The sequence below is a fragment of the Roseobacter sp. HKCCD7870 genome, from assembly GCF_037830315.1.
In the GTDB taxonomy this organism is placed as follows: domain Bacteria; phylum Pseudomonadota; class Alphaproteobacteria; order Rhodobacterales; family Rhodobacteraceae; genus M30B80.
This window is the reverse complement of sequence record NZ_JBBLYO010000003.1, coordinates 56,711-171,426: the sequence shown is the minus strand read 5'-3', so window position 1 is coordinate 171,426 and position 114,716 is coordinate 56,711. Positions and strand designations below refer to the sequence as shown.

Sequence of the window (114,716 nt, the reverse complement as noted above, 5' to 3'; positions counted from 1 at the left end):
CTGTTTTTGCCATTGAGGCGCTAATCCCATTGGCATCGGCGCTGATGTTCGCGGTCTATGGGCTTTTGACGCGCTATGTGTCGCGCCAAGACAGCGCGGCAACCAGTTTCTTTTGGACGGGGATCACGGGTGCGATCTTTATGACAGCAGTGGGCATCTGGTTTTGGGAGGCCATGGCCCCTACCGATTGGATCTGGATGGGGTTTTTGTGCATGACAGGCGCGCTTGGGCATTATTTGCTGATCCGCGCCTATGAGGTGGCCGAAGCCAGTGCCGTGCAGCCTTTCGCTTATTTGCAGATGCCGTTTTCATCGATTATCGGGATATTAATCTTCGGCGATGTGCTGCGGGAAAACGTGGCACTGGGCGCAGGGCTTGTGGTTGCGGCAGGGTTGTTCACCCTCTTCCGCGCCCGCGCCAAGGAAAAAGCAGAGCAGATCAACGCCGTTGCAGCAGTTCCGACAAATGCGGACGCTGTAACGCCCCCGTCAGACGCGCCTCGTAAATCTGAAGGCTCTCCGTGACGCGCATGATGTAATTGCGCGTTTCAGTAAAAGGCACGGCTTCGATCCAATCCACAATGTCAACTGCGGGATCGCGCGGATCACCAAATCGCTCGATCCAAGCAGTCGCGCGTGAAGGCCCCGCATTATAAGCAACAGCCAAAAGCACGGGGTTCGTCCCAAAATCTTCGCTGAGATATTGCAAATATCCAGCGCCAAGCCGCGCGTTATAGGCGGGGTCGCTCAGCAAGCGCTGCTCTTCATAAGCAATGCCTTGTCGGCGCGCCTCGGATTGGGCCGTGCGCGGCATCACTTGCATCAAACCGCGCGCCCCTGCAGGGCTGATAACTGTGGGGTTAAACTCGGACTCGCGCCGCGCGACGGACAGGACAAAAGCAGGGTCAAACCCCAAATCTGCGGATGCCAAATCGGTCACGGGAAAATAGGCAGGCATGATCTCATGCCCATCCAAAGCCGCGCGTTTTGCAATCATGACTGCGTAATGCGGCTCGCGCAGTTCAAGCGCGAATTGGGCCAGCGCACCTGCCTCGGCACGACTTAGGCTTTCGGTCAAATGGGTCATAAAGCGTTCCGCCAAATCCCCCTCGCCGGCCTGATGTAACAACAACGCCGCGTGAAACACCGAAGAATCCGCAAAGGAAGCCTGCCGCCAATCGCCAAATTGCTCGCGGCCTAGGAACCCTTCATCTTGCGGGAAACCTCCGCGCTCTGCGGCCAATTGACCATAAAAACTTGATTGGAATTCAGCGCCATAGCCATAGGCAGAACGGGCCGCCTCTGTGTTGCCCAAGGCCTCATGTGCGCGCCCAATCCAATAGCCCGCACGCCCTGACGAAATGAGTGAATCCACAACCGATCTCATAGCCTCAAAATGGGTCAAGGCGCGGGCAGCATTGCCAGATTTCAGGGCATTATATCCCGCCAACCATTCCAATTCCGCGTAATCGCTTGCATCGCGTTCGGGCGAGAGGAAATGGGGCGCGGCCAATTGGTAGGCCTGCGCAAAATCCCCTTCGCGCATCACATCACGGGCCAATGAGGCACGCCGCCACGACCAATATTCAGGGCGACCCAATCCGTCTTGCGAGGTTGAGCGCGCCAACATCATCTCGCGCGCGCCATCCCAAAGCCCCGCCTCCATGCGCCAACGAAACCGCTCAAAAGCAAGCCCCGCATCACCTGCATATTGCGCTGGAACAGCATCAATCAGCGCATTGATCCCATCACTGCGCCCAGCCCGAAGGGCCAAACGCGCCGCCGCCAAGGCACGCGCGCCACTCTCCACTTCGGCCATCATCTGCTCGGCAAGGGCGGTTTCACCTTCCCAGAGCAACATATCAAGCCGCGCAAAATTCAGCGCCGCCAGATCCGAACGATGACGCGCCAAGAGATCTGCAACCAAATCGCGGGACAGTGGCATGGTCACCCAAGCCTCACGCAGCACTTGCTGATAGGCTGTGTTGTTTCCACGCGCCTCATGGGCCGCCAACAAACCGCGCAGCCCATCGGTGGTCAGGGGCATGGTACCGCCAAAATAGGCAATAACCTGATCAGGGCTGCCCCCCTCGGCCATAGCCCCCTCACTTTGTTGGTGAAGGTATGGCAGACCCGGCCAATCGCTACGGCGCTCTAGAAAATCGGGATATTCTGCCGCTGTGCCCCCTTGGGCGCGCAAAATAACCCATTGCACAACATCGCGGGCAACAGCGTCAGACAGATCCGATTGAAGCGCGCGCGCACGCTCAAAATCGCGCTCTGTTGCCGCCGCGATTGCCTCGCGGAGGGGGCTTTGGGCCAACGCAGCGCGAATTGGCATCACCAATGCGACCAAAGCCAAACCCACGGCCATAATGATCTTATGCCATCTACGTCCTGTGCCTATCGCGCCTGTCACGGGTGAACCCCTATATTTTAAAAGATCAAAACCTGCTCGGGCGCTGTTATGCGCCTCTTTGACCCCCAAGCTATATCTTCCCTCGACATCTGCAAGAGAGGAACTTGGCAATTCTGTCGAAGATCGCTAGTGTCCGCGCGGTCTTGCGCTTATGTTGGGACGGCAAGACAGATCATCTGTCCAGAAACGAAAAAAGGAAGCGTGTCATGTTCAAAGGCTCTATGCCCGCATTGGTAACGCCGTTCACAAACGGCGCTGTTGATTTCGGCGCGCTTGAAAAACTCGTGGACTGGCAGATAACCGAAGGCAGCCACGGGCTTGTGCCTGTTGGCACCACAGGCGAAAGCCCAACCCTGAGCCATGAAGAACATGAGGCCGTGATCAAGGCGGTTGTGAAAACCGCCGCAGGGCGCGTGCCCGTTATTGCAGGGGCAGGATCCAACAACACAGTCGAAGCATTGCGCTTTGTGCAATTCGCTAAGGATGTGGGGGCGGAGGCCGCTTTGGTGGTAACGCCCTATTACAACAAGCCCACGCAAAGAGGCATGATTGCCCATTTCGAGGCATTAAATGAAGTCGGCATTCCGATCATTATCTATAACATTCCACCCCGCTCTGTGGTGGATATGATGCCTGATACGATGGGCGCACTCGCCAAGTTGCCAAATATTATCGGGGTGAAGGATGCCACTGGCGATCTCAGCCGTGTGCCTAAGCAACGCATTACCTGTGGCACGGATTTCGTGCAGTTGTCAGGTGAGGATGCCACTGCCATAGGCTTTAACGCACAAGGCGGCGTGGGCTGTATTTCCGTCACAGCGAATGTTGCGCCCGCGCTCTGTGCCGCGATGCAAGAGGCAACTCTCCGCGGCGATTACGCGGCAGCGCTTGAGTATCAAGACAAGCTCATGCCGCTGCATGAGGCCATTTTCCTTGAGCCAGGTGTCGCTGGTGCAAAATATGGGCTGTCTCTGTTGGGACGCGCAAATGATGAGGTGCGGCTGCCATTGACCACGCTGAGCGATGCGACAAAAGCGCGGATCAAATCGGCCATGCAGCACGCGGGTCTGATCGCCTGATTGGCAAGAAGGGCCAGTATGGCAAAGAAAGACGAAAATAAAAACTACAAGACCATTGCCGAGAACCGCCGCGCGCGGTTTGACTATGCTATTGAATCTGACCTTGAGGTTGGAATCGTCTTGCAAGGCTCCGAGGTGAAGTCACTGCGCCAAGGCCAATCCAACATCGCCGACAGCTATGCGGCGGTTGAGGATGGCGAATTGTGGTTGGTGGCCGCCTATATCGCACCATATGCCCAAGCCAAAACTTGGGGTCATGAAGAGCGGCGCAAACGCAAACTTCTTTGCTCAAAACGGGAGGTCGCGCGTCTTTGGAACGCCTCGCAACGCGAAGGCATGACCCTTGTGCCCTTGGTCATGTATTTCAACGATCGTGGCATTGTGAAGCTCAAGATTGGCATCGCCAAAGGTAAAAAAGTCGCCGATAAACGCGAAACCAGCGCCAAGCGTGATTGGAACCGCCAAAAGCAGCGGATTCTCAAACAAAACGGGTAAGCTGTCATGCGCCCTTTGCCTGATCACCAATTTGAGCTAGGTCTTTTTGGAGCTCGCCTTGACCCAAACGCGCCTTGGAGTTCGCTATGACTGATGATCCTAAAACCCTTGTCTCAACCGAATGGCTTGCGGCCCATCTGTCGGATCCTGACCTGCGGATTTTGGATGCATCTTGGTATTTGCCCGATATGAACCGCGATGCCCGCGCGGAATATGAAGCGGGCCATATTCCCGGTGCTCGCTTCTTTGATATTGACGAGATTAGCGACACCCAATCTGCCTTGCCCCATATGGCACCACCCTCTGAAAAATTCATGTCGCGGATGCGCGCGATGGGTGTGGGTGATGGGCATCAGGTGGTGGTCTATGACGGGGCGGGCATATTTTCAGCTGCCCGCGTGTGGTGGCTTTTCCGCCTGATGGGCAAAACGGACATCGCCGTTCTTGATGGGGGATTGAAAAAATGGAAGACCGAGGGTCGCCCCTTGGAGGATATGGCACCAATCCTGCGCGACCGCCACATGACCGCACAACGCCAAGCAAATTTGGTCAAGGATGTGACCCAAGTCGCCGCTGCCGTGAAATTGCGCGATTGGCAGATTGTTGATGCGCGCGGCCCCGCGCGATTCCACGGTGATGAACCTGAACCGCGGGCGGGACTGCGCGCTGGCCATATTCCAGGTGCATTGAACGTGCATTATGCCACGCTGCTCAATTCCGATGGCACCATGAAAAAAGGCGAGGCTTTGCGCGCCGCCTTTACCGATCAAGGCGTTGATCTGGAGCGGCGGATTATCACAAGCTGCGGCTCTGGCGTAACGGCGGCTATTTTGTCCTTGGGGCTAGAGATCCTTGAGCATCGCGATCATGCGCTTTATGATGGATCTTGGGCCGAATGGGGCCAATTCGATCAGCTGAAAGTTGAAACGGGATGAGCCTGATTAAGGCAGGAACCGAGGTTCCCTATCGCGTCACTTTTTTGCGTATGACCGCGCGGCCTGACACCCAAACCCCGCTGCCCCAAGATATTACGCTTGAGCGCGTTATGGATCCGCCCCTTTGGTATTTTTTTGCGCTCTATGACGCGGTGGGACGCGATTACGAATGGGTAGATCAACATAATCGCCCCGAGGCTGAACTACGCGCCTTTCTCGAAAGCCCCTTGGTCGAGCTGTGGGTCGCCAAACGTAGCGGCGTGCCGCAAGGGTTTTTCATGCTTGATTTCACCGACCCGCCGATCTGCGATCTGGCCTATTTTGGCCTTATGCCAAATGCCGTTGGCCAAGGGTTGGGCCGCGCTCTTCTGAACCAAGCACTGGCACAAGCATGGGATGGCGCAGGCGTCACATCCGTCACAATAAACACCTGCACGCTTGACCATCCGCGCGCACTGGCGCTCTATCAATCGGCGGGTTTCGTGGCTGAGCGGTTCGAAGATCGCAGTCGTATTCTGACCCGCGACAGAGACACATCGCTTCACCCTGCCTAAAGGCCTATGATGTTTGAAACGCTGACCGCCCCCGAAGCTGATAAAATCATCCGTCTGATGGGAATTTTTGCAGCTGACCCGCGCCCTGAAAAAATCGACCTTGGCGTAGGGGTCTATAGAAACAGCCAAGGACAGACCCCAATCATGGTAGCGGTCAAAGACGCCGAGCGGCGGATTTGGGACGCACAGAACAGCAAATCCTACGTCTCGCTTGCAGGCGATAAAGCCTATCTTGATGCGGTCGAAGAGTTGCTATTTTCCACGCGCGGGGTCAAAGCCACGATTGCAACACCTGGTGGAACGGGGGCGTTGCGCCAATGTTTTGAGGCGCTCAAATATCTGCGCCCAAACCTGACGGTATGGCTGCCAGAACCAACATGGCCCAACCACGCCTCGATCCTGCGCTATTTGGGTCTGCAGGTTCAGACCTATCGCTTCCGCGATGAGGCAACAGGCGGGTTAGATCAAGCAGGGCTGATGGCGGATCTGGCACAATTGGCACAAGGGGACGCCGTGGTCATCCACGGATGCTGTCACAATCCAACGGGGATTGAACCAACCCCAGACACATGGTGCGACATCGCCGTGACACTGGCCAAGCGCGGGGCCTTGCCCGTGATTGATATGGCCTATCTGGGATTTGGCAGTGGAATAAAACAAGATCGCGCGGGTTTAGATGTGATCTGCGCTGAATGCCCTGAAGTTTTGGTGGGGTTTTCTGCCTCTAAATCCTTTGGGCTATATCGAGATCGCGTGGGTGCGGTTCTGGCTCAATGCCACAGCCCTGCTATTCAAACTGAAATGCAAGGCTTGCTGACATGGCTTAATCGCCAGAATTATGCCTTTCCCCCAGATCATGGGGCGCGGGTGGTGCAAGTGATTTTGGATGATACCGAACTGCGTGCCAATTGGGTGGCCGAGCTATCGGCGATGCGTCACGAGATTGACGCAAACCGCCAATGCTTTGCCAATGATTTGCGTCAGCACCAAATGGGTCGCCTCGCAGATCAAATCGCGGCACAACGTGGGATGTTCTCACTGCTGGGCCTCAGCCCCGATGACGTGCGTCAGCTGCGCGAAACGCGGGGGATTTATCTGGTTGAGGACAGTCGCGTCAATCTTGCGGCAATGACACCCACGGCCAGCCACATCGTGGCCGAAGCCATTTCAACGCTTGCACAAGCTGGGCAATCAGCATAGAGCGCGCTCTGTCCCGCAATGCGCGCGGGGCCAAGTCTCCGAGTACCTTGTCAAAACGGATGAACATTATGAAATCTTCCTATCTTCCTGGCATCCTTGCCATGGCGGCCATCGTTTTGGCCTCAAATATCCTTGTGCAGTTTCTATTCGGCAATTGGCTGACATGGGGTGCCTTTACCTATCCACTGGCCTTTTTGGTCACTGACATCATGAACCGCGTCTATGGTGTCGCAGCCGCGCGGCGCGTTGTGTTTGCAGGTTTTGTGACGGGCGTGATCTGCTCTCTCATCGGCACGCAAATCATGGGCGAGTTTGGGCCATTGGTGACGTTGCGTATTGCTCTTGGTTCTGGCTTTGCGTTCCTCGTGGCGCAGTTGATGGATGTGGCCATATTTGACCGCCTGCGCGCAGGCGCATGGTGGCGCGCGCCTGTCGTCTCGACCTTGGTTGGGTCTAGCCTTGATACCGCGCTGTTCTTCACCATCGCGTTTTCGGCAAGCCTCAGCTTCCTTGAACCTGCCAATGATGTCTCTTGGACGGGCGACATATTACCCATCTTGGGCCACGGCCCCGAAGCGCCGCTGTGGGTATCCCTTGCCATTGCTGACTGGTTGGTCAAGCTCGCGCTCGCGTTGATCGCACTTGTGCCATTCCGCCTGATTACCCGCAAAGTTTTGGCACAGGTTGCGTAAAAACTTTTGACAAACACAAAATATGTGGCAACCTGTGGATAACAGCAACGTAATGAAAGGAGGTGATCCAGTGTCTAGAGAGGTATTGGAGAAAGGGTTCGGGACAGCGATGGAGGGGCGCCTTTAAGCAGCCTTAAGGGCGATAACCGAAATGGCTGGGCGATGATTTCCTAACCGCGCCCACCTCCTGATTTCTCGAAGGGCCGCTTGCAAGAGCGGCCCTTTTCGATGAGAGGTTTCCCATGACTGAGATAGATCATCTTGCATTGGCCCACCGCGAGGGCCTGCCCGATGCGCTGCGCGTTCTGTTGCAGGATTACCCGCGCGAGACATGGCAAGCGCATCCTAATTTTGGTGGCTTGGTCGCATTCTGGTTGGACCGCCACCTTATGTTCCGCCGACTTGACGCCATGTTGACCGATGCTATGCAACAGGCGCTAGATCGCAACAATGATCCGCAAAACTTTGCGCGCAACCTGTCTCGCTTTGGTGGGATGCTTCTTGAGCAATTACACGGCCATCACATGATCGAAGATCAGCATTATTTTCCGTTGCTTGTGCAAAAAGAGCCCAAACTTGAACGTGGTTTTGATATTCTTGACCGTGACCACCACGCGCTTGATCCGCTGTTGGCGGATTTTGCTACGGCAGCGAATGGGGCGATTACGGGCGCGCTTGCGGGTAAAGGACCAGATGCAATTGCCCCTGTTGAGCGAGAGATGGCCCGCCTGTCCCGTATATTAGATCGGCATTTGCAAGATGAAGAAGAACTGGTGGTTCCCGTCATTCTAAAATTCGGCCCTTCGGGCCTAGACGGATAACCCAAAGCCCCCGCGCTTGGGGGCTTTGGGGGAGAGTTTAAAAATCTAAGTTCTCAACACTCAGAGCGTTGGCTTGGATGAATTCGCGGCGGGGTTCTACGACATCGCCCATCAGTTTGGTGAAAATGTCATCCGCATCGGCCAGATCGTCAATTTTGACCTGCAACAAGGTGCGCGCCTCTGGGTCAAGGGTTGTCTCCCACAACTGGCCTGGGTTCATCTCACCCAAACCCTTATAGCGTTGCAGGGTCAGGCCCTTTTCACCTTCCGCCAAAATGGCATCCAGCAATTCAGTCGGGCCATGGATGATCTGGCTACGTTCTTTACGGGCAAGATGCGCTGGCTTTGCAAAAATCTCGCGTGTTTCGGCGCTGACGGAGGAGAGCTTGCGCGCCTCGCCAGAGCGCAGAACCGCACCATCAAGGTTTCTGATTTCTTCCACCCCGCGCAAAACGCGGCTAAGGCGGATCCCATGATCTTGGGTGATACGCCCTTGCCATCCGCGCGCGTATTCCACGGCGACCAAATCAAGGCGCGCCGCGATTTGATCCGCAACACCCTGAAGATCGCTGTTCAAGCGGTCTTGATCAAAGCCGCCCGCAAGCGCGGCCTGTTCAAGGATGTGACGGGGATAATGGGTTGGGAAGGCCTCAAGAACACGGCGGAAGGCACGCGCGCCATCAACAACACGCGCTAAATCTGCGCCTGCAATTTCTTCGCCAGAGGGCATACGCAGAACCGCGCCATCAACGCCCATTTGGATCAGGTAATCATCAAGCGCTGCTTGATCTTTCAAATAGACCTCGGATTTACCGCGCGCCACCTTGTAAAGCGGCGGCTGCGCAATAAAGAGATTTCCCGCCTCAATGATCTGCGGCATCTGGCGGAAGAAGAAGGTCAACAACAGCGTGCGAATATGCGCGCCATCAACATCGGCATCCGTCATGATGACGATCTTGTGGTAGCGCAGTTTTGATAGGTCAAACTCGTCCCGACCGATGCCTGTGCCAAGCGCGGTGATCAGCGTGCCGATCTCTTGGCTTGACAACATGCGATCAAAGCGCGCGCGTTCCACGTTAAGGATTTTCCCGCGCAGAGGCAGAACCGCCTGATTGTGCCGCGACCGGCCCTGTTTGGCGGAACCGCCGGCGCTGTCACCCTCGACCAAGAACAATTCAGATTTGGCGGGATCTTTTTCCTGACAATCCGCCAATTTACCGGGCAGGCTGGCCACATCCATCGCCGTTTTGCGGCGGGTCAACTCGCGCGCTTTACGCGCGGCTTCGCGGGCCAAAGCCGCTTCGACAATCTTGCCCACGATATTACGGGCCTCTTGGGGATGTTCTTCAAACCATTCGCCAAGCTTTTCGTTGACCAAATTCTCCACTGCAGGGCGCACTTCTGAGGACACCAATTTGTCCTTGGTCTGGCTTGAGAATTTTGGATCAGGCACTTTGACAGACAACACGCAGGTCAGCCCCTCGCGCGCATCATCGCCTGTGAAATTGACCTTTTCGCGCTTAGCGATACCCGATGTATTGGCGTAGTGGTTGATCGTGCGGGTCAGCGCACCACGAAAACCTGCCAAATGCGTGCCGCCATCACGTTGTGGGATGTTATTGGTGAAGGGCAGCACGTTCTCATGATAGCTGTCATTCCACCACATCGCGACCTCAACGCCGATGCCATCGCGTTCGCCCGACATAAAAATTGGATCTTCCAGCATTCCTGATTTGGAGCGGTCGATATATTTCACGAATTCGCGCACACCGCCCTCATAGACCATCTCGCTGCGCAAAGGCTCGGCTGGGCGCTCATCCTCAAGCACGATTTTGACGCCCGAGTTCAAAAAAGCCAATTCACGCAGACGCGTCTCTAGGGTTTTGAAACTATATTCCAAGTTCGAAAATGTGGTCAGCGAGGCGAGAAAACGCACTTCCGTGCCCTTTTCACCATCGGAGTCCCCCACAACGCGCAAATGCTCGACCGTTTCGCCACGTTCGAACTTGGCGTAATGCTCTTTGCCATTGCGCCAAATGCGCAGTTCCAGCCAATCGGAAAGGGCGTTTACAACCGACACGCCGACACCATGCAGACCGCCAGAAACCTTATAGGAGTTCTGGTCAAATTTGCCGCCTGCGTGCAGCTGGGTCATAATCACTTCGGCAGCAGATACGCCTTCCTCAGCATGCATATCCACAGGGATACCACGGCCATTATCGCGCACAGAAACTGAATTATCAGCATGAATTTTGACAGAAACTTGCGTGGCGTGACCTGCCAATGCCTCGTCAATGCCGTTATCGACAACCTCATACACCATATGGTGCAGGCCAGAGCCATCATCAGTGTCACCGATATACATACCGGGACGCTTGCGAACTGCCTCTAAGCCCTTGAGAACTTTTATGGAATCTGCGCCGTATTCCTGCGGCGCGGGCGCGTTTTCGGCCATGGGGACCTCTGCCTGTTTCTTATGCGGTTTTATAACGCGTTGTTGTGGGAATGTCACGCCTTTGCCACAATATTTAGCGGTTGAACACCGCAATCGCTATGGCCACCAAGATCAGCAGGCCGCCCGCGATCTTGTTAATCCGTGTCAGCGCCACTGGGTTCGTCACAAGGCGGCGCGCACGATCCACAAAAAGCGCAAAAAACGTATTTCCAACCAATGGCACAAACATGGAGATGACCCCAATCAGGGCGATATCGGTCGCGTTAATCATGCTGAGATCAAAGAACCCCGGCAGCATCCCCATGTAGAATAAAATCGCTTTGGGGTTGGCTAAAATCACCGCAAGGCCTGCAATGAACCCTGCCCAGACCCCTTTGCGATTAAGGCGGCTATCGGCGCTGATTTGGTGGCCTGCATGACGGATTAGCATGACCCCCATACCTGCAAAAACAACCACAGCGATCCAATGCAGCGCCTCCATCACCCAATCATAGCTTGCGACAATCCATGCAAGCCCGACCAAGGCCAGAACTGACCATGCGGTATCCCCCAGTGCCACCCCCAGCATCAGGGGAAACGCCCCACGCATCCCATGCGCCAATGTGCGCGCGGTCAAGGCCAACCACACAGGGCCAGGGGTGAGAAACAGCACGAAAAGCGCGCCCGCATAGAGCGCCATTTGGGCCAGCGTTATTGTCATTGTCCTACCTAATTGGCCGCCTCCACCCCGAGCGGCACCTCTTGCGCACGCGCGCCAAATTCCATGAACAATTCTGGGCCCGTGCCTGTCAAGAAAGCTTGGGCATTCAGCGCGCATATTTCGTCAAAGAGGGCTGCTCGCCTGTCTGCATCAAGATGTGCCGCCACTTCATCCAACAGCACCAAAGGTGCGCGGCCCGTGTCCTGCTTTAATGCGCGGGCATTGGCCAAAATAAGAGAAACCAAAAGGGCCTTTTGCTCACCCGTGGAGCATTGCCGCGCTGGGGCATCCTTGACGCGATAAATCGCGCCAAGATCAGTGCGATGCGGGCCAACCAACGTGCGCCCTGCTGCCATGTCCCGTGACCGCGTGTCAGACCACAACGTGACCAAATCGGTGGGCGCGGTAAAACCCTCTCCCTCCTCCAAGGTCAGATCTGCGATAGGGAAACTGGTTTCCGCCTCCTCTTGCGCGGCAGCAATGCGGGTCAAGGCGGCGTTGCGATTGGCACATATTTGCTCTGCGGCACTCATCATCTGACGTTCAAGCGCCGCATACCAACCCGCATCGCGCACCTGATCCTTTAGCAAGCGATTGCGATCCCGCATGGATTTTTCATAGGCTAGAACCGCCTCACCATGATCTGGAAAGAAGCTCAGCGTAATACGATCCAAAAACCGCCTGCGTCCTTCGGCTCCTTCAATCCAAAGCCGATCTTGCGATGGCACCAGCCAAACCATCCGCAAAAGGCGCGCAAGCGCCAATTGGGGCGCGGATTTCTCATCTATCTCGACCTGACGGGGGCTGCTTGGCTCGGCGCGGGTGATGATCTCATGCACAGTGTCGTCAATCTGCAGGGTCGCCGCCACGCGCCACCCAATCACCTCTGGGTGGCGGATCAAATCCTCGGACGGGGCGCGCCGCAGCCCCCGACCAGGGGACAGCATCGAAATCGCTTCTAAGATATTTGTCTTACCCGCCCCATTTGGCCCATAAATCGCAACAGGCCGCCCATCGAAAGACAGCCGCAAACCACGATGGCTGCGAAAATGCGACAGATGCAAATTCGAGATATAGGCACTCATCCCGCGCGCTCTTTCAATCTACTTGGCGCGCGCGGCGCCTCAGACCCGCATCGGCATTACAACATAGATCGCGCTGGTGTCGTTCCCTTCGCGCATCAAGGTTGGATCACCCGATGAATTGAACATGAACACAGCGTTCTCGCGATCCACTTGGCTGGCGATTTCAAGCAGGTATTTAGCGTTAAAGCCGATCTCGAGCTTTTCATCCGCATAGGCAACCGCCAACTCTTCCTCGGCCGCGCCTGCATCTGGGGCATTCACCGACAGAACCAAACGATCCTCATCAAGGGACAGTTTCACCGCGCGTGAGCGCTCGGACGACACTGTGGCAACACGATCAACTGCACGCGCGAATTCAGAGGCATCCACCTCCAATTTGCGAGTGTTTCCCGATGGGATCACGCGCTGATAATCAGGGAAGGTTCCATCAATCACCTTCGAGGTCAGCGTGATCTCAGGTGTAGCGAACCGAATTTTTGTCTCAGATACGGAAACCGCAATCACCGCATCGTCATCTTCCAACAATTTGCGGATTTCACCCACGGTTTTGCGCGGCACGATCACGCCGGGCATGGCCTCGGCACCTGTGGGCAACTCGGTATCCACGCGCGCCAAGCGGTGACCATCTGTGGCAACCGCGCGCAGCATCCGTCCCTCTTCACCTTCGGCAATATGGAAATAAACGCCGTTGAGATAATAACGTGTTTCCTCAGTCGAAATTGCGAATTTGGATTTATCGAACAAGCGGCGCAGCGCCGGCGCTTTGGCCGAGAAATTTGCGCTATATTCAGACGAAGACATCACAGGAAAATCTTCCTTGGGCAATGTCGCCAAAGAGAAATTCGATCGGCCCGCCTGAACGATTAAGCGACCCGAGGCTGCATCATCACTGATTTGTACCAAGGCCCCGTCAGGCAGTTTGCGCGTAATTTCATGCAGTGTGACCGCCGAAACCGTGGTGGCACCCGCTTGTTCGACATGGGCATCCACCTTGTCGACCACCTCAATATCAAGGTCGGTGGCACGAAAGGAAACATGGCTACCATCCGCCTCGATCAACACATTCACCAAAATAGGGATCGTGTTACGGCGTTCGACAACAGATTGGGCTTGGCTGACAGCTTTGAGCAGGGCCGCGCGCTCGATCGAAAATTTCATAGCCTCGTCTCCAACATATAGCGGGGCGCAGAGGTTACTACCTCTGCGCCGCAGCACAAGTATTTTATCAGCAATGTTTCGATTGGCACAGTCGGGGTCAATGACAATCTTTCGATTGGCATGGCTTAGTGCGGAAAATCACGCCTCCAAAAGACGGCGCAGCAATTCTGCATCTTCCACGAATTGGCTATCCGTACTCATCAATTCTTCGATTTTGCGGACGCCATGCAAAATGGTCGTATGATCACGGCCCCCAAATTTGCGCCCGATTTCTGGCAAGGATCGCGTTGTGTATTTCTTGCACAAATACATCGCCATTTGCCGAGGACGCACAATATTGCGCGCGCGATTGGGGCTCATCAAATCTGCTGGACGCACTTTGTAGTAGTCGCAGGTTTTTTTGATGATTTCATCCATCGTCACCTTGCGGCTGGTCGCGCGCAAAACGTCAGAAAGGCATTCTTGGGTCAGATCGAGCGTGATCTCGGCACCAACCAGATCAGCAAAGGCGCAAAGACGCGTCAAGGCTCCTTCAAGCACCCGCACATTCGATGAGACACGATGCGCAATGAATTCCAAAACCCCGTCTGCGATTTTCAAATCACGATACCTTTGGCGCTGTGTCTCGAGTTTGGATTGCAGGATACCAAGGCGCAATTCATAGTCGGTTGGATGTAAATCCACCACCAAGCCGCATTGCAAACGCGAGGCGATCCGACTGTCGAGATCCTCCATATCAACAGGCGCACGATCCCCCGAAATGATAATCTGTTTACCAAGTTCCACCAAAGCGTTGAACGTGTGAAAGAACTCTTCTTGTGTAGAATTCTTGCCTGCGATGAATTGCACATCATCAACCATCAAAACATCAACCGAACGGAACATCTGCTTAAAGCCGATCGTATCTTTTTCCCGCAACGCACGCACAAAGCGATACATGAACTGTTCAGCAGATAGGTAATGAATGCGCTGATTGGGCTTGCTTTTGGTCAACTCCCAAGCAATCGCGTGCATCAAGTGGGTTTTGCCAAGACCAACACCGCCGTAAAGAAACAGCGGGTTAAACGCCACGGGGCCACCTTCGGCAACACGGCGTGCGGCGGCGTGAGCCAACTCATTCGGTTTGCCCACGATAAAATTCTCGAACGTGTAAGAAGGGTTCAAATTAGACAAAGGAATGTCCGCATCGGCGCTGATCGCGGCCGAGAGGTCAGGCGCAGACTGCACCGGCGCCCCAACTGCAGGCGTTTGCGGTGCATTAAGTGTTTGGGGCGTGCTCTGCACCAAGAATTCCAAGCGGTCTACTGCAAGCCCTGCGCCATGCAAGTGGCGCAAAATTACATCCCCAAATTTTTGCGAAACCCAAGTGCCAAAGAAATTCGTGGGGACACGGAAACGCGCGATGCGGGCATCGATGCGGTCAAACTCAATCGGCTCAATCCATGATTTGAAGTTATTTTTTCCAATCGCCGATTGCAGTTCATTACACACATCCGCCCACTTGTCGTTCGTCATCATGCACCTACGCTTATTTTTAATTTTGCCGCATGAGAACCATCGTTCTGGCAGTTCCCACGCGGATCATCCCCGCTTAACGTTTTCAGAAAATCTGCCTGACCCATTGCAAGTCCAACGGCATAATTATGCCCGCTTGCAACGTCCAAACCGCGAGAGCGAACCGTCTTGAACAATTTTTTACAAAAAAGGTACCCACTCGCAGTTTGCGAGATCCTTTTTTGCCGTTCTTAAAATACGGTCACTCTCTCGAGGGAACACAAACACCATCGGTGCAGACGCTTGGCATCTAAGCCATCGGTCACAGCGATAACCATGCGTGGAAACGCAAAGGCATCACTCAACCTGTGGGCAGATTAATCCACCCTGCGCCGCGCACAAAAATTTGCGCGCGTTGGTTTTTACACCTGTCAGCTGTCCCCCCAGACAATCTGAATCACCTTGCGAGGGTAGCGGGAGTCGCGCGCCCCCCGCAATAGAACTTCACGCTTGACACAATTCTTTTTCAAACCCGAATCTGATGCATCCGCAGAACGGCCTTGATCGGCAAAGATTTTCCCAAAAAAAACGCCCGCAGAAGCGGGCGAATTTGTCATAATAATTAGGTCAAAGCCCAATATTACTTGGCCGAAAGCGCCTTCACACGGGCCGATAGGCGCGACATTTTCCGCGCAACCGTGTTTTTATGCAGGACACCTTTTGTCACACCGCGCATCAGCTCGGGCTGTGCATCGCGCAACGCGGCTGCAGCAACAGATGCATCGCCTGTTGCAATCGCTTCTTCAACTTTGCGCAGGTAGGTGCGGATACGCGAACGGCGCGCTTTATTTACTTCATAGCGGCGCTCATTCTGGCGGGCGCGTTTTTTGGACTGAGGCGTATTTGCCATCGGTTGATCCCTTCTCTCAGGCTCGTATCAATTAAAATGCAACGCGCGCCTGTCCAGCACCAACCACGGGTTTATAATCCGGTCCTCTGGCCAAAGCGGGCCTCACACGCATGTCTGAAGCGCGCATTACGGGAATTCTGACAGAATGTGAAGCCCTGAATCACTTGTCGCGAAACTGGGCTTCGCGCTTTTCAAGAAAGGCTGCCATGCCTTCCTTTTGATCTTCAGTGGCAAATAGCGCATGAAACAGGCGGCGTTCAAACAAAACGCCTTCACGAAGCGTGGTTTCATAGCTGCGATTGACCGATTCTTTGACAGCCATCACAGTGACCATGGATTTCTCAGCAATCTTGGCCGCCGCACCCATGACCTCTTCCATCAATTTTTTGGCAGGGACAACACGGCTGACAAGACCTGCCCGCTCTGCTTCTTCAGCGGTCATGAAGCGGCCTGTCAGATGCATATCCATCGCTTTCGACTTACCCACAAAACGGGTGAGGCGCTGCGTGCCGCCGATACCCGCGACAATGCCCAAATTGATCTCAGGCTGTCCGAATTTTGCCGTGTCCGCGGCAATGATGAAGTCGCACATCATCGCCAATTCGCATCCCCCGCCCAAGGCATAACCCGCAACGGCGGCAATAATGGGCTTGCGACAGCGCAGTAATTCTTCGGTCTCAGTTGTGAATAAATCGCCTGCGAATACATCGACAAAGCTTTTCTCGGACATTTCTTTGACATCTGCCCCAGCGGCAAAGGCCTTATCCGAGCCAGTAATAACGATTACGCGAACCTTATCATTAGAATTGGCGGATTTAATGACCTTGGACAATTCGCCGAGCAACTGAATGTTCAGCGCGTTCAACGCATCGGGTCTGTTCAGCTTGATTAGGCAGACATGGTTTTCAATGTCCACAATCAGGGTTTCATAGGCCATCGCCAGTCAATCCTCGCAGGTTCGCATTCGCGGCAGGGTTAACAGGATAAGCCAAAAGTTGAAACTACCTTTGGCAGGCAGGGCAGTAAAAACTTGACCGCCCCGATTGCACAATACGGCGGATCACGCCCGCGCATCCCGACTTGAGGCAAGGCTGGCCTTCGCGGTCATAGGCTTGGAATCCATGCTGGAAATATCCTAATTCCCCATCTGCTTGGCGATAGTCACGCAAGGATGACCCGCCCGCTTCAAGTGCCTCGGATAAAACCTCGCGAATGATTGGGACAAGGGACGCAACACGCGCAGGTGCAATTCGACCTGCTTGACGGGTTGGGGATATCCCCGCGCGAAACAGGGATTCGCAAACATAGATATTTCCCAAGCCCGCCACGATCCGCTGGTCGAGCAATGCCGCCTTGATCGGTGTTTTGCGCCCAGACAGCGCATCGACCAAATAGCGTTCATCAAACTGGTTACCCAAAGGTTCTGGGCCGATCTCGCGGATCAACCAATGATCCGCCTCACCCGCAGTCGCAAACAAATCCATCGCACCAAATCGGCGTGGATCGTTAAAGGTGACACGCGCGCCTTGTGCCATTTCGAAAACAACGTGATCATGTTTTTGAGGGGCAGGATGGCCATGCACGAACTGCGCAAGTGTCTCGCGCGCGCCTTCAGGCAGCGAAATCAACATTCGCCCCGACATGCCCAAATGGATCAAGACAGTCGTGCCGCGATCTAAATCCATTAAGATGTATTTCGACCGCCGCCGCAAACGCAGGATACGCGCTCCAGAAACATCCCGCGCCATATTGGCAGGGAATGGCCAACGCAAACCCTCACGATTGAGGCGCAATTCTGTGATCATCTGCCCCTCCATGACGGGGATAAGACCACGGCGCACTGTTTCCACTTCGGGAAGTTCTGGCAAATTCTTCACTCCTTGTTCCAAGCGTCGCATTGTCAGGCGGCCCTTGCTGCCTATAAGAGAGGGGAGTTGAGAAGGAGGGCAAGGCCCGATGACATCGAAAGATGAAAGCCAAGACAGCCGCACCACCCATTTCGGTTTCCAAACCGTGGGCGAGGATGAAAAGGCAGGCATGGTGCATGGCGTGTTTTCCAATGTGGCAAGCCGCTATGATGTGATGAATGATGTCATGTCCGCAGGTATTCACCGCGTTTGGAAAGATGCGATGATGGATTGGCTTGCCCCGCGCGCGGGTCAGGACTTGCTCGATGTTGCGGGCGGGACGGGCGATATCGCTTTCCGCTTTCTCAAACGCGCGCGTTCTGCGAAGGCAACAGTGCTTGATATGACGCAATCCATGCTGATCGAGGGGCAAAAGCGCGCTGAAGCCGCGCATATGGCCGACAGCCTGAATTGGATTGTGGGCGATGCCATGGCGCTGCCCTTTGAAAACAATCGTTTTGACGTCTACACCATCAGCTTCGGCATCCGTAACGTGACCCGAGTGCAGGATGCGCTGAATGAGGCGTTTCGTGTCCTCAAACCTGGTGGACGCCTGATGGTTTTGGAATTCAGCCAATTGCCGAATACGGGCCTGCAAAAGCTATATGATCTCTATTCATTCAATGTGATCCCGCGCATGGGTCAGATGATTGCCAATGATCGCGACAGCTATCAATATTTGGTCGAGTCGATCCGTAAATTTCCCGATCAAGAGACCTTTGCAGGGATGATCCGCACCGCTGGGTTTGAGCAAGTATCCTATCGTAATCTCAGCTTTGGCATCGCCGCGCTGCATTCTGGTTGGAAAATTTAACCGATGCGCGGGCCACATAATATTTGGCGTGTTATCCGCACAGGCGTCACATTCGAGCGCACAGGTGCGATGCGTGTGGCGCTTGAGGCGCTGAAGGCGCCGCGATCCTTGCGCATTGCAGCACGGGTTTTGGGCCTGCCGTTTGCATGGCTGGGGCATCGCGGTGACCCCGCCCTACCACCTGTAACACGCGCGCTGACGGCCCTTGGCCCTGCCTATATCAAATTTGGGCAAATTCTATCGACCCGCCCTGATGTGGTGGGTTCAGAATTGGCGCAACAATTGCGCGTGCTGCAAGATAAGCTGCCACCCTTCTCGACAGAACGCGCCAAAAAGGTCATTTCCGATGAATTGGAAATTCCTGTCGACCAATTATTCAGCGCCTTTTCCGAGCCAGTCGCAGCCGCCTCTATCGCGCAAGTGCATCAAGCGACCTTGGCTGAGACAGGACAAGAGGTTGCAGTTAAGGTGTTACGCCCCCGAATCGGGCGCGCCTTTCGCAAAGATATCGATGCCTTTTACCTGATCGCGTGGCTGGTCGAAACCCTTGCACCTGCCACGCGGCGGTTGCGTCCACGTGAAGTGGTCGAGCATTTCGAAGGTGTGGTTCTGCAGGAACTTGATCTGAGGATCGAAGCTGCCGCAGCAGGGGAATTTGCGGCCAACACGGCAAATGACGAAGGCTTTGATGTGCCTCAAATTCAATGGGGCCTGTCATCGCGGCAGGTGATGACGATGAGTTGGGCCAAAGGTGTGCCGCTTGGCGATGTCGCAGCGATTGACGCGGCAGGCTTTGACCGCCGCGCCTTAGCTGCGCGCGTGCTGCAGATGTTCCTACGCCACGCTCTGCGGGATGGCTATTTCCATGCCGATATGCACCAAGGAAATCTCAAAGTTTCACCTGTGGGTGACATTGTGGCCTTGGATTTCGGAATCATGGGGCGGCTCGATGAATACACGCGCCGCGTCTACGCCGAAATTTTAATGGGCTTTATTCGCAAAGATTACCGCCGCGTGGCAGAGGTACATTTTGAAGCGGGATATGTGCCCGCCGATCGCGATGTTGATCAATTCGCGCAAGCCCTCAGATCGGTTGGCGAGCCAATTTTCGGCATGGATGCAAGCCGCATTTCCATGGCACGACTTCTGTCATATCTCTTTGATGTGACTGAAAAATTTGGCATGGAAACGCGCACTGAACTGATCTTGCTGCAACGCACAATGGTTGTTGTTGAGGGGGTTGCGCGCTCCCTTGATCCACATATCAATATTTGGGATGTGGCAAAGCCCGTGGTCGAAGATTACATCGCCCGCAACATTGGGCCTAAAGCCGTAATCGCCGACCTTCTGAAAACGGCAAAGGTGCTCGCGCGGTTCGGGCCACGCTTGCCAGATTTAGCTGAGGCGGCGCTGCTTGCGCAGGTCAACACCAAACCCACAAAGCCTGTCTCAAGGTGGAAGGAGCGTGTGGCCTATGGCGCGCTCGGCTTTGGTTTGGCGGGGGGAATTTTGGCAATCGCTGAATTTCTATAGGCGTCTTTATGGCATGCGCAGCGCCTCAACCTGATCGGCGACGATTTCAACCCAACCTGCCATAACCAGGCGCAGTTGATCCCCCTCCATCCGCGCTTAATGAATGCGGGCAAATACGCGGACAGGTTCGGTTTTTGGAACCTCCTCCCCCTCGATATAGGCGCGCGTCTCAAATCGATAGGTGCCATTCGGCAAAGCGGCGCCTGCCTTTGTTTCACCCGTCCATGTGAGCCGTCCCCCTGTAGGGTCAATTGCTTGGGTTTGCACAACTTGGCCCCCGGAATTCATCACTACCAATTCCATCCGCGCGCCACGATCATTTGGCGTCGCCTCAAGCTCAAGAGGGGCGCCGTCAAAACTTGCGGCCATGTTGGCCTGCGCCTCCATGCCGACCCATCGGGCCGTATCGCCCAAACCAAGCCGTGCAATGCTTGCATTCAGCGAAGACAACAGATCATTGCTGCGTACTTGCTGCTCAACCCCAGAGAAGGTCGCGAGCTGCGTAGCAAAATCTGTTGGCTCCATCGGGTTAAGCGGATCTTGATTTTGAATTTGCGTGGTCAGCATTCGCAAAAATGTTTCGAAATCTGACGCGATGAACGACCCAGTGCCGCTTGACGATTTAGCGCCTGCGCTTTGCAGGCCAGAGGTTGGGCTGATTGGCTCCATGAGATCACATTGTTGTCAAAGCCGCAGATCAAGGGTGCAGGTCGTAGGGATAGCGGCCGCCACCATGATCGCGCGCATCATCGCGGTCACAAAATCCGCATAGGCCACTTTCCACGCGCCGCCGTGATGACCATCCCCGCCAACAACCTTTTTCCGTTTAATGATAATGGGGCGATTTTTCAGATCATCAGCCATAGGCGGCATCCACATTCCCAAAGACAAAGCCTCACGAGCCCATAGCGTAATGCGAGAAACTTTAGGATCGGGTAAACGGCTTTTGCACTTCCCCCAAAGCCGTGGTTAACTGCGCGAAAGAACAATCTGCTCATATAGGATGGCATAACGATGGCGCGGATGATTTACATTCTCAATGGCCCAAATCTTAATCTCTTGGGCAAGCGAGAGCCGCATATTTACGGGCATGAAACCCTTGAAGATGTTGAACGGCGGTGTAAGGCACTGCTTCCCGAAGGGTTTGATCTCTCTTTGCGCCAATCAAATCACGAAGGCCAACTCATTGACTGGATCCATGAGGCGCGCGAAGCCGCCTGTGGTATTGTCATCAATCCAGGCGCCTATACCCATACCTCAATCGCAATTTATGATGCGCTTTGTGCCTATGAGGGGCCAGTGATTGAGGTGCATATATCGAATGTTCATAAACGCGAAGCGTTTCGCCATCATTCCTATGTCTCTGGACGTGCCGAAGGCGTGATCGCAGGGCTTGGCCTTGACGGATATGAGGCCGCCACGCGGCGCATCGTGACCTTAAATGGCGCGTAATTACCCCACGCGGCGTTCATGCCATAGTTTTCGGATATAGGTTTCCAGAGTCGCGCCAAGCGTATCATTGCGGCGGGGCAAATCTGACTGCGTGCCCCCTGTTGGCGCTGTCTCAATCAACTCAAGCTGGCCATTTTCATGTTCGGCAATCGCGTGATGCGACCCGTCACGGCGCACCCATGAGCCACAATTGGCGAACACGCCCCCGCCAGCTTGGCTCAATTCAGGCATGTGACTGTGGCCGCAAATGATGCCGTCCAACCCGTCACGCGCAGCGCGCTCAAGCGCGAGCCCTTTGAAGGACTGACCCAAAAGCGGCATCCCCCCTTCAATGGATTTGCGCAAAGACCATCGTTTCTTGCGGCTGGCCGCTTCTGAGACGCGGCGCGGGTTGATGGGCTGAACATAGCCTTTCTCAGTCAACCAAGACCAAAGATTATCCAAGGATTTAGACGACCCTTTGACCAGACGATTGTCAAATTGATCGCCATGCATGACCAAATACCGCCGCCCATCAGCCGCCAAATGGATCACCCGCTCCTCAATCCGAAGCCCGAATTTTCGCAAAATCAATGGTCGGAGAACCGTGGGTAAAATCTCGCGCAACTTTTCGTCATGATTGCCAGTGATGACCGTCACCCGCACACGTTCATCGCGGCGCAGGCGTAATATCTCGCTCAACACGTTCTGACAATCGTCATTCCAGAACCAACGCTTTTCTAATTTCCAGCCATCAATCACATCGCCAACCAAAAACAGGTTGCGGAATTCATAGCGAGCCAAGAGCCGCCGAACGGCCGCAAGATCAGCCGCTTTGTGGCCCATATGCAGATCAGAGAGAAACAAACTTCTGATCTTGATTGGCTGAGGGCGCGGATCAGCCATGGCTCTCAAAGACAAGGTTCTTGTGGAACACATCAGCCACTTCTGGCCATGAATAGCGCGCCTTGGTTTTTTCATGCCGTTCTTGCGGGCTGCCTTTGGCAGCAAGAGCGCGGCGCACAGCATCCGCAAGATCAGTGTCACTGATCGCCCCAAGGGTCGGATCGTGACCCATAATGTCGGATGGGCCTGGTTCGTCAAAGGCCGCAATTGGCAGGCCTGAGGCCAACGCCTCAATCAAAACAATTCCAAACGTATCAGTGCGCGAGGGAAATACGAAAACATCCGCATCCCGATAGGCATCGGCCAAAGCGCGCCCTGTTAAGCTGCCTGTAAACCGCACGCTGCCATAGGCTTTGCGTAGATGTGGCAAAAGCGGGCCATCCCCCACAACGATTTTTTCCGCTGCAATGGGAAGCGCAAGGAAAGCTTCGATATTCTTCTCTTTAGATACGCGCCCCACATAGAGAAGCCTTGGAAGCTCGGCGCGCTTTGCAAGGGGGGCGGGATAGAACAGGTCATAATCCACACCACGCAACAACCGCACCATCGGCGCGGTAAACCCGCTATCTCGCAACTGCTGCTCAATCCGCGCAGTCGCAACAAATACGCAGGTCGAGGCATTGTGAAATTTACGCAAAACGGCCATGATACCCCGCTTAGCGAAACTGCTCAAAAATTTGGGAACGCGCAGCGCAATATATCGGGCAAAATCGGTGTGGAAGGCCGTGGTGAATGGAACGCCGCGCGCCGTGCAATAGCGCCAAGCCGCCCAACCCAGTGGGCCTTCAACCGCGATATGGATTGCATCTGGCGCATAGTCTTCAATCAAACGGCGCAAAGGGCGCGCGGGTAAGATTGCCAGTTCTATCTCTTTGTAAAACGGCAGCGCGATCCGCCGAAAATCTTCTGGGCCAATGACCCGAACATCCACATTGCGCGCTTCAAGCGCAGCGATGATATTTTGGTAAGTGCGCACTACACCATTGATCTGGCCGCCCCATGCGTCCGAAATGATCAAAACACGTTTTGGCATTGGCGCTGTTAAGGTGCCGCCCATAGTCGCCCCACTGATCCGCCATCGAACTTCATCCCAGATGGCGCGTCTTTGTGACAGGTGCGTGTCAACTTGTGCAAAAAGCCAAAAATTTCTGAGATTTGCTATATCTTCACAACAGCGTAGGCTTCGGTCTTTATGGGGCAACCACATTTTGCGAGATGGATCATGACGACAGCTTATCGCCCTGCCCATGAATTGATGGATGAAATCGCCAAAGGCAGTCTTTCTCCAAGCGCGCTGATGGAAGAAAGCTTGGCGCGCATCGCGGCGATCAATCCCAAGATCAATGCCATCGTGGCGCTCCGTGATGAAGCCGCCTTGATGGACGAGGCCCGCGCCATGGACGCGGCCCCTCTAAAAGGGCCACTGCATGGCCTGCCTTTTGCTGTGAAAGATTTGGTTGCCACCAAAGGGATCACAAGCAGCTCGGGATCACCGATTTTCAAAGATTTCGTACCAAGCAAAGACGACCTTCTTGCAGCGCGCCTCAGGGCCGCTGGTGCGATTTTAATCGGCAAGACGAATGTGCCTGAGTTCGGTTTAGGATCGCACAGCTTTAATCCCATCTACGGCACAACCAAAAACCCGTATGATTTAGAAAAATCGGCAGGCGGGTCATCGGGCGGCGCAGGTGCGGCTTTGGCGGCGGGTTTGGTCAGTCTTGCCGATGGATCAGACATGATGGGCAGCCTGCGCAATCCGGCCGCATGGAATAATCTATATAGCCTAAGGCCCACGCATGGTCTGGTGCCCGCCGAACCCCAAGGCGAAATGGTCATGCATCCCTTGTCTACCGACGGACCAATAGCACGCAACCCACAAGATTTGGCGCTTTTGTTGAATGTCCTTGCAGGGCCTGATCCGCGCGTGCCGTATCATTGGCCCAAATGTGACTTTCAAAACCTGCCGCATTTCTCGGGGGCCAAAATTGCATGGCTTGGCGATTGGGGTGGGGCCTTGGCTTTGGAGCCTAGCCTGATCACCCATCTCGAGGCGTCTTTGGCAATTCTTTTCGAAGCAGGTGCCACAGTTGCGCCAGACAAACCACCTTTCCCATTCGAGAAGATTTGGGCCTCATGGTGCAGGCTTCGGCATTTTTCAATCTTGGGAAAATTGGGGGGCTATGCGTCCAATCCTCTCCAACGCGACCTGCTAAAACCCGAAGCGATTTGGGAGATTGAGGGAGGTCAATTTCTAACCCCTGCCGATATTCTCGCCGCAAGTGCGGATCGATCTGACTGGCTACGGGCCGCTGCGCACAGCTTTGAAACCGTTGATTTCCTTGCCCTCCCCGCAACGCAGACATGGCCCTTTGCGGCAGAGCTACGCTATCCCGAGGCGATCAATGGCCGCGCAATGGATACCTATCACCACTGGATGGCGGTCGTCACACCCGCAAGCCTTGGCGGCTTACCCGCCCTAACCCTGCCAGCTGGTTTTTGTGAAACAGGCCTTCCCGCGGGAATTCAAATCATCGGGCCAAAAGGATCAGACGCGCAGCTTCTGGCGCTCGCCAATGCCTATCACAGCGTCAGTCCGTGGAAGTACAAACGCCCCACACTGTAACCGCCGCCACTCAATCAAGATCCGCGGCAAGCGATGAAGGCAACGCGCACGCGCGCGGGAGCAAACACGCAGCCGCGCGCGTGCGGGACGCGAAACAAAAAAGGTGGATGATCGCCACCCATTAACCACCAATATACTGATATTTCGTAATAATTGGTCTGAGAGTGGTGCCGCTGAAGGGACTCGAACCCCCGACCCCATCATTACGAATGACGTGCTCTACCAGCTGAGCTACAGCGGCCACGGGCGCGCTCTTAGCAAGGTTGTGCGCGCTTGTGTAGACCTAATGTAATCCGTGTTTAATTTACGCCACGGGCGGCCTGCACCGCGTCTGCGCCCTTACTGGCGCCCTCATCATCATCAATTCGGAATTCAGGGCCCAAAGTTAACGTATCCTCGCCCGATAAGGGCTCGACCACAGGCTCTGATGGGGCTGACTGCTGCGGGGCTGCAACTGTTTCAGGCGTTTCCACCGCAGCAGGGCTTGGTGCATCTAAGGCACCCACGATCAAAGGGAGCATTTGTTCAGGCCCTTGCAACGCGGCCTCACTTTGCGGTGGCACCGCCCAATGCAATGTATCGAACCCATCACAATGGGTGCAGGTTGGGCGCCATTCGGCGTGAACATGACCACAGGCCTCGCACAGCCATTGCGGCCCACGCGATGCTGTAACTGCTTTTGCAAGCCAAGCCCGCACCAGACGATCTTCACCGCCTTCGCCGCGCTCAATTGCGGCCATAACAGTCAGGCTGCGCGCATCTGGCTCATCCTGTGCCAAACAGCCAAGGGCCTTGCGGGCCTCGCCAAATTCCTTCGCGGCGATTTGCAATTCCGCCTCCAAAAGGCGTGCCTCGCGGTGGCCTTGATGCTGCTTTAACAAAGGACGGAAGCGTTTGATCCGCGCCTCTGGCGTTTCTTCGGGAACGATTTCGGCAAAAGCCGCGGCTAGATCAGGGTGCGGCGCAAGACCCCATGCTTTTTGGATCACCGATGCGGCCTGCTTTGCCTTACCCTCGGCAATCGACATGCGCGCCGCCATCACTGCGGCGGGCACAAGGCTGGAAGATTGGCGATTGGCGGATTTTGCCAGCTCTGTCGCACGGGCAATTTGGCCATCTGCCAAAGCCTCACGCGCATCGGCAAGGGCCAAGACAGCATCACGGCGCTTATGCACAGCGCGCGGCAAAGTGCCTGACCGCAGTTTTGCATTCAATGTGGCCCGTGCCCCTGCCCAATCTTCATATTGCGCCTGAAGACGCAGCAAGGTGTCCTGCATATCCGCATTTTTGGGCCGCAGGGCGAGGGCCTTTTCAGCGAGTTTCAACGCCGTGTCGGTGTCACTTGCGGCCAATTTCTGCTGCAACAAGCCCCGAACACCGACAAAACGGGTGCGCTCATCTTGAACCAAGGCTTTGAATGCTTCGGTCGCGCGGGCTTTGTCGCCCGCCATTTCCGCCCCTTGGGCAATCAATAAATTCGTCACCTCTGGCCGCGCCAACAGCTTGGCTGCCCGCTCTGCTTTACGGATGGCCAAATGCCCTTCACCCGCGGCAAGGGCGAGGATCGAGTCCGACAATGCCTCAAACCCGCGTTTTTCACTGCGGCGATTGAAGTAACGGGTAAGTGCAGTTTCATCGCCATTGAGGAAACGGATACCCGCCACGACCAGCCCTGTGAGGCGCATTAAAACCCACAACAGAACCAAAGTGGCCAGCGCCAACAACACCAACACAAAAGGTGTCAGAACAAATTCGCGCCCTGCCACCGTGATTAGCGCCACATCACCGATCTCGAGCAAATAGGTGGCCCCAATCGCCAAAAGGGCGGTGGCGGCTACGAAAATCAGCGCCTTTAGCATGGACCACAACATCACATCGCCCCCCTTAACCCGCTTGACCGATTGCGGCGCGATAGGTTTCGAAGGCCTCAGTCACAGAAAGACGCACCTCAACCTGAGCGACCCAATTCAAAAATACGGCTTGGGCAGGGGCAGGCAGGGCCGAAAGTTCGGCCAAAGCCAAAGACAAATCGCCTTGATCAACGGCCCCTTGGGCACGGGACAAGATTGCATCTGGGTCATCCCCGTCACGCGGGCTGAGCGACCGACCACCAATTTGGCCTTGCAGGAACGCCCCCACTCGCGCGCTTAGTGTATCGCCTGCCGTTTCGCGCAAGGCAATTGGCAGCGCATCGCGCGCCAAGGGCGCAAATTCCATGTGAAGCTGCGACAGGCGTACTAGTCCCGTCTCGGCCGCAGTGTGCAACAGGGCGGGGGCGGAGATGCCTGATCCTGCCTCCGCATCAGATAGCGCTGCTGCAAACGGCGCACCGCTTTCCATCGCCAATGTCAGGCGCACAATCGCGCTGCTTGCCTGCAGGCGCGCCACTTCATTGGTGATCGTCTCACGCAATGCGGCGAGTTCGGTTTCAGCATTTTGTGAAACGGCCTCAAGCGCGCCCCGTTGGCTGTCTACTAGCGCCTGCAATGTGGCAATCTGCTGATCCAACGCGACACCATTTGCCCCCAAAAGTGAAACATCTACACCTTCGGGGCGGGCTTCAAGCGTGGCAATGCGCGATTGCAGATCGGAGAGCGCGTTGGCTTGCGCCGCAAGATCGGCGTCAAGCTCATCAAACTTGGTGTTGATTGGGGTCAAATCAACCTGCGGCACCGAGACTGCATCAAGATCCGCGCGAAGATCGGCCAAATCCGCCTCAAGCGGTGCAAGATCGACTGTGGCAGCCCCTTGGTCCGCGAGGCCTGCGCGCAGTTCATCCTGTGTTGCCTCAATGGCAGAAAGACGCGCAGCAATATCATTGGAGGGCTCCGCGCCTGGCAAAAGACTGGCCGCAGCGAAGCCAAGCCCGGCGGCAAGACCACCGCCTAAAACCATCGGCCAGACCGAATTGCGTGGCTTTGGTAAAGTCGTGGCAGCAGGCGCTGTATCGGATTGGCTTGGCACAGCATCCGTTGCGGGCTTAGTTGCCGCATTCGGCGCAGGTTTTGCAGTGGTTTTTGCCGTGGTCTTTACAGCCGCTTTGGGTGTCACCTTCGCTGAGGTCGATTTGCGCGCCTGTGATGGTGTTCGTTTTGAACGCGACCCTGTTGAAGCCTGCGAAGATGTTGATTTTTTTTCCGCCATACAGACCTCTTACCCGTCGGAATCATGCTGTCCAGTTACATTGACAGCGTTTTTCAGCAGCTTAGAGCAGCCATCCCATGCGCTCAAGCCTTGCAGGCCACCCGATCGCGCCTTTAGCGAAGATATCTCGCTAGCGCATCAATCATCGCGCCTGCATTAGGGGATTGCGCCACAGATACCCGCGCTTGAAACGCGGCAGGGATGGCATCAGCGGTTGCTGCACTGATCGCAACAAGCCGCAAATCCACGCCCATGTTTTCTGGCAAAGCCTCAAAAAACAAGGCTGCAGAGCGGGGTGAAAACAGCGGGACAACAATCGATCTATCGCTTTGAAAAAGTGAGGTAAATTCAACATCAGGGGCCAGTGCATCCTGCGCGTATATCGCCAAGTGATCAGCAGTATGGCCTGCAGCTTGCAAGACCGCGCACAGATCGCCCGCTTGGTGGCGCCCATGCAGATGGAGCACCCGCGCCGAGCGCGGCAGATCGGCCAAGATCAACGCTGAAAGATCGGTGACATCACCCTCCGCAGATCGTGCCACGAAACCCAAAGCCTGCGCCGCTTGCGCGGTTTTTTGCCCAACACAATAGGCTGTGACCCCCAAAGCCGCGTCAGGTTCCTTTGACAATTCAGAAAAGGCAGAAACCCCGTTTTCCGAGGTGAACACGACCGCATCATAGCGCGAGATATCCACATCCACTGGGATCACAGACATCGTCATCAGGGGATGGATCGAAAGCGCGGGCCGCTGCCCCAAAGCCGCCGTCATCTCATCAGCAAACCGCTGCGATTGCGCAGCAGAACGGGTCAGAAGGATCAAAGGGCAAGCATTGTCAGCCATAGCCTGCAATGATACCTGCCTTGCGAGGCGCTTACAATTGGCTTCCATCGCAGATATCTTTGGTCTGTAATGGGCGAAGGATCCACGGGGCATGACCGCAGGGCAAAGACTAACCATCTTGGGGCTGGAATCGAGCTGCGATGATACGGGCGCTGCGGTGCTGCGCCGCGAGGGTTCGGGGGATCTTATTCTTCTGTCTTCTGTTGTGGCAGGTCAAACGTCTCTACACGCCGAATTTGGTGGCGTGGTTCCCGAACTGGCCGCCCGCGCCCATGCTGAAAAATTGGATCACATGGTCAAAGAGGCCTTGGCGCAGGCAGATATCCCCTTAGCCGATATAGACGCCATCGCGGTCACTGCGGGCCCCGGTCTCATTGGGGGCGTTTTGTCAGGCGTCATGGCCGCCAAAGGATTGGCTTATGGTCTCAGCAAACCCTTGATTGGGGTTAATCATTTGGCAGGCCACGCCCTGACCCCACGCCTGACAGATGGGATGCGTTACCCCTATCTGATGCTCTTGGTTTCAGGGGGGCATTGCCAGTTTTTACATGTCAAAGGCCCTGACGATTTCACGCGCCTCGGGGGCACAATTGACGATGCCCCAGGCGAAGCCTTCGATAAGGTTGCACGGATCATGGGATTGCCCCAACCTGGCGGGCCATCAGTGGAAAAGGCGGCACAATCTGGGGACCCCCGCCGATTTTCACTTCCCCGTCCGCTCTTGGATCGCGAGGGCTGCGATATGTCATTCTCAGGCCTAAAAACGGCTGTGCTACGCCAACGTGATCAATTGGTTGCCGCCCAAGATGGGCTTTTTGAACAAGACCGCGCGGATATTTGTGCCAGTTTCCAAGCTGCAATGCGTGATGTTTTGGCCGAGAAATCACGCCGCGCCTTGGCCTTGGCAGATGGGATCACAGGATTTGCTGTGGCGGGTGGGGTGGCCGCAAATCAAACCCTGCGCAAAGCGCTTGAGGCTGTCTCGGATGAGGCCAATACGCCATTTGTCGCGCCACCATTGGCCCTATGCACAGACAATGCTGCTATGATCGCCATGGCGGGGCTAGAACGCTATCTCGAAGGGGCGCGGGATGATATGACGTTATCCGCCCGCCCACGCTGGCCCTTGGATCAAAGCGCCCATGCCATGCTTGGCTCAGGAAAAAAGGGGGCGAAGGCATGATTGATATCGCAGGCGCAGGCGCCTTTGGCACAAGCCTTGCCATAGCATTGGCCCGAGCGGGTCGGCCCGTGCGCCTTTGGGCCCGCGAGGGTGCCGAAAACATGCGCCAATCCCGCGAAAATGCGAAACGTCTGCCCGATATCCGCTTGCCTGACCAAGTAGAAGTCACGGATGATTTAGACGCGCTGAGAAGCGATATTTTGCTACTGGCCATTCCCACGCAAAAGCTTGGGTCATTTTTAGATGGCTATAGGCCGCGCGCGGGTCATCTTGTCTCCTGCGCGAAGGGGATTGATTTGACCACGGGCCTTGGCCCTGCATCATTGCTAAGCGCGCGATTTCCAGACAAAGTCGCTGCACAGCTCACGGGTCCCAGTTTCGCGGTCGATATCGCGCGCGGCCTACCAACCGCCCTGACCTTGGCGTGTCAGGATGCGACCGCCGTGACTACTCTGCAAAAGGCGCTATTCACGCCCAATCTGCGCCTTTACGGAAGCCCCGATGTTATCGGGGCAGAGATGGGGGGTGCCCTTAAAAATGTAATCGCCATTGGGGCAGGTGCAGTCATGGCGCGGGGCTTGGGCGAGAGCGCGCGCGCCGCCTTTATGGCCCGCGGGTTTGCCGAAATGCGCAGGATCGCACGCGGGTTTGGCGCGATAGATGAAACACTTTCAGGACTGTCGGGACTTGGCGACTTGATCCTGACCTGCACTTCGGAAAAATCGCGCAATATGCGCTTTGGCATGTCCCTAACCCAAGGCACAGCTTGGTCGGAAGACAGCACAGTAGAGGGGGTTGCGACCGCGCGGGGCTTGGCCGCGCGGGCTGAAATTGACACACCCCTTGTCGATGCCGTGGCCAAGCTGAGCGCAGGTGAAGTAGAGTTTGACGAAATTACAGAGGCGCTTTTGGCGCGCCCTTTGACCATGGAGTAAAGAAAATGCGTTACGCGTTGATGTGCACAGACAAGGCCGAAGCCCTACAAACCCGCCTTGATAACCGCGAGGCCCATTTGGCCTATATCGCCGAGACGGGCGTGGTTGAAATGGCAGGCCCACTTTTGGATGAGGCAGGCAAGATGATCGGATCACTCGTCATCATCGAGGTTGAAACCCGCGCAGATGCCGAAGCTTGGGCCACAAATGATCCTTACGCAAAAGCAGGGCTTTTTGCGAAAACCCGCATCGAAGCATGGAAAAAGGTCATCGGCTGATGGCGTATTGGCTGTTCAAATCCGAACCCGACACGTGGAGTTGGGCGCAGCAATCTGCCCGCGGGGATCAGGGAGAGGAATGGAACGGCGTGCGCAATTATCAGGCGCGTAACTTCATGCGGCAAATGGAAATCGGGGATCAGGGGTTTTTCTATCATTCCCAGACCGAAAAGGCCGTGGTGGGCCTTGTCGAAGTCATCGCCACAAGCCACCCCGACAGCACCACGGACGACCCGCGTTGGGACTGCGTGGACATAAAAGCCCTCCGCCCCATGCCCCGCCCTGTGAGTTTGGAAATGGTTAAGGCCGAGCCTCGTCTTGCCGAAATGGCCTTGCTGCGCCAATCACGCCTCTCGGTGCAACCCGTGACACCAGAGGCCTGGGATATCATCTGTAAAATGGGTGGGCTGGAATAAAGAAGGAGGGCCCCGATCAGATCGGAACCCTCCGCCACCCACGCGCTCTTCTCGCTCCGCACGTGTTCGAATGAGGGCCCGCCATACTGATCAGGCAGGGTGTGGATAACATAACCCCCTGCGAGCAATCAAAAAAAAGCACGTCGAATTTTATCGATCACATAAGAAGGCCCCCAACACCGCCGTGGCAGTTGGGGGCCTGTTTGACTGATAAAGCGGTCAGGTTCAGCGATAGACGCTTTCTTTACCGAAATGCTTGACCAGCATGTAATAGATCACCGCGCGGTATTTGTTCCGCTCTGAGCGACCATAGTTTTCGATGACGCTATTGATCGCATCCATCAACTGAGGGCCATCGGCCAGACCCAGTTTCTTGATCAGAAAATTATTCTTCACCGTTTCCAATTCTGACGGTTGGCTGCCTGCCACTGTTGAGGCATCTGCATTATAAATGGACGGCCCTAGACCAATCGTCACCTTGGTCAGAAGATCCATATCCGCATCCATGCCACATTTGTTTTTCAAATTGCCCGCATATGTGGCGATTAAATCATCACGTTTGCCCATCACAAACTCCCCCTAAAGACACATTGGCCCGAAGGGTAATCCCATCGGGCTAAGGGCAGACTGGCAAGTCAAAGATAAAAAATAAACCTAAAAATAAAAGATCGGGCGCTTTTGCCCGATCTTTCAATCTTTTCAGCCATATCGCGCAGGGTCGCGCGTCAGTAGCGGTAATGCTCTGGCTTGAATGGGCCTTCAGGCTGAACACCGATGTAATCCGCTTGGGATTTATCCAGCTTGGTCAGCTTCACGCCAATCCGATCCAAATGCAGACGGGCCACTTTCTCGTCCAAATGCTTGGGCAGAATGTAAACCTCGTTCTTATAATTTCCGCCATTCTTCCACAGTTCAATCTGCGCAAGCACCTGATTGGTGAAGGAAGCAGACATCACGAAAGAAGGATGGCCTGTGGCATTGCCAAGGTTCAACAAGCGGCCTTCAGACAAAAGAATGATGCGGCTGCCCGAGGGCATTTCGATCATATCCACCTGCTCTTTGATATTCGTCCATTTGTGGTTTTTCAAAGCCGCAACTTGGATCTCATTGTCGAAATGGCCGATATTGCCCACGATGGCCATATCCTTCATTTCGCGCATATGTTCGATGCGGATGACGTCCTTGTTGCCCGTGGTGGTGATGAAGATATCCGCGCTTGCGACCACATCTTCCAACAGCACCACTTCGAACCCGTCCATCGCGGCCTGAAGCGCGCAAATCGGGTCAACCTCGGTGACTTTAACGCGCGCGCCCGCGCCGCGCAAACTCGCGGCGGAACCTTTGCCCACATCGCCATAACCACAGACGACAGCAACCTTACCTGCCATCATCGTATCAGTCGCGCGGCGGATACCGTCAACGAGCGATTCTTTACAACCGTATTTATTGTCGAATTTCGACTTGGTGACGCTGTCATTGACGTTGATCGCAGGGAAGGGCAAATGACCCTCACGCACCAATTGATAAAGGCGGTTCACTCCTGTGGTGGTTTCCTCAGAAACGCCCTTGATCTGGTCGCGCACTTTGGTGAACCAGCCCGGGCTTTGCGCCATGCGCTTTTTGATCTGCGCTTTGATCACTTCTTCTTCTTCAGATTGCGGGACGGGGATGATGTCCTCGCCCGCTTCGGCGCGCGCGCCCAAAAGAACATAAAGCGTGGCATCACCGCCATCATCCAAGATCATGTTGGGGCCATCCTCAAAGAGGAAGGATTTATCAAGATAATCCCAATGCTCTTCCAAGGTTTGGCCTTTGATGGCGAAAACGGGGATGCTGGCCTTGGCAATCGCGGCAGCCGCGTGATCTTGGGTCGAGAAGATATTGCAGCTTGCCCAACGCACATCGGCACCCAAAGCCGCCAATGTTTCAATCAGAACGGCAGTCTGAATGGTCATATGCAAAGAGCCGACAATGCGCGCGCCTTTGAGGGGCTTTTCTGCGCCATATTCCGCACGCAATGCCATCAGGCCTGGCATTTCCGTTTCAGCAATGTCCAATTCTTTGCGGCCATAATCGGCAAGGGCGATATCTTTGACGATGTAATCGTTCACGAGTGCAGCCTCCTTGAGGGCGGATAATCATGTCTCTAGTTTGGCGTGGCCATAGCAGCCTTGCGGCCCCACAGCAATGGCGCTGCGTCCATTCGCGCGGGATGCGTTGCATCTGAAGCGAAGGGCTATATGGTTTCGCAAAACGTGAAGGACAAAAGAACCTATGCCGCGCTCAACACCCATCCGTGCTTGGCAACGAATGTTATCGGGTCGAAGGCTAGACCTGCTTGACCCCACACCCGTTGATATCGAGATCGAGGACATCGCCCATGGCCTCGCATTCGTAGCGCGTTGGAACGGTCAAACGCGCGGCGATTATCCGTATTCCGTGGCTGAGCATTCGCTCTTGGTTGAACAGATTTACGACCTGCAACATCCCAACGGCCCCTTGAAATGGAATCTGGCTGCGCTTTTGCACGATGCGCCCGAATATGTGATTGGCGATATGATCAGCCCCGTTAAATCCGCCGTGGGGCCTGGATATGCGGAGTTGGACGCGCGCTTAACCGCTGCAATTCATCTGCGGTTTGGCCTGCCTGCAGAATTGCCCAAAACGGTCAAAACACGGATCAAGCAAGCGGATCGCATCAGCGCGTGGATCGAAGCCGTGCAAATCGCGGGCTTTTCAGAAACCGAAGCAGATCAATTTTTTGGCAGGCCCGAAGCCAAGCTTCTGTCGCAAATCACCCTTGCGCTGCGCCCGCCCGCAGAGGTGCGCGCAGATTTCACAGCACGGCACAACGCGCTCATCGCTCGGATTTAAGACTTACTTAGGGCTGCGCTTCGCCAAAATCCGTTGCAACGTGCGGCGATGCATATTCAAGCGCCGTGCCGTCTCAGACACATTGCGATCACATAGCTCATAAACGCGTTGAATGTGTTCCCAACGCACGCGGTCAGCACTCATCGGGTTTTCGGGCGGTGGGGGGAGATCATCATCAGTGGCCAAAAGCGCGGCGGTGATGTCATTTGCATCCGCTGGCTTCGACAGATAATCAGTCGCGCCAATCTTTACCGCAGCGACCGCAGTTGCAATCGCACCATAACCCGTCAAAACGACAATCCGCGCATCGGGCCGTTTCGCGCGGAGTGTTTCCACAACATCCAAGCCATTGCCATCTTCAAGCCGCAAATCGACAACCGCATAAGCAGGCGGGCGGGCCATCGCGATTGCTTTCCCTGCTGTCACAGTTTCGGCGGCTTCGACCTCAAACCCACGCTTTTCCATGGCGCGCTGCAATCGGCGCAGAAACGGCTCGTCATCATCCACCAAGAGAAGTGACTTATCAGGCCCGATATCCCGTAAACTGCGCTCTTGCGACATTGGCGTTCCTCCCATGGAGCCAGTCTGCCCAAGGCTCTGGCGGCCAAAATTGGTCTGTGTAGCTTAATTAGGGAGAAAATCTGCGCGGGTCAAATGCACGATGTCCGTGACCCACGCAAAGTGATTTGCAAGCAAAGGTTTAGCTGCTTGCATCGAGGAAACACCGCACCGCATCTGCCATCTCTGCAGGAGCGGTATCGCGGCGGAAGAATTCGACAAACCCTGTATCAGGCAACACCAAATAGGTAAAAGTCGAATGATCCACCAAATAATATGGATCGCTCCCATCATCATGGCTGTTGTAATAGGTGCGATAAGCACGGCTTGCAGCGGCGACTTGCGCGTCACTCCCCGTCAGGCCGATCATATCGGGATGAATGTTTTCGGTAAATTCACGCAGCCTTTCGGGCGTGTCGCGCTTAGGATCAATTGAAATGAAAACAGGCAAGACGGCTTCACCGCGTGCGGCGAGAATATCCACCACTTCTGCATTTCGCACCGTGTCCAGCGGGCAAACATCAGGACAAAACGTGTAGCCAAAATAAAGCAAGGTTGGCTCAGTGATCAGCGCCTCACTTGTGACCAACGCTCCGTCCTCAGTGATTAATTCAAACGGGCCGCCAATGGTATCAGACCCGCCCGCGATAACGGTTGAGCGGCATTGCGCATAGGCATCCTCGTTTTGAACAAGCCCCGCGCCGCCAAGCGCGCTTGGTTGTTGAAACAATGTCAAAGGCGAGCGCCCTTGCAAGATCAATGCCGTTGTCCCGCCCAAAACCAGAACGAGAATTGCAAAGGCACCAATTGCAAAATACCGTGTCATGAAGCAGCCTTTCACCGCGTTAGTCCCATGTGGGGCAATCTATGGCGAGACCCGCAGAAATTCATCCCCACCTGACTGTGACAGAAAGCCCCAATGACCAAAGACCCCGCCCAAAGATTATTTGCCGATGATGCGCGCAGCGATTGGGTGCGATTAGAGACGCTCTTGCTGTTGCGCTGGTTGGCGATCATTGGCCAAACGATCACTGTCGCCATTGCCGCCTATTTCATTGGCCTTCGGGTGGAATTGGGCCTGTGCTTTTTGGCCATTGGCGCGAGTGTCATCTCTAATCTTGTCGCGATGGCTATTTTCCCACGCAGCCAGAGATTGTCTGATCGCGATGCAATGCTTACCCTTCTTTTTGACCTTACACAGCTGGGGTTTTTGCTGTTTCTGACAGGAGGGTTAAACAATCCTTTCGCCTTGTTGATCTTGGCGCCTGTAACCATTTCGGCCACCGCGCTGACGCTAGGTTCAACTGTCATGCTTGGCGGGATTGCCATTGGTTTGATTACAGTTTTGGCCTTTTACCATGTGCCACTGCGCAGTTTGGACGGATCAGTTCTACAAATCCCCCCGCTTTTCTTGCTTGGGTTTTGGATTGCGATTGTCATTGGCATCGTCTTTCTATCCTCCTATGCGCGGCGCGTGACCAAAGAAACACATTCGATGAATCAGGCTCTCTTGGCCACGCAAATGGCCCTTGCGCGGGAACAAAAGCTCACCGATCTTGGGGGTGTGGTCGCTGCAGCGGCCCATGAACTGGGCACACCCTTAGCCACGATAAAACTTGTCTCTAGCGAATTGGCCGATGAACTGGCCGAGGCGTTATCAAGCCGACCTGATCTGTTCGAGGATGCAAAATTGATCCGTGACCAAGCGGATCGGTGCCGTGATATCCTTCATTCCATGGGGCGTGCGGGCAAGGATGATTTGCAAATGCGGTCCGCCCCCTTTGGCGAAGTGCTCCGCGAAGCGGCGGAACCCCATGCTGATCGGGGTATTGACCTGCTCTATGATCTGGCACCCGCCCTACCCGATGTCGGCGATGAGGACAGTGCCCCGCCTGTGATCTATCGCAAGCCTGAAATCATCCACGGCCTGCGCAATCTTGTCCAAAACGCCGTAGACTTTGCCAATGCGACAGTCTGGATTGAGGCAACATGGGATTTGGCCGAAATCCGTCTTTGCGTCATTGACGATGGCGCCGGCTTTCCCCCTGAGGTGCTCAGCAGGCTGGGCGATCCATTTTTACGCCGCCGCACCAGACAATCCAACAGCCCGCAACGTGTCGGGTATGAAGGCATGGGACTTGGCCTATTTATCGCCAAAACCCTATTAGAACGTTCGGGCGCGCGGGTTAGCTTTCGTAATTCCAGCGACCCATTCCTGACAGCAGCGGAAAAAGGCGCCAAGCGCGGCGCGGTGGTTGAGGTTGTTTGGCCAAAGTCGCGGATTTGTTTGTCTGAAGAGGAACGAAATACGCCCCTAGGACAAAACAAACCTTTTTCTCCGTGAAAAACCCTCAAAATTTACGATAATTAATAAAATATTAAGATTTAATCCCCGGTGTTATCACCAAGGGGTGTTTATGCCCTTCACGCAGCGCGCGTTCATTCTGCACAGTGAGCGCGCCAATATTAATTGGACGATGCACATCTCTGGGAGGTAAGGGTATGGCCGCAATCGGCGCAAACCCGCTATTCATTGTCGGTGGTGTCAGCTTCTTGGCGGCTTTGGTGGCTAGCCTGATGGTTCAGTTTGTCATTTTGCAATAAGGCCGCAAACTGGGGGGGCGGATGGATCGCATCCCGCAAGATGCGATGCGGAAATATGTGTTTCGCGAAAATTACCTGATTTCAGATGTCGAAGCGACTGATTGGTATTTGGCCGATCCCGAGGATCGCGCAGGCGCTTGGCGCAATCTTGCCCTAGGCTTAGAGCATCTGCACCAATCACAATGCTGATGAATTACGCCACATCACAAAACGGGTAAATATCGAAGGCCGATCCCTTCTCTATGGCTTGCGCCCCGTCTGATCCCTTGTAAACTTGGCGCAATGTCTGATGGATCCGCTGCACCCCTCTCTGATTTGCCGCCTTGCCATGCGCATCTGCGCTTGGCTTCGCCCGAAGCCATGTCAGAATTTGCAGAGGCCCTCGCACCGGTTTTGGAGCCAGGTGATGTTTTGGCGCTTTCTGGTGATCTTGGCGCAGGTAAAACCCATTTCGCGCGTGGGGTGATCCGAGCCCGACTCGCGCAAATCGGACGCGTGGAGGACATCCCCTCCCCAAGTTTTACGCTGGTGCAAATCTACGAGGCCCGCCCCTGTGAGGTTTGGCATGTTGATCTGTATCGCCTCGGTGATCCGCGTGATGTGGATGAGTTGGGCCTTATAGATGCGTTTGAAACCGAAATATGCCTGATCGAATGGCCCGAACGGATGATGGCCGATCTGCCAACGCGCACAATCTGGCTTTCGTTCCTCTATGACCAAAGCGCGCCTGATCAGCGGCATATCAGGCTCTGTGCGTCCAAAGATCATCCCAAACTTCCGCAATTTTGTACCTTGGCCGAGAGGTATCCATGACCACGCTCTCACCAGAGGCACGCGCTTTTATCGACCGCACGGGATGGGGCATGGCCAAGCCAAGCCCAGTTGCAGGCGATGCTTCGGCGCGCAGCTATACCCGCCTGCATCTCTCAGACGACTATAGTGCGGTTCTGATGCAGACGCCCAAAAGCGAAATCAAAAGCCAAGCGGCGTTTCGCTATGTGGCCGCCTATTTGCGCGGCTTGGGCTTGTCGGCGCCCACAGTTTTTGGCGAAGATGTTGATGCAGGCTTCCTCTTGGTTGAGGATTTTGGCGATCAAACCTACAGCGCAATTTTGGATCAAGGCCTGACCCATGAGGTTGAGCTTTATCACACCGCGCATGATCTTTTGGCGGTTTTGGCGCGGACGGGCGCAATGGGTGGACTACCCATTTTGGCCGCCGCTGAATTGGCACGATTGACCACAGTCACCTTTGAAGAATTGCCCGAAGACCACGCGCTGAAATCTGAACAAGCCGCCTTTCAAAACGAGCTACAAGGCCTTGCAACATGGATCTTGCGGGGCGTGCCTGTGACGGTGTTGCGCGATTTCCATGCGGGAAATCTGATTTGGCTGCCTGACCGCACAGGGTTGCAACGTGCGGGCGTTATTGATTTTCAAGACGCACTCTGCGGCCCCAAAGGCTATGACCTCGTCTCGCTGATTGATGATGCACGGCGCGATCTGTCGCTTGAATTGCGCACCACATTGATCCGCGATCATGCGCATATTTTGAACATCAGCGAAGATGATATGATCCTGAGGACAAGCCTGCTCTCGCTGCAACGCAACTTCCGTATTTTGGGGCTGTTCCGCCGCCTCGCGCGGACTGGAAAACCAGAGTATCTGCGGCATATGCCACGGGTTGCCGCCCATATTCTTCGGGCTTTAGACCATCCAACGCTTGCGCCCTTGGCCACAACAGCGCGTGCGATCTGCGCGCATTATCTGCAATCCACCGCCGATCACGCCCCCCGCGGTGCAATGATCATGGCCGCAGGGTTTGGCACGCGTATGGGGGCGTTAACCAAAACCACGCCAAAGCCATTGCTGCGGGTGGCGGGACGGGCCTTGATTGACCATGCGCTTGATGTTGCGCGCGCGGGGCATGCCGCGCCATGCGTGATCAACACCCATTATCACGCCAATCAAATGCGCCACCATCTGCGCAACGCAGAGGTCATCCTCAGCGAAGAGCAGCCAGAGATTTTGGAGTCAGGCGGCGGTATTCGCCATGCCCTGCGCTACTTCTCGGATACTGCGATTTTTACACTGAATTCTGACAATGTTTGGACGGGCCTAAACCCCCTTGCCACGCTGTCTGCTGCTTGGCGGCCCACAGAAATGGATGCGCTGATGCTGCTCATCCCACGGGACAAGGCCACAGGCCGTCAGGGGGATGGTGACTTGGGCCTTGATGCATCGGGGCGGATTTTGTTTGACGATCCCCAAAAGCCCTATGTGTTCACAGGCGCACAAATCCTAAAGACCGCACCAATCGCCGCCATGGATATCCCCAAGTTCGGACTCCGGATGCTGTGGAAAACCCTTGCGCGAGAGGCGCGGCTGTTTGGTGTCATCCATCAGGGCAGATGGGCCGATGTTGGGCATCCAGAGGGGATCACGTCAGCAGAAGAATTGCTTGCCACCGAAAAGGTCGCCCTCACGTGAGCGGGCGAAACCTCTTTGCCACCCCCATTGGGGTAGAGTTTACCTCAGCATTGATTGCAGGGCTGGACGCACGGCTTGCAGGGCAGCCACCCGAGGCGATTGCGCGCGCGGAAATTTGGGTGAACTCCGCCCGAATGGAACGAAATCTGCGCGCCCAATATCTGCGCAAAGAGGCGGCATTTTTGCCCCGCATTCGGCCCTTCGAGGCCATGGCGCATCTGCCTGATTTGGGTGGTATGGCACAACCCGCCTCAGATTTGCGGCTGCGTTTGCATCTGGCGCAACTGGTCGGACGGCTTTTGGATGCAGCCCCTGATTTAGCACCGCGTGCCTCAATCTGGTCGCTTGCCGATAGCCTTGCCGATTTATTGGCGGAAATGCACGAAGAACGGGTCGCGCCCGAGGTGCTAGAGCGTCTGAATGTCGAAGGACATTCAGAACATTGGCAGCGCAATCTAGAGTTCATCAAAATCCTACGGCACTATTTTGAGGACAACCCCGAGCTGCTCACCCAAGCTGCACGCCAAAGCAGTTTGATTGATCGTTTAGCGCAATATTGGCAGGACAACCCACCTGACCATCCCGTGATTATTGCGGGCTCAACAGGGTCACGCGGGGCCACCGCGCGTCTGATGAAGGCGGTTGCAGGGCTTAATCACGGCGCGGTGGTTTTCCCAGGATTGGATTATGATCTGCCTCATGACATTTGGCAGGCGCTTTTGTCGGGCGATGGCCCCACGGGCGGCCTGACGGGGCAAGACCATCCGCAATACCGATTGGCAAAATTTGCGCATGACTTGAATGTGAACCCTTGGGAAATCCCCCGTTGGATTGAAACCACGCCCCATAATGAAAACCGCAATCGCCTTGTGTCCCTCGCCCTAAGACCTGCCCCACAAACGGATCAATGGCTTGAGGAAGGGCCAAAACTTAACGATCCCCAAAGCGCTCTGCGCGATGTGACCTTGATTGAAGCTGAAACCCCGCGCGAGGAGGCGATGAGCATCGCCCTCGGACTGCGTCGCGCCATCGAGGCGGACAAACGGGTCGCGTTAATATGCCCTGATCGGATTTTGGTGCGTCAAGCCTGTGCCATCCTTGCCAGATGGTCGCTCTATCCTGATGATTCTGCGGGCGTGCCCTTGGGGGAAACAGCAACGGGGCGCTTCTTGCGCCATGTCAGTGATCTGATGCTTGCGCCTTTGACGGGCGAGCAGTTGTTGATCATACTCAAACACCCGCTTTGTCATTCTGGCGGCGAAGATCGGGGCGCGCATCTGCGCCGCACCCGTGAGCTAGAACAAAAGATGCGGCGGTGTCTGTGGGCGTTCCCAAAACGATCTCAGATTATGGATTGGGCGGCTGAGCAAACCGATGATCCAGACCTGATGATCTGGGCGGACTGGGTTTGCCGTGAATTGATAGATCGGCCCGTCCTGCCACAATCAGGTGCGATGGTTGAGTTCGTGCGCGCCCATATCGCCTGGGCCGAGCGTTTGGCAGCGGGCCCTCAGGCCACAACCGAGGCCGAAGCATCGGGCGCACTTTGGCGCCAAAATGCGGGCGAAGAGGCGCTACGCCTGATGAACCGCTTAGGCGAAGAAGCTGATGCCGCAGGCGCAGTGAACTTGCGTGATTATCGTGACCTCTTTTCTGGCATCCTCAGCGAGGCTCTTTTGCGCAACCCCGTCCGACCACATGCAGATCTGTTGATCTGGGGGCCGATGGAGGCGCGGGTGCAAGGCGCAGATCTTTTAATCCTTGCAGGCTTGAACGAAGGGGTTTGGCCCAATTCAAGCGGCGCTGATCCATGGCTTAATCGCGCCATGCGGGCTGAGGCGGGGTTGCGCCTCCCAGATCGGCGCATCGGCCTTGCCGCGCATGATTTCCAACAGGCACTCGGCGCGCAAGAAGTTTGGCTCACCCGTGCAAAACGCGATGCAGAGTCCGCCACCATCTCGTCCCGATGGCTCAACCGCTTGGTGAACCTCCTTCGTGGCAGCAGCGATGCAAGCCGCGCGGCCTTGAGTGAAATGACCGAACGAGGCGCGTTTTGGTTAAGCCTTGCCGCAGAGATCGACAGACCAGAGACACAAGACCTAAAGCCACGCGCCAAACGACCTGCCCCGAAGCCCCCCGCCGATGCGCGACCAAAATCCCTTTCGGTGACGCGCATAGAGACCCTCGTGCGCGACCCTTATGCGATTTACGCCCGCTATGTATTGGGTCTGTATAAATTGGGCGAATTAAACGCCCTGCCGAATGCCGCAGATCGAGGAACCGCGCTGCACCGCGTGTTGGAGCGCTTTGTTGACCAATGCCGCAGTGCCGAAGATTTCGGCGACCTGACATCCGCCCGAACAAACCTTTTGACCATGGCCGATGAGGTATTTGCCATAGATGTCCCATGGCCCTCGGCCCAACGGATGTGGCGCGCCAAGGTCGTTAAATTCGCCGATTGGTTTCTTGAAGGAGAAGCGAAGCGGCGCCAAACCCAAACGCCTGAATTGCTTGAGGCCAAAGGATCTTGGCCCATTGCCGAGATTGATTTCACCCTCACAGGCAGTGCAGATCGAATTGACCGCGATCAAAACGGGAATTTATGGATTTACGACTATAAGACAGGATCCGCTCCAACGCCCAAGCAAGAAGCGAACTTTACGAAGCAACTTTGGCTTGAGGCTATGATGGCCGAAGCGGGCGCGTTTACGGGCAAACCTGAAACCGTTGCGGGGCATGGCTATCTTGCACTTGGGAAACAATCGGATGGCAGCGATTACATAACTGCAGATGATCTGCGCGGCATGTATGAAAGCTTCCTGACACTCATCCGCGCCTATCAGTCGCCCGACAAAGGCTATATCTCGCGGCGCGCTGTGTTTGATCAGAATTTTGACGGCGATTATGATCACCTCGCGCGCTACGGGGAATGGGACGAAACAGAGCTTCCACCACAGGAGGCAGATCCAGAATGACCCTGACGCCCCCAAAATTTGACAAAGCCACGCTGGCGCAGGTGATTTCAGCGGATCCTTTGCGCTCAACTTGGCTATCAGCCAATGCTGGCTCTGGAAAGACGCGGGTCCTGACAGATCGCGTATCGCGCCTCTTGCTGCAATCTGTGCCGCCTGAACGGATTTTATGCCTGACCTATACCAAGGCTGCCGCGGCAGAGATGCAAAACCGCCTTTTCTCGCAACTTGGCAAATGGGCGATGTTGGCCGATGCCGAGTTAATCAAAGCCTTGGCGAAATTAGGGGTAGCCAAAGACGTCCTTGGCACAGACACGCTCGCCCATGCCCGCACGCTGTTTGCGCGGGCGGTTGAAGCACCGGGCGGTTTGAAAATCCAGACAATCCACTCCTTTTGCGCCTCAGTTTTGCGGCGCTTTCCTGTTGAGGCGCACATATCGCCCGCCTTTGAGGAAATGGACGATCGCGACCAGACCGACCTCATCTCGGAAATCCTCGAAGATATGGCCACCGATACTCTTGGACAGGGCCGTATCGCATTGGATGCGGTCGCCCCGTTTGTGTCTGACCTCGATGGGCACGAACTGGCCAAGGCGGTCATCAACAAGCGAGAGGCGTTTGATCCTGCCGCCACAGAAGCCCAACTGCGCCAGTTTTTTGAGCTTGGAACCAAGACCTTTGCAGATCTGATCGCTGAGACGTTCATGGGGGATGAACAGGCACTTTGCGATAAATTGGCCAAGCTGTTGAGCTATGACAACAACAGGCAAAGAAAGTCCAAGATCACGCTAGAAACCTATGATTGGTCAAAACACAGCCTTGCTTCCATCGCTGCGATAGAAGATGTTTTCGTCAACGGATCAACGGCGAAAACCAATCCAGATCAGGCCAAAGGCGCCACAATTTTCAACACAGATGTGCGCAAGGCAATGGGGGATGATTTCCCTGCCCTCTGTGATTTCATGGAGCGCCTTGCAACAGCGCGGCAGACCCGCCGCGCCTTGACCATGTTTGAAAAATCAAACGCGCTTCATCAATTCGCGGCAGAGTTTCTCACCAGATATGATCGCGCCAAGGAACGGCGCGGTTGGCTTGATTTTGACGACCTGATCCGCCTGACCAATCGACTTTTGACCAAAACCAGTCTGGCCCAATGGGTGTTGTTCCGCCTTGATGGCGGCATCGACCATATGCTTGTGGATGAGGCGCAAGATACCTCTCCCGCGCAATGGCAGATCATTGCAAAACTGGCAGAAGAATTTGCGGCGGGCCAATCCGCGCGCGATGGTTTGACCCGCACAATTTTCGTTGTGGGGGACAAAAAGCAATCCATCTATTCTTTCCAAGGGGCCGATCCCGAAGGGTTTGATCGCATGCGCGATGAGTTTGATCATCGCCTTGCCGCGGTGCAGTCGAAACTCCATAAAAACGTGCTGAAATATTCATTCCGCTCGGCGCCAAGCATTTTGCAATTGGTTGACCGCGTGGCCGCCGATCAAGCCTATGCAGGTTTGGGTCAAGATGTGGAACACGCGGCCTATTTTAGCGACCTTCCCGGGCGGGTGGATATTTGGCCCGCAATTCCAAAAACCGAAAAAGCGGATATCCCCGAATGGGACAGCCCCGTGGATTTGGTTCATGACAGCCACCACACCGTGATTTTGGCTGATCAAATCGCTGATTTCATCGCGCAGAAAATCAATTCAAAGCAGATGATCCGCCTGAAAGGGGTAGACCCGCGTCCTGTGCGACCGCGTGATTTTTTGATCTTGCTGCGCAAGCGCAGTGATTTGTTTCACCAAATCATCCGTGCGCTCAAGTCACGGAATTTGCCCATCATGGGCGCGGATCGCCTGCGCATCAGCGCAGAACTGGCTGTGCGCGATCTCACGGCATTGATGAACTTTCTTGCGACACCAGAAGACGATCTTTCACTGGCCGCTTTTTTGCGCTCTCCCCTTGGCGGCTTGAGCGAAGACCAACTTTACGAGTTAGCCCATGGCAGGGCGGGCACGCTGTGGCAGGCGCTCTCTAACCACTCTGCTTACGCGGGGATCGTGTCCACGCTGCGGGAGTTGCGGAACAAGGCCGATTTTGAGAGGCCCTACGAGATTCTGGAAAATATCCTCACCCAAAAAGATGGCCGGCGCGCTTTGATTGCGCGGTTGGGTCAAGAGGCCGAGGATGGGATCAACAGTCTGCTGCAACAGGCGATGAGCTATGAGCGCCACGATGTGCCTAGCATTGCGGGCTTTGCTGCATGGCTTCGGCGCGGGGATGTGACCATCAAGCGGGACATGTCAGGGGATGATGACCAAATCCGCGTCATGTCCATTCACGGGGCCAAGGGTTTAGAAGCCCCGATTGTGATCCTGCCCGATACAGCGCGACAGAATAGTCGTGGCGGGGGTGGGGTTAATCTGCTTCAACCCAAAGACGGGCCACTGATTTGGGCGAATTCGTCAGACGACCTCGATGCCGATCTGCGCGAAGTCCACGAGGCGCGCAAAGCCGCGCAGAATGAGGAAGAAAACCGCCTGCTTTACGTTGCAATGACCCGTGCAGAGACTTGGTTGGTCGTTGCAGCCGCAGGTGATTTATCAGCAAAGTCGGGCGACAAACTATGTTGGTATGATCAAATTCGCGCCGCCGCAGAAAACCTGCCCAATGTAAAAGCCATAGACATGGCAGGGCAAGCGGGCCTGCGACTGGAGAATGGCAACTGGGATAGTCACGCTCTCGACACATCTGAACCCGCCTCGCCTCAAGGTGTTTCTGCACAGGTGAAAGCAGCCCTCGCCTCATGGGTGCGACAAGCCGCGCCTCCAAAGGCAAAAGACAAACCTGCGCTCAGCCCGTCAGATTTGGGGGAGACACCCGCACCTAGCCCGCAAGAGGCGGCCCTCAAAACCCAATGGCGCGATGCGGAGGCAGCCAAACTGCGGGGGCGGCGTCTGCATCTGTTGTTAGAGCATTTGCCCAAAACAACCCCCGCCGCATGGGCTGCAACCGCGCCCATGATTTTGGCGGCTGAGGGTGATTGCAGCCCAGAGGAATGCGCAGACCTCTTGAGAGAGGCAGAGCGCGTCTTGACCCACCCCAATTTGCGTGAGCTGTTTGTAGAGGATGCCTTGGCCGAAGTGCCGCTGACAGCCTTTAGCAAAACATTGAACCATCAGGTCTATGGCGTAATCGACCGCTTGATCCTGCGCAATGCAGAAGTGTTGGCGGTGGATTTCAAATCCAATCAAATCGTGCCGCAAAGCCCTGCTGAGGTTTCCGAAGGTTATTTGCGCCAAATGGCGGCCTATGGCGAAATGCTCAGGGCGCTATATCCATCACGGGTCGTGAAATTGGCCATTTTGTGGACAAGCGGGCCAAGCTTGATGGAACTGCCCGATGATCTGTTAGAACAAGCGCTGCAAAGAGCCGCAGGGAAAGGCGTGGGTTCTTGACGCGGGGCAACGGCATTCATAGGTTCCGTGTTAACCACTGGCATCCCAAGGAGGGCTATATCATGGCCACGACCGCAGTTACCGATGCGACCTTCGATAGCGAAGTTCGCCAATCCTCTATCCCCGTCATCGTTGATTTTTGGGCAGAATGGTGTGGCCCTTGCCGCCAAATTGGCCCCGCTTTGGAAGAGCTCTCATCCGAGTTTGAGGGAAAGGTGAAAATCGTCAAAGTGAATGTTGATGAAAACCCATCCTCGCCGATGGAGTTGGGCGTGCGCGGCATTCCTGCATTGTTCATGTTCAAAGATGGCGAAGTGATTTCAAACAAGGTCGGCGCAGCGCCTAAGGCCGCGCTTCAGAAATGGATCGAAGACACGATCTAATTCACCTCGCAGATGGGATCAAAAGGGCGCCTGATCTTGGCGCCCTTTTTCGTTACTCATAGCCCCGCATGGCAAGCTTGGTTCCGTCTGCGCGTATCCAACTGGTTGCGCTGCAAATCCGCAATGCGCGTGATTTCGGCCATGACCGCTTGCGGAAAGCTGAATGTGATGAGGCCCCAAAAAACCAGTCCACCGCGCATATCAGTCCAGCGCAATAAGCAACAGGATCGCCGCAACAAGCCCAGCGCCAACCATAACGCCGCGCGGCAGTTTGAATTCAACCTCTGCCTTCAGCCATGCTATAACAGTGGCTGTGGTGACTTGTTTTTCGTCCGTGTCGGATTTTGAAGCGTGGTTTTCCATATGTGATACCTTCCCAGAGTTTAGCAGTGATACAGATATGGGCAGGCCAAAACGCAACAAAAACACAATCGATTGCTAAATTCTGATAGTTTTTAGCTATAGATTTTTTCGCGCAAAATAAAAGGGCGCCCTGATGGGGCGCCCTTTCTCGTATGCCTCTGCCTGAAGGGAGAGAGGGAGGATCAGGCAGAGGTCGCGTTCTTTACTCAGCCTTTGGTGAAGTCAGGATAGGCTTCCATGCCCAACTCTGCCACATCAAGGCCACGGATCTCATCCTCTTCGGATGGGCGTAGACCCATGATGCCTTTGAGGATGATCCAGACAATCAACGAGGTGACGAAGACGAAGGCACCGATTGCCACGATACCGATGATCTGCGCGCCCCAGTTGCCTGTGTAGAAGGCCACGGCAAGTGTGCCCCAGATACCTGCTACGAGGTGAACGGGGATTGCACCCACAACATCGTCAATCTTCATTTTGTCGAGCATTGGCACCGCAAAGACCACGATGACACCACCCACAGCACCTGTCAGCAGGGCGCCGAACAAGGACGGGGCAAGAGGCTCGGCAGTAATCGACACGAGACCTGCGAGAGCGCCGTTCAGCACCATGGTCAAGTCAACCTTACCATATAGAACCTGCGTCAGGATCAGGGCGGCAACGGCACCTGCTGCTGCGGCCATATTGGTGTTAGCGAAGATACGGCTTACATCCGCAACGTCACCCACAGTGCCCATGGCCAACTGCGAACCACCGTTAAAGCCAAACCAACCCAACCACAGGATGAATGTGCCCAGCGTCGCTAAGGCGAGGTTAGAACCAGGCATTGGGTTCGTCTTGCCGTCTTTGAACTTGCCCAAACGGGGGCCAAGGACGATAGCACCTGCAAGTGCGGCAAAGCCACCTGCTGCGTGTACGAGGGTCGAGCCTGCGAAATCGCTGAAGCCCATTTCAGACAACCAGCCGCCACCCCACTGCCAAGATGCTTCGATCGGGTAGATGAAGCCAGTCAGCACGACAACAAAGACCAAGAATGGCCACAGTTTGATGCGCTCGGCCAAGGTGCCCGAAACAATCGAAGCGGTTGTGGCACAGAACATCAACTGAAAGAAGAAGTCGGAACCAACAGATGCATAATCCAATGCGGTATCTTCTGGGGACACGCCGACAGGCTCAAGCGAGGTTGGCGCGAAGGCCCCAAGCCAGCCGCCGATGCTCCAACCATCGCCTGGATACATCAGGTTAAAGCCAACCAACCAATACATGATCGCGGCCAAGGAAAAGAGCGCGATATTTTTGGTCAGCTGCATGGTTACGTTCTTGGAACGCACCAGACCCGCTTCCAACATGGCGAAACCTGCCGCCATCCAGAACACGAGGAAACCACCCATCAAAAACAGAAGGGTTGTCAAAATATAAGATGTGTGAAGCGCAGGTTCACCCGTAGCAACGGTGGCGTCCTGTGCAAGCCCCATCGAAGGCAGCGCGACCGAAGCGGCCACGGCGGCGAGGGGAAGGAGGAATTTGGTATTCATTGGAATGATGTCCTTCTTGTCGAAAGAGCGCTCAAAGCGCATCGTCGCCTGTTTCGCCCGTGCGCACGCGCAACGAAGACGCAACGTCCAGAACGAAAATCTTGCCATCGCCGATTTTGTCGGTTTTGGCGGTTTTGTGGATGGTGTCGACCACCTGGTCGACAAGACCATCAGCGACCACGATTTCCAGTTTGACTTTCGGCACGAAGTTCACGGCATATTCCGCGCCGCGATAGATTTCAGTATGACCAGATTGCGAGCCAAAGCCTTTGATCTCGGTCACCATCATGCCGCGCACGCCGATCGAAGTGAGCGCCTCGCGCACTTCTTCCAGCTTGAACGGTTTAATTGCTGCAATGATGAGTTTCACGTCATTTACCCCTTGCGGTTGATGCTGTCCCCTAAGGACGTCACGGCTCTCACAACACTGTGAGACGGGGGTGGCGACAATAAAACGGGCGGTTTCCAAGGGGCTGGAACGGGAAAAATGCAAAAATTTTGCGCAAATTTTGGTATATGCCCAATTATTAATCACATGATTTATGACTTCTTTGGCCCCTCCCCCCTCCACAAGTGAGTCGAAAAGGCCTATTTTGTAGAAAAATTGGCAGGTCAAAATGAGCAAAGCCCCTTCAGGCAGACGGGCCCTCGTGGCCCCGCGCCGCAATTCCGCTTCTGCATCACGCAGTGGCAGCGGTGCAGCTCATCCTGCGCGGCGCAGTTCCAAGAAGAAGAAAAAACCAAGCGGCAATCATTCGCTGCTTGGGCGGTTTTTCCGTTGGATTGGACGTATGGTGTTTGCCGTGGCGTGGCGTGGCACGCTTTTGCTTTCGCTGATCCTATTCGGCTTCACCTTGTACTATTACAGCAAGCTGCCCCCCGTGTCCGACCTGTTAGACGCGCGCGCGCGCGGCTCAGTGACGATGTTAGATCGCTACGGCGAGGTTTTCGCATGGCGCGGCGAGCAATTTGGCGGCGCAATCACACCTGACACTGTCAGCCCTCATCTCTTGCATGCGGTGATCGCAACCGAAGATCGCCGTTTTTACAATCATTTTGGCGTGAGCCCGCGCGGCATTTTGGGCGCAATGATCATTAATATGCGCGAGGGGCGCGGGCCCTTGCAGGGGCATGGTGGCTCAACCATCACGCAGCAGGTGGCTAAGCTGATGTGTTTGGGCACACCCTATGATCCAGAACTCTGGGACAGCGAAGCCGCCTATGAGGCCGATTGCCGCGAAACAACCATCGCCCGCAAATTACAAGAAGTGCCCTTCGCCCTCGCAATGGAGTGGCGCTACAGCAAAGATGAAATCCTAAGCATTTATTTCAATCGCGCCTATTTGGGTGCGGGCACTCGGGGGTTTGAGGCGGCAGCGCAGCGGTATTTTGGAATATCCGCCGCCGAAGTTAACGCACCCCAAGCCGCAATGTTGGCAGGGCTTTTGGTGGCACCTTCCTATTTCGCTCCCACCCGCAACTTGGAGCGTGCGCAAGAGCGGGCCAAAGTGATTTTGGGCCTCATGGCGCGCGAAGATTATTTGACGGCTTCTGAATTGTCCGCCGCGCGAGCCAACCCTGCCACGCTTTCGGATGCAGCCCGCGACAATATGGGCGGATATTTCGCCGATTGGATCATGTCCGAAGGGCCAAGCTTTCTGACACGCGACACCACAGAAGATGTGATCCTGCGCACCACCTTTGACCCCGCCATGCAGCGCGCCGCTGAAGACGCAATCAATGATGTCTTTACCAACCAAGTCCGCGAAGGATCAGAGGCGCAAGCCGCAATTGTTGTGATGAGCGCCGATGGGGCTGTGCGTGCCATGGTCGGGGGCCGCGATCTGCGGGGGGCAGGTTTGTTCAACCGCGCAACACAAGCACAGCGGCAGACAGGCTCCGCGTTCAAGCCCTTTGTCTACGCAACCGCGCTGGATTTGGGATGGCGTTTTGACGACCTTATTCTTGATGCGCCGCTGACATTGAACATTCCAGGCTCTGGCGCATGGTCACCTGAGAATTACTCGGGGGAATTTTATGGCGAGGTCACCCTGACCGAGGCCCTTCAAGCCTCGCTCAACACCGCTGCGGTGCGTTTGTCTGAACAGGTGGGCCGCGATTTGGTGCGGCAGGTGGCCAGTGAATTCGGCATAGACAGCGATTTGGCGGCTGGCCCTGCCTTGGCGCTTGGGGCTTCTGAATCAAGCCTCTTGGAAATGTCGGGCGCCTATGCAGGTATTTTGAATGGTGGCTCTGCGGTTACGCCTTATGGCTTGTTGGAATTGCGCCTCATGGGGGAGGACACTCCCTTAATGGGCCAAACAGGCGGTATTCGTGAGCGCGTGATCACGGATAATGCAGCGCGCCAATTGATCTATATGATGAACCAAGTGGTCGAAAATGGCACAGGGCAACGGGCCAATCTTGCCGATGTTGAAGTGGCGGGAAAGACGGGCACCACCAACTCAGCGCGGGATGCTTGGTTTATTGGCTTTACCTCCGATTATGTCGCAGGCGTTTGGATGGGTTATGACGATAACCGCCCTCTAACAGGTGTCACAGGCGGCGGATTACCCGCTGAGTTGTGGCGCCAAACAATGGAGCGTATCCAAGCAAATCAACCAGCCTCGCCTTTGCCAATGATTGACCCAATCGCCGAAGGCAGCCGCGGGCCAAATCGTGTGTTGAGCACCAATGAGGGCACAGGCCAAGTCCTAGACGGCGCGGCTGATCTCGCAGAGCAAATTTTGATGCAGGTTTTGGGCGGACTTTTGGGGCGCGGCGACCAATAATCAGCTGGCGTTGAGCGCCGCAATGAGGGCGTCAATGCTGCCGCCATTGGCATCGAGAATCGAGCGCATTTCTTGGCCTTCGGTGCTGCGAAGGTCGATGCCTTCAATCAAGATATTAAAGATTCGCGGCTGCCCAGATCCATCAGACACAAGCCAAATCACTTCGACAGGTGATTGCCCTGCAAGACGCGCGCGGGAGCGCACTTCGAAAAAGCTGCGGATCGGACGCGCACCCGTCACTTCGATTGAGCCGCCCTCAAATTCATGGAAACGCGCGCCGTATTTACGGGCAAGATACCCGCGCAAGGCCTGTGTGAACCCGCGCCGCTGCGCATCTGACGCACTGCGCCAATCCACCCCCAAGACAGTTTGGGCAATAATTGGCATATCCGCATAGCGATCCAAAATGCGCTCGAACTGTGCGGGCGAAGCCGCGGCACTGCCCGATGCAATGGCGTTTAAATCGGCGCTGACTGTCTGGATCAATGCAGCCGCATCGCCCTCGGTCATCGCGGCTTGCGTCATATGCGCTGTGGAAAGCGCAAAGGACGAGGCCGCAATCAAGGCTGTCAACACAGCACGGCGGTTTGGACGGTCAAACATAGCGCGGCCACCTTTCACTGTGCATAAGGATCCGCGTAGGGATCCAGATATGAATCAGCATAGGGGTCAGATGCGGATGCAGCCTCCCCGTCGCCACTCACGGTTTCCAAATCACCACTTGCGAAATCGTTCAACTCAAACCGTCTGTTCTGCAGATAAATTAGTCGTGACTGCGCATAGCTATCCGCGCTGTCATAAAGCACTGTATCAACTGTGCCGCGCAACGCGTAGCGCAAGCCAACAGTGTCAGCCACGCGCACCCGCCGCGCAGCAGACAGGGCATCATCACTGGGGCTGAGATGCCCCAAGGGATTCATGGCAAAGTCAACAATAAGCCCCGTTGCATCCCGTGTGGTTGACGGGCCGAACAAAGGCAATTCCAAATACGCCCCCTCGCCCGTGCCCCAAACATGGAGGGTCTCACCGAAATCGGCGGGTTGCACCTCGATCCCCGTCAGGGTTGCGACATCAAACAGACCGACCACGCCGATGGTCGAGTTGATCAAAAACCGCGCCCCATTGGTTGCCGCCTGATCCAAACGGGCCTGAAGAAGATTATTCACGAAATTCGAAGGCTCGCCCAAATTCGAGGCCATATTACCGATACCCGTGCGCACAGGCGCAGGGATAACCGTGCCATAGAACATCGAAACAGGGCGCAAAACAACCGTATCGACACCTTTGTTAACCGCGTGCATTCCGCGATTAACGGGTTCCAAAGGATCATTTGCGCTGCGGCTTGCTGCACCATCGCCCACGGTCGAGCAGCCTGCCAGAATGGCAAAAAGACCTGCGCCAAGCACAGCTCTTGCTCCCCGCTTTTGCGATGTAAAGGTCTTCACAGCCGCCACTTACCAAAATCCTATGAGTCGCATCATGAGGATAATAGATTATTGCTGCCTGTTGGCCAGCCCAAGGTCAGAAACAATATTTTTTAGATTTAATCACCAATGTGTGCCCATTTGGCCAAGTTATTTGCGGCTACACTAAAATGCATCGCAATTGCCAATTGGCGGCGGCTGTGGCAGCGGTAGGGTCAAAGCAATGTTATCACAAGGGATACTGCAATGAGCCAAACCTATGAAGCCCGTCTTGCCGAACTGGGCGTGACCCTTCCAGACGCGCCCGCCCCTGCCGCCAATTACGTGCCATTCGTGCAATCGGGCAACATGGTCTATGTATCGGGCCAAATCTCGATGAAAGATGGCGCGCTGATTACGGGCAAATTGGGTGCCGATCTTGATGTGACCGAAGGCGCGGCTGCCGCCAAATGCTGCGCCATTGCCCTATTGGCCCAACTTAAGGCGGCCTGTGGCGGTGATCTTCAGCGTCTACGCCGCGTGGTGAAACTGACGGGGTTTGTAAACTCTACCCCAGATTTCACCGATCAGCCCAAAGTCGTAAATGGCGCCTCGGATTTTCTGGTTGAGGCCTTGGGGGATGCAGGGCGTCATGCCCGCTCTGCGGTTTCCGCCGCGGCTTTGCCGTTGAATGTGGCGGTTGAAATCGAAGCGATTTTCGAAATCTCCGCCTAAAGCGGACTCGCGCTGCGCGGGTCTGCCTTGACCCGCGCGGGCCATGCGCCACATCTCATACTCTGACAACAGGGTCACAGCGCGCGCAATGAGCAACGACAATCTCACCATCGAAACGCATGATCGGATCAGCGCAATTGATGCTGAAGATTGGGATCGTTGCGCCTGCCCAGAAGCGCGCGATGGGGACAGGCCCCTCGACCCTTTTACAACCCACAGATTTCTTGCGGCGCTTGAAGATAGCGGCTCCGTTGGGACGGGTACAGGATGGCAGCCGCTCTATCTCAGCGTCAAATCTGAGGGAAAAATCATCGCCTGCGCGCCGATGTATGCCAAGTCGCACAGCCAAGGCGAATATATCTTCGACCATGCCTTTGCCGATGCCTATATGCGGGCGGGTGGACGCTATTACCCCAAGCTGCAAATCGCCGTGCCTTTTACCCCCGCCACAGGGCGGAGATTGCTTGTCGCCCCAGAAGCCGAAGGTGTTGGGGATCGCGCGCTGATCACGGGCGCGCTTTCGGTGATAGAAGATCACCACCTATCTTCGCTTCATATCACCTTTTGCACCAAGGACGAGGTGGCCGCCCATGCCGATGCCACCCTCCTGCCACGCAAGACCCAGCAATTTCATTGGCACAATCAGGGCTATCAAACCTTCGATGATTTTCTTTCCGCGCTCTCCTCGCGCAAGCGTAAGAACATCCGCAAAGAACGGGCAGAAGCACAGAATTTTGGGGGCGAGATTGTGCTTTTGACGGGTGATCAGATCGAACCGCATCACTGGGATGCATTCTGGGAATTTTACCAAGACACGGGCGCGCGCAAATGGGGGCAGCCCTATCTAACACGGCGCTTTTTCGATATCGCCCATGAAACCCTGCGCGACGATATGCTGTTGGCCCTTGCCATGCGCGCGGGGCAGCCCGTGGCGGGGGCGCTGAATTTCATCGGACGCGAGACGCTTTATGGCCGCTATTGGGGCTGTGTCGAAGACCATCCCTGCCTGCATTTTGAGTTGTGCTATTATCAGGCGATTGACTGGGCAATTGCGCAAGGTCTGTCACGGGTCGAGGCGGGCGCACAGGGCGGGCATAAACTGGCGCGCGGATATCTGCCCGTTGAAACCTATTCGCTGCATGCGATGCGCGAGCCCAGTTTTTCGCGCGCTGTGGCGGAATATCTCAAGGCCGAGGCCCGCGCGATGGAGGAGGAGATCGAGATCCTCACCAGCTATGGCCCGTTTCGGAAAACAGCCGTGGAGGAACAGGAATGAGCATTGCAAAACTGACCCAAGCCGAGCGCGATAGTGATCTGGCCAGCCTTATAGAAAACGGATGGTCACTTGTGGATAACCGCGATGCAATCGCGAAAACCTATCAATTTTGCAATTTTATTGCCGCTTTTGGTTGGATGACCCGCGCTGCGCTACAGGCGGAGAAACTGGATCATCACCCCGAATGGTTCAACGTTTACAACCGTGTCGAAGTGGTTCTGTCCACCCATGATGCAGGCGGCCTGACAGGTTTGGATATCAAATTGGCCCGCGCCATGGATCGCCTTGCAAGCTGAACGCCCTGCCCAACGTGAGGCAGGGCGCGCTTGTCTTTTAGATCGCCGCCAAAAGGGCTTCGCCACCTGAGATCTCGCAGGTACCAGGACTTTCCTCTGGATGAAATACTTTCACGATGCCGTCTTCCGCATAGAGCGCATAACGTTTTGAGCGGTCGTAAAAGCCCACAGGTTCAGCAGTAAAATTCATACCGACTGATTTGGTAAATGTTGCTGCTGGATCAGCAAGCATTGTCAAACCTGCGGCCTTTGCCCCAGTTGTCTCTGCCCATGCTTTCATCACGAAAGGATCATTCACAGAGATGCAGATGATCTCGTCCACACCTTTTTTGTCAAATTCTGCCTTAGTGCGAATAAAGCTCGGCACATGGGCAGAGGTGCAGGTGCCAGTATATGCGCCAGGCAGACCGAAGATCACAACTTTTCGATCCACCAATTTATCGGTCAAAGCGATAGTTTCAGGACCATTTCCACCAATTTGCAGAAGGGTTGCTGGTGGTAGTTTAGAGCCAACGGTGATCGACATTTTTTGGGCGTCCTTCGCTTGTAAAATTTCTGCGTAACTTTATAGGGTGAAGCCGAAACAACGCCAGACCAAATCTGACGAAGGGCGCGCAAATGGCAGGGATTGCAATTATTGGGGCCGGGCAGGCAGGGGCGGCGCTTGCCACCAAACTGCGCAGCGAAGGGTATGAGGGCGAAATTGCACTCTTTGGCCGTGAGCGCGTGCCCCCCTATCAGCGCCCGCCCTTGTCAAAGGCCTATCTCTTGGGAGAAAGCCCGAAAGAGCGCCTCTTTCTTCGCCCTGAAACCTTCTACGCCGATCAGAACATCACTCTGCATCTTGGGCAGACCATCACCGAAATTGATGCCGCAGCACAAAGCATCACCACGGCTGAGGGGGCGGATTTCTCCTATGACCAACTTGCCTTTACCACGGGCGCAGAACCCCGCCGCCTGAGTGCCGAACAAGGGGGCGATTTGGGTAATGTCTTGACCATGCGCAGCATGGATGATGCCGACAGGCTCGCGCCCCTATTGGAGAACGGCAAACACGCTGTGATTATCGGAGGTGGTTATATCGGTTTAGAGGCCGCCGCCGTCTGCGCCAAGCGCGAGATGCAGGTTACCGTGATCGAGGCCGCCCCACGTATCTTGGGCCGTGTCGCTTGTGAAGAAACCGCCACCTATTTCCGCGACTTGCATGAGAGCAATGGTGTCACCATCCGCGAAGGCGTGGGGCTTGATCGGCTCAGTGGCACCGATGTGGTGCAGGCAGTGCATCTCACCTCGGGCGAGACTTTGGCGGCGGATTTGGTTCTGGTGGGCATAGGGATCATACCTGAAACCCAACTGGCCGAAGCCGTAGGGGTTGCGCTGGATCGGGGGATCGCAACAAACGAGATGGGGGCAACCTCGCTTCCGCATATTTGGGCCGCAGGGGATTGCACAAGCCTAGCCTATCGGGGGGAACGTATCCGCCTTGAATCGGTGCAAAACGCGATTGATCAAGCCGAGGCCGTGGCCTGTAACATGCTTGGGGCTGCCACACCTTATGTCCCAAAGCCTTGGTTCTGGTCGGATCAATATGACACGAAACTGCAAATCGCAGGATTGAACACGGGCTATGATCGCATTGTCATTCGCGACAATGGCGAGGGTGCGCGCTCGCATTGGTATTATCAGGGCGACACGCTCTTGGCGGTGGATGCGATGAATGACCCCCGCGCTTATATGGTGGGCAAGCGATTGATTGAAGCGGGCAAAAGCCCTGATGCTGCAGCCATTCAAGATACAAGCGGCGATATAAAATCGCTCCTGCGCTGATGCGGATTATTGGCGGGACATTGCGCGGCAAGAAATTGGCCGAGCTTGGCGCGGGTGATCTGGCCGCACATTTGCGACCGACCTCTGACCGCGTCCGCGAAAGCCTGTTCAATCTTTTGATCAACGGGGCGCGCGGAAATCTTGTGTCAGAGGCGCGCGTCCTTGATCTTTTTGCGGGGACGGGCGCCTTGGGGTTGGAGGCGCATAGTCGCGGTGCAGGCTATGTGCAATTTGTGGAAAATGGCGCAAAATCAAACGCCATTCTGCGCGAGAATGTCACTGCCTGCCGCGCCGAAGCGACAACCCACATTCACCGAATTGACGCGCTGAAACTGGCGCGCGCGACATTGCCCCCCTCAACCCTCATTTTCCTTGATCCGCCCTATGGAAAATCCATGGGCGAAGCAGCCCTTGCCGCAGCCCTGTCGGGCGGTTGGATCGCGCCCGAGGCCATTGTGGTTTGGGAGGAAAGCACCCCCCCTGTTTTGCCACCAGAATTCACCCTTCTTGATCAGCGCAGCTATGGTGGCACGCTGATCACCCTAGCCCAAAGATTTTAATCATGCCCCTTTCCGCTGCCCCTCAACTTGTGATTTTCGACTGCGATGGCGTCTTGGTGGATAGCGAGCCAATCACGAACCAAATCTTAGTCGACAATCTGGCGCGTTATGGTTTGCAGGTGTCACTTGCCGATTGCATGACGCTTTTTGTGGGCGGCACCATGCGGGGGGTAGAGACCCGCGCGCGCGAGTTGGGGGCCGACTTACCCAAAGATTGGATTGATGAGATTTACGGCGATATTTACGCGCGCCTGCGCCAAGGCCTGCCATCCGTTCGCGGAATCGAAGCCGTGCTTGATCGGCTAGAGGCGGCAGATATTCCCTATTGCGTGGCCTCAAATGGCAGCGAGGAAAAGATGGAGATTACCCTTGGCGCAACGGGGCTTGCGCGCCGCTTTGAGGGCAATCGCTTTTCGGCCCATACGCTTGGCGTGGCCAAGCCTGATCCGCGCTTGTTTTTGATTGCGGCTGAGAAAATGGGGGGCGATGCCGCCCATGCCGCAGTGATCGAAGACAGCCCCACAGGCGCAAAAGCGGCCGCGCGGGCGCATATTCCCTGCTTTGGCTATGCGGAACATGATGACGGCGCGCGCCTTGCTGCGGAAGGGGCCTATGTGTTCCACGATATGGCAGATTTGCCTGCGCTTTTGCGCTTGCCTTAACCTTGTGCCTTTGGCCCCGATATGGGACAGAAAGGCCAAAGCAGCAAAAAAATAATCAGGCATGAGCAGCGCAGAGGCCCTTTTATCCCGTGTATTCGGCTTCCAAAGTTTCCGCCCTGGACAGGCGGAGATTGTCGAGGCCGTGGCCAAAGGTGAAAACGTCCTCGCCATTATGCCGACAGGTGGGGGGAAATCCCTTTGCTTTCAGCTGCCCGCCTTGATGCGTGATGGCGTCACTTTGGTCATTTCGCCCCTGATTGCATTGATGCGAGACCAAGTGCGGGGGTTGCGCGAGGCAGGGATCAATGCAGGCGCGCTCACCTCAGGCAATACCGCCGAAGAAACCGATGCGGTCTGGGACAGTCTGTCCAAAGGCGAATTGAAACTTCTCTATATCGCACCAGAACGCTTGGCCTCGAGCGGGATGGAGCGGCTTTTGGCAAAATCGAATGTCAGCTTGATTGCCGTGGATGAGGCCCATTGTGTCAGCCAGTGGGGCCATGACTTTCGGCCTGATTATCTGAAAATTGGCGCGCTCAGGCGCAGCCTTGATGTGCCGCTTGCCGCCTTTACCGCGACAGCGGATGCCGAAACCCGTGCCGAGATTGTCACGCGGCTCTTTGATGGCCAAGCACCACAAACTTTTTTACGCGGCTTTGACAGGCCAAATCTGAGCCTTGCCTTCGAGGTGAAAAATCAACCACGCCAACAAATCTTATCTTTTGCAGCAGCGCGCAAAGGACAGTCAGGCATTGTCTATTGTGGCACACGCGCAAAGACAGAAACCTTGGCACAAGCCATTCGCGAGGCGGGGCACAATGCCTGCTATTATCATGGCGGGATGGAGGCCGAAGATCGGCGCATCGTTGAAAGCCGCTTTGCCAATGAGGATGGTTTGGTTGTGGTTGCCACTATCGCCTTTGGAATGGGGGTCGATAAACCTGATATCCGTTGGGTGACCCATGCCGATCTGCCCAAATCCATTGAAGGCTATTACCAAGAAATCGGGCGCGCAGGTCGCGATGGCGCACCGGCGGACACGCTCACACTCTATGGCCCCGAAGATATCCGATTTCGCCGCACCCAAATTGACGAGGGGCTAGCCCCGCCAGACCGCAAAGCGGCAGATCACGCACGGCTGAACGCGCTTTTGGGTTTGGCCGAGGCAATTTCTTGCCGCAGGCAGGTCTTGCTGCGTTATTTCGGGGAAGATAGCGCGCCTTGCCAGAATTGCGATCTGTGCCAAACCCCGCCTGCGTTATTCGAAGCAGGCGAGGCCGTTCAAAAGGCGCTATCGGCCATTTTGCGCACGGGCGAAAGTTTCGGTGTTGGCCACCTAACCGATATTCTGGTCGGCAATCCGACCGAAAAAGTGCGTGAGCGCGGCCATGACAGTTTGCCCACATTTGGGGTCGGGCGCGAATTTGATACGCGCGGATGGTCAGCCGTTTTTCGGCAAATGATGGGCCATGATTTGGTGCGGCCCGACCCAACACGGATGGGGGCCTTGCGGATGACTGAGGCCGCGCGACCGATATTGCGCGGGGAACAGGGGATCACACTGCGCCGCGATACGGTGCAAAAAACAACGCGCCAACCGCAGGTCAAAACACTCGTTTCCGAGGATGATGCGCCCCTATTATCTGCCCTCAAGGCCAAGCGCCGTGCATTGGCCGAGGCGGGCGGCGTGCCACCCTATGTCATTTTCACCGACAAAACCCTGATCGAAATGGCGCAAACGCGGCCCCATGACCTTGACGCTATGGCACGCATCTCAGGCGTAGGCGCGGTTAAACTGGAACGCTATGGCGCAGATTTTCTGGCCATCATTACAGGGGAAAGCAGCGCCAAGCTGCATCCTGCACGCCGCAAATTGGCGGGGCAGGCAGGGGCTGATCTCTATGATCAATTGCTCGAATGTCAGGCGGGGCTGTATCACGGAGCAGATAACACCGAAAAACCCTTAAGCTGCACCGCTGCGCAAATCGCGAAAATTGCGCAAATGCGTCCGCGAGATGCGCAGAGCCTGTCGCGGATTCTGGATGAAAAGCGTATCGCACGATTTGGTGACGCTTTTCTCGAAATTTTGCGCATGGGTGGATAATCACCGCGCCTAAGCCTAAGTTAGGGTCAAGTTCTGGTTCAGGAGGTTTGATATGCTGGTCGTCATTTCCCCCGCAAAGCGTCTTGATTGGGCTGCGCAAGAGGCAGCCACAACCACACCTGCCTTTGCCGCGAACGCGCGCGAATTGGCGGCCGTGGCTAAGAAACTGAAGCCCGCTGATCTGAAAAAGCTGATGTCCATCTCTGACGATTTGGCAAAGCTGAACCATGAGAGGTACCAGAATTTTGAGGCCGAAACCGATCTGCGCCCCGCAATCTATGCTTTTGCAGGGGACACTTATACGGGACTAGAGGCGCAAAGCCTCTCTGACGATGGTTTGCGCTATGCCCAAGACCATTTGCGAATTTTATCGGGACTTTATGGTGTTCTGCGCCCGCTGGACGCCATTGCGCCGTATCGCCTTGAGATGGGCAGCCGCATGAAAAACGCCAAAGGGGCCAACCTCTATGCCTATTGGGGCGATCGTTTGGCACAAGCCCTTAACGAGCAGGCACAAGCCACTGGCAGCACATATTTGGTTAACTGCGCCTCGGTCGAATATTTCGGCGCGGTGGATGAAAGCAGCCTCGCCCTGAAGGTCATCACCCCCGTTTTCATGGAGGACAAACCCGCAGGGCCAAAAATCGTGAGTTTTTTCGCGAAAAAGGCACGCGGTGCAATGGCGCGGTTTATTGTTGAAAACCGTATCACCGACCCTGAAGGCCTCAAGGATTTTGATCTTGGCGGCTATAAATTCGCGCCAGAGCTCAGCACTGCAGAAAAGCCGACTTTCCTGCGGGATGAGGCCGCTGCAAAGGCGGCTTAATCGGCGGGTTTGTTCTTTTCGAAATCCGCCAATTGCGCGGCGCTCGCATCGGATTGATACTGCGCTTTCCAATCGTCATAGGGCATTCCGTAAATTGCTTCGCGGGCCGTTTCTTTGTCGATGGAAAGACCCTGTTCCTCAGCCGCTTCTTGATACCACCGCGAGAGGCAATTGCGGCAGAACCCTGTCAGGTTCATCATATCAATATTCTGAACATCTTTGCGGCTATCAAGATGCGCCAACAGGCGGCGAAATGCGGCGGCTTCAAGTTCGGTGCGGGTCTGCTGATCCATTCTGCCCTCTCCTTTATCTTACACTAAACTTGGGCATCCCGAAGGGCTTGGTCAAGCAAAGGGGCCAATCGCACGGCCCATGCTTTTTGATCCTCGGGGCGTTCAATCAAATCATTGCGCAATTCAATCAACACATGGGGTCGCCCTGTCTGTAGGCCATGGCGATCCATTGCATCCCCACCCAAGGCCCCTGAATATGGCTGGTTATCACCCACACAAAGATCCGCTTCGCCACGCAAGAGATCAAGCAGTGGCGCAGCCAAGCGCGTGTCTTGTGCATAGAGCACCCCAACCTGCCACGGGCGCAGGGCGCGACCGCGGAATTGCGGGGTAAAGGAATGCACCGCCAAAAGCACAGGGTTGGGCCGCGCAGCAATCGCTTGGGCCAAAGCGTTGTGATAGGGGCGGTGGAACTTCGCCAAGCGGCGCTCAACTTCAACCTCGTCCACATGGCGATTGGTCGGAATGATGGTTCCATCATACAGTTTCATCACCAAGGTCGGATCATCCTCGCCCCGATTGGGATCAATCACCAAACGTGAAAAAGTCGAGGCGAAAACGGGCGCATCCATCAGCACACCCAAATGGCGCGCGACACCCAAAGCACCGACATCATAGGCGATATGGCGCGCCATATCTTCGGGCGCGATTTGAAGATCACCACCGTTGACACAAGGCGGCACCGTATTGGACGCATGATCCACGGAAATTACCCAACGAGAGGGACGCATTTCCCCCTCGACTGTGACGGGCACAAAATCAGGATCCGATATTTGCAGGTTTGACTTAGCCATCGTCACGGAATGCTCACACTTGTTTGTCAGATTGGGGTTGAATATCAATCGAAGTGACAAAGGGCTAGGTCATCAATTCGAATTGAAGATAGATTGCTCTTATGCGCGCTTCGTCTATAAGAGGCGCAAGATGTGAGCGCTAACATTCGCGCAAAGCAGAACCAGACCAAGAGAACGGCCAGAGGGGAAGATCGGATGAAACGGATGCGGAATGTGAAAATTGTTGCCACATTGGGGCCTGCCTCCAGTGACGAAGCGACAATTGAGGCGCTGTTCGAAGCAGGCGCGGATGTGTTCCGCCTTAATATGAGTCATGGCACGCAGGACGACATCGCCGCCCGCCATGCAATCATTCGCCGTATCGAAGAAAAAACAGGCCGCCCCATAGCAATCTTGGCCGATTTGCAAGGGCCAAAACTACGCTGCGGCGTGTTTGAGGGCGATGCCGCGCAAGATCTCGAAGAGGGGGCTGCCTTCCGTTTTGACCTCGACAAAACACCGGGTGACGCGACCCGCGTTTGTCTGCCCCATCCAGAAATTTTTGAAGCCTTGGAAGTTGGCGCGCATCTTTTGGTGAATGATGGCAAGCTTAAGCTGCGTGTCACCAAATGCGGCAAGGATTTTGCCGAATGTGTCGCGCTCAATGCGGGCACAATTTCGAACCGCAAGGGCGTGAACGTGCCTGATGTGGTGCTGCCTTTGGCGGCGCTTTCGGCAAAAGACCGCAGTGATCTGGAATTCGCTTGCGAATTGGGGGTGGATTGGTTGGCGCTGTCCTTTGTGCAGCGTGCCGCTGACGTTGAAGAGGCCCGTGGATTGGCGAAGGGCCGTGCGGCGATCTTGTCGAAAATTGAAAAGCCCGCGGCCGTGAAGGCGTTTGATGAAATCCTTGCCGCTTCAGATGGGATCATGGTGGCACGCGGTGATTTGGGCGTGGAATTGCCAGTCCAAAACGTGCCGCCCATCCAAAAGCGTCTGGTGCGCAAATGCCGTTCTGCGGCCAAGCCCGTGATTGTGGCAACCCAGATGCTTGAATCCATGATCGAGAGCCCCGTGCCAACCCGCGCCGAAGTCTCGGATGTGGCAACCGCGATTTATGAGGGTGCGGATGCTGTCATGCTCAGCGCTGAGTCAGCGGCAGGCCAATATCCGATTGAGGCCGTTCGCACGATGGACGCGGTCGCGCGCGAAGTGGAAAGTGATCAAACCTATCGCGAAGTTATTGACGCGTCCCGCCGTGTGAACCGCGCCAGTGTTGCGGATGCAATCGTGGTGGCCGCGCGGGAAATCGCCGAAACAACCAACATCAAAGCGATTTGCTGCTTCACCCAATCAGGCACCACCGCCGCCCTTGTGGCGCGCGAGCGGCCTTGCGTGCCCGTGATTGGCCTGACGCCCGTCTTACGGGTGGCGCGGCGGATGTGTCTGACATGGGGAACAACCTGCGTGCTGACCGAAAAGGTCGAGCGCTTCAAAGGCGCCGTCATCAGCGCCGCGCGCGCCGCGCGCGAAGGTGGCTTCGCTGAAGCTACGGATCAGATTGTGGTGACAGCAGGGGTGCCGTTTAACGTGCAAGGCACAACAAATATTCTGCGGGTCGCCCCTTGTGATGAACGGCTGATTTATTCTGCCGATCCTGAGTAACTGTGAATGCCCCTCGTGAACCTATTTTTGGTGACAGGGACACTCTGCGCCGGGCTTGGCGCGGTTGCGGTGATCTCAGCTTGGGCAAATCGTAAACGAAACGTCACCGCGGCGGGCGTTTTGGGGGCAGGGCTGGCGATGCTGATTGCGGTTTATACCCTCAGCGGCCTTCCTATCGGATGGGCGCCATTTGCAGCAAGTTTTGTTGAGGTGGCGGCACTTATACTCCGCTGAAGAGGGGTTGCGCTTTCACCGTTTTGGGGGTAAGCGGCGCTCTCCAACGGTGCGAGCGGCCAAAAGTGGCATGCCGAATCGCGCTTGAACGTTGCCTAAGAAGGAGACGAAAATGCCCAAGATGAAGACGAAGTCGAGCGCCAAAAAGCGCTTCAAAATGACGGCGAGTGGCAAGGTCAAAGCTGGCCAAGCTGGCAAGCGCCACGGCATGATCAAGCGGACAACCAAGTTCATCCGCGACGCGCGCGGCACGACAACATTGTCGGCCCCTGACGCGAAGATCGTCAAAACCTACATGCCATACGCTCGTTAAGGAGGCGCTGAGATGTCCCGCACAAAAGGTGGTACCGTCACCCATCGCCGTCACAAGAAGGTTCTTGACGCGGCAAAAGGTTATTATGGCGCGCGTTCGCGCAACTTCCGCACTGCAACGCAGGCGGTCGATAAAGCCAACCAATACGCAACCCGCGACCGCAAGGCGCGTAAGCGTCAATTCCGCGCTTTGTGGATTCAGCGCATCAACGCTGCCGTGCGCAGCTTTGACGCCGATCTGAGCTATTCGCGCTTTATCAATGGTCTTGCAAAAGCAGGAATCGAAGTCGACCGCAAGGTTCTGGCTGATCTCGCTGTGCATGAGCCAGAAGCGTTTGGGGCGATTGTTGCACAGGCGAAAGCCGCGCTCTGATTTGCGCCAAAATTTGGTAAGTGAAACCCCTGCCAACGATTTGGCGGGGGTTTTTCTTTGCTGAACACGCAGCTAAAAGCCATTGCCCCTGTTGCAGGCCTTGCATTTGAGGGTTCTTGTGATAGCTCAAGCGGCAATTCTACGGAGACAAACCCATGACCGCATTTGATGACCTGCGCCACCTTTGGCTTGATCGCATTGCTCAGGCTTCGGACGAAGCCTCACTTGAAGAGTTGCGTGTGGCTGCCCTTGGCAAAAAAGGTGAGATCAGCCTGAAGATGCGCGAACTGGGGCAGATGAGCGCCGAAGAGCGTCAGGTGGCAGGCCCCGCGCTGAACGCGCTGAAGGATGAGGTCAACAGCGCGCTTGTGGCGAAGAAAACCGCGCTTGGCGATGCCGCACTGGATGAACGGCTGAAGGCAGAATGGCTAGATGTGACCCTGCCCGCCCGCCATCGCCGTCAGGGCAGCATCCACCCCGTGAGCCAAGTCACCGAAGAAATCACCGCGATTTTCGCGGATATGGGTTTTGCCGTGGCAGAAGGCCCGCAGATTGAAACCGATTTCTACAATTTCGATGCGCTAAATATTCCAGGCCATCACCCTGCCCGCGCGGAGATGGACACATTTTACACCCACCGCGCCGAAAGGGACGACCGCCCGCCCCATGTGCTGCGCACGCATACAAGCCCCGTGCAAATCCGTTATATGGAGGCCAATGGCGCGCCTTGCCGCATCATTGCACCCGGTCGCGTCTATCGCGCCGATTACGACCAGACCCATACACCGATGTTCCATCAGGTCGAGGGCTTGGCAATTGATAAAGATATTTCGATGGCCAATCTGAAATGGGTTTTGGAGGAGTTCTTCTCGGCCTTTTTCGGCACGGCAGTCAAAACGCGCTTCCGCGCCTCGCATTTCCCCTTCACCGAACCTTCCGCCGAGGTAGACATCCAATGCTCATGGGAAGGCGGCACGGTGAAAGTGGGCGAGGGCAATGACTGGCTCGAGGTGTTGGGGTCAGGCATGGTGCATCCAAAGGTGCTGCAAGCAGGCGGGATTGACCCCAATGAATGGCAAGGCTTTGCCTTTGGCATCGGGATCGACCGCTTGGCGATGCTGAAATACGGCATCCCCGACCTGCGCGCTTTTTTCGATTCAGACCTGCGCTGGCTGCGCCATTACGGCTTTGCGAGCTTGGATATGCCGAATTTGCATCGGGGATGAAGGGGATCAATCCCCACACCCCGCCCGAATAGCGCCGAAGGCGCCGGGCAAGCGCCTGCCCGCCCCATCGGGCTGGCGCTATGGCACCGCCTTCGCGCGCTCGGGGGTCGCCCGATCTTGAAACGATAAAGTGCTGACCCCAAAACGGATCAGCGCCACCCCACGGGCAGGCGCGCGCCCTCATTCCACCCTTCCAATCACGCGCGCCGTGGTTTAATCGACATCCGACCGCTTAAACGGAGGCCCACGTCATGAAATTCACGCTGTCTTGGCTGAAAACCCATCTCGACACCACCGCTTCGGTTGAGGACATCGCCGATGCGCTGACCGATCTTGGGCTTGAGGTGGAGGGGCTCGAAAACCCAGCCGCGAAATTGGCAGGGTTTCGTCTGGGCCGCGTCACCCATGCCGAACAGCACCCAGATGCGGATCGTCTGCGCGTCTGCACTGTGGCAACCGATGAGGGGGACAAGCAAATTGTCTGCGGCGCGCCGAATGCGCGTGCGGGCATCACTGTGGTTGTCGCGCGCCCAGGTGACTATGTGCCGGGCATTGATGTGACCCTTTCGGTCGGCAAAATCCGCGGGGTCGAAAGCCACGGGATGATGTGTTCCGAGCGGGAATTGGAGCTTTCGGACGAACATAACGGCATCATCGAATTACCTTCGGGCGAGGTGGGTCAAAGCTTTGCCGATTGGTTGGCAGAGCATGATCCAGAAAAGATTGACCCTGTGATTGAAATTGCCATCACCCCGAACCGCCAAGATGCGCTTGGAGTGCGTGGCGTGGCGCGGGATTTGGCCGCACGCGGGCTTGGCACGTTGAAACCCTATGAGGTCGCCCCTGTCAAAGGCAGTTACCCCTGCCCGATCTCGGTGACGATTGACGCCGATACGCTTGATGGCGCGCCGCATTTCACAGGCCGCGTGATCCGTGGCGTAAAGAACGGGCCATCGCCCGCGTGGTTGCAAGCGCAGCTCAAAGCCATCGGCCTGCGCCCCATCTCCGCCTTGGTCGATATCACCAATTTCTTCACCTATGACCAAAACCGACCCTTGCACGTTTTTGATGCCGATAAGGTCAAAGGCGGCTTGCGCGTTCACCGCGCCAAAGGTGGCGAAGAATTATTGGCCTTGGACGAGAAAGCCTACCGCTTCGGCGCGGGCCATATGGTGATTTCCGATGACAATGGCCCCGAAAGCATGGCGGGCATCATGGGCGGTGAAGAAACGGGATGCACGGATGAGACCGTGAATGTGTTTCTTGAATCGGCTTGGTGGGATCCTGTTCAAATCGCCTATACAGGGCGTGATCTGAAAATCCATTCGGATGCGCGATATCGCTTTGAGCGCGGGGTTGACCCTGAATTCACCCGTGACGGGCTTGAGGCGGCAACGCAGATGATCCTTGATCTGTGCGGGGGCGAAGCCTCGGATGTGGTTGAGGCGGGCGCGGCGCTGAAAACGGCGCGCAGCTACAGCTTGAACCCTGCGCGCGTGATCAGCCTTGTCGGTATGGACATCCCGCGCGAGGAACAGGTGCGCATCCTGACCGCGCTTGGTTTTTCAGCCAGCGGCAGTGGCGAGACGCTTGAGGTTTGGGTGCCCTCGTGGCGGCGCGATGTTCAAGGTGAGGCGGATTTGGTGGAAGAAGTGGCGCGTGTCGCCTCGCTCACCAAACTGGCGCCAAAGCCCTTGCCACGCCTCAGCACAGGCGTGACGCGCGCTGTCCTGACCCCAATGCAAAAACGTGAAGCCACAGGGCGGCGCACCCTTGCCGCTTTGGGGTATGATGAATGCGTCACCTATAGCTTTATTGATCAAAAATCTGCGACGCTCTTTGGGGGTGGCACGGATGCGGTGCGTTTGGAGAATCCGATTTCTTCGGAAATGAGCCATATGCGTCCCGCGCTTTTGCCTGGCCTTTTGCAGGCAGCAGCCCGCAATCAGGCGCGCGGCATGACAGATTTGGCCTTGTTTGAACTGGGGGCCGCTTTCCATGGTGGCGAGCCAGAAGAACAGCATACGCAGGCCGCTGGTCTTTTAATTGGGCAAACTGGCCCGCGTGACCCGCATGGGGCACGCCGCGCTGTGGATGTATTTGATGCCAAAGCCGATGCAGAAGCCGCCCTTTCTGCCATGGGTGCGCCTGCGCGGATGCAAATCATGCGCAGCGATGACCCATGGTGGCATCCCGGGCGGCATGGGGTTCTGTGCCTTGGCCCCAAGAAAATTTTGGGCGTTTTCGGTGAAATTCACCCCAAAATCTTGCGCGAGATGGATGTGAAAGGCCCTGCGATAGGGTTTGTTCTTTACCCAGCTGAAATTCCATTGCCCAAAAATACCACGGCCAGCCGTGGCGCCTTGGAAATCAGTGATCTGCAACCCGTAGAGCGCGATTTCGCCTTTGTCACCGATGTCACCACCGCTTCCCTTGATCTGGTCAATGCGGCCCTTGGCGCAGATAAGGCTTTGATCACCGATGTTAGCGTCTTTGACGAATTCATCGGCGGCTCACTTGGGGAAGGGCGCAAATCAATCGCGCTAACCGTTCGGATGCAACCGCGCGACAAAACATTGACCGAGGACGAAATCGAAGCCACTGCCGCCAAAATCATTGAAAAAGTGGGTAAGGCGACGGGGGCAACCTTGCGCGGTTAATCTGCGCCCGTTTCGCTGCAATGGCGGCGAAAGGCGGATTTTAGCAAATCAAATTTTGAGCGCAGTATGTCCAACTCAGCGCGCAGATCTCCCGCAATCTGCGGATCACAGACGACAGAAAACTGATCCAATACCGCCCCTGTCTCATGGCGGATGTCGACAATTTGCACCTGCGCCCCAATCAGACGTGCTGGCAGTTCAAGGCGCAGAACACAGGCGCGACCTGTGCCACGCGTGGCCGTTCCGGTGGCAATGACCTGCCCGTTCACAACAGCCTCAAAGCGCAATGCGTCCTCGGTCATATGGGCCACTGTGGCCTCATAAAACCCATCTTTCAGGCTCAACCGCGCAAGCGTCAGTTCCGTCATGCTTTGATCCCCTTACTCAAAGTTCGGCGCGCGGCATGCACACCACGAGAAAATCGCTCATCTGCAATAAGTTCATGCTGGGGCGCTCGAAAATCAGATCAATCCAGATATTTTCGATCCGTTTGTCGTTTACTTTGGAATAGGCCATATCGAATTCGGCACTGAGCCTGCCGTTGTGCCATTCCATTTTGCGCACCATTTGCTCGGAATTCGGGCCATGGATCACATTGACCCGCGCATAAAGGTCAATCGGGAAATCCATGCTGATATCGAGCGAAACTTGAAGAATATCCGACAGCTTAACGCTCGCCGCCCGCGCACGGGGCACATCAAGCGCCATGGATAAAAACGATCCATCAAACCGAAAAACTTCTAAGGAAATGGCAAAAGGGGCGCTTGCGTGAGGATCATTGCGCGGGGTTTGGCGCAAAATAATCTCTGATTGCGTGCAATCATGAAAAATCTTGAGCCCCCCTTTCAGATCAAAGGGGCTTTGCACCGCAACTGTGGTCGCGGGTTCAATCGGTTGAAACAAGGCATCAGGGCGATACCCCCAATGCGCAATTTCAGGCAAACCCTCTTGGCGGTCTTTTCCAATGGCGCGGCGGCGTAAATCCTGATTAGCCAATCGCGCCAACGCCATCAAATCACTTGCATAGGCGATGGCCTCAGCGCGGCGCTTTTGCAAATCCGATAGGGACAGTTTGCCAAGCCGCGCTTTCAAAGCCGCGATATCGGCGTTGAATTTTATCCATCTGGCCTGCGATAATGACGGCCGGCGCCAGAGCCCCATCCCATTGCCCTCAAGCTTGGCCCGCCCCTCCCAGTCAGAGGGGGGCCTTTTTCCAGTTTAGCAAAGATAGAGGTAAGGGGATTTTCTCTAATTGAAAAGCCTACGCAGCAATCCAATCGTATCAAGTGTGCGCACAACCGTGCGCGCGGCCCGTGCGGGTGACACGGTGCGGGTGGTTGGGCGGGTTGGCGCACTGCTTCCTGAACCATCGCCGCTTTGCGCGGTGGCTTGATCACTATCATACGGGCCATCGGGCAAGGGGGTTGGCTCCGCCTCGGCCAAAATCGCGGGCTGTAAACTTGTTTGATTATTGGTCGTAGCGATTTGACCCGCAAAGGCGCGCAACGTCTCAAGGCTTTGCGCCTCGGTGAGGTTACTGTCTTCGAGCGCAAGAACACTGAGCGTGGCGATGCGGTTGCCCACATCCATATAGACGCGCCAGTAATCTTCTTTCACACCCCGAATGCTGCTGGCCGAACTGTCGCGCGCATTCAAGAAGAACACATCGCCTTGGTGAAACATATCCAGAATTTCAACCGAATTTGGATCTTGGTCGCGGCTCAACAAGCCACGCCCTTGCTCGGAGGTGAAAAATGCAGCCATAGCAGGGATATTGCTGCGCAAACTGCCCTCTGGCCCTGCCTCGGAAATGGCGGCCGTCAGGATTGAGGGATGTTCTGGCTGTGGCAGGCGCGGTGAATTTCCAATAGCCGCGCAATTTCCCAAAAGCACAAAGGCGCTTATGCCGCGATCTTGGGTCGCCGCAGGATCTATGCAAAACCCATCAGGCCCAGTGACCACCAAGCGGTCACTGGTTACGGCAATTTCTGTATCCACATCTGGAAGGGGCCCCGCATAAGGCGCCCCACCGCCCGAGCAGCCGAAAAGAAAAAGGCCCGCACCCAAGAGGGTGCAGGCCTGAACGGATTTAGATGTCCATATAGACATGCTTCTCCTCTTTGCCGCCTGGATGCGTGACCGCCCCATAGCGCGCTGAACCCACCTGTTGCGCATATTTCCAAAGCGCACCTGTGGCGTAGATGGTTGGCTTTGCGCCTTGCCAATCGGCGCGGCGGGCTTCCAATTCGGCGTCAGACAGATCAACGCTGATCTCCCCATTGATCGCGTCAATCGTGATCATATCCCCGTTCTTCAAGAGACCGATTGGCCCACCATGGGCGGCCTCTGGCCCAACGTGACCGACACAGAAACCACGGGTCGCACCCGAGAAGCGGCCATCAGTGATCAGCGCAACTTTCTTACCCATGCCCTGACCAGACAGGGCCGCCGTGGTTGCCAACATCTCACGCATACCTGGCCCGCCAGACGGGCCTTCATTGCGGATGACAATCACTTCGCCCTCTTTGTAATCACGGGTTTGAACAGCCGCGAAAGCATCTTCTTCTGATTCAAACACGCGGGCAGGGCCTGTGAATACAAGCTGCTCTTTTGCCATACCCGCAACCTTTACGATGGCACCATCTGGGGCAAGGTTCCCTTTCAGACCGACCACACCGCCTGTTGGCGATAGGGGTTTCTCGATGGGATAGATCACGCGACCATCTGCTTCGCGGGTAATAATGTCGATCTCTTCACCAATGCTGCGGCCTGTTATGGTCAAGCAATCCTCATGGATCAGACCTGCTTTCCGCAATTCTTTGAGAACGACAGGAACGCCGCCCGCCTCATACATATCTTTGGCCACATATTGGCCACCAGGTTTGAGGTCGACAAAGTATGGGGTGTCTTTGAAGATCTCGCAGACATCAAACAGATCGAAATCAATACCCGCCTCATGGGCGATGGCAGGCAAATGGAGGCCCGCATTGGTCGAGCCACCCGTGCAAGCGACAACGCGCGCGGCGTTCTCAAGGCTTTTGCGGGTCACGATATCGCGGGCGCGAATGTTCTTTTCGATAAGCTTCATCACAGCTTCGCCCGAAGCCACGCCATATTGGTCGCGGGACTCGTAAGGCGCAGGCGCACCTGCTGAATTGGGCAGGGCCAAACCGATGGCCTCAGATACACAGGCCATGGTGTTTGCCGTAAACTGACCGCCACAGGCGCCTGCCGAAGGACAGGCCACACGTTCCAAAATAGCGAGTTGTTCGTCAGAGTAATTGCCCGCCTGATGCTGACCCACCGCCTCAAAAACGTCTTGCACGGTTACATCTTTGCCGTCCAACCGACCCGGCAGGATGGAGCCGCCATAGATAAACACCGATGGCACGTTGAGGCGCACCATGGCCATCATCATCCCGGGCAGGGATTTATCACAGCCCGCCAAACCCACCAGCGCGTCATAGCAATGCCCGCGCATGGTCAATTCAACAGTATCCGCAATCGCTTCGCGCGAGGCCAAGGAGGAACGCATCCCCTCATGCCCCATCGCGATCCCATCGGTCACAGTGATGGTGGTAAATTCGCGCGGCGTGCCATTTGCGTGCTTTACACCCAATTTCACCGCCTGCGCCTGACGGCTGAGCGCAATGTTACAAGGCGCTGCTTCGTTCCAGCAGGTGGCGACACCCACAAAAGGCTGCGCGATTTCGTCCTCGGTCAAGCCCATCGCATAGTAATACGAGCGATGCGGTGCGCGCGCAGGCCCTTGCGTCACGTGACGGCTTGGCAGTTTGGACTTATCGAATTTGCTCTGCGACATGGCAGCCTCCCTTGGGGTCGATAGAAATGTTACACTCGGCATAAACTTTGGGCCCCTGTGGCACAAGCGCGATTGGAAAAAGACCCATGAAACCTAAGTTTCAGACTATAGATGGGCCATTTATGGGTTCAAGCGGAATGGGGATTTAAAGCGCCGATGCTTCGGGGATTTTTTGCACCACAAAATCAGCCCAATTTGATGGTCGAGGCCGCGCGGGCGCAACCTGCGTTGTGGCGGGTGATTGTGGGCATGGTCAATTGCCTTTTGACCTATGTCTTGGGGCTGTTGGCCTATTTCTATGCAATGTCGCATCTGATCGGCACAAAATTCGAAGCCGTATGGACGGCTGACCCGCAAACATCTGGCCCGAGCCTGACGCTGATCCTTCTGGGCAGTTTCATGACAATGCTGGTTGGCCCGTTTTTTGTGGCATGGCTGCTGCATGATCGCAGCCCATGGTCACTGTTTGGCCCATTGCGCCAAATGCACCGACAGTTCTGGATTGCAGTGGCGGTGTTTTCTGCCCTCGCGACACTCAGCACGCTGATCCCTACCGAGTTTGCCCTTGTGAGAAGTCTGGGCCTAAATCAATGGTTGCTTTTGCTGCCTCTCGCCCTTGGGCTGATTGCCATTCAGACAGGGGCCGAAGAACTTCTGTTTCGCGGCTATATTCAAAGCCAACTGGCCGCGCGTTTCAAATCCCCAATCATCTGGGCGGTTTTGCCGTCCGTTCTGTTTGGTCTTGCCCATTTTGCACCAGAAGAACATGGCAGCGCGGCGTGGTATCTTGTGTTGGCCACAGGCATTTTCGGGCTTTGCGCCGCTGATTTGACCCATCGCTTTGGCACAATCGGGCCAGCATGGGGATTTCACTTTGCGAATAATGTGATGGCAATGTTGGCTGTTTCGCTGCCCGGTGCTTCGGGGGGGATTGCCCTTTATCATTTACCAATTGCAGCCAATGATGCCGAAGCCATGGTTCCCCTCATCTTGCGCGACATTGCTGTTACAATTGTGATTTGGCTTGGCATCCGTTTTGCCCTGATATGGCGTGAAAATGCCCATCGCTGATTGCAATCTGCCGCGCCATTGCCTATTGCGAGTGTAAGGATCGGCCAATGGAAAAGACCCAATGAACTGGATCACCAACTACGTCCGCCCAAGGATCAATTCGATGTTCTCGAAGCGCGATATGCCCGAGAACCTTTGGACGAAATGCGATGAATGCGGAACCATGCTGTTCCATCGTGAATTGAGCGACAATCTGAATGTCTGCACAAATTGCGATCATCACATGGTCATTACCCCGCGAGAGCGGTTCAATGCCTTGTTCGATAGTGGTATTTTCACCGAGGTCGAAGTGCCAAAGCCAATTGCAGACCCGCTGCAATTCCGCGACCAAAAGCGCTATCCCGACCGCATGAAGGCGGCACAGAAATCCACGGGCGAAACCGATGCGATGCTTGTGGCCGAGGGTGAAATGGGGCGCACGCCCATCGTGGCCTGTGCACAAGATTTCAGCTTCATGGGCGGCTCAATGGGGATGTATGTTGGCAATGCCATCATTGCCGCTGCCGAGCGCGCGGTTAAATTAAAGCGCCCTCTGATCCTGTTCTCCGCTGCAGGTGGCGCGCGGATGCAAGAGGGTATCCTCAGCCTGATGCAAATGCCCCGCACCACAGTTGCGGTAAATATGCTCAAAGAGGCCAACCTGCCTTATATCGTGGTTCTGACCCATCCAACCACAGGGGGCGTAACCGCCTCTTATGCGATGCTCGGCGATGTGCAGATTGCCGAACCAAATGCGTTGATCTGCTTTGCTGGGCCAAGGGTGATTGAGCAAACCATTCGTGAAAAGTTGCCCGAAGGGTTCCAACGCGCCGAATATCTGTTGGATCACGGGATGCTTGACCGCGTGACACATCGCACCGCGTTGCGCGATGAGTTGATCTCGATCCTTCGGATGCTGATGGGCATGGAACCCCCAGTAAAAGGGGATTTGCCCGCCCCAACTGAGGCTCCGCCAAACGAGGCGGAGGCAAAATAAAAGTGAGCACCCCCCGCTCGGATCTCTTGTTGGAGCGCATGATGGCGCTTCACCCAAAGATCATTGACCTAACGCTCGATAGAATGTGGCGGATCTTGGCCGCCCTTGGTGATCCGCAACAGGCGTTGCCGCCTGTCATTCATATCGCGGGCACCAATGGCAAAGGGTCGACCCTCGCCTATATTCGCGCAGGGCTTGAGGCGGCAGGGAAAAGCGCACATGCCTATACATCACCGCATTTGGCACGGTTTCATGAACGCATTCGGTTGGCGGGAACGCTGATTGACGAAAACCACCTATCTGACATTCTTGATGAATGTTTGGCGGCCAATGGCCCAGATGCGATTACCTATTTCGAAATCACCACAGCCGCCGCGCTTTTGGCATTTGCCAGAAATCCTGCCGATTACACGCTGTTAGAGGTGGGTTTGGGCGGACGTTTGGATGCAACCAATGTCATCGACAGCCCCGCATTAAGCGTGATCACCGCCGTTGATCTCGACCATCAACAATATCTTGGCGATACAATCGAGGATATCGCAGGCGAAAAGGCAGGCATTATCAAGCGCGGGCGTCCCATAATTGTTGCCCCGCAGCAAGAGGCCGCACTGGAGGTGATCGAAGCACGCGCCGCGCGGCTTGGCGCGCCGATCTATGCCTATGGCCAACACTGGCATGTTACGACCGAAGCAGGGCGATTGATTTTCCAAGATGAAACAGGCCTTTTAGACTTGCCGCTGCCCGCCCTTGCGGGCCCGCATCAAATCCAAAATGCAGGCACGGCCCTTGCCGCAATGCGGGTATTGGGTTTGGACGATGCGGCCTGCGAGGGTGCCATGCGCAACGTCACTTGGCCCGCGCGCATGCAGCGGCTGCGCCAAGGGCCGCTGTTTGACACTGCACCCGATGCTGAACTTTGGCTTGATGGGGGGCACAACCCCCATGCCGCGCTTGCCATTGCGGCCACGCTCAAAGGCTTGCCCCAGCGCGAGACGCATTTGATTTGCGGCATGCTGAACACAAAAGATGTGACAGGCTTCATGGCCCCGCTTGCGCCCTTCGCCTCATCGCTGCACGCTGTCTCAATTCACGGCCAAGCCGCAACACTGAGTGCCGAGGACACAAAGGCAGCCGCAACCCGTGCAGGTATAGAGGCCCAAACCTCACCAGATGTGATCAGCGCCTTGCGCGACATCTGCGCCACAACCCCGAATGCGCGGGTTTTGATCTGTGGTTCCCTTTACTTGGCGGGCGAAATTCTAAAAGAAAACGGCTAGGCTACTAGACAGCGCCTGCACTCTGGCCTAGCCCTATTTCATGCTCGCGATATTCCTCAAAACACTTCCATTTTTTGCGCTGATCGGTGTGGGTTTCCTTGCCGCGTATCGTGGGTTTTTCACGCAAAGCGCGACCGCCTATCTGACAAAATTCGTGTTTTACTTCGCGCTATCGGCCATGTTGTTTCGCTTTGCCTCGACCTTATCACTTGGCGATATTTTCGATTGGAATTTCATCGGGGCCTATCTGTTTGGATGTTTCGCGATTTATGCGCTTGCGACTGTCGTTGCCTTAATCCGAAAGCGGCCCGCTTCGGAAGCTGCGATTGAAGCGCAATGTGCCGTTATCGGGAATACAGGGTTCTTGGGCGTGCCGATGTTGGTGGTTTTGATGGGGCCTGCGGCAGCGGGGCCTGTCTTGATGATCTTGGCCACTGATTTGATCATTTTCTCAAGCTTGATCGTGATCATAATCACGGCAAGCCGCGATGGCCGCATGAGCCTGACAATTTTCCGCTCAATCGCGATTGGGTTGGTAAAAAATCCGATGATTGTGTCGATGGTCGCGGGGCTATCCGTCTCTGCCGCGGGGCTAAGCCTTCCTGCACCTGTGGATGAATTCTTGGCACTATTGGGCGCGGCGGCGACCCCATGTGCGCTCTTCGCAATTGGGGCGTCATTGGCAGGCAAATCAACCGAGCGGGCTTCGGTCGCGCTTTGGCTGTCATTCGCCAAGCTGATCTTACACCCTGCCGCTGTCGCCATTGGTGCGCTTATAATTTTCGAGGTTGATCCCTATGCGGCTGCAGTGATGATCGCGGCCTCCTCGCTGCCTGTGGCAGGAAATATCTATATGCTGGCGCAGCATTACAACGTGGCCCCGCAACGGGTGTCTGCCTCGATTCTGATGTCGACCGCCATTTCCATCCTCACTGTGTCGCTTGTGATCGGATGGCTGTCTCAAATGGCGGGCCTAAGCCTGCCTTGATCGCGAAAGGTTTGATCATGTCCAAGATTGAAGCGGTGATTTTTGACATCGGCAATGTGCTGATTGAATGGCAGCCCGAGCGGTTCTACGACCGCACCATCGGGGAAGCGCGCCGCCGCGAGATGTTTGCCACTGTGGATTTGCACGGCATGAATGACCGCGTGGATTTAGGTGAAGGGTTCCGCGACATCATTTATGAAACGGCAGAAGCCTATCCTGAGTTTCGCGCGGAAATTCGGATGTGGCATGATCACTGGTTGGAATTGGCAAACCCTGTGATTGATCATTCCGTGATGCTCTTGCGCCGCCTGCGTTCCAAGAATGTACCCGTCTTCGCATTGACCAATTTCGGGATCGAAAGCTTTGCCTATGCGCAAGAGCATTTCGATTTTCTGAACGAATTCGACCACGCCTATGTCTCTGGCCATATGGGGGTGATCAAACCCAACCCAACCATTTATCAAATGGTCGAGGATCATTGCAAAATCGCGCCAGAGGCGCTTTTGTTTGCAGATGATCGCCTTGACAACATCACCGCGGCCAAGGCGCGCGGATGGAATGCGCATCTGTTTACAGCGCCGCACGGATGGGCCGAAGTCTTGGTCGACCATGGCCTTCTAACCAAGGATGAAGCAGGACTATGACACAAACCCCCTTCCAAATCATCGGGCCTGACGCCGAAGCCAAGCTTGATTGGCTAAAACTTGGCGCTGCGTTGGAAGCGGGGCATATGCTACCGCGTGCGGAAATTTCGGATAGTTTTCTCTATCGCGGCAAGGACACGTTGCTTAATCGTGCCGCATGGATAGACGAGCTAGGCCTCTTGGTGAAATCGGCCACAATCTTTCCTGAGAACGCCGCGCAAAATTTGCCCGCTGTGAATGGCGGTGCGGCGCTTTACAGCGATAAGAATGGCCTTCTTGAGGCTTTGGTCGATTTCCATCTTTTGACCAAATATAAGACCGCAGGCGATAGCCTGTTTGCCGCGATGAAACTGGCGCGACCCGAGAGTAAAACCATTTTGATCGTTGGCGCAGGCACAGTTGGCCGCTCTCTGCGCGCGGCATATGGCGCGGGGTTTCCTGAGGCGCGCTTCCTGATCTGGAACCGCAATAAATCGCGGGCCGAGGCCCTTGCCCGCGATTTCTCCAATACGGATGTCGCCGAAAGCCTAGCGGATGCCGTGCAGCAGGCCGATATTGTCACCTGTGCAACCATGGTGACAGAGCCCATCTTGCAGGGTGAATGGCTCAAGGCGGGACAGCATATTGACCTCATCGGGGCCTATCGCCCCGATATGCGCGAGGCGGATGATGCTGCGCTCAAAAAGGCGCGCATTTTTGTCGACAGCCGTGCCACCACGATTGAGCATATTGGCGAATTGAAACGCCCCATCGCGACGGGGGTCATCACAGCAGATGATGTTGTGGCCGATTATTACGACATCGCCTCTGGCACCTTTGCGCGGGGCAATGACACAGAAATAACGCTGTTCAAAAACGGCGGCGGCGCACATCTTGACCTGATGACCGCCGCCTATATCCGTGACGCGGTGAAGGGTTAGGCGGCCAGCGCCCGCTCGCGCAGGGGGCTTTCTTTCACGGGCAAATGGACGATGGCCGAAAGCAGCCCCACGCCAACACCCACCCACCAAACCGTGGTATAGGTGCCATGCAGGTCATACATCCAACCGCCAAGCCAAACCCCGATGAAGCTGCCCAATTGATGGCTAAAGAACACGATACCATAAAGCGTGCCCATATAGCGCAGCCCATAAATATACCCCACAAGTCCTGAGGTGAGCGGCACTGTGGCCAACCACAACGCGCCCATCGTGACCGAAAACACAATCACGGTCAGGGGCGTGATCGGCATTAAAATGAACGCTGCCGCAATAATGGTGCGGCCAAAATAGATGCCCGCAAGCAGGTATTTCTTAGAATAACGTTTGCCCAAATAGCCCGCCAAAATCGTGCCACCAATATTGGTCAAGCCAATCAGCGAGATCGACACAGCCCCAAGCGCAGATGTGGTCGTGATACCCAAAGAATGTAGGAAAGATCCAGGCTCGATCGGGCCGCAAAGTTCGGTCACAAAGGCGGGAAAATGCGCGGTGACAAAGGCAAGCTGATACCCACAGGAAAAGAAGCCGATAAAAATCAGACTGAAAGAGGGATCGCGAAATGCTTTGCCCAAAATCGCGCTCATGCTTTCTTCAAGTTCTGCCTTGGATAGAGGCGCGGGCGCGCGCAGCATGGGAAGGAATAAAAGCGCGGCCAAAATTGCCGCTGCAAAGATCAAAAAGACGCTTTGCCATGGCATCACGGCCAACAGCGCCTCTGCCACAGGCGCACCAAAGACCTGACCTGCAGAGCCCGCCGCAGTCGCAATCCCAAGCGCGAGTGAGCGATGCTCATCCGATGCGGCGCGGCCCACAATCGCCAAGATCACGCCAAAGCCCGTGCCCGCAACGCCAAAGCCCACAAGAATTTCCAAAAGCTGATGCGCGCCAGGCGTAATTGCATAAGCCGAAAACACCAAACCCGCCGCATACATCAAAGCGCCAATGATAATGGCTTTGCGATCCCCGAATTTCTCAGCAATCGCGCCAAAAATCGGCTGCCCCACGCCCCAAGCAAGGTTTTGAATGGCAATGGCCAAAGAAAATTCGGCGCGCAGCCAACCAAATTCGTCTGCTATGGGAATTTGAAAAACCCCAAAACTTGCCCGAATGGCAAAGCTGATCATAATGATAAAACAGCCCCCGATGAGGACGGGGGTGAAAATCGAATTGCGCTGCATCTTCATTTGTCCTGTCAAAGGCCGCAGGCCTGTCATGCTGCGACAGAGATTGCGCCGCAAGCCCAAGGGCGTCAATGCTGATTGCGCACGCAATCCCTCTGGCCAGAGGGGCCAGAGATGTCCTATGAGGCCCTTATGTCGCAACATTTAACCGCCATATACGACACCCGCGTCAGCGAAGGCTTACTGCGCGCAGACCCCGCACAACGCGAGGTTTTGCACAGCTTTGAAGCGTTACGCGAAACGCTTGAGGCGCGGCCAAAATCAGGGCTTCTTGCGCGTTTCTTTCAGGAAAAACCGCAATCTGGCCAACATAGTCGCGGATTTTACGTCTGGAGTGGGGTTGGGCGCGGGAAATCCATGATTATGGATTTGTTCTTTGCACACACGGCGATTAACGGGAAACGCCGCGTCCATTTTCACGCCTTTATGCAAGAAATCCAATCAGCCCTGCACGAGGCGCGCAAAACAGGCACAGATGATGCGTTGAAACCCGTGGCTGAGGCGATTTCAAAAGACCTGCGCCTGCTTTGTTTTGACGAGATGCAAATCACCGATATCACCGATGCCATGATCGTAGGCCGCCTTTTTGAGGCATTGTTCAAGGCAGGGGTGAGCATCGTCACAACCTCCAATCGCCCCCCAAAAGATTTGTATAAGGACGGGTTGAACCGACAGCTATTTGTCCCGTTCATCAAGCTATTGGAGCAGGAATTAGAGGTGATTGAAATGCAATCACCCACCGATTACCGCCAAGACAGATTGTCAGGCGAAACCACCTATTTCACACCCATCACCGCCGCCACGCGCCAAAGCCTTGATAAGATTTGGCACGATCTGACCCATGGGCAGGAAGAACCCCTCGATTTAGAGATCAAAGGCCGCCATGTCGTCATCCCGCATTATTGGGCGGGCATGGCCCGCGCCGATTTCTGGGAGCTGTGCGGCAAACCTTTAGGCGCGGGTGATTATTTGGCGCTCACTGGGGCGGTGAAATTGCTGATGTTGGAAAACGTCCCGCGTCTTGGCATCGACAATTTCAACGAGGCAAAACGCTTTGTCACCCTCATTGATGCGCTTTACGAGGCAGGTATCCGCGTGATCCTATCTGCCGATGATGTGCCAGAACATCTTTACGCCGAGGGCACGGGCAGTTTCGAATTTGAACGCACCGCCAGCCGCCTGCGCGAGATGCAATCGGCGGATTGGGGCCAATAGATCGCGGCAGGGCTTGCAAAAACTGAACTGATCGGTTTACAATGGGGTCAGGGAGTATGCGCCATGAACATGCAAGCACAGACACGCAAAGGTCGAAAATTCGATCAAGTCATTGATGGCGCGCGTAATATTTTCCTAAGCCAAGGGTTCGAAGGGGCAAGTGTCGATGTGATCGCGCGCCAAGCGGGCGTGTCCAAAGCCACGCTTTATTCGTATTTCCCCGACAAGCAGGCGTTGTTTATGGCGGTTCTGAACCAAGAATGCGACCTGCAACGCCGCGCGCAAATGGATATCGAATTTCTGCAGCGCGATGTGCGCGATGCCTTGCACCATTTGGCCTATTCGATGCTTGAATTCCTGATGTCGGACGAAGGTGTCTCGATCTTCCGTGTCTGCGTGGCTGAGGCCCAAAGGTTCCCCGAATTGGGGCGTGCTTTCTATGAAACAGGCCCTTCAACGGCCATGTCCCATGTCGCGGGCTATCTCAGCACGCCAAAGGTGGGCAACATGCTGGATATAGATGACCCGATGAAGGCGGCGGATTTGTTCATGAAGCTGTGCCGTGGTGATCTAATGCTGCGCCGTCTTTTATGTGTCAGCAGCGAAGCAACCCATCAAGAAGTGTCCGAAGCGGCAGATGAGGTGGTGGCTACATTTATGGCACGGTATCGCAAGGGCTAATCTACAAGAGATTTGAACATCACAAGGGCGTCCACCAAGCCTTTGCTTGGATGATCAAAGGCTTGTGGCAAACGGCCCACAATCCCGAAACCTGCCTTTTGCCATGTCGCAACCGCGCGCCTGTTTTCGGAGACGACAAAGTTATACTGCATCCCGCGATAACCTTCGGCGCGGGCAGTCTGGAGCGAATGCGCCAACATCGCGCGCGCAATCCCGCGCCCCTGCGCTGCTGCAGCAGTGATGTAGCCACAATTGCAGATATGGGCGCCGCCGCCCGCCTGATTGGGACGGATGTAATAGGTGCCAACGACCTCACCCCCCTGTTCCGCTATGAACACGGACTTTTCGGGGGCCGTCCAAAAGGCCAAGGCATCGGCCTCGGATATGTCAGGGTCGACTGTATATGTATCACCCGCCCGAAACACAGGCAGCACTAGGGATACAAGCGCCGCATCATCGCGTGCCGTTTTTGGACGAATTGTGATTTCGGTTTTCGCGTTCATGTCGCGCAAATGGCCACGCCGCGCCCCAAAGCGCAAGATGGCAGCTTGCTATAACCCCCGATTCTCTCTATATGACGGATCAACAGGTGCTTGGGGGTCCAAACTCCACGCTCCACCCTAGATGCTTACGCGGGCCCTGTGGCCCGTTTTTTTATGTCCATAGGTCTTATGTCCAACCTGATCGCAAAATCGAGCATTGATCGCCGCATGGCTGAGATCATCACCCCTGTCATCGAAGATATGGGGTTTGAACTGGTGCGCGTGCGCCTGATGAGCGGCGAGACAAAAACCCTACAGGTGATGGCAGACCGCCCCGATGGCGGGATCAATGTTGATGATTGCGCCGATATCTCAACGGCGATTTCGGCAAGCCTTGATGTCGAAGACCCGATTGAGGGGGCCTATAACCTCGAAGTTTCTAGCCCCGGTATCGACCGCCCGCTGACGCGGTTGAAGGATTTCGATATCTGGCAGGGATATGAAGCCAAACTTGAAACAAGCGAAATGATCGATGGCCGCAAGCGCTTTAAGGGTGTTTTGGCAGGGATCGAAAACGATGAAGTGCTTATCAATGTTGAACAAGGTGGCGAGACGGTCACTCTTGGCCTCGATTTTGATTGGCTTTCAGATGCGAAGCTTGTTCTGACCGATGACCTGATCGCCGAGATGCTGCGCCAGCGCAAAGCCTCGGGGGTCATTGACGAAACCCAATTTGATGAAATCACGCAAGAGCCCGAAGAGGCGGAGGACTGAAAATCCATGGCTATTACATCAGCAAACCAACTTGAGCTGTTGCAAACAGCAGAGGCCGTTGCCCGCGAAAAGATGATCGACCCCGATCTGGTCATCGTGGCAATGGAAGAAAGCCTCGCCCGCGCCGCGAAATCGCGTTACGGCTCGGAATTGGATATCCGCGTTTCGATTGATCGCAAGACAGGCCGCGCGACATTTACCCGTGTTCGCACTGTGGTTGAGGAAATCGAAAACCATTTCATTGAAATGACACTGCGCGATGCGCGTGCCTATAAGGCAGATGCAGAAATCGGTGACGAGATCATTGACGAAGTGCCCCCTGTTGAAATGGGCCGTATCGCCGCGCAAAGCGCCAAGCAGGTGATCCTGCAAAAAGTGCGCGAAGCTGAGCGTGATCGCCAATATGAAGAATTCAAAGACCGCGCAGGCACAATCATTAACGGTGTCGTAAAGCGCGAAGAATATGGCAATGTGATTGTCGATATTGGCCGTGGCGAGGCCGTTTTGCGCCGTAATGAAAAAATTGGGCGCGAAAGCTATCGCCCCAATGAGCGCATCCGCTGCTATATCAAAGATGTCCGCCGCGAGGCGCGCGGCCCTCAGGTCTTCCTCAGCCGCACCGCGCCCGAATTCATGGCGGAATTGTTTAAGATGGAAGTGCCTGAAATTTACGATGGCATCATCGAGATCAGGGCCGTTGCCCGTGACCCAGGCTCTCGCGCGAAGATCGCGGTGATTTCCTATGATAACTCGATTGATCCCGTTGGTGCTTGTGTGGGTATGCGCGGCAGCCGCGTGCAGGCTGTGGTGAACGAGTTGCAGGGCGAAAAAATTGACATCATTCCATGGAATGAGGACGCCCCAACCTTCCTTGTGAACGCGCTGCAACCTGCCGAAGTGACCAAGGTGGTTTTGGACGAAGATGCAGGGAAAATCGAAGTTGTTGTTCCTGACGAACAGCTGTCTCTTGCCATCGGGCGCCGTGGTCAAAACGTGCGTTTGGCAAGCCAGTTGACAGGCCTTGATATCGACATACTCACCGAAGAAGAAGAAAGCGCGCGCCGTCAGGCCGAATTCGCCGAACGCACCAAGCTGTTCATGGACACATTGGATTTGGACGAATTCTTTGCCCAACTTCTGGTATCCGAAGGCTTCACCTCTTTGGAAGAGGTTGCCTATGTCGAGCAAGAAGAATTGCTTGGCATTGATGGTGTCGATGAAGCAACCGCAGACGAGCTTCAGGCCCGCGCGCGTGACTATATCGAAGAGCAAAATCGCAAAGCCCTCGAAAGCGCCAAGGCGCTTGGTGTCGAGCAAAGCTTGATCGATTTCGAGGGGCTAACGCCACAGATGCTTGAGGCGCTTGGCCAAGATGGGGTCAAAACGCTGGAAGACTTCGCAACCTGTGCTGATTGGGAATTGGCAGGCGGTTGGACAACCGTAAACGGCGAGCGCGTCAAAGATGAAGGCGTGCTTGAGAAATTCGATGTTAGCCTCGAAGAAGCCCAGAATATGGTCATGTCCGCCCGTTTGGCCTTGGGTTGGGTGACCGAAGAAGACCTTGCATCTGACCAAGAAGACGCAGGCGAAGAAGAAGAGTAAGCCCGATTTCAGGAGCCAAAACCATGTCCCGTGGCGGTGCCACCAAAACCAAAGACACGTCCGAGCGGCGCTGTATCGCAACAGGCGACACAGCGCCAAAGGCGGGGCTGTTGCGTTTTGTGGTCAGTCCTGAGAATGTGGTGACGCCCGATATCCTTGAACGCCTACCAGGTCGAGGCATATGGTGCAGCGCTGATCGCGCGGCGGTGGAATTGGCGGTCAAGAAAAACCTCTTCTCCCGCTCAGCCAAAGCGCAAGTGACTGTGCCAGATGATTTGGTGGGCAAGCTTGAAACCCTGCTTGCGCGGCGCATTGGCGATTTGATTGCCTTGGCGCGCAAATCTGGCGATGCCGTTGCAGGGTTCGAAAAGGTCAAAGATTGGCTTGCCACGCGCCCTGTGCGGGTGCTGCTGCAAGCATCTGACGGGTCTGAACGAGGCAAGTCCAAGCTTTGGACGCCTGAAGGCGCGCGTTACTTCGATTGCCTGACCGCTTTTGAATTAGGTTTGGCATTCGGGCGAGAAACTGTGATACATGGCGCGCTGGCGACTGGCGGACTCGGCGATCGTGTTGTAGAGGAAGCAGCAAAGCTGCAAGGGCTGAGGCCCAAAACCAGCTTGAACAACGGCAAGACCGTTGGGAAGGACAAGAAAGACGCATGAGCGATCAAGACGGAAAAAAACCACTCGGACTATCTGGCGGCGCCCGCAGCGGGCGCGTGAACCAGAGCTTTTCGCGTGGACGCACGAAAACGGTTGTTGTGGAGACCAAGCGCAAACGCGTGATGGTTCCCAAATCGGGTGCAGGCGGCAAAGACGATGGCACTGGTGATATGGAGGGGGGCAACACTTCCGCCAATCCAGAACTCGAACGCCGTATGAAGGCCGTAATGGCCGCCAAGTCCCGTGCGGCCGAAGAAGAAGAACAGCGCCAGCGCGAAGAGCAAGAACGCGAAGAAGAGCGTCTACGCCGCCGCGCCGAGGCCGAAGCCCGCGAACGCGAGGAGCGTGAACGCGAAGAGGCCATCCGCGCCAAGGAAGAAGAAGAGCGCCGCCGCCTTGAGGAATCAAAGGCCGCAAAGTCCCGTAAAGCGAACAGTGCCCCCGTGGTGACATCCCCCGCAGATCTGCCTGATCCTGCGGTCGCGGCTGCCCGCGCGAAATCGGCCGCAGCGCCTGCGCGCCGCGATACGGATCGGGACGACAAGCGCGAGCGCGTCTCGAAGGGTGATCGCGACAATGATGGCCGCCGTTCTGGCAAGCTGAGCGTCAATCAGGTTTTCTCTGATGGCGAAGGCGGGCGTCAGCGCAGCCTTGCTGCCATGAAACGCAAGCAGGAGCGTCAGCGCCAAAAGGCGATGGCATCCCAAGGTGACCGCGAAAAAATCGTTCGCGATGTGCAAATTCCAGAAACCATCGTGGTTTCCGAATTGGCCAACCGCATGGCCGAGCGCGTGGCCGATGTGGTTAAATCGCTGATGCAAATGGGCATGATGGTCACGCAGAACCAATCCATCGATGCCGATACGGCGGAATTGATCGTCAGCGAATTCGGTCACCGCATGCAGCGTGTATCTGACGCGGATGTGGAAGATGTGATCAAGGTCGAAGAGGACAGCCCAACCGAGCTGCAACCACGGCCACCCGTCATCACCATCATGGGCCATGTTGACCACGGCAAGACCTCGTTGCTTGACCGCATTCGCAAGGCAAATGTCGTCTCTGGCGAAGCAGGCGGGATCACGCAGCATATCGGGGCCTATCAGGTGCGCACCGAAAGCGGCGCGCTTTTGACCTTCCTTGATACGCCGGGTCACGCGGCCTTTACGTCCATGCGGGCGCGTGGGGCGAATGTGACGGATATCGTGGTGCTTGTGGTTGCCGCCGATGACGCGGTGATGCCGCAGACCATCGAAGCGATTAACCACGCCAAGGCGGCCAAAGTGCCGATGATCGTGGCGATTAACAAAATCGACAAACCCGCAGCCAATCCTGACAAAGTGCGCACCGATTTGCTTCAACATGAGGTGATCGTTGAGAAGATGTCAGGTGAGGTGCAGGATGTTGAAGTTTCCGCCGCCACTGGCCAAGGTTTGGATCAATTGCTTGAATCCATCGCACTTCAGGCCGAATTGCTTGACCTGAAGGCGAACCCTGACCGCGCAGCCGAAGGGGCCGTCATCGAGGCGCAGTTGGATGTGGGCCGTGGCCCTGTTGCGACTGTTCTGGTACAACGCGGCACGCTGAAACAAGGCGATATCTTCGTTGTGGGCGAGCAATGGGGTAAAGTCCGCGCGCTGATCAACGATCAGGGCGAGCGCGTTAAAGAAGCGGGGCCATCCGTTCCTGTTGAGGTTCTGGGCCTGAACGGCGCACCCGAAGCGGGTGACGTTTTGAACGTGGTGCAAACCGAAGCACAAGCCCGCGAGATTGCGGATTACCGTATCCAAGTTGCCAAAGACAAACGCGCCGCAGCAGGTGCTGCAACAACCTTGGATCAGCTTTTGGCGAAGGCCAAGGCGGATGAAAACGTCAAAGAATTGCCCATCGTGGTCAAAGCTGACGTTCAAGGTTCGGCCGAAGCCATCGTTCAGGCGATGGAAAAAATTGGCAATGACGAAGTGCGCGTGCGCGTTCTGCATTACGGGGTGGGCGCGATCACAGAATCCGATATCGGCTTGGCCGAGGCTTCGGGTGCGCCTGTCATGGGCTTTAACGTCCGTGCCAATGCCCCTGCGCGCAATTCCGCCAACCAAAAGGGAGTGGAAATCCGCTACTACAGCGTGATCTATGACCTTGTGGATGATGTGAAGGCGGCAGCGTCGGGTCTGCTTGGTGCTGAAATTCGTGAAAACTTCATCGGCTATGCCCAGATCAAAGAGGTGTTCCGCGTCTCTGGTGTTGGCTCGGTTGCGGGCTGTCTGGTCACCGAAGGTGTCGCGCGCCGCTCGGCGGGTGTGCGCCTGTTGCGCGATGATGTCGTGATCCATGAAGGCACGCTGAAAACGCTGAAGCGCTTTAAGGACGAAGTCAAAGAAGTGCAATCGGGTCAGGAATGCGGCATGGCCTTTGAGAATTACGATGACATCCGCAAAGGCGATGTGATCGAGATTTTCGAACGCGAAGAAGTCGAGCGTAAGCTCAGCTAAGCTGTTCGGAACATGACAAAAAAGCGCGCCCCGCGGGGCGCGTTTTTTTATGCCGATCCTTTGGCAACCTCAGGGTTCAACCGCCAAACCTCAAAATTCAAAGCGCCTGCAATAGTGACCCAAAGCAGATAGGGCGCAATCAACGCGCCTGCGACCGGATCAAGCGCCCAGAAACTGATAATTGTGCCGCAAACCGCAACCCACAGCGCGCCGAGGATGACCATACCCGCGCGAATGCGGCGCAAGCCAAAGAAAACGGGGCTCCATAACGTGTTCAGCGCGATTTGCAGCGCCCAAAATCCCATCGCATGGCCATTCTCCGCCACCAATGCCACGCGCGCCGCTGCATAGGCGGAGGCGATATAAAGCACTGTCCAAGCAACGGGAAAGAGCCAATTCGGCGGCGTGAAAAATGGCTTTCGTAAATCCCGATACCACGCGCCTGGGGGAAACATCGACCCCGTGGCCGCAGCAGCAGCGCAGGCGGCAAAAAATAATATGAAAACAGACCAATCCATGACGGGTCAGTTAGCGCGTTATGGGTTCGGTTCCAGTATGCGCCCGCGATCTTGCGCCTCTAATTGCGTCAGAACGGATATGACCTGATCACTCCATCCTGTGCGATCTGGTTGCCGCTTGGCGGCGGCATCGACCAAAAATCGGGTTTCTTCCAAAGGGGGGGCATAAAGCATCGGGCTGCGCGGCGCCAAAGTGATGATTGCGGCCTGAATCGCTGAATAGCTGAGCAACCCAAATTTTTGTCGCGCCGTTGTGAAAGCGCGTTGCGTGACACCATCATACCCGCGCCGCGCCACAGCAGCGCCAATCGCATCATAGCAGTGCCGCGCCGCCAAAATCCCCGCACGGCTGATCAAGGGCAGTTGGGACACACCCGCCTCGGAGCGTTCATAAAGCCTGCGCGCCTCAGCCAAGAGCCTGCGATTGATCCGCCGAAGGGCAGGCGAAATACGCGGATCGGAGAGAAAGCGATCAAGGTTAACACCTTCTTCCTCAAGCCAATCTAGGGGCAAATAAACGCGCCCCGCGCGGGCATCTTCGCCCACATCGCGGGCGATATTGGTTAATTGCATGGCGACGCCCAAATCACAGGCGCGCGCCAATGCATCGCCCGAACGCACCCCCATCAACACGCACATCATCGCCCCGACAGCCGAGGCAACCCGTGCCGAATAACCACGCAAATCTGAAAGCGTGTCATAGCGCCGCTCGGTCGCATCCCATGCGAGGCCCTCAAGCAGGGCTTCGGGCAAGGCGCGGGGCATTTCGAAATCCTGCACCACCGCAGCAAAGGCACGATCAGCGGGACAGTCGACAGGCCGCCCACGATAGATACGATCCAACCGATTACTAAGATCAAGAACGGCATGTGCCTTGTTCTGACTGAAATCCACTGCATCATCGGAAATGCGACAGAAAGCATAAAGTGCCAGCGCAGGATCGCGCACAGTGCGCGGCAAGATGCGCGATGCAATATCGAAGGAATGTGACCCTTCGGCAATTGCCCCGCGGCAATAGGCAAGATCCTGATCGTCAATCATTCTGCGGCCATCTTTATCTCATGGCCAGATGAGACGGAGACCGCATCTGGCACCAGTTTTGCCAACACTTCAGCCGATGAAATGACCCCAGGCAAACCCGCCCCAGGATGCGTGCCTGCCCCAACGAGATAGAGACCCTCCGCCTCCTCCGACACGTTATGGGGACGAAAATAGGCACTTTGCAGGATACGCGGCTCGATTGAGAAGCCAGACCCGTTGGGGGAAAGATAGCGACTTTCAAAATCTGCGGGGGTCAGCACCTCGGAGGCGGAAAGATGCGCGCCCAAATCAGGCAAAAGTTGATCTTCCAAAACCTGCTGCACCTTTTGGCGATAGGCTTCGCCCATCTTGGCCCAATCCACAGGATCATCAAACCCCAGATGCGGCACAGGTGAAAGGGCGTAGAACGTATCATCCCCCTCTGGCGCGCAGCTTGGATCAGTCACCGAGGGGCGATGAACATAAAGGCTCATATCTTCGCTAAGTTTGCCTTTGATAAAGATATCTTTGACCAAACCACGATACCGCGGGCCGTTGAGGATCGTATGATGACCCACATCCGCCCATTTGTTGCGCGTGCCGCGTGTTCCGAAATACCACACAAAAAGACCCATCGACCAACGCGCGCGGGTTAATTTTCCATCCGTCCAACGGCGGCGGGGGCGATTGCGCATCAAATGCTTATACGTATGACCCGCATCCGCGTTTGAGACGACAATATCCGCCGCAACAGTCTCGCCCGTGGCAAGGCGCACACCAGTGGCGCGGTTATCGTGAAAGGTGATTTCATCCACAACGTGATGAAAGCGAAGCGCGCCGCCTTGATCCTGAACAACGCGGGCCATGGCCTTAGCAATCGCGGCGACACCGCCCATCGCATAATGGACACCGAATTCTTTTTCGAGATGGCTGACCAAGATATACATCGAGGTCACGTTAAACGGATCCCCCCCGATAAAGAGCGGATGGAAGCTAAACGCCATCCGCAGTCGTTCATCCTTAAACCGCTTTGCCGCATGCGCATAAACCGAGCGATCCGCGCGCAGCATGCCGAATTTCGGCAAAACCTTGATCAAATCCCACAGCTTGTGCATGGAACGGCGGCCAAGATCTTCGAACCCAAACCAATAGCGCGCGGCGCTGTCCTGCAAGAACCGCTGATAGCCCTTGGCATCTTGCGGCGAAAGGCGCGCCACTTCGGCGCGCATCGCATCGGTGTTTTGGCTGGCGGTAAAATGTGACCCGTCAGGCCAACGGATTTCGTAAAATGGCTCAATCGGGCGCAGATCAACATCCTGATCGAAATCGCGCCCGCAAGCCGCCCATAATTCCCGAAACACTTGCGGCACGGTGACAATGGTCGGGCCGAGGTCAAAGCGATGCCCGTTTTGGTAGAGCGCAGAACCACGCCCCCCCGCCATATCCAATTTATCAATGACCGTGACGCGATAGCCCTTCGCCCCCAACCGCATGGCCGAGGCCAATCCCCCCAACCCCGCCCCAATCACAATCGCATGGGGGCGAGCATCGCCCGCATTTGGGGCAAAGCCTGATCGAGGATCGCTATGCACTCGGTGGTCATCCATCATAGGCCCTATCGTAAACTGTCTAGTTTAATTTACAACATGAATTCACAGCCAAAGCTGATCACGAATAACAGCGCACCAATAAAACAAAAGAAATCATGGAAATATATTGTTTTCTTTCCTTTATTGGCTAAATCTGTCACTATAAGTTGACAGATAAAAAGATCGACCATGCAATCTGTAACGCTAAGCTTATTTCGATTTGGAACCGTCTCCGCACGGATGTGGGCCTTTGCCCAAATGGCAACGGCACGATTCGCCTTGCGCCGTGAGGCGGGGATCGGGTTTTTCAAATTGCTTGGCTCAGGCACGGGTGAGGGATTTACGCCCATTCCGAATGTTTCGGTTTATGCCATCCTTGCCACTTGGCCCGACCATGTGACCGCACAATCTCAGATTGCAAAAAGTCCAACCTTCCGCCGCTATCGCGCACATGCAGTCGAAGATTGCACCCTGTATCTCACCCCCAGCACAGCGCGGGGGAAATGGGGTGGGCAAGCGCCGTTTGTGACCGATGCTGTGCCAACAAACGGCCCAATTGCGGCGTTGACCCGCGCCACGGTAAAGCCCCTAAATGCGCTGCGCTTTTGGCAGCGCGTCCCCGATATTTCGCAGGTCATTGGCGATGATCCTAACGTTCTGTTCAAGATCGGCGTTGGCGAAGTGCCTCTCCTGCATCAGGTCACGTTTTCAATTTGGCCAGACACACAAACCATGGCGCGTTTTGCACGCCATGACGGCCCGCATGCCCGCGCCATAAAAGCCGTGCGCGATGGCGCATGGTTCAAAGAAGAACTCTACGCCCGCTTTGCCCTAAAAAATATCGAAGGCACGTGGGAGGGCGGGTGTCCCCTGCAATCCCATATCCCGACCTATGAAAGGCCCATTATATGAGCCACGCTTTTCCTTTTTCTGCCATCGTAGGCCAAGATACGATGAAACAAGCCATGCTTTTGACCGCTATTGATGCGGGTATTGGCGGCGTTTTGGTTTTCGGGGATCGCGGCACGGGGAAATCAACCGCTGTGCGAGGCTTGGCCGCTTTGCTGCCTCCGATTGCGGCGATAAAGGGGTGCCCTGTGAATTCTGCCACTGAGGCGGACATACCTGATTGGGCCAATGTTGCGGATCGCGAGGTGGTCGAAAAACCCACACCCGTGGTCGACCTGCCGCTTGGCGCAACAGAGGATCGTGTGGTCGGGGCCTTGGATATCGAAAAGGCGCTCGCCAAAGGTGAAAAGGCCTTTGAAGCAGGGCTTCTTGCGCGGGCCAATCGCGGCTATCTCTATATTGACGAGGTCAACCTGCTCGAAGATCACTTGGTCGATCTTTTGTTGGATGTGGCGCAGTCTGGCGAAAATCTGGTCGAGCGAGAGGGCCTCTCAATCCGCCACCCTGCCCGATTTGTTTTGGTGGGTTCGGGCAACCCAGAAGAAGGCGAATTGCGGCCCCAACTTTTGGATCGCTTCGGCCTTTCAGTCGAAGTGAAAAGCCCAAAGGATATCGACACACGCATTGAGGTCATCAAGCGCCGCGATGCCTTTGATCAAGATCATGCCAAATTTGTGAAATCATGGGCGAAATCGGATGAGGCGATCCGCAAATCCATCATTGCCGCGCGCAAGCGCCTGTCAAAAATCCGCACAAGCGATGCGATCTTGAAGGATTGCGCCGCCCTGTGCCTTGAACTTGGGTCAGACGGGTTGCGCGGCGAATTAACCCTTTTGCGCGCCGCCCGCGCGCAAGCCGCGTTCGAGGGATCCTCCGAAATCACACGCGCGCATTTGCGGGCCGTTGCACCGATGGCGCTGTCACACCGCTTGCGCCGCGACCCGCTAGATGAGGCAGGCTCCACCACGCGCGTGATGCGCACAGTTGAGGCTGTGCTGCCATGACACCAGCACAGGACAGATGGGCCAGTTTCAATCTGGCCATCGCCCTGTTTGCGATTGATCCCGCACCCCTTGGGGGTATTTGGCTTCGGGCCCGCGTTGGCCCCGTTCGGGATCGGATTATTCAGGCTCTAAACAAGGCGTTAGAAACTGATTTCTTTCCGCGTATCCATCCAAATATCAGTGATGAGGCCCTGTTTGGCGGGTTAGACCTAAGCGCAACCTTGGCAACTGGGAGCCCTATTCAAACAGAGGGACTTCTCAACAAGGGCGGCACAGTGATCCTGACAATGGCCGAACGTGCCGAATCCGCGCTTTTGGCACGATTGGCGGGGGCGTTGGACGCTGAGACGGGCTTGTCGATTATTGCCCTAGATGAAGCCGCCGAAGAAGGCGAAGGGTTGGGGCATAGCCTCAGTGATCGCCTTGCGCTGCATCTGCAGCTTGATGCCATTCCACAATCGGCGGCGCAGGAAATGGAATTTGACAGCGCAGCTTTGGCCGAGGCGCGTGCGCGCTTACCCAATGTGCAACATGCGCCTGACGATTATCGTGATCTCTGCTTGGTGGCTGAGGCGCTTGGCGTCACATCCTTGCGCGCCGTTCAGCACGCGCTGCGCCTTGCCTGCCATTCAGCAGCCTTGATGGGGTCGGATCAGGTCGAACAGGCGGACTTGCAACTGGCTGTGGAATTGGCCCTTGCCCCACGCGCCACGCAAATCCCAGAACCAGCCCCGCCTGAACAAGCGCCCCCACCACAACCACAAGAACCAGAGGCGCAAGAAAACCCGTCCGACCCCGAAGATCCGCAAAAGGAGGGGGAGGATCTTCCCCCCTTTGAGGCGTTGATCGAGGCGGCAAAGGCCATGCTTCCGCCCGACCTCTTGGCACGATTGGCAGCACAGCGCGCCGCACGGCAAAGCAAGGGCAGCTCAGGAACGGGCAACCGCAAGAAAGGCAATCACCGTGGCCGCCCCGTTGCCTCGCGCAGTGGCGAATTGGGGGGCGGCGCGCGGATTGATTTAATGGCAACCTTGCGCTCCGCTGCCCCATGGCAAGGGCTGCGCGCCCAGACGGCAGCGCCCAAGCCGCGCGGCCTGCATATCCGCAAAAGTGACATCCGCGTAAAGCAGTTTGAACAAAGCTCTGACAGGGTGATTATCTTTGTGGTGGATGCGTCTGGCTCTAGCGCGATGTCCCGCATGGCCGAGGCCAAGGGGGCGATTGAGTTGATGCTGGCAGAGGCCTATGCGCGGCGCGATCATGTGGCCTTGGTTGCGTTTCGCGGCGCAGGTGCGGATATTTTGCTGAACCCCACGCGATCCCTCGTGCAGACCAAACGCCGCTTGCAAGACTTACCAGCTGGGGGGGGCACACCGCTTGCCGCAGGGCTGAAATCGGCCCTTGATCTAGCGGTTCTCACACGTGGAAAGGGAATGACGCCGTCCATCGCGGTTCTGACGGATGGGCGCGCGAATGTCAGTCTGGATGGCAGCGCAAATCGCGCGCAGGCAGGCGAAGATGCGCAGAATATGGCAAAGGCCCTGCGCGGTCGCGGTGTTCCCGCGATTGTCATCGACACAGGGCAACGCCCAACGAGAGGGCTGGACGATCTGGCCAAGGTAATGGGCGCGGCCTATTTGCCGCTTCCGCGCGCAGATGCCAAATCCCTCAGCGCCGCTGTCGAGGCGGCATTGCCAAGCGCATGAGCGGGCTTTCGGATATTCCAAGCAACTGGCCATGGCGCGCCCATAGCCAAATCATCGCATCCCATCCCCATCGGTGGCATGTTCAGATTATGGGCACAGGCCCTGATCTGGTTTTGATCCATGGCGCAGGCGCATCTACGCATTCTTGGCGGGCCATGATGCCACTATTGGCACAAACTCATCGCGTCATTGCCTTTGATCTGCCAGGTCAGGGCTTTAGCCGTGCTGGCACCCGCAGTCGGTCATCCCTGTCCTTAATGGCGCAAGACGTTTTGCGGTTGCTGCAGGGCCAAGGCATCACGCCCGAGGTGATTATTGGCCATTCTGCGGGGGCCGCGATTGCCTTGCAGCTGATGCTGCTTGCGCCTGATACTGCGCAAGGGGTCGTGGCGATTAACGGGGCGCTTGAGAATTTCTCTGGCGCTGCGGGTTGGCTCTTTCCGATCATGGCAAAAATGATGGCGATGAACCCGCTTACGGGGCTTTTCTTAGGCTCGGGGATGAGTGACCGCAGGCTAATTGCGATTCTGCAAACAACAGGCTCAGAACCTGACGCGGAAACCTTGGGCCATTATCGCGAATTGATGCGCAGGCGCGCACATATCGAGGCAACTTTAGCAATGATGGCGCAGTGGGATTTAGAGGCGCTGCACCGCAGCCTTCCCCACATCACTGCGCCAATCCTGTTCTTGCATGGCGCTAAGGATCAAGCAGTTGCACTAGAGGTCGCCAAGCGCGCCCAAGGGATGGTGCCGCAGGGCACCATGAAGGTGATTTCGGATGCAGGGCATCTTTTGCCTGAATCACATCCCGCCGAGGCGGTTGCTGCGATCGCCGACTTCGTCCAATCGCTTCGCAAAAAATGAAAAAGGGCAGATTAATATCTGCCCTTTTCAATGCCGTCACAAAACGATGCGGTTACTGCGCCGCAAGGCTTGCGAGATATGCATAGACGTTTTTCGCGTCATCTTCGTTACGAGCACGGAACGCCATAGCGCTGCGTGCGCGGTTGTCACCGGTTGCTTCTCTCAAAAAGGCGGTCGGGTCTTGCACATAAGCCACAAACGCCTCTTCCGTCCAAACAACCCCTGCTTCACCTGCCGCGGTGATAGATGGAGAATAACGGAAATCTTCGATCGAAGCCGCAGGACGACCTGCAACGCCGTAAAGATTTGGGCCTGTGCGGCCATTGCGGCCTGCCAGAGTTTCACCTGCATCGTTTGCCACCACGTGGCAGGCGACACATTGATTGAAGACACGCTCACCTGCAGCCGCATCACCCGATGCGCCATGGCCATCCGCGAAGGCGGACGTTGCAGCGCATAGTCCTGCGACTGCTGCGATGATTGCAGATTTTTTCATGGTTCTCTCTCCCTCGGTTAAAGGTAACCGCTCAGCAACCTAGCCCTTTTTCAAGCCGCTCCAAGGGCAATTTACAGAAAACTTGTCACATCTACGCGACTGCATGCGAAACAGCGCATTGTTTCCAGAGTGTTTTCAGGGCCAAAACGAGATATTCGATGTCCTCATCCGTGTGCAAAGGGCCAGGGGTAAAGCGCAGGCGCTCGGTGCCTTTGGGAACTGTAGGATAATTGATTGGCTGCACATAAATGCCGAATTGTTCCATCAAAATATCCGACAGCATTTTGCATTTCACGGGGTCTTTCACCATCACAGGGATGATGTGGCTGGCATTGTGGACATGCGGGATGCCTTCGGCATCAAGACGGGCGCGCAAACGGGCAACTTGGCGTTGCTGCATGTCGCGCTCATAGCTTGAGTTTTTCAGATGATGAATCGAGGCGCGCGCGGCCGCCGCAACGGCAGGGGGCAGCGCAGTTGTAAAGATAAACCCGCTGGCAAAGCTGCGGATGAAATCCACCAATGCATGGCTGCCCGTGATATAACCACCAACCACACCATAGGCCTTGCCAAGCGTGCCTTCGATCAAGGTGATGCGATCCATCAGCCCTTCGCGCTCGGCCACACCGCCGCCGCGCGGGCCATACATGCCGACCGCGTGAACCTCGTCAATATAGGTCATCGCGCCGTGCTTTTCCGCCACTTCAACAATCTCGCGGATCGGCGCAATGTCGCCATCCATCGAATAGACCGATTCAAACGCGACAATCTTGGTCGCATTGGCGGGCAATTCTGCCAATTGCCGATCCAAATCAGCGACATCGTTGTGCTTCCAAACCCGCTTTTCGCATCTTGCATGACGGATGCCCTCAATCATGGAGGCGTGGTTCAACGCATCCGACAAAATCACCGCATTCGGAAGACGGCTGCCCAAAGTCGACAGGGCGGCCCAATTTGAAACATAGCCCGAAGTGAACAGAAGGGCCGCTTCCTTACCGTGCAGGTCAGCCAATTCCGCCTCGAGCAATTTGTGGTGATAGGCATTGCCCGAGATATTGCGCGTGCCGCCTGCACCCGTGCCGCAGGCCTCGACTGTATCGATCATTGCCTTGATCACATCGGGGTGCTGGCCCATGCCCAAATAGTCATTCGAGCACCAAACAGTGACTTCTTCTTGACCTTCGCCGTGATTTTGGACGCGGGGGAAATCTCCACATTTGCGCTGCAATTCTGCGAAGACGCGATAATTGCCCTCTTGTTTCAGGGTGTCCAACTGGCTCTGAAAGAGTTTGTCAAAATTCATCGCACGTCCTCATTTTGCAAAATAGCGATCTGGGGGCCGTCTTGGCCATTGCTTTGGCGAGACGGAAGCATCCACCGCCACAGCCGTTCATCGGGAAGGGGTAGAACCATGAACCAATGCTCTAACAAAGCGAGCATGGTCAGGGCTGCCAATAGAGCGAAACCAATCTCTTGCGACATGGTTTGCGCGCTCCAAATCCGCTCCATCCAACAGGCCGCGGCAAAGCTGAGGCCCGTGATCGAGAGTGGAAACAGCCAATTCATCCGCGCGGTGCGAAAGTGACTTGGCAAATGGTTCAGGGGTTCGGGAATGAATTCCACATTGATTTTTCGCACCCCAAGATAAAGGTTCAGCTTGGCGCTGATCCGCGCGAAAAACAGAATTGCGAATGTCCACATCCCAAAGGGGTTCACCGCATCAAGGCTAAACAGGATCATCGTCACCATCATGAACACCAACAGAAGTTCATGATAAGCAATGGTGCCCCATGCGCGGATAAAGCGTTCCCACTCAGGAACCCCATCCCTCAGGCGGTTGCGGTTGGGGCCTGTGATGACACCCGTCAAAAAGGCAAGCTCGATCCACCCCCAAAGCGCGATGGCAGATAAAAACGCCACATAAACCCCTGCTAGGCTCTCGTCATAGCGGGATTCCAAGAACCCAACCGCCCCCAAGATCAAAAAGGGCAGGTTCATCAAAACGGCCCAAATTCGGGCCTGACGACCTGCCTGATCTGCGCGCCGCACAACCAAAAGGATTGCCCCTGTGGAAAACCACCACAGGAACAAGGCGACCAAGGCCGCCACCCAAGGATTATGCAGCGCAGCCGCGATCAATAGACAGGCTCCATCCGCGTGCTCACAGGCACGGCATGAGATTTGGCAGGGATCGTATACAGCGCCACAAAGGCCAGACCCGCACGAATGCTGGCGCCAATTCGCTTGAAGAATTTGCCATGCGCCTTGGCATCGGCCAAATCCGCATTGGCGGCTTGCAAGGCCGTCAGACCTTTCTGCCAACGGGGATGATCAATGTCCAAAGTGATTGGGAAAATCTGCTTTGAGATGTCACTGGTTTTGCGGAACACTTCGTGGCCATACCAATCGGTATCTACACCCAAAGCCTCGTGAAAAGCGGGGCGTTGGTGGTCGCGCACATACATCGTTGCGAACACGGCAGTGAGGAAGAATTTGATCCACAAAACATTCACGCCACGCGTCAGCTTGGGGTCAGTCTTCATCAACAGCGCGAATGCCTCGCCATGGCTAAACTCATCATTGCACCATTCCTTGAACCATTTGAAAATCGGATGGAACCGATGTTCAGGATGCGCTTCAAGATGACGGAAGATGGTGATATAGCGCGCATAGCCGATCTTTTCGGACAGATATGTCGCGTAATAGATGAATTTCGGCTGGAAATAGGTGTATTTCTTGGCTTGCGTCAGAAAGCCCAAATTCACCGCAATCCCAGCTTCCCGCAGCGCGTCATTGATAAAACCTGCATGGCGGGCTTCATCACGGGCCATCAACTGGAACAATGTGGTGATGTCCTCATTGCTGCCGCGCCGTTTCATTTCTTTGTAGAGAACACAGCCCGAGAATTCGGCCGTGCAGGAGGAAACAAGGAAATCAATGAATTCCTTTTTCAGCTTTGGCTCCATCCCATCCCAATCGATGTGATCCCAATCTTCGTTTTTCTTGAAATGGCCCTTATTGGGGTCGGATTTCATTTGATCAATCAGCTGATCCCAATCGCTGCGGACTGATGAAACATCAATCGCATTCAATTCGTCAAAATTGGTCGTGTAAAACCGCGGGGTCAAAAGCGTGTTTTGCATCGCAAGCGCGGTTGCGCTTTCACTATCAACCACTGCTTGTTCGTAATTGCGTGCCGCCAAAGCGTCTTCAACGGTGGTCGCATCTGCGGAATGTTTTGCTTGGACATTCATAGCGAAACCTCCTCTGAGAAACTAAATTCGCACAGCTCCATGAACTCGAAATCACCTGTCATTTTTGTCCAAAGCTGTTCGATTTTGCTGGCGCGGGTGATCGTGGCGGTGCGGGTTTCACACACCACTTCGCCATAAGGCGCCATCACCGGCGCGCCATGCACCAATACCTCGTCACCTGGATTAATGGTTGCGCCGTTCAAGAATTTCACATGCGCGTGCAGGCTTTCGAATTTGTGGCTCACCTCAACCTCGCAAGGGGCCGTTTCGGTCGTTCTGGTCATCCATCCCATGGGTCATTCCTCCATGATGCGGGCAAAAACCCGCTCGTTATCCGCGCCAAAGCCATAAAGCTCGGTGCGGAAATCCGTCAGATCATCGCGTAGGGCAAGGCGGCCATCAGCCATCCGAACCAAACGGATTGGATCGCTGCCAGATGCGCCAACAGCGCCGCGGCGGCGTTCAAGCACGCGATAAATCCCCGCGACAAAGCCACCTTCCTCTTTGCTCAAGGTGACAATCACATTGCCTTCGGTATCCATCACGCGTGCTGATCCATCCATAGAGCCGAAAATCTGGATCAACCGCTCTTCCACAACAGGCAGTTCATCCGCGGATGGGGGCATTGCCGCGAGCGGGCGATCCGTCAACTTGGCATAGGTCACGATGACAAGAACGCTCATGCACAGCACAAACATTGCGCGCACTAGAACCTTGGGCACCATTTCGCGGTCACGTTCGACCAGTTTATCTTCAGGGCTCATTGCCATAAGCAGATCCCCCTTATTCTGCCGCAACCGCGCCACTTGGCGCAGGATCACGTTTGACAACGGGTTGGCTGACCACGGTTTCTGCCGCCTCAGACAGGATCGCAGCCACGTTTTGCGCATCAGGAATGCAACGCAACGCAGGTTGGGTGTTTTTCATCACCCATGGCCGCACATGGGGCCATGTATTCAAATAGGATAACCGCACATTGGATGGCATCAATTCCAAGGCAATCGTGCCAGTCCCATCTTTGCGTAATCCCAAATTCGCATTGGCCACCTGACGGTAGGGTAGGTTCAACGTCATCGTCAAAGCCGCACCAATCCGCATGGCAACACGGCGGTTTGTGATGGTGTAAACCGTTGCTTTGGCTTGGACATAGGCCACACCCAAAAGCAGAACCGCCACAATCGCGCCAAGCACCAAGAAGAAGGATGCAGCAATCGCACTTTCGGCCCATGAGGTGACGGCAGCCCCAGATGTGGTGCGCCAAGCGAAGAGGAATAGGAAATATCCAACGACCCACCAGAAACTCAGCGCATCTTTCGCCAGAGCAAACCAATGGGGTGCGCCCTGCCAAAGAATTTCTTCTCCAGCAGGGGGCTTTTCGGGCAAACCACGAACAGGCTCGGTCTGAAAGTCGTCATGTGGCATGGGTCGTCCTCCTTTAGAGGTGGTAAGAAATTACAAAAGCGGGTCTGTCCGCTCTTGGGAGGCGTAGAGCGTGCCGCCACCGTAGAAGCCTGAAATTTTATCTTCCTCAAGCAAGGTCACTTGATTGGGTGACTTGGTGGCAGGGACTTTGGTGAACTGCTCTGCAAAGATCGAATTGACGACAACGCGGTCAGATTTGATCTTGGCCATCTGGATCGGAACCAAGCGGGCGGTTCCATCAGCAACTTCAACCTCAAGATACCGCACCAATTGCTCGGGCGCATCGACCCACATATCGGTCACAGTGCCTGCTGCAGCGCCATCCCCCGCGATAACCGTAAGGCCACGCGGATCACGACCCGCTGAAACGCGGTAATCGTCCATCTGCCCCATAGGGACAATTTTTGGATGACCATGGCCGTCCAATTCGGGCAGGTCACGGCGCTTTGCCCAGCTTGCAGGGCCAACACCATCAACCATTGGATCGCCAGTGGGCTCAAACGGATAGCCATTCGCAGCATTGGTCTGACGCAGGGCCAGATTGTCACGCGCTTGCACATCCTTGCCTGGAACAGTGACTTCACCGCGGCCATGCATCAGTTTGAATGTCTTTTCCTTTGGCAAAGGAAAAGGTCCCTGATTGGCGGCAACGCTGCCATCATCATTTTCCAGCGGATAACCTTCCCGCATATTTTCAGTTTGCAGATAGTAAATCAGTAGGGCGAAGAAGACCCAAAACAGCCAAATAGACAGGCTGGCCAGATCAAAATTGCCGAAAAATGCATTTTCCATGGATTTTATCCTCCTAGGTTCGGCGGTTACGTGGGCAGGTCGGCGAGCCCGATCTTGCCGGCCTCCCCGCGCGAGTATGTGCTTTGCGTCCGCACAAGCGGGCCCAAAGCGACAAGGGTGAAAAACAGAAGCAAAATTTCGAAATGATAGACGACCGAATAGCCCGTGGCGGGGCTATTCAACGCCTCGCCCAAGCCGCCAGAGATGGCGATCTGGTTAATCGTGTCACGCAGGCCGCCCCCGATTGCGATGGACAAACCTGCGGCCGTTGCCTGAGCCGCGCCCCATGCGCCAAGCGCCAAGCCACGACCCGCGCTGCCCTCGGCGGGCATGGTCATTGCGGCGGTGAGCGTTGAAACTGAAAACAAGCCGCCGCCAAAACCAATGAGGCAGGCGCCCAAGAAGAACATAAATTCAGACGCCATCGGATTTGCAAAAATCACAGCGGAAAACGCGGCAAGCCCCGCCAATATCCCGCGCGCACCCATCCGATAGGGGTTTATGCCATCTGACAGCCAACGCGCGGCCAACGCGAAACCAACCAAGGCCCCCGCTGACCATGTCGCGGTCAAAAGCGTTGTTTTCGATACGCTCAACCCAAGGATTTCGCCGCCATAAGGTTCGAGCAAGACATCCTGCATGTTGAAGGCCATAGTGCCAAGGAACACCACAACCAAAAGCCTGCCCGCAGGGCCGCCACGCGCAAAATCGCGCCATGCATCGCCAAAACTTGGCGCAGGCTCTTCCCGCTCTGCCTTGGTCATCGGGCGGACTTTTTCCTGCTTCCAAAGGGCAATCATATTCAGCACCAAGGTCGCAACAGCCGCGCCTTGCACGACACGGATCAGGGTCAAGCCAGAGAAATCGCGCAGCAGCCAGCCAATCACGAGGGCTGAAATCGCCATGCCCACCAAATACATGACATAGAGCAACGCCACGACCCGTGGCCGTGTGTCCTCGGTCGCGCGATCGGCAGCCAAAGCAAGCCCTGCGGTTTGGGTCATATGCATCCCCAACCCCGTCATGACAAAGGCAAGCCCCGCAAGAACCTCACCCGCAAAGGGCACCTCGTGCACAACATCACCACCCAAAACCAACAGGCTTGCGGGCATGATCGCGAGACCACCAAACTGCCAAAGCGTGCCAAACCATAAATAGGGGATCCGCTTCCACCCCAACGCGCTGCGGTGGTGATCCGATTTGTGACCCAAAAAGGCACGAAACGGCGCAATCAACACAGGCAAGGCGACCATGATCGCCACTAATGTTGCGGGCAATGACAGCTCTACGATCATCACGCGGTTCAGCGTGCCCAAAAGCATGACCCCCGCCATCCCAACCGAGATCTGAAACAGGGAAAAGCGTAGCAATTGTGCCAAAGGCAGCGCGTCACTTGCGGCATCTGCAAAGGGCAAGAATTTTGTGGAGATGCGAGACAAGGCGCTCATTTCACATACTCCAAACAAGAGGAGATATAAAATCCGCGCGAGACGCGCGCGACCTCGGAAATTGAGCCTGTTGCCCCTGTTTGTGACGTATGATGACGCAAATATTTTGCCGTGTGCGGGATCATCACAGGCGAGCGATCCGAGCGCGGGAACAATTTTCCCAAACCCCAAAAGGCCATTAGAAACGCTGTGCGCGGCGCAACGGTGAACACCACCTTACCAGAAACGCGCGGACAGAGCTGCGCCAAGGCGCCGCCCAAATCTGGCGCCTCGTAATAGATCATCGAGTCCATCGCGATCACATGATCAAAGCTGCCCAAATCAGGGGACAGCATATCGCCTGCGCGGAACTCGACCTGAGATTGCAAAGTTTCTGGAAGGCGCTTTTTCGCGATTTCAACCAAAGAGGGCGAGATATCAATCGCGACTACATATGCACCCCGCGCAGCCAGTTCAGCGGTCATCTGCCCCGCACCACAGCCCGCATCCAAAATGCGCAATCCCGTCAAATCCTCCGGCAATTGCCCAAGCATTATCGCGCGCATCTGATCACGCCCTTCGCGCACAGTTTGGCGCACGCGCGAGACAGGCGCGTCCGAGGTCAGCCGCTCCCATGTTTTGGTAGCGGTTCTGTCGAAATATTCTTCAACACGGGCGCGGGTCGCGCCATATGTCGGCGTTGCGACCATCAATCAAACCCTAGCAATTCGAAGATACGCCGATCCTCCAAGGGTTCAGGCGCAAGTGGTTCTGTGCCAGCCCAAAGCGTTTCAGCCAAACGGATATATTCTGCACGGCATTGCACGATATCCTCGTCATCGGGCATCTCGAACAATGTCTTTTTCTTGAGGCGGGAACGGCGAATGGCATCCACATCAGGCATATGGCCAATGCGGCGGAACCCCACCTCTGCACAGTAACGATCCACCTCATCGGTGTCGCGCGAGCGGTTCGCGACACACCCCGCAAGGCGGACGTTGTAATTCTTGGATTTGGCCTGCACTGCCGCAATGATGCGGTTCATCGCATATATACTGTCAAAATCATTCGCTGTGACGATCAAGGCACGATCTGCGTGCTGCAAAGGGGCCGCGAAACCGCCGCAGACCACATCGCCCAGAACATCAAACAAGACGACATCCGTATCGTCTAACATGTGGTGCTGTTTCAGCAGTTTCACTGTTTGACCCACAACATAACCGCCGCAGCCCGTGCCAGCGGGAGGGCCGCCCGCCTCGACACACATGACACCATTGTAACCCGTGGTCACGAAATCCTCGGGGCGCAGTTCTTCGGCGTGAAAATCGACATCCTTCAAGATATCAATCACAGTCGGCTGCAAATGCCCCGTCAGGGTAAATGTGCTGTCATGTTTTGGATCACAGCCGATTTGCAAAACACGCTTGCCCAATTTGCTGAACGCAGCAGATAGGTTTGAGGAGGTTGTGGATTTGCCAATCCCACCCTTGCCATAAACCGCAAAGACCTGCGCGCCTTCGATCTTCAGGCTTGCATCCTGATGCACCTGCACAGAGCCATCCCCATCCTCGCCCTTGCGCAAAATTGGGGGGGTGGCCAAGCCCCGCTTGGCCAGTCCTTCGGCCTCTCGCGCGTTCGCGCGGGCGGCTGGGGGATTTTTATGGTCAAGCATTGTGGTCTCTCCTATTCCGCTGCAACATCCAGGCCTTCGAGTCGGTCTTCCAACTCATCGGCACTGGCCTGAAGCGCGGCCAAAGTTTCATCATCGGGCTGCCAGTAATTGCGTTCAAACGCCTCAAGAAGGCGGTTTGCCATCCGCACAGAAGCCTGCGGGTTCAGCGCCGACAAACGCCGCCGCATCTCTTCATCCAGCACAAATGTTTCGGACAGGCGTTGATACACCCAAGGTTCGACCTGTCCTGTGGTCGCCGACCACCCAAGCGTGTTGGTCACTTGCGCTTCAATCTGGCGCACGCCTTCGTGGCCATGTTTCAGCATCCCCTCGAACCATTTCGGGTTCAGACTGCGCGACCGCGTCTCAAGCGCCACTTGGTCTTGCAGGCTGCGCACGATGCCCGCACCGCGGGTTTGATCGCCGATGAACACGGGCGCATCGCAGCCTTTTGCGCGTTTAACAGCACGCGAAATGCCGCCCAAAGTGTCGAAATAGTGATCAACCGTGGTGACGCCCAATTCGACCGATTCAAGGTTCTGATAGGCCAAATCAACATCGCCCAAAGCGGCCTGAAGGAGGCTTGCGTTTTTCTTGGCTTTCCCGTCACGGCCATAGGCAAAACTTTTGCGGGCCTCATAGGCATCGGCCAGTTCGTCCTCTTCACCCCATGCGCCACTATCGACCAAGGCGTTGACATTCGACCCATAGACCCCTTCGGCGTTTGAGAACACGCGCAAGGCAGCGTCTTCGATATCGCAGCCCATTTTCTGCGCATAATCGAGGGCATGGGCGCGAATGAAATTTTCTGCGCAAGGTTCATCCGCCGTTGCGGCCTTGTAGGCCGCCTCTGCCAACATCCGTGTCTGAAGGGGGAGAAGGTCGCGGAAGATACCCGACAGCGTCATCACAACGTCAATGCGCGGACGGCCCAATTCGGCAAGCGGGATCAAATCAGCCCCGCAGAGGCGCCCATATCCATCAAATCGGGGGGCAGCGCCCATGAGCGCCATCGCCTGAGCAATCGGCCCACCATCAGATTTAATGTTATCAGACCCCCAAAGAACAATCGCCACCGAACGGGGTAAATCACCCGCCGCATCGAGCAAACGCTGCGCTTGTTTCGCACCGTCCTGCATCGCAAACGCGGTGGGCATACGGAACGGATCAAAGGCGTGAATATTGCGCCCCGTTGGCAAAACATCAAGGCTGCGGATGAGGTCGCCACCTGCAACAGGCGCGATATAGCGCGCCGATAGGGCGCGCATCAGCGCAGGCAATTCGTGATCCTCTTGCAGCAATTGATCGACCCGAGCCAGCGTTTCAGGGTCTGTTTCGGCCATCACGCGCAAATGTTCCGCCCGCTCCGCATCCCCCATGGGGCGGCCCATAACATGCAAGCCGTCTGGGATCAGCGCCGTTTCCGTTTCAAGCAGGGTCAACCACAGATGATCGGGGTCACTGCCATCCAAATCGACCGCTTCGGCCTGCATCACAATCAGCGCGGCAAGGTCGGCGCGCTCATGCGCATCAGGGGCAAGACTGCGATAGCGCGACAGGCTGTCTTTTAACTCGGACAGGCCCTTATACAGACCCGAAGCCGCCAAAGGTGGGGTCAAATGCGTGACTGTAACGGCATTAGAGCGCCGCTTGGCCAAAGTTGCCTCGGACGGGTTATTTGACGCGTAAAGATAAATATTCGGCACTTCGCCAATTAAACGATCAGGCCAATCACGCGCGCCAAGCCCCGCCTGTTTTCCAGGCATGAACTCAAGCGCGCCATGCATGCCAAAATGCAAAATCGCATCTGTCTTAAACGTGTTGCGCAACCAAAGATAAAATTGCGCAAAGGCATGGGTGGGCGCAAAACCTCTCTCAAACAACAGGCGCATTGGATCACCTTCATAGCCAAAGGTGGGCTGCACACCGACAAAGACATTGCCGAAATGGGCGCCTAAAATGAACACACCGCGACCGTTTGATTGCACCTTACCAGGCGCGGGACCCCACGCCGCTTCAATCGCGGCCAAGGGGGGCGTGTTGCGCAAGATCGTGTCTGCATCAACAATATCGGCTACATTGGCCTCTTGCCCATATTGCGCCGCGTTGCCCTTAAGAACCGCGGCGCGCAGATCATCGACCGAAGCGGGCAGGTCGACCTGATAGCCTTCGGATTTCAGGGTCGAAAGCGTGTTATAGAGACTTTCAAAGACACTGAGATAGGCCGCGGTTCCCACAGCGCCCGCGTTGGGCGGAAAACCAAAGAGAACAACCGAAATCCGTTTGTCGCGGTTCGCCTTACGCCGCAAAACCGCCAGACGTGCAGTTTTTTCAACCAATGACGCGATACGCTCATGGCACGGGGCCATCGCCTTTTGACAGGCACTGGCTTGGCACATATGGCTGCACCCTTGGCAGCCTTCCGCACCATGGCGACCACCAAAAACAGTGGGATTTGTCGCGCCATCAATCTCGGGCAGCGCAACCAGCATCGTAGTCTCAACTGGGCCAAGCCCACCACCTGATGCGGCCCATTGGCCCAAAGTCTGAAATTCAATCGGATGCGCCGCGATATAGGGCAGATCGAGATCGCGCAGCACCTCAACCGCCGCCGCGCTGTCATTATAGGCGGGGCCACCAATGAGGCTAAAGCCCGTCAACGACACCATCGCATCAACGCGGTCATTCGTGAAATACTCGGAAATTGCAGGACGGCCATCCAACCCACCCGCAAAGGCGGGAACCACGGCCAAACCTGCGGCCTGCATTTGACGGATCACGCCATCATAGTGGGCGGTGTCAGACGCCAGAATGTAAGAGCGCATCATCAACAAGCCGACTGTCGCAATCGGATTTTCAGGCTGGGGCAAATCAGCAAGATCGGTGGTGATGCCATTATGCGGCAAGTCAGGGTGATAGAGCCCAAGTTCTGGGTAATCAATCGGCGCTTCAGCCTCTGCACCATGAAGATCAGATTGGCTGGAATAGCGACCCACCAAGAAGCGGATCATTTGCTCGACATTATCATCCGAGCCACCCAACCAATATTGCATCGTCAAAAACCATGCGCGCAAATCCTGCGCCTTGCCGGGAATAAAGCGCAGAATTTTTGGCAATCGGCGCAACATGGTCATCTGCTTATGCCCAGAATTCGCGTTTGGTTTGGATGAACCACGCAGCTTTTTCAAAAGCTTCATCGCGCCTGAGGCGGGCTTGAGCATATCCAACTCGCCCATACGGGTCAGCGATACGACCTCTTTAGCCGAGATCACCCCAATCATCGCATCACAGGCATCACGGCGGGCCTGCAAGTCGGGCAAGATTGCGGTGATATGTTCCTCAATGAACAAAAGATTGGCGACAATGATATCGCCATGGCGCACAGCCAAACGCGCCTCTTCCAATGCGGCGGGGTTTTCAGCCCATTCGGCACTGGCATGGACGGAGACAGACAGCCCTGGAAACTCGCCCGACAACCGTTCGCTGGCGCGGGCGGCAGGGCCTGCCGCGTGGCTATCCAACGTGACAATGACCACGCGATAGCCGGGGATATGATCGCCATCACCGCGCATAATGGGCCTTCGCCTCATAAAGCGTATCTACGCTGATCTCAGACATGCCGCGCTCGGCTGCGAATTTTTCGGTATTCCGCTTGGCCTTACCCCGCACAAAGAACGGGATTTTCTTCAATTCTTTTTCCGCACAAGCGAGCCAAACCATGACATCGGAACCCGTGTCTTGTGCGCGCTCGTGAACCTCGGGCGTAGGGGCAGTGGCGGCCACAGCCTTACCCCCGTGGTGACTGGCGCCTGCGTCATCATGGAATTCGAAATCCTCGCGAAACATGGTCAGCAAATGTTCCTCAAGACCCATCACAAGCGGGTGGATCCATGTATCGAAAATGACATTTGCGCCTTCCCATCCCATCTGGGGCGAATAGCGGGCAGGGAAATCTTGCACATGAACCGGGGCCGAGATCACGGCGCAGGGAATACCCAAACGTTTGCCGATATGGCGCTCCATCTGCGTGCCAAGGATCATCTCGGGCGCGGCTTCTTCAATGGCTTGCTCAACGGCCAGATAATCGTCACTGATCAGGGCCTCTAGACCAAACTCTTTGGCCAAGGCACGGATGGCGCGGGCAAATTCGCGATTGTAGCAGCCAAGCCCAACCACCTCGAACCCCATCTCATCACGGGCGATGCGGGCGGCGGCGTGCACATGGGTCGCATCCCCGAATAGAAACACGCGCTTGCCCGTCAGATAGGTGCTGTCGACTGACTTGCTCCACCAAGGTTGGCGCAGGCGGGTTGTGTCGATTTTTGGCTCTACACCGCAGATTTGGGCCAGTTCATTCACGAAATCATGGGTCGCGCCTACGCCAATCGGCACAGTTTTTGTGTAAGGTTGATCGCAGACCCGCTCAAGATGCCGTGCCGCAGCCTCAGCATGTTCTGGATACATCAGGATATTGGCATGGGCCGCGCCCAATCGCGCGATATCCTCAGGCGTTGCACCAAATGGGGCAACAACATTCATGGCAATGCCCATTTGTGCCAGAAGATGTTTGATTTCTTCAATATCGTCTCGATGCCGAAACCCAAGCGCTAAGGGGCCAAGAAGATTGACCGAAACCTCTGCACTGCGCGGCATGGGTTTGGCCAAGGCTTTTACGATTTGAAAGAACGTCTCATCGGTGCCGAAGTTTTCTTTGCGCTGATAAGACGGCAGTTCCAATGGGATCACAGGGATGGGCAGACCCATGGTTTCCGCCAAACCGCCGGGATCATCTTGGATCAATTCCGCGGTGCAAGAGGCCCCCACAATCATGGCTTTAGGCACAAACCGCTCATAGGCCGCGCGGCAGGTATCGCGGAAGATACCCGCGGTATCTGCGCCCAAGTCGCGCCCCTCAAATGTTGTATATGTGACAGGCGGGCGGTGGTCGCGCCGCTCAATCATCGTGAATAACAAATCCGCATAGGTATCACCTTGCGGCGCGTGCAGCACATAATGCAGACCGCGCATCGCGGTCGCGACACGCATGGCACCAACATGGGGTGGGCCTTCATATGTCCAGACGGTCAATTTCATCGCGCGGCCCCCTGCTCGAGGATCGCGCGACGGCGCAAGGGGCGTGAAAAGAGCCCTGCCAAATCCCCCGCCTGTTCGTAGAAATGGACGGGGGTAAAGACCAGCTCAATCGCCCATTTTGTGCTCAGACCTTCGGCCTCAAGGGGATTTGCCAAACCCAGACCGCAAACCGTCAAATCGGGTCGCGCAGCGCGCACGCGGTCAAGTTGGACATCAACATCCTGCCCTTCTGAAATGCGCGGCCCCTCAGGGATCAACGCCAAATCAGGGCCAACCAAGCCACGATGGATATAGGGTGCGCCGATCTCAACGGCCTCCATTCCACATTCACGGGTCAAGAAGCGCGCGAGTGGGATTTCCAACTGGCTGTCGGGCATGAAGAACACGGATTTCCCACGCAAAGCCGCGCTTGCATTCTCAATGGCCTTGCGGGCGCGCGCGCGGGGGGCATCCGTAACACGGGCAAATGTGGCATCATCTACGCCAAATTCATCGGCTATGGCGCGCAGCCATAGGGTTGTGCCCTCCTCCCCAAAGGGAAACGGCGCCGTAATCCGCCGCGCGCCGCGCCGCTCAAGTGCGGCTGTCGTGTCACCCAAAAACGGTTGGAGGCAAGCAAAGACGGTATTTTCACCAATCGCGGGCGCACCCTCAGCGCGCGAGGACGGCAAAACACGGATCGGGCCAATGCCCATCTCCGATAAAAGCGTGATGGCCTGATCTTCGACCACATCGGGCAAGGCGCCAACCAAGACCAATTCCCGCGCTTGGCTATCCTTCAGAACAGGCACCATCGCGGCAAGGCATGCATCCTCGCCTTGGGTAAATGTGGTTTCAATCCCACTGCCCGAATAATTCAGCACCCGCACATGGGGGGCGTGGGCGGTCGTCAGACGCTCGGCCGCGCGGGCGAGATCCAACTTGATCACCTCAGAAGGACAAGATCCCACAAGGAAAAGCTGCTTGATATCAGGACGGCGCGATAACAGCCGTGCAACCTCGCGATCCAATTCGTCATTGGCATCTGCCATACCCGCCAAATCGGTTTCTTCGAGGATTGCTGTGCCAAAACGGGGTTCGGCAAAAATCATCACACCCGCGGCAGATTGCAAAAGATGCGCGCAGGTGCGGCTGCCGACAACAAGGAAAAACGCATCCTGCATTTTACGGTGAAGCCAGATGATGCCCGTGAGGCCGCAGAATACCTCGCGCTGTCCGCGCTCTTTTAGAACGGGCGCATCGGCGCAGCTTTGGGCCTTGATTGGTGCAGGGGTGTTCATCTGTCCCCCTCCAGCCGTGCTTGGCGCAGCTTATAGAGGAACTGCGCCGCGTTGATTACATAGGCCGCGTAGGCCGCGAGCGCGATCCACATTTGCTGAACCGCAGGCACCCCTTGGATCAAAGCCGCCACATAGGCTAAATGCAATGCGATCACGAGAAAGCTGACCACATCCTCCCAAAAGAATGCGGGGGCGAAAAGATATTGGCCAAACACCACTTTTTCCCAAATCGCGCCTGTCACCATGATGGTCAAAAGCACCGCCGTTTTGGCAATGATGGAATATGTGGCGAGGTCATAGCCCGCGCCAGTGATCAAGAATCGTCCGACCAGCGCAAGCGATACAAGAAAAACAACAAACTGAATCGGCGCAAGAATCCCCTGAACCAATGTCCAGATGGTTGCGTCACGCCTTGCGCGCTCATCCACGCTGTAAAGCTTGCGTGACGGGCTTGCTGTCAGACTATCCGATGGCATTTGTCTTTGATTCCAGTCTGTCAATTAAGGAAAGGCTAGCCCTCAAAGGGGTAAAGTGTCAATTAAAACTTACAGTCTTGAACTTGACAGTCGCCAGTTTTGCAAGGGCAATGGCCCTGTGACACGAGCGCTAATTTCCCAATATTTTTTGCATCCAAGGCGCCCATCGGCGCTTTGGCGCTTGTTGACGCAAGGGAATTGTCAATTTTCTTTGACAGATGCGGTCGTTTGCGAGACACTTGCCGGAGAAACAACTGCCCTTGAGACAGGGCAGCGGTTGTGCAACACACGCGGCAGACAGATGACGGGCCGCGACTATAGCGGCCAATACAAGGAAAAAGATCGCCCCGATCTTTTAACACAGGCCAGTAAGACTGCCTTCTCTTCAGTCTTGTTGGTGGTGAGGAGCCGAATGACCCAAGACGGTGACGCTACGTCCCGCAAAGGGACGGAAAAACGCACGGCAGAAATTACTTCGCTGGCCAAGGCCGCGATTTCTGTTTTGGCGCGTCAATCAGCACCCACCCCCAAGGGCCTCGCGCGCCGCCTTGAAACCTTATCAGAGGCATTCATCTCGCCCGAAGAGGCGCATCGTCACGATGCCCTCACCAAGCTGGCCCACGAAGGTGTCAGCATCGAGGATACCATTGACTATGTCATTCCCGCGACCGCCCGTTTGATGGGGTTCCGATGGGCCAATGACAGTTTGAGCTTTGCCGAGGTTTCCATCGGCTCGGCCCGATTGCAGGAAACAGTGCGTGGACTGACCACGCAGCAACGCCGCGAAATTGTCAAAAACCGCGGCACGATTCTATTGGTTGTTCCGTATCCTGAGCATCATACGCTCGGTGTATTTGTTGTTGCCGATCAGCTTAGACGGCGTGGTTACGATGTTCATATTTCCGTGTCTCAACACGCACGGCAGGTTGCCGAGCGGGTGAAGCGTTTTAAATATGACATGATAGGTGTCACGGCGGCTGGACGCAGAACGCTTGCATCCGTAAGGGATTTGGTGGAAATAATAAAGCAGAGCGTTCCTCGTATAACGCCCGTCATCGTGGGGGGGTCTATTATTGACTCTGGCCTCGATACGGTCGGCATCACAGGGGCGGACTTCGCGACCGCTGATATCGAAGCTGCGCTTGAATTTTGTGGGCTAACAAAAACAGACGTTGGGCCCGCCGAAGCGTTGCAAGGCACTGAACGAAACGATGCGACCGAGAACAGGTAACGGAAACGGACGGAACGTCGTATGAACACGCGCGGCACAGATTTTTGGGATCAGCCCGCAGGCTCGCCTATCGCGCCTGAGCATTTTAACGATATTGTTGCGACTGCGGCGGATTTAGCGATTGTGCTAGACACATCTGGTCTTGTGCGTTCGGTTATCACCAATCCCCTGAACCCCAGTTTGGGCCGTCTCGACCATTGGAAAGACCGCGATATTCGCGAATTCATGGCCGAAGATTCGCTATCCAAACTAGAGGCACAGCTCGAGGCCTATCGGGGCGGCAAGAAAAACAAAGTCGAAGCGATTGAGGTCAATCACTACGACAATGCCAGTTGGGAATTCCCAATTCGCTACACGCTCCACAAAACGGGGCGGGATGATATTATTCTCATGCTTGGCCGCGATCTGCGCCCAATTGCAGAATTGCAGCACCGCTTGGTCAAAGCACAGCTTGCCCTTGAAAAAGATTACGAAACCCACCGCGATTACGAAACACGCTACCGCGTGATCATGGAAGCCGCGCGCGATGCGCTTATTTTGGTGGATGTGAATTCTGGTCGGATCACCGATCTTAACACCGCCGCCGCGCAGGCGCTGGGTGGCACAGCTGATAGTCTAACTGGCGCCACCTTTGCCACTGAATTTGAAGGCAAACGGCGGGTTGAATTCATCGAAACCTTGGTGGCGCGCGCAGGTGACAGCATCGGTGGGCCGATGATTGTCACGACCAAGCGACAGAATAAATCTGTATCGCTTTATCCATCGCTGTTCCGTGCTGCGGGCGACAATACATTGCTCTGTCGGATTGAAGTTGATGGCACCTCTGAGGTGATCGCTGCCGAGCTGTCTGAGGCGATGGCAATCCTCTATCAACATGGTGCAGATGCGATTGTCTTTACAGATAACCACGGCACCATAAAATCTGCGAATGACGCGTTCCTTGGCCTCTGCGATACAGCGCGGCTGAGCGATATTCGCGGAAAATCCCTCAGTGAGTTTTTGATCCGTGGCAGCGTTGACATGAAAGTGTTGATCGACAACGCCTCGCGCGCGGGGAAAATGCGAGTTTATTCCACGCGGCTTGAGGGCAGCTATGGCTCAGAGCTTTCGGTCGAGATTTCTGCAACCCACATGATGGGTCAATCCATGGGCGGTTTTGCCTTTGTGATCCGTGACACATCTCGAATGGAAGTTGTGCGCGAGCCAAGCTCACCGCTTCCTGCAGGCGCGCCTGTAGGTGATGATGCGATGCGCAATGTGATGGACTTGGTGGGCTCCGCACCCCTCAAAGAAATTGTCGCAGCAACCACCGATGTGGTTGAGAAGATGTGCATCGAAACCGCCGTAGAATTGACGGATAACAACCGCGTTGCAGCCGCCGAGATGTTAGGCCTGTCGCGTCAGTCACTCTATGTGAAACTGCGCAAATACGGGCTTTTGAACAAGAACAGCCAGTAAATCCCCCCTTAAAACTTGGGCATAGCGCGTCTTTTGGCGCGTGCGTCAAGTATAGTTTACACTTGCCGAGTCGCTTACTGTCAGTGTAACTTGACAGTATGAGCGTAACGACCGACACGCATACCCGCCAGACCCCGCGTGCCTTTCCTGAACCACGCGCCGTCTTGACGCTCCTTAAACCCATTACATGGTTTCCCCCAATGTGGGCTTATCTTTGCGGCGCAACTTCTACAGGAGCGGCAACTTCAGGCCATTGGTTGGGCTTGGCTTTGGGTATTATCTTGGCGGGGCCGATTGTCTGCGGGATGAGCCAAGCAGCCAATGATTGGTGCGACCGACATGTGGACGCGATCAACGAACCCTATCGCCCCATCCCTTCGGGGCGCATCCCTGGGAAATGGG

The 114,716-nt window shown here is 55.7% G+C and carries 110 protein-coding genes, 1 tRNA gene and 1 pseudogene (2 of these 112 running past the window's edge); 58 read left to right on the top strand and 54 right to left on the bottom strand.

All coding sequences use genetic code 11. The features are described from left to right. Positions 1–524, top strand: partial view of a DMT family transporter gene (locus AAC637_RS12230; protein WP_340303818.1) — the 3' portion only. Its footprint begins 439 nt before the window's first position; only the last 524 of its 963 coding nucleotides appear in the window; the start codon falls outside the window, past its left edge; the stop codon is at positions 522–524. Here the strand turns inward: AAC637_RS12230 and AAC637_RS12225 are convergent. Beyond that, entirely contained in the window at positions 439–2,418 is a 1,980-nt protein-coding gene (locus AAC637_RS12225) for a lytic transglycosylase domain-containing protein (RefSeq protein WP_340303817.1), read from the bottom strand. The two genes, AAC637_RS12230 and AAC637_RS12225, sit on opposite strands and share 86 nt — an antisense overlap. Positions 2,419–2,624: 206 nt before the next feature. Between AAC637_RS12225 and dapA the strand changes: the two genes are divergently transcribed. The 7 genes from dapA (at position 2,625) to AAC637_RS12190 (ending at position 8,194) form a co-directional block, all read left to right on the top strand. Further along, a complete protein-coding gene (gene dapA / locus AAC637_RS12220; protein WP_340303816.1) occupies positions 2,625–3,497 on the top strand; it encodes a 4-hydroxy-tetrahydrodipicolinate synthase in 873 nt (290 codons plus the stop codon). An 18-nt stretch (positions 3,498–3,515) separates the two neighbouring features. Beyond that, a complete protein-coding gene (gene smpB / locus AAC637_RS12215; protein WP_340303815.1) occupies positions 3,516–3,992 on the top strand; it encodes an SsrA-binding protein SmpB in 477 nt (158 codons plus the stop codon). Between the two features lie 86 nt (positions 3,993–4,078). Next, positions 4,079–4,927 (top strand): 3-mercaptopyruvate sulfurtransferase, encoded by an 849-nt coding sequence (gene sseA, locus AAC637_RS12210; RefSeq protein ID WP_340303814.1) that lies wholly within the window; start codon positions 4,079–4,081, stop codon positions 4,925–4,927. Then, entirely contained in the window at positions 4,924–5,481 is a 558-nt protein-coding gene (locus AAC637_RS12205; RefSeq protein ID WP_340303813.1) for a GNAT family N-acetyltransferase, read from the top strand. Before sseA ends, AAC637_RS12205 begins: the two co-directional genes overlap by 4 nt. A gap of 6 nt (positions 5,482–5,487) precedes the next feature. After that, on the top strand, positions 5,488–6,681 hold the full coding sequence (locus tag AAC637_RS12200) for an amino acid aminotransferase (protein WP_340303812.1): 1,194 nt from the start codon (positions 5,488–5,490) through the stop codon (positions 6,679–6,681). 68 nt (positions 6,682–6,749) lie between these two features. Further along, the gene (locus tag AAC637_RS12195; RefSeq protein ID WP_340303811.1) at positions 6,750–7,373 is read left to right on the top strand and encodes a queuosine precursor transporter; all 624 of its coding nucleotides are present in this window, start codon (positions 6,750–6,752) and stop codon (positions 7,371–7,373) included. Between the two features lie 242 nt (positions 7,374–7,615). Next, entirely contained in the window at positions 7,616–8,194 is a 579-nt protein-coding gene (locus AAC637_RS12190) for a hemerythrin domain-containing protein (protein ID WP_340303810.1), read from the top strand. Positions 8,195–8,231: 37 nt separating this feature from the next. On the opposite strand, the gene gyrB is transcribed toward AAC637_RS12190, so the two are convergent. From gyrB to mutM, 8 genes are all read right to left on the bottom strand, one after another. Continuing rightward, the gene (gene gyrB, locus AAC637_RS12185; protein ID WP_340303809.1) at positions 8,232–10,649 is read right to left on the bottom strand and encodes a DNA topoisomerase (ATP-hydrolyzing) subunit B; all 2,418 of its coding nucleotides are present in this window, start codon (positions 10,647–10,649) and stop codon (positions 8,232–8,234) included. A 73-nt stretch (positions 10,650–10,722) separates the two neighbouring features. Then, positions 10,723–11,349: a LysE family translocator gene (locus AAC637_RS12180; RefSeq protein WP_340303808.1), complete on the bottom strand. Its 627-nt coding sequence runs from the start codon at positions 11,347–11,349 to the stop codon at positions 10,723–10,725. 8 nt (positions 11,350–11,357) lie between these two features. Beyond that, positions 11,358–12,434 (bottom strand): DNA replication/repair protein RecF, encoded by a 1,077-nt coding sequence (gene recF / locus AAC637_RS12175; protein WP_340303807.1) that lies wholly within the window; start codon positions 12,432–12,434, stop codon positions 11,358–11,360. A 39-nt stretch (positions 12,435–12,473) separates the two neighbouring features. After that, positions 12,474–13,592: a DNA polymerase III subunit beta gene (gene dnaN, locus AAC637_RS12170; RefSeq protein WP_340303806.1), complete on the bottom strand. Its 1,119-nt coding sequence runs from the start codon at positions 13,590–13,592 to the stop codon at positions 12,474–12,476. Positions 13,593–13,730: 138 nt separating this feature from the next. After that, positions 13,731–15,107 (bottom strand): chromosomal replication initiator protein DnaA, encoded by a 1,377-nt coding sequence (gene dnaA, locus AAC637_RS12165; RefSeq protein ID WP_340303805.1) that lies wholly within the window; start codon positions 15,105–15,107, stop codon positions 13,731–13,733. Between the two features lie 619 nt (positions 15,108–15,726). Next, positions 15,727–15,996 carry a 30S ribosomal protein S20 gene (gene rpsT, locus AAC637_RS12160; protein ID WP_317657210.1) on the bottom strand — a complete coding sequence of 90 codons (270 nt, stop codon included), beginning with the start codon at positions 15,994–15,996 and terminating at the stop codon, positions 15,727–15,729. Between the two features lie 160 nt (positions 15,997–16,156). Beyond that, positions 16,157–16,933 (bottom strand): enoyl-CoA hydratase, encoded by a 777-nt coding sequence (locus AAC637_RS12155; protein ID WP_317657209.1) that lies wholly within the window; start codon positions 16,931–16,933, stop codon positions 16,157–16,159. A gap of 64 nt (positions 16,934–16,997) precedes the next feature. After that, complete coding sequence (mutM, locus tag AAC637_RS12150; protein ID WP_340303804.1) at positions 16,998–17,864, bottom strand: bifunctional DNA-formamidopyrimidine glycosylase/DNA-(apurinic or apyrimidinic site) lyase; 867 nt, start codon at positions 17,862–17,864, stop codon at positions 16,998–17,000. An 88-nt stretch (positions 17,865–17,952) separates the two neighbouring features. On the opposite strand from mutM, the gene ubiE reads away from it, so the two are divergent. Beyond that, positions 17,953–18,717, top strand: a complete 765-nt coding sequence (gene ubiE / locus AAC637_RS12145) for a bifunctional demethylmenaquinone methyltransferase/2-methoxy-6-polyprenyl-1,4-benzoquinol methylase UbiE (protein ID WP_340303803.1) — start codon at positions 17,953–17,955, stop codon at positions 18,715–18,717. A 3-nt stretch (positions 18,718–18,720) separates the two neighbouring features. Further along, on the top strand, positions 18,721–20,250 hold the full coding sequence (gene ubiB, locus AAC637_RS12140; RefSeq protein ID WP_340303802.1) for a 2-polyprenylphenol 6-hydroxylase: 1,530 nt from the start codon (positions 18,721–18,723) through the stop codon (positions 20,248–20,250). A 96-nt stretch (positions 20,251–20,346) separates the two neighbouring features. Here the strand turns inward: ubiB and AAC637_RS12135 are convergent, their stop codons facing one another. Both AAC637_RS12135 and AAC637_RS12130 read right to left on the bottom strand, forming a co-directional pair. Continuing rightward, positions 20,347–20,919: a flagellar hook capping FlgD N-terminal domain-containing protein gene (locus AAC637_RS12135; protein WP_340303801.1), complete on the bottom strand. Its 573-nt coding sequence runs from the start codon at positions 20,917–20,919 to the stop codon at positions 20,347–20,349. A gap of 60 nt (positions 20,920–20,979) precedes the next feature. Next, positions 20,980–21,114, bottom strand: a pseudogene (locus AAC637_RS12130) (flagellar motor protein MotB); the annotation flags it as partial. Positions 21,115–21,264: 150 nt separating this feature from the next. Between AAC637_RS12130 and aroQ the strand changes: the two are divergent. After that, positions 21,265–21,702: a type II 3-dehydroquinate dehydratase gene (gene aroQ, locus AAC637_RS12125; RefSeq protein ID WP_340243793.1), complete on the top strand. Its 438-nt coding sequence runs from the start codon at positions 21,265–21,267 to the stop codon at positions 21,700–21,702. Here the strand turns inward: aroQ and AAC637_RS12120 are convergent, their stop codons facing one another. Then, entirely contained in the window at positions 21,703–22,587 is an 885-nt protein-coding gene (locus AAC637_RS12120) for a UDP-2,3-diacylglucosamine diphosphatase (RefSeq protein WP_340303800.1), read from the bottom strand. After that, entirely contained in the window at positions 22,580–23,620 is a 1,041-nt protein-coding gene (locus tag AAC637_RS12115) for a glycosyltransferase family 4 protein (protein ID WP_340303799.1), read from the bottom strand. Before AAC637_RS12115 ends, AAC637_RS12120 begins: the two co-directional genes overlap by 8 nt. 189 nt (positions 23,621–23,809) lie before the next feature. Between AAC637_RS12115 and AAC637_RS12110 the strand changes: the two genes are divergently transcribed. Beyond that, positions 23,810–25,210, top strand: a complete 1,401-nt coding sequence (locus tag AAC637_RS12110; RefSeq protein ID WP_340303798.1) for an amidase — start codon at positions 23,810–23,812, stop codon at positions 25,208–25,210. 165 nt (positions 25,211–25,375) lie between these two features. Here AAC637_RS12110 and AAC637_RS12105 read toward each other — a convergent pair. The 4 genes from AAC637_RS12105 to AAC637_RS12090 form a co-directional block, all read right to left on the bottom strand. Beyond that, positions 25,376–25,451, bottom strand: a tRNA-Thr gene (locus tag AAC637_RS12105). Positions 25,452–25,509: 58 nt separating this feature from the next. After that, entirely contained in the window at positions 25,510–27,081 is a 1,572-nt protein-coding gene (locus tag AAC637_RS12100; RefSeq protein ID WP_340303797.1) for a heme biosynthesis protein HemY, read from the bottom strand. A 13-nt stretch (positions 27,082–27,094) separates the two neighbouring features. Then, the gene (locus AAC637_RS12095; protein ID WP_340303796.1) at positions 27,095–28,354 is read right to left on the bottom strand and encodes a COG4223 family protein; all 1,260 of its coding nucleotides are present in this window, start codon (positions 28,352–28,354) and stop codon (positions 27,095–27,097) included. Positions 28,355–28,467: 113 nt separating this feature from the next. Continuing rightward, on the bottom strand, positions 28,468–29,196 hold the full coding sequence (locus tag AAC637_RS12090; RefSeq protein ID WP_340303795.1) for a uroporphyrinogen-III synthase: 729 nt from the start codon (positions 29,194–29,196) through the stop codon (positions 28,468–28,470). Between the two features lie 91 nt (positions 29,197–29,287). On the opposite strand from AAC637_RS12090, the gene tsaD reads away from it, so the two are divergent. From tsaD to AAC637_RS12070, 4 genes are read left to right on the top strand one after another with little or no spacing between them, the layout of a single operon-like run. Next, positions 29,288–30,379 (top strand): tRNA (adenosine(37)-N6)-threonylcarbamoyltransferase complex transferase subunit TsaD, encoded by a 1,092-nt coding sequence (gene tsaD / locus AAC637_RS12085; RefSeq protein ID WP_340303794.1) that lies wholly within the window; start codon positions 29,288–29,290, stop codon positions 30,377–30,379. Continuing rightward, positions 30,376–31,314, top strand: a complete 939-nt coding sequence (locus tag AAC637_RS12080) for an NAD(P)H-dependent glycerol-3-phosphate dehydrogenase (RefSeq protein ID WP_340303793.1) — start codon at positions 30,376–30,378, stop codon at positions 31,312–31,314. The genes tsaD and AAC637_RS12080 overlap by 4 nt, the downstream gene beginning before the upstream one ends. Before the next feature lie 5 nt (positions 31,315–31,319). After that, positions 31,320–31,592: a YciI family protein gene (locus AAC637_RS12075; protein WP_317657184.1), complete on the top strand. Its 273-nt coding sequence runs from the start codon at positions 31,320–31,322 to the stop codon at positions 31,590–31,592. After that, positions 31,592–32,008 carry an EVE domain-containing protein gene (locus AAC637_RS12070; protein WP_317657183.1) on the top strand — a complete coding sequence of 139 codons (417 nt, stop codon included), beginning with the start codon at positions 31,592–31,594 and terminating at the stop codon, positions 32,006–32,008. The genes AAC637_RS12075 and AAC637_RS12070 overlap by 1 nt, the downstream gene beginning before the upstream one ends. 225 nt (positions 32,009–32,233) lie before the next feature. Here AAC637_RS12070 and AAC637_RS12065 read toward each other — a convergent pair whose 3' ends face one another. Then, positions 32,234–32,575, bottom strand: coding sequence for a DUF2853 family protein (locus AAC637_RS12065; RefSeq protein ID WP_340303792.1), 342 nt, complete (start codon positions 32,573–32,575; stop codon positions 32,234–32,236). Between the two features lie 158 nt (positions 32,576–32,733). Beyond that, the gene (ahcY, locus tag AAC637_RS12060; RefSeq protein ID WP_340303791.1) at positions 32,734–34,119 is read right to left on the bottom strand and encodes an adenosylhomocysteinase; all 1,386 of its coding nucleotides are present in this window, start codon (positions 34,117–34,119) and stop codon (positions 32,734–32,736) included. Positions 34,120–34,282: 163 nt separating this feature from the next. On the opposite strand from ahcY, the gene AAC637_RS12055 reads away from it, so the two are divergent. After that, positions 34,283–34,882: an HD family hydrolase gene (locus AAC637_RS12055; protein ID WP_317657180.1), complete on the top strand. Its 600-nt coding sequence runs from the start codon at positions 34,283–34,285 to the stop codon at positions 34,880–34,882. A 3-nt stretch (positions 34,883–34,885) separates the two neighbouring features. On the opposite strand, the gene AAC637_RS12050 is transcribed toward AAC637_RS12055, so the two are convergent. Both AAC637_RS12050 and AAC637_RS12045 read right to left on the bottom strand, forming a co-directional pair. Then, complete coding sequence (locus tag AAC637_RS12050; RefSeq protein ID WP_340303790.1) at positions 34,886–35,443, bottom strand: ActR/PrrA/RegA family redox response regulator transcription factor; 558 nt, start codon at positions 35,441–35,443, stop codon at positions 34,886–34,888. A gap of 139 nt (positions 35,444–35,582) precedes the next feature. Then, complete coding sequence (locus AAC637_RS12045; RefSeq protein WP_340303789.1) at positions 35,583–36,266, bottom strand: SCO family protein; 684 nt, start codon at positions 36,264–36,266, stop codon at positions 35,583–35,585. 93 nt (positions 36,267–36,359) lie between these two features. On the opposite strand from AAC637_RS12045, the gene regB reads away from it, so the two are divergent. From regB to trxA, 7 genes are all read left to right on the top strand, one after another. After that, the gene (gene regB, locus AAC637_RS12040; RefSeq protein WP_340303788.1) at positions 36,360–37,784 is read left to right on the top strand and encodes a sensor histidine kinase RegB; all 1,425 of its coding nucleotides are present in this window, start codon (positions 36,360–36,362) and stop codon (positions 37,782–37,784) included. A gap of 281 nt (positions 37,785–38,065) precedes the next feature. Then, complete coding sequence (locus AAC637_RS12035) at positions 38,066–38,233, top strand: hypothetical protein (protein ID WP_340303787.1); 168 nt, start codon at positions 38,066–38,068, stop codon at positions 38,231–38,233. Positions 38,234–38,326: 93 nt separating this feature from the next. Beyond that, positions 38,327–38,857, top strand: coding sequence for a tRNA (adenosine(37)-N6)-threonylcarbamoyltransferase complex ATPase subunit type 1 TsaE (tsaE, locus tag AAC637_RS12030; protein WP_340303786.1), 531 nt, complete (start codon positions 38,327–38,329; stop codon positions 38,855–38,857). Then, complete coding sequence (locus tag AAC637_RS12025) at positions 38,854–40,533, top strand: phosphotransferase (RefSeq protein WP_340303785.1); 1,680 nt, start codon at positions 38,854–38,856, stop codon at positions 40,531–40,533. The genes tsaE and AAC637_RS12025 overlap by 4 nt, the downstream gene beginning before the upstream one ends. Then, positions 40,530–43,508 carry a double-strand break repair protein AddB gene (addB, locus tag AAC637_RS12020; RefSeq protein ID WP_340303784.1) on the top strand — a complete coding sequence of 993 codons (2,979 nt, stop codon included), beginning with the start codon at positions 40,530–40,532 and terminating at the stop codon, positions 43,506–43,508. Before AAC637_RS12025 ends, addB begins: the two co-directional genes overlap by 4 nt. Continuing rightward, positions 43,505–46,960, top strand: a complete 3,456-nt coding sequence (addA, locus tag AAC637_RS12015; protein ID WP_340303783.1) for a double-strand break repair helicase AddA — start codon at positions 43,505–43,507, stop codon at positions 46,958–46,960. The genes addB and addA overlap by 4 nt, the downstream gene beginning before the upstream one ends. 62 nt (positions 46,961–47,022) lie before the next feature. Continuing rightward, entirely contained in the window at positions 47,023–47,343 is a 321-nt protein-coding gene (gene trxA / locus AAC637_RS12010; RefSeq protein WP_317657170.1) for a thioredoxin, read from the top strand. A 56-nt stretch (positions 47,344–47,399) separates the two neighbouring features. On the opposite strand, the gene AAC637_RS12005 is transcribed toward trxA, so the two are convergent. The 4 genes from AAC637_RS12005 to AAC637_RS11990 form a co-directional block, all read right to left on the bottom strand. After that, complete coding sequence (locus AAC637_RS12005; protein WP_340303782.1) at positions 47,400–47,543, bottom strand: hypothetical protein; 144 nt, start codon at positions 47,541–47,543, stop codon at positions 47,400–47,402. 1 nt (position 47,544) lies between these two features. Next, a complete protein-coding gene (locus AAC637_RS12000; RefSeq protein ID WP_340303781.1) occupies positions 47,545–47,706 on the bottom strand; it encodes a hypothetical protein in 162 nt (53 codons plus the stop codon). Between the two features lie 206 nt (positions 47,707–47,912). Next, positions 47,913–49,241, bottom strand: coding sequence for an ammonium transporter (locus AAC637_RS11995; protein ID WP_340303883.1), 1,329 nt, complete (start codon positions 49,239–49,241; stop codon positions 47,913–47,915). 31 nt (positions 49,242–49,272) lie between these two features. After that, complete coding sequence (locus AAC637_RS11990) at positions 49,273–49,611, bottom strand: P-II family nitrogen regulator (RefSeq protein WP_340303882.1); 339 nt, start codon at positions 49,609–49,611, stop codon at positions 49,273–49,275. Between the two features lie 247 nt (positions 49,612–49,858). Here AAC637_RS11990 and AAC637_RS11985 point away from each other — a divergent pair, with 247 nt between their 5' ends. Beyond that, on the top strand, positions 49,859–52,033 hold the full coding sequence (locus tag AAC637_RS11985; RefSeq protein ID WP_340303780.1) for a transglycosylase domain-containing protein: 2,175 nt from the start codon (positions 49,859–49,861) through the stop codon (positions 52,031–52,033). Here AAC637_RS11985 and AAC637_RS11980 read toward each other — a convergent pair whose 3' ends face one another. Continuing rightward, entirely contained in the window at positions 52,034–52,636 is a 603-nt protein-coding gene (locus tag AAC637_RS11980; protein WP_340303779.1) for an MlaC/ttg2D family ABC transporter substrate-binding protein, read from the bottom strand. 14 nt (positions 52,637–52,650) lie between these two features. Then, the gene (locus AAC637_RS11975) at positions 52,651–53,487 is read right to left on the bottom strand and encodes an MlaA family lipoprotein (protein WP_340303778.1); all 837 of its coding nucleotides are present in this window, start codon (positions 53,485–53,487) and stop codon (positions 52,651–52,653) included. Positions 53,488–53,703: 216 nt separating this feature from the next. Here AAC637_RS11975 and AAC637_RS11970 point away from each other — a divergent pair, with 216 nt between their 5' ends. The 3 genes from AAC637_RS11970 to AAC637_RS11960 all read left to right on the top strand — a co-directional run bounded on the left by AAC637_RS11970 (position 53,704) and on the right by AAC637_RS11960 (position 55,743). After that, positions 53,704–54,171: a RidA family protein gene (locus AAC637_RS11970; RefSeq protein ID WP_340300011.1), complete on the top strand. Its 468-nt coding sequence runs from the start codon at positions 53,704–53,706 to the stop codon at positions 54,169–54,171. A gap of 88 nt (positions 54,172–54,259) precedes the next feature. After that, complete coding sequence (locus tag AAC637_RS11965) at positions 54,260–55,447, top strand: GNAT family N-acetyltransferase (protein WP_340303777.1); 1,188 nt, start codon at positions 54,260–54,262, stop codon at positions 55,445–55,447. Beyond that, entirely contained in the window at positions 55,444–55,743 is a 300-nt protein-coding gene (locus AAC637_RS11960; RefSeq protein ID WP_340303776.1) for a 4a-hydroxytetrahydrobiopterin dehydratase, read from the top strand. The genes AAC637_RS11965 and AAC637_RS11960 overlap by 4 nt, the downstream gene beginning before the upstream one ends. A 37-nt stretch (positions 55,744–55,780) precedes the next feature. Here the strand turns inward: AAC637_RS11960 and AAC637_RS11955 are convergent, their stop codons facing one another. Beyond that, on the bottom strand, positions 55,781–56,269 hold the full coding sequence (locus tag AAC637_RS11955) for a peroxiredoxin (RefSeq protein ID WP_340303775.1): 489 nt from the start codon (positions 56,267–56,269) through the stop codon (positions 55,781–55,783). 92 nt (positions 56,270–56,361) lie between these two features. On the opposite strand from AAC637_RS11955, the gene AAC637_RS11950 reads away from it, so the two are divergent. The 5 genes from AAC637_RS11950 to yaaA all read left to right on the top strand — a co-directional run bounded on the left by AAC637_RS11950 (position 56,362) and on the right by yaaA (position 61,722). After that, a complete protein-coding gene (locus tag AAC637_RS11950; RefSeq protein ID WP_340303774.1) occupies positions 56,362–57,570 on the top strand; it encodes an NAD(P)/FAD-dependent oxidoreductase in 1,209 nt (402 codons plus the stop codon). Then, positions 57,570–58,130 carry a 16S rRNA (guanine(966)-N(2))-methyltransferase RsmD gene (gene rsmD / locus AAC637_RS11945; RefSeq protein WP_340303773.1) on the top strand — a complete coding sequence of 187 codons (561 nt, stop codon included), beginning with the start codon at positions 57,570–57,572 and terminating at the stop codon, positions 58,128–58,130. The genes AAC637_RS11950 and rsmD overlap by 1 nt, the downstream gene beginning before the upstream one ends. A 2-nt stretch (positions 58,131–58,132) precedes the next feature. Beyond that, the gene (locus AAC637_RS11940; RefSeq protein WP_340303772.1) at positions 58,133–58,792 is read left to right on the top strand and encodes an HAD family hydrolase; all 660 of its coding nucleotides are present in this window, start codon (positions 58,133–58,135) and stop codon (positions 58,790–58,792) included. A 61-nt stretch (positions 58,793–58,853) separates the two neighbouring features. Further along, a complete protein-coding gene (gene recQ / locus AAC637_RS11935; RefSeq protein WP_340303771.1) occupies positions 58,854–60,896 on the top strand; it encodes a DNA helicase RecQ in 2,043 nt (680 codons plus the stop codon). Between the two features lie 52 nt (positions 60,897–60,948). Continuing rightward, positions 60,949–61,722, top strand: a complete 774-nt coding sequence (gene yaaA / locus AAC637_RS11930; RefSeq protein ID WP_340303770.1) for a peroxide stress protein YaaA — start codon at positions 60,949–60,951, stop codon at positions 61,720–61,722. On the opposite strand, the gene AAC637_RS11925 is transcribed toward yaaA, so the two are convergent. Continuing rightward, positions 61,719–62,015: a DUF1244 domain-containing protein gene (locus tag AAC637_RS11925; protein WP_317657154.1), complete on the bottom strand. Its 297-nt coding sequence runs from the start codon at positions 62,013–62,015 to the stop codon at positions 61,719–61,721. The two genes, yaaA and AAC637_RS11925, sit on opposite strands and share 4 nt — an antisense overlap. A 23-nt stretch (positions 62,016–62,038) precedes the next feature. Further along, complete coding sequence (locus AAC637_RS11920) at positions 62,039–62,809, bottom strand: N-formylglutamate amidohydrolase (protein WP_340303769.1); 771 nt, start codon at positions 62,807–62,809, stop codon at positions 62,039–62,041. 195 nt (positions 62,810–63,004) lie between these two features. On the opposite strand from AAC637_RS11920, the gene pyk reads away from it, so the two are divergent. From pyk to pheT, 6 genes are all read left to right on the top strand, one after another. Further along, positions 63,005–64,453, top strand: a complete 1,449-nt coding sequence (gene pyk, locus AAC637_RS11915) for a pyruvate kinase (RefSeq protein ID WP_340303768.1) — start codon at positions 63,005–63,007, stop codon at positions 64,451–64,453. Positions 64,454–64,459: 6 nt separating this feature from the next. Further along, a complete protein-coding gene (locus tag AAC637_RS11910) occupies positions 64,460–64,687 on the top strand; it encodes a hypothetical protein (RefSeq protein WP_340303767.1) in 228 nt (75 codons plus the stop codon). Positions 64,688–64,799: 112 nt separating this feature from the next. Next, a complete protein-coding gene (rpmI, locus tag AAC637_RS11905; RefSeq protein ID WP_317657150.1) occupies positions 64,800–65,000 on the top strand; it encodes a 50S ribosomal protein L35 in 201 nt (66 codons plus the stop codon). A 12-nt stretch (positions 65,001–65,012) separates the two neighbouring features. Then, positions 65,013–65,372: a 50S ribosomal protein L20 gene (rplT, locus tag AAC637_RS11900; protein WP_317657149.1), complete on the top strand. Its 360-nt coding sequence runs from the start codon at positions 65,013–65,015 to the stop codon at positions 65,370–65,372. A 155-nt stretch (positions 65,373–65,527) separates the two neighbouring features. Continuing rightward, positions 65,528–66,598, top strand: a complete 1,071-nt coding sequence (pheS, locus tag AAC637_RS11895; protein WP_340303766.1) for a phenylalanine--tRNA ligase subunit alpha — start codon at positions 65,528–65,530, stop codon at positions 66,596–66,598. 251 nt (positions 66,599–66,849) lie between these two features. Beyond that, positions 66,850–69,258 (top strand): phenylalanine--tRNA ligase subunit beta, encoded by a 2,409-nt coding sequence (gene pheT, locus AAC637_RS11890; protein WP_340303765.1) that lies wholly within the window; start codon positions 66,850–66,852, stop codon positions 69,256–69,258. On the opposite strand, the gene AAC637_RS11885 is transcribed toward pheT, so the two are convergent. The 4 genes from AAC637_RS11885 to ilvD all read right to left on the bottom strand — a co-directional run bounded on the left by AAC637_RS11885 (position 69,255) and on the right by ilvD (position 73,081). Further along, positions 69,255–69,626: a hypothetical protein gene (locus AAC637_RS11885; RefSeq protein WP_340303764.1), complete on the bottom strand. Its 372-nt coding sequence runs from the start codon at positions 69,624–69,626 to the stop codon at positions 69,255–69,257. The two genes, pheT and AAC637_RS11885, sit on opposite strands and share 4 nt — an antisense overlap. A 16-nt stretch (positions 69,627–69,642) precedes the next feature. Next, positions 69,643–70,419 (bottom strand): DUF6478 family protein, encoded by a 777-nt coding sequence (locus AAC637_RS11880; protein WP_340303763.1) that lies wholly within the window; start codon positions 70,417–70,419, stop codon positions 69,643–69,645. Between the two features lie 87 nt (positions 70,420–70,506). Further along, the gene (locus AAC637_RS11875) at positions 70,507–71,367 is read right to left on the bottom strand and encodes a hypothetical protein (RefSeq protein WP_340303762.1); all 861 of its coding nucleotides are present in this window, start codon (positions 71,365–71,367) and stop codon (positions 70,507–70,509) included. After that, positions 71,348–73,081, bottom strand: a complete 1,734-nt coding sequence (gene ilvD / locus AAC637_RS11870) for a dihydroxy-acid dehydratase (protein ID WP_340303761.1) — start codon at positions 73,079–73,081, stop codon at positions 71,348–71,350. The genes AAC637_RS11875 and ilvD overlap by 20 nt, the downstream gene beginning before the upstream one ends. A gap of 156 nt (positions 73,082–73,237) precedes the next feature. On the opposite strand from ilvD, the gene AAC637_RS11865 reads away from it, so the two are divergent. From AAC637_RS11865 to AAC637_RS11840, 6 genes are all read left to right on the top strand, one after another. After that, positions 73,238–74,152 (top strand): CPBP family intramembrane glutamic endopeptidase, encoded by a 915-nt coding sequence (locus tag AAC637_RS11865; protein ID WP_340303760.1) that lies wholly within the window; start codon positions 73,238–73,240, stop codon positions 74,150–74,152. 61 nt (positions 74,153–74,213) lie between these two features. Continuing rightward, a complete protein-coding gene (gene accD / locus AAC637_RS11860) occupies positions 74,214–75,128 on the top strand; it encodes an acetyl-CoA carboxylase, carboxyltransferase subunit beta (protein WP_340303759.1) in 915 nt (304 codons plus the stop codon). A 2-nt stretch (positions 75,129–75,130) separates the two neighbouring features. Then, the gene (locus AAC637_RS11855; RefSeq protein ID WP_340303758.1) at positions 75,131–76,405 is read left to right on the top strand and encodes a bifunctional folylpolyglutamate synthase/dihydrofolate synthase; all 1,275 of its coding nucleotides are present in this window, start codon (positions 75,131–75,133) and stop codon (positions 76,403–76,405) included. 40 nt (positions 76,406–76,445) lie between these two features. Then, positions 76,446–77,393: an AEC family transporter gene (locus AAC637_RS11850; RefSeq protein WP_340303757.1), complete on the top strand. Its 948-nt coding sequence runs from the start codon at positions 76,446–76,448 to the stop codon at positions 77,391–77,393. Between the two features lie 17 nt (positions 77,394–77,410). Continuing rightward, a complete protein-coding gene (locus AAC637_RS11845; protein WP_340303756.1) occupies positions 77,411–78,037 on the top strand; it encodes an HAD family hydrolase in 627 nt (208 codons plus the stop codon). After that, positions 78,034–78,957, top strand: a complete 924-nt coding sequence (locus AAC637_RS11840; RefSeq protein WP_340303755.1) for an ornithine cyclodeaminase family protein — start codon at positions 78,034–78,036, stop codon at positions 78,955–78,957. The genes AAC637_RS11845 and AAC637_RS11840 overlap by 4 nt, the downstream gene beginning before the upstream one ends. Here the strand turns inward: AAC637_RS11840 and AAC637_RS11835 are convergent. Continuing rightward, a complete protein-coding gene (locus AAC637_RS11835) occupies positions 78,954–80,201 on the bottom strand; it encodes an MFS transporter (protein WP_445322741.1) in 1,248 nt (415 codons plus the stop codon). The two genes, AAC637_RS11840 and AAC637_RS11835, sit on opposite strands and share 4 nt — an antisense overlap. Positions 80,202–80,330: 129 nt before the next feature. On the opposite strand from AAC637_RS11835, the gene zapE reads away from it, so the two are divergent. Beyond that, the gene (gene zapE / locus AAC637_RS11830) at positions 80,331–81,413 is read left to right on the top strand and encodes a cell division protein ZapE (protein ID WP_340303880.1); all 1,083 of its coding nucleotides are present in this window, start codon (positions 80,331–80,333) and stop codon (positions 81,411–81,413) included. 63 nt (positions 81,414–81,476) lie between these two features. Next, positions 81,477–82,094, top strand: coding sequence for a TetR/AcrR family transcriptional regulator (locus AAC637_RS11825; RefSeq protein WP_340253618.1), 618 nt, complete (start codon positions 81,477–81,479; stop codon positions 82,092–82,094). Here the strand turns inward: AAC637_RS11825 and AAC637_RS11820 are convergent. Continuing rightward, the gene (locus AAC637_RS11820; protein ID WP_340303754.1) at positions 82,091–82,597 is read right to left on the bottom strand and encodes a GNAT family N-acetyltransferase; all 507 of its coding nucleotides are present in this window, start codon (positions 82,595–82,597) and stop codon (positions 82,091–82,093) included. The genes AAC637_RS11825 and AAC637_RS11820 overlap by 4 nt on opposite strands. 168 nt (positions 82,598–82,765) lie before the next feature. On the opposite strand from AAC637_RS11820, the gene rimP reads away from it, so the two are divergent. Genes rimP through infB form a run of 4 tightly spaced genes read left to right on the top strand, consistent with a single transcriptional unit; the run spans position 82,766 to position 88,100 of the window. Next, positions 82,766–83,350, top strand: a complete 585-nt coding sequence (gene rimP / locus AAC637_RS11815) for a ribosome maturation factor RimP (protein WP_340303879.1) — start codon at positions 82,766–82,768, stop codon at positions 83,348–83,350. A gap of 6 nt (positions 83,351–83,356) precedes the next feature. Beyond that, positions 83,357–84,952, top strand: coding sequence for a transcription termination factor NusA (nusA, locus tag AAC637_RS11810; protein ID WP_340303753.1), 1,596 nt, complete (start codon positions 83,357–83,359; stop codon positions 84,950–84,952). A 23-nt stretch (positions 84,953–84,975) separates the two neighbouring features. Then, positions 84,976–85,614, top strand: coding sequence for an RNA-binding protein (locus tag AAC637_RS11805; protein ID WP_340303752.1), 639 nt, complete (start codon positions 84,976–84,978; stop codon positions 85,612–85,614). Then, positions 85,611–88,100 (top strand): translation initiation factor IF-2, encoded by a 2,490-nt coding sequence (gene infB, locus AAC637_RS11800; protein ID WP_340303751.1) that lies wholly within the window; start codon positions 85,611–85,613, stop codon positions 88,098–88,100. The genes AAC637_RS11805 and infB overlap by 4 nt, the downstream gene beginning before the upstream one ends. A gap of 47 nt (positions 88,101–88,147) precedes the next feature. Here the strand turns inward: infB and tspO are convergent, their stop codons facing one another. The 3 genes from tspO to AAC637_RS11785 are packed head-to-tail and all read right to left on the bottom strand — an operon-like array spanning position 88,148 to position 91,245. Next, the gene (tspO, locus tag AAC637_RS11795; RefSeq protein ID WP_340303750.1) at positions 88,148–88,618 is read right to left on the bottom strand and encodes a tryptophan-rich sensory protein TspO; all 471 of its coding nucleotides are present in this window, start codon (positions 88,616–88,618) and stop codon (positions 88,148–88,150) included. A gap of 18 nt (positions 88,619–88,636) precedes the next feature. Further along, positions 88,637–89,659 carry a 15-cis-phytoene synthase gene (gene crtB / locus AAC637_RS11790; protein ID WP_340253602.1) on the bottom strand — a complete coding sequence of 341 codons (1,023 nt, stop codon included), beginning with the start codon at positions 89,657–89,659 and terminating at the stop codon, positions 88,637–88,639. Continuing rightward, entirely contained in the window at positions 89,656–91,245 is a 1,590-nt protein-coding gene (locus AAC637_RS11785; RefSeq protein WP_340303749.1) for a phytoene desaturase, read from the bottom strand. The genes crtB and AAC637_RS11785 overlap by 4 nt, the downstream gene beginning before the upstream one ends. Positions 91,246–91,416: 171 nt before the next feature. On the opposite strand from AAC637_RS11785, the gene crtA reads away from it, so the two are divergent. The 4 genes from crtA to bchO are packed head-to-tail and all read left to right on the top strand — an operon-like array spanning position 91,417 to position 95,712. Further along, the gene (gene crtA / locus AAC637_RS11780; protein ID WP_340303748.1) at positions 91,417–92,139 is read left to right on the top strand and encodes a spheroidene monooxygenase; all 723 of its coding nucleotides are present in this window, start codon (positions 91,417–91,419) and stop codon (positions 92,137–92,139) included. Then, the gene (gene bchI, locus AAC637_RS11775) at positions 92,136–93,140 is read left to right on the top strand and encodes a magnesium chelatase ATPase subunit I (RefSeq protein WP_340303747.1); all 1,005 of its coding nucleotides are present in this window, start codon (positions 92,136–92,138) and stop codon (positions 93,138–93,140) included. Before crtA ends, bchI begins: the two co-directional genes overlap by 4 nt. Then, positions 93,137–94,846 (top strand): magnesium chelatase subunit D, encoded by a 1,710-nt coding sequence (locus AAC637_RS11770; protein ID WP_340303746.1) that lies wholly within the window; start codon positions 93,137–93,139, stop codon positions 94,844–94,846. The genes bchI and AAC637_RS11770 overlap by 4 nt, the downstream gene beginning before the upstream one ends. Next, positions 94,843–95,712, top strand: a complete 870-nt coding sequence (bchO, locus tag AAC637_RS11765) for an alpha/beta fold hydrolase BchO (protein WP_340303745.1) — start codon at positions 94,843–94,845, stop codon at positions 95,710–95,712. Before AAC637_RS11770 ends, bchO begins: the two co-directional genes overlap by 4 nt. Positions 95,713–95,764: 52 nt before the next feature. Here the strand turns inward: bchO and AAC637_RS11760 are convergent, their stop codons facing one another. From AAC637_RS11760 to bchF, 15 genes are all read right to left on the bottom strand, one after another. Next, positions 95,765–96,208: a c-type cytochrome gene (locus tag AAC637_RS11760; protein ID WP_340303744.1), complete on the bottom strand. Its 444-nt coding sequence runs from the start codon at positions 96,206–96,208 to the stop codon at positions 95,765–95,767. Positions 96,209–96,299: 91 nt separating this feature from the next. Next, complete coding sequence (hemA, locus tag AAC637_RS11755; protein ID WP_340303743.1) at positions 96,300–97,511, bottom strand: 5-aminolevulinate synthase; 1,212 nt, start codon at positions 97,509–97,511, stop codon at positions 96,300–96,302. Next, positions 97,508–98,347 carry a putative photosynthetic complex assembly protein PuhE gene (puhE, locus tag AAC637_RS11750; protein ID WP_317657118.1) on the bottom strand — a complete coding sequence of 280 codons (840 nt, stop codon included), beginning with the start codon at positions 98,345–98,347 and terminating at the stop codon, positions 97,508–97,510. The genes hemA and puhE overlap by 4 nt, the downstream gene beginning before the upstream one ends. Continuing rightward, positions 98,344–99,462 carry a magnesium-protoporphyrin IX monomethyl ester (oxidative) cyclase gene (acsF, locus tag AAC637_RS11745; RefSeq protein WP_340303742.1) on the bottom strand — a complete coding sequence of 373 codons (1,119 nt, stop codon included), beginning with the start codon at positions 99,460–99,462 and terminating at the stop codon, positions 98,344–98,346. The genes puhE and acsF overlap by 4 nt, the downstream gene beginning before the upstream one ends. Further along, positions 99,459–99,755, bottom strand: a complete 297-nt coding sequence (locus tag AAC637_RS11740; RefSeq protein ID WP_317657116.1) for a hypothetical protein — start codon at positions 99,753–99,755, stop codon at positions 99,459–99,461. Before AAC637_RS11740 ends, acsF begins: the two co-directional genes overlap by 4 nt. Positions 99,756–99,758: 3 nt before the next feature. Next, on the bottom strand, positions 99,759–100,232 hold the full coding sequence (gene puhC / locus AAC637_RS11735; protein ID WP_340243912.1) for a photosynthetic complex assembly protein PuhC: 474 nt from the start codon (positions 100,230–100,232) through the stop codon (positions 99,759–99,761). 13 nt (positions 100,233–100,245) lie between these two features. Beyond that, positions 100,246–100,884 carry a photosynthetic complex putative assembly protein PuhB gene (gene puhB / locus AAC637_RS11730; protein ID WP_340303741.1) on the bottom strand — a complete coding sequence of 213 codons (639 nt, stop codon included), beginning with the start codon at positions 100,882–100,884 and terminating at the stop codon, positions 100,246–100,248. Positions 100,885–100,914: 30 nt separating this feature from the next. After that, positions 100,915–101,676: a photosynthetic reaction center subunit H gene (puhA, locus tag AAC637_RS11725; RefSeq protein WP_340303740.1), complete on the bottom strand. Its 762-nt coding sequence runs from the start codon at positions 101,674–101,676 to the stop codon at positions 100,915–100,917. Positions 101,677–101,702: 26 nt separating this feature from the next. Further along, on the bottom strand, positions 101,703–103,124 hold the full coding sequence (locus tag AAC637_RS11720; protein WP_340303739.1) for a PucC family protein: 1,422 nt from the start codon (positions 103,122–103,124) through the stop codon (positions 101,703–101,705). Then, positions 103,121–103,813, bottom strand: coding sequence for a magnesium protoporphyrin IX methyltransferase (gene bchM, locus AAC637_RS11715; RefSeq protein ID WP_340303738.1), 693 nt, complete (start codon positions 103,811–103,813; stop codon positions 103,121–103,123). Before bchM ends, AAC637_RS11720 begins: the two co-directional genes overlap by 4 nt. After that, complete coding sequence (gene bchL, locus AAC637_RS11710) at positions 103,813–104,775, bottom strand: ferredoxin:protochlorophyllide reductase (ATP-dependent) iron-sulfur ATP-binding protein (RefSeq protein WP_340303737.1); 963 nt, start codon at positions 104,773–104,775, stop codon at positions 103,813–103,815. Before bchL ends, bchM begins: the two co-directional genes overlap by 1 nt. 11 nt (positions 104,776–104,786) lie before the next feature. Beyond that, the gene (locus AAC637_RS11705) at positions 104,787–108,347 is read right to left on the bottom strand and encodes a magnesium chelatase subunit H (protein ID WP_340303736.1); all 3,561 of its coding nucleotides are present in this window, start codon (positions 108,345–108,347) and stop codon (positions 104,787–104,789) included. Then, the gene (gene bchB / locus AAC637_RS11700) at positions 108,337–109,869 is read right to left on the bottom strand and encodes a ferredoxin:protochlorophyllide reductase (ATP-dependent) subunit B (protein WP_340303735.1); all 1,533 of its coding nucleotides are present in this window, start codon (positions 109,867–109,869) and stop codon (positions 108,337–108,339) included. Before bchB ends, AAC637_RS11705 begins: the two co-directional genes overlap by 11 nt. After that, the gene (locus tag AAC637_RS11695; RefSeq protein WP_340303734.1) at positions 109,866–111,149 is read right to left on the bottom strand and encodes a ferredoxin:protochlorophyllide reductase (ATP-dependent) subunit N; all 1,284 of its coding nucleotides are present in this window, start codon (positions 111,147–111,149) and stop codon (positions 109,866–109,868) included. Before AAC637_RS11695 ends, bchB begins: the two co-directional genes overlap by 4 nt. After that, the gene (gene bchF / locus AAC637_RS11690) at positions 111,146–111,625 is read right to left on the bottom strand and encodes a 2-vinyl bacteriochlorophyllide hydratase (protein WP_340303733.1); all 480 of its coding nucleotides are present in this window, start codon (positions 111,623–111,625) and stop codon (positions 111,146–111,148) included. The genes AAC637_RS11695 and bchF overlap by 4 nt, the downstream gene beginning before the upstream one ends. A 412-nt stretch (positions 111,626–112,037) precedes the next feature. On the opposite strand from bchF, the gene AAC637_RS11685 reads away from it, so the two are divergent. The 3 genes from AAC637_RS11685 to chlG form a co-directional block, all read left to right on the top strand. Beyond that, positions 112,038–112,856, top strand: coding sequence for a cobalamin B12-binding domain-containing protein (locus AAC637_RS11685; protein WP_340303732.1), 819 nt, complete (start codon positions 112,038–112,040; stop codon positions 112,854–112,856). 21 nt (positions 112,857–112,877) lie between these two features. Continuing rightward, positions 112,878–114,314, top strand: a complete 1,437-nt coding sequence (ppsR, locus tag AAC637_RS11680; protein WP_340303731.1) for a transcriptional regulator PpsR — start codon at positions 112,878–112,880, stop codon at positions 114,312–114,314. A 98-nt stretch (positions 114,315–114,412) separates the two neighbouring features. Next, positions 114,413–114,716, top strand: the 5' end (the start) of a protein-coding gene (chlG, locus tag AAC637_RS11675) for a chlorophyll synthase ChlG (protein ID WP_340303730.1). It continues 611 nt past the right edge of the window; the window shows 304 of its 915 coding nt (coding positions 1–304); the start codon lies at positions 114,413–114,415; the stop codon falls past the right edge of the window.

Bases quoted from the DNA above. Each gene is read 5' to 3' on its own strand.
- AAC637_RS11820 (WP_340303754.1), bottom strand. From the start codon at position 82,597: ATGAACGCGAAAACCGAAATCACAATTCGTCCAAAAACGGCACGCGAT.
- AAC637_RS11925 (WP_317657154.1), bottom strand. From the start codon at position 62,015: ATGGATCAGCAGACCCGCACCGAACTTGAAGCCGCCGCATTTCGCCGC.
- AAC637_RS12090 (WP_340303795.1), bottom strand. From the start codon at position 29,196: ATGGCTGACAATGCTTGCCCTTTGATCCTTCTGACCCGTTCTGCTGCG.
- AAC637_RS11960 (WP_340303776.1), top strand. From the start codon at position 55,444: ATGAGCATTGCAAAACTGACCCAAGCCGAGCGCGATAGTGATCTGGCC.
- nusA (WP_340303753.1), top strand. From the start codon at position 83,357: ATGGCTATTACATCAGCAAACCAACTTGAGCTGTTGCAAACAGCAGAG.
- bchL (WP_340303737.1), bottom strand. From the start codon at position 104,775: ATGCTTGACCATAAAAATCCCCCAGCCGCCCGCGCGAACGCGCGAGAG.
- AAC637_RS11920 (WP_340303769.1), bottom strand. From the start codon at position 62,809: ATGGCTAAGTCAAACCTGCAAATATCGGATCCTGATTTTGTGCCCGTC.
- tspO (WP_340303750.1), bottom strand. From the start codon at position 88,618: ATGGATTGGTCTGTTTTCATATTATTTTTTGCCGCCTGCGCTGCTGCT.
- rsmD (WP_340303773.1), top strand. From the start codon at position 57,570: ATGCGGATTATTGGCGGGACATTGCGCGGCAAGAAATTGGCCGAGCTT.
- ppsR (WP_340303731.1), top strand. From the start codon at position 112,878: ATGAACACGCGCGGCACAGATTTTTGGGATCAGCCCGCAGGCTCGCCT.
- dapA (WP_340303816.1), top strand. From the start codon at position 2,625: ATGTTCAAAGGCTCTATGCCCGCATTGGTAACGCCGTTCACAAACGGC.
- rpsT (WP_317657210.1), bottom strand. From the start codon at position 15,996: ATGGCAAATACGCCTCAGTCCAAAAAACGCGCCCGCCAGAATGAGCGC.
- dnaA (WP_340303805.1), bottom strand. From the start codon at position 15,107: ATGACGAACGACAAGTGGGCGGATGTGTGTAATGAACTGCAATCGGCG.
- AAC637_RS12000 (WP_340303781.1), bottom strand. From the start codon at position 47,706: ATGGAAAACCACGCTTCAAAATCCGACACGGACGAAAAACAAGTCACC.
- pheS (WP_340303766.1), top strand. From the start codon at position 65,528: ATGACCGCATTTGATGACCTGCGCCACCTTTGGCTTGATCGCATTGCT.
- accD (WP_340303759.1), top strand. From the start codon at position 74,214: ATGAACTGGATCACCAACTACGTCCGCCCAAGGATCAATTCGATGTTC.
- AAC637_RS11705 (WP_340303736.1), bottom strand. From the start codon at position 108,347: ATGCGCGGTGATGGCGATCATATCCCCGGCTATCGCGTGGTCATTGTC.
- bchF (WP_340303733.1), bottom strand. From the start codon at position 111,625: ATGCCATCGGATAGTCTGACAGCAAGCCCGTCACGCAAGCTTTACAGC.
- AAC637_RS12070 (WP_317657183.1), top strand. From the start codon at position 31,592: ATGGCGTATTGGCTGTTCAAATCCGAACCCGACACGTGGAGTTGGGCG.
- AAC637_RS12180 (WP_340303808.1), bottom strand. From the start codon at position 11,349: ATGACAATAACGCTGGCCCAAATGGCGCTCTATGCGGGCGCGCTTTTC.
- AAC637_RS11845 (WP_340303756.1), top strand. From the start codon at position 77,411: ATGTCCAAGATTGAAGCGGTGATTTTTGACATCGGCAATGTGCTGATT.
- bchM (WP_340303738.1), bottom strand. From the start codon at position 103,813: ATGGTCGCAACGCCGACATATGGCGCGACCCGCGCCCGTGTTGAAGAA.
- AAC637_RS11865 (WP_340303760.1), top strand. From the start codon at position 73,238: ATGCTTCGGGGATTTTTTGCACCACAAAATCAGCCCAATTTGATGGTC.
- recQ (WP_340303771.1), top strand. From the start codon at position 58,854: ATGAGCAGCGCAGAGGCCCTTTTATCCCGTGTATTCGGCTTCCAAAGT.
- AAC637_RS11695 (WP_340303734.1), bottom strand. From the start codon at position 111,149: ATGAACACCCCTGCACCAATCAAGGCCCAAAGCTGCGCCGATGCGCCC.
- AAC637_RS11785 (WP_340303749.1), bottom strand. From the start codon at position 91,245: ATGGATGACCACCGAGTGCATAGCGATCCTCGATCAGGCTTTGCCCCA.
- bchB (WP_340303735.1), bottom strand. From the start codon at position 109,869: ATGAAATTGACCGTCTGGACATATGAAGGCCCACCCCATGTTGGTGCC.
- ubiE (WP_340303803.1), top strand. From the start codon at position 17,953: ATGACATCGAAAGATGAAAGCCAAGACAGCCGCACCACCCATTTCGGT.
- tsaE (WP_340303786.1), top strand. From the start codon at position 38,327: ATGTCTGATGGATCCGCTGCACCCCTCTCTGATTTGCCGCCTTGCCAT.
- AAC637_RS12120 (WP_340303800.1), bottom strand. From the start codon at position 22,587: ATGGCTGATCCGCGCCCTCAGCCAATCAAGATCAGAAGTTTGTTTCTC.
- AAC637_RS12195 (WP_340303811.1), top strand. From the start codon at position 6,750: ATGAAATCTTCCTATCTTCCTGGCATCCTTGCCATGGCGGCCATCGTT.
- AAC637_RS12190 (WP_340303810.1), top strand. From the start codon at position 7,616: ATGACTGAGATAGATCATCTTGCATTGGCCCACCGCGAGGGCCTGCCC.
- AAC637_RS11980 (WP_340303779.1), bottom strand. From the start codon at position 52,636: ATGTTTGACCGTCCAAACCGCCGTGCTGTGTTGACAGCCTTGATTGCG.
- AAC637_RS11955 (WP_340303775.1), bottom strand. From the start codon at position 56,269: ATGTCGATCACCGTTGGCTCTAAACTACCACCAGCAACCCTTCTGCAA.
- AAC637_RS11965 (WP_340303777.1), top strand. From the start codon at position 54,260: ATGAGCAACGACAATCTCACCATCGAAACGCATGATCGGATCAGCGCA.
- zapE (WP_340303880.1), top strand. From the start codon at position 80,331: ATGTCGCAACATTTAACCGCCATATACGACACCCGCGTCAGCGAAGGC.
- regB (WP_340303788.1), top strand. From the start codon at position 36,360: ATGACCAAAGACCCCGCCCAAAGATTATTTGCCGATGATGCGCGCAGC.
- bchI (WP_340303747.1), top strand. From the start codon at position 92,136: ATGAGCCACGCTTTTCCTTTTTCTGCCATCGTAGGCCAAGATACGATG.
- trxA (WP_317657170.1), top strand. From the start codon at position 47,023: ATGGCCACGACCGCAGTTACCGATGCGACCTTCGATAGCGAAGTTCGC.
- AAC637_RS11885 (WP_340303764.1), bottom strand. From the start codon at position 69,626: ATGACGGAACTGACGCTTGCGCGGTTGAGCCTGAAAGATGGGTTTTAT.
- AAC637_RS12045 (WP_340303789.1), bottom strand. From the start codon at position 36,266: ATGACACGGTATTTTGCAATTGGTGCCTTTGCAATTCTCGTTCTGGTT.
- smpB (WP_340303815.1), top strand. From the start codon at position 3,516: ATGGCAAAGAAAGACGAAAATAAAAACTACAAGACCATTGCCGAGAAC.
- AAC637_RS11770 (WP_340303746.1), top strand. From the start codon at position 93,137: ATGACACCAGCACAGGACAGATGGGCCAGTTTCAATCTGGCCATCGCC.
- infB (WP_340303751.1), top strand. From the start codon at position 85,611: ATGAGCGATCAAGACGGAAAAAAACCACTCGGACTATCTGGCGGCGCC.
- acsF (WP_340303742.1), bottom strand. From the start codon at position 99,462: ATGAATGTCCAAGCAAAACATTCCGCAGATGCGACCACCGTTGAAGAC.
- AAC637_RS11875 (WP_340303762.1), bottom strand. From the start codon at position 71,367: ATGTCTATATGGACATCTAAATCCGTTCAGGCCTGCACCCTCTTGGGT.
- AAC637_RS11825 (WP_340253618.1), top strand. From the start codon at position 81,477: ATGAACATGCAAGCACAGACACGCAAAGGTCGAAAATTCGATCAAGTC.
- gyrB (WP_340303809.1), bottom strand. From the start codon at position 10,649: ATGGCCGAAAACGCGCCCGCGCCGCAGGAATACGGCGCAGATTCCATA.
- AAC637_RS12035 (WP_340303787.1), top strand. From the start codon at position 38,066: ATGGATCGCATCCCGCAAGATGCGATGCGGAAATATGTGTTTCGCGAA.
- rplT (WP_317657149.1), top strand. From the start codon at position 65,013: ATGTCCCGCACAAAAGGTGGTACCGTCACCCATCGCCGTCACAAGAAG.
- AAC637_RS11840 (WP_340303755.1), top strand. From the start codon at position 78,034: ATGACACAAACCCCCTTCCAAATCATCGGGCCTGACGCCGAAGCCAAG.
- AAC637_RS11740 (WP_317657116.1), bottom strand. From the start codon at position 99,755: ATGGGATGGATGACCAGAACGACCGAAACGGCCCCTTGCGAGGTTGAG.
- AAC637_RS11970 (WP_340300011.1), top strand. From the start codon at position 53,704: ATGAGCCAAACCTATGAAGCCCGTCTTGCCGAACTGGGCGTGACCCTT.
- AAC637_RS11950 (WP_340303774.1), top strand. From the start codon at position 56,362: ATGGCAGGGATTGCAATTATTGGGGCCGGGCAGGCAGGGGCGGCGCTT.
- AAC637_RS11985 (WP_340303780.1), top strand. From the start codon at position 49,859: ATGAGCAAAGCCCCTTCAGGCAGACGGGCCCTCGTGGCCCCGCGCCGC.
- puhB (WP_340303741.1), bottom strand. From the start codon at position 100,884: ATGCCACATGACGACTTTCAGACCGAGCCTGTTCGTGGTTTGCCCGAA.
- AAC637_RS12110 (WP_340303798.1), top strand. From the start codon at position 23,810: ATGACGACAGCTTATCGCCCTGCCCATGAATTGATGGATGAAATCGCC.
- recF (WP_340303807.1), bottom strand. From the start codon at position 12,434: ATGAGTGCCTATATCTCGAATTTGCATCTGTCGCATTTTCGCAGCCAT.
- AAC637_RS12025 (WP_340303785.1), top strand. From the start codon at position 38,854: ATGACCACGCTCTCACCAGAGGCACGCGCTTTTATCGACCGCACGGGA.
- AAC637_RS11805 (WP_340303752.1), top strand. From the start codon at position 84,976: ATGTCCCGTGGCGGTGCCACCAAAACCAAAGACACGTCCGAGCGGCGC.
- AAC637_RS12115 (WP_340303799.1), bottom strand. From the start codon at position 23,620: ATGCCAAAACGTGTTTTGATCATTTCGGACGCATGGGGCGGCCAGATC.
- crtB (WP_340253602.1), bottom strand. From the start codon at position 89,659: ATGATTGACGATCAGGATCTTGCCTATTGCCGCGGGGCAATTGCCGAA.
- bchO (WP_340303745.1), top strand. From the start codon at position 94,843: ATGAGCGGGCTTTCGGATATTCCAAGCAACTGGCCATGGCGCGCCCAT.
- AAC637_RS12155 (WP_317657209.1), bottom strand. From the start codon at position 16,933: ATGGCCTATGAAACCCTGATTGTGGACATTGAAAACCATGTCTGCCTA.
- AAC637_RS11880 (WP_340303763.1), bottom strand. From the start codon at position 70,419: ATGGGGCTCTGGCGCCGGCCGTCATTATCGCAGGCCAGATGGATAAAA.
- rimP (WP_340303879.1), top strand. From the start codon at position 82,766: ATGTCCAACCTGATCGCAAAATCGAGCATTGATCGCCGCATGGCTGAG.
- aroQ (WP_340243793.1), top strand. From the start codon at position 21,265: ATGGCGCGGATGATTTACATTCTCAATGGCCCAAATCTTAATCTCTTG.
- dnaN (WP_340303806.1), bottom strand. From the start codon at position 13,592: ATGAAATTTTCGATCGAGCGCGCGGCCCTGCTCAAAGCTGTCAGCCAA.
- AAC637_RS12200 (WP_340303812.1), top strand. From the start codon at position 5,488: ATGATGTTTGAAACGCTGACCGCCCCCGAAGCTGATAAAATCATCCGT.
- AAC637_RS12100 (WP_340303797.1), bottom strand. From the start codon at position 27,081: ATGTTGTGGTCCATGCTAAAGGCGCTGATTTTCGTAGCCGCCACCGCC.
- pyk (WP_340303768.1), top strand. From the start codon at position 63,005: ATGAAACGGATGCGGAATGTGAAAATTGTTGCCACATTGGGGCCTGCC.
- AAC637_RS11940 (WP_340303772.1), top strand. From the start codon at position 58,133: ATGCCCCTTTCCGCTGCCCCTCAACTTGTGATTTTCGACTGCGATGGC.
- rpmI (WP_317657150.1), top strand. From the start codon at position 64,800: ATGCCCAAGATGAAGACGAAGTCGAGCGCCAAAAAGCGCTTCAAAATG.
- AAC637_RS12080 (WP_340303793.1), top strand. From the start codon at position 30,376: ATGATTGATATCGCAGGCGCAGGCGCCTTTGGCACAAGCCTTGCCATA.
- puhA (WP_340303740.1), bottom strand. From the start codon at position 101,676: ATGGAAAATGCATTTTTCGGCAATTTTGATCTGGCCAGCCTGTCTATT.
- AAC637_RS12075 (WP_317657184.1), top strand. From the start codon at position 31,320: ATGCGTTACGCGTTGATGTGCACAGACAAGGCCGAAGCCCTACAAACC.
- sseA (WP_340303814.1), top strand. From the start codon at position 4,079: ATGACTGATGATCCTAAAACCCTTGTCTCAACCGAATGGCTTGCGGCC.
- AAC637_RS11910 (WP_340303767.1), top strand. From the start codon at position 64,460: ATGCCCCTCGTGAACCTATTTTTGGTGACAGGGACACTCTGCGCCGGG.
- AAC637_RS11760 (WP_340303744.1), bottom strand. From the start codon at position 96,208: ATGAAAAAATCTGCAATCATCGCAGCAGTCGCAGGACTATGCGCTGCA.
- AAC637_RS11850 (WP_340303757.1), top strand. From the start codon at position 76,446: ATGCTCGCGATATTCCTCAAAACACTTCCATTTTTTGCGCTGATCGGT.
- AAC637_RS12005 (WP_340303782.1), bottom strand. From the start codon at position 47,543: ATGCGCGGTGGACTGGTTTTTTGGGGCCTCATCACATTCAGCTTTCCG.
- AAC637_RS12135 (WP_340303801.1), bottom strand. From the start codon at position 20,919: ATGGAGCCAATCAGCCCAACCTCTGGCCTGCAAAGCGCAGGCGCTAAA.
- yaaA (WP_340303770.1), top strand. From the start codon at position 60,949: ATGCTGGTCGTCATTTCCCCCGCAAAGCGTCTTGATTGGGCTGCGCAA.
- AAC637_RS11685 (WP_340303732.1), top strand. From the start codon at position 112,038: ATGACCCAAGACGGTGACGCTACGTCCCGCAAAGGGACGGAAAAACGC.
- AAC637_RS12065 (WP_340303792.1), bottom strand. From the start codon at position 32,575: ATGGGCAAACGTGATGATTTAATCGCCACATATGCGGGCAATTTGAAA.
- AAC637_RS12095 (WP_340303796.1), bottom strand. From the start codon at position 28,354: ATGGCGGAAAAAAAATCAACATCTTCGCAGGCTTCAACAGGGTCGCGT.
- hemA (WP_340303743.1), bottom strand. From the start codon at position 97,511: ATGAATTTTGACAAACTCTTTCAGAGCCAGTTGGACACCCTGAAACAA.
- AAC637_RS11720 (WP_340303739.1), bottom strand. From the start codon at position 103,124: ATGAGCGCCTTGTCTCGCATCTCCACAAAATTCTTGCCCTTTGCAGAT.
- crtA (WP_340303748.1), top strand. From the start codon at position 91,417: ATGCAATCTGTAACGCTAAGCTTATTTCGATTTGGAACCGTCTCCGCA.
- addA (WP_340303783.1), top strand. From the start codon at position 43,505: ATGACCCTGACGCCCCCAAAATTTGACAAAGCCACGCTGGCGCAGGTG.
- AAC637_RS12050 (WP_340303790.1), bottom strand. From the start codon at position 35,443: ATGTCGCAAGAGCGCAGTTTACGGGATATCGGGCCTGATAAGTCACTT.
- tsaD (WP_340303794.1), top strand. From the start codon at position 29,288: ATGACCGCAGGGCAAAGACTAACCATCTTGGGGCTGGAATCGAGCTGC.
- AAC637_RS12055 (WP_317657180.1), top strand. From the start codon at position 34,283: ATGCCGCGCTCAACACCCATCCGTGCTTGGCAACGAATGTTATCGGGT.
- puhC (WP_340243912.1), bottom strand. From the start codon at position 100,232: ATGGCAATGAGCCCTGAAGATAAACTGGTCGAACGTGACCGCGAAATG.
- AAC637_RS11995 (WP_340303883.1), bottom strand. From the start codon at position 49,241: ATGAATACCAAATTCCTCCTTCCCCTCGCCGCCGTGGCCGCTTCGGTC.
- ubiB (WP_340303802.1), top strand. From the start codon at position 18,721: ATGCGCGGGCCACATAATATTTGGCGTGTTATCCGCACAGGCGTCACA.
- ilvD (WP_340303761.1), bottom strand. From the start codon at position 73,081: ATGTCGCAGAGCAAATTCGATAAGTCCAAACTGCCAAGCCGTCACGTG.
- pheT (WP_340303765.1), top strand. From the start codon at position 66,850: ATGAAATTCACGCTGTCTTGGCTGAAAACCCATCTCGACACCACCGCT.
- AAC637_RS12205 (WP_340303813.1), top strand. From the start codon at position 4,924: ATGAGCCTGATTAAGGCAGGAACCGAGGTTCCCTATCGCGTCACTTTT.
- AAC637_RS11835 (WP_445322741.1), bottom strand. From the start codon at position 80,201: ATGAAGATGCAGCGCAATTCGATTTTCACCCCCGTCCTCATCGGGGGC.